Here is a 115,343-nt window from a genome sequence, read left to right as displayed (position 1 = left end):
GCGGGCAGTGTGCTCACCGCCTTCGGGACCGGGGTCAGCACGGTGGTCAACAGCCTGATCACCGCGGTGCTGGCGTTGTTCCTGATGTTCTTCTTCCTCAAGGACGGTTCGCGTTTCCTGCCGTGGCTGGGCCGTCAGCTGCCGGGGCGGGCCGCCACCGATCTGCCGGTCGTGGCGCGGCGGTGCTGGCGCACGCTGGGCACCTTCGTGCGGTCGCAGGCGCTGGTGGGGCTGCTGGACGCGGTGTTCATCGGGATCGGGCTGTGGGTGCTGGGGGTACCTCTGGTGCTGCCGCTGGCGGTGCTGACGTTCGTCTCCGCGTTCGTGCCGATCGTGGGCGCGCTGTTCGCGGGGTTCGTGTCGGTGCTGATCGCGTGGGTGTCCAACGGCTTCGGGGACGCCCTGATCGTGCTGGTGATCATCGTGGTGGTGCAGCAGTTGGAGGGCAATGTCTTCCAGCCGATGATCCAGAGCCGTGGGCTGGGGCTGCACGCGGGCGTGGTGCTCATGGTCGTGGTGCTGGGCGGCAATCTGGCCGGCGTGGTGGGCAGCCTGCTGGCCGTGCCCGCCGCGGCGCTGCTGGCGGTCGTCTGGAACTACCTCCGCGACCAGCTCGTCACCGCCGCACCGGAACCACTGGCGGACAGCTCTCCACAGGGAGCCGGTGAGGCGTAGCGCCACTACGGTGGAGCGCGACTCTGGAAACGGGTGAGGACGACCATGCCGACGCCGGGAACGACAGCCGTACTGGCACTGCTGCCGGACGCCGACCCCCTGCTGGAACTCGCCGCCGAGGTGGACCCCCGGGCCGTACGCCCGGGGGTCCCGGCGCATGCGACGCTGCTCTACCCGTGGCTGCCGGCCGACCGGATCGGTGCGGCAGACCTGGACCGGCTCCGCGTCGCAGCGGGGACCGGCCGGATTCCCGTACTGCTGAAGGAAGTTGAGCGGGCAGGCGGGTTCGTCGGCGTCCCGGTGCCCGAGCTGCATGCTCGGGCCGCCGCCGTGCGTGCTGCGTTCCCCGAGCAGGTCCCGTACGGCGGCCGGTTCGGGCTGGAGCCGCCGGTGCACGTCACCGTGGCGCTGGACGCGGAGGAGCGTGCCGCCGCCGAGATCGCGGATCGCGTCACGGGCCGTCTGCCGATCCGTACGGAGGTGACGTGCGTGTACGTGGTCGCGCTCACGGACGACGGCTGGCGCGGCCTCGCCGAGCTGCCGCTCGGCAGGTGACCTGGCCTGCGCCGCTGACCAGGGGGAAACTCCCTCGCAGTCCGAGGCGGGCCTGTGGCAGGATCGCCGCATGCTGCGACTCACCGACTTCATCATCGACTGCCCGGACACCATGAAGCTGGCCGCCTTCTACTCCGAGGTGACCGGCCGTCCGATCAAGGAAGGCAGCGACGCGGACTGGGCCGGGATCCAGTTCGGCGAGATCGAGCTGGCCTTCATCCGGGTGGACGACTACCGCGCCCCGCAGTGGCCCGACACCGAGCACCCCAAGCAGTTCCACCTCGACTTCGAGGTGGACGAGATCGAGCCCGAGCAGCGCCGGGTCCTCGACCTGGGGGCGACGCTGCGGCAGGACTTCATCGGCCCCGAGGGCTACGGCTGGCAGGTCTTCACCGACCCGATCGGCCACCCCTTCTGCCTGTGCCGCAACAAGGGCGTCGTCTGGACCGACGAGGGCCCGGTCTGGCCCCAGCGCGGCTGACGAGGCCGCAGAAGGCTCACTCCGGCTGCCCGGGTGCCCGCCCCGCCGCGAACTCCGGTGCGAGGCGGGCCTCCAGGCGGTCGAGCCGGGCCTGGAGGCGGGCCACCACGCTGAACCGCGAGGCCAGGTAGGCCGCCGCCAGCAGCAGGCCCGCACCGAGGGCCAGGTTCCCGGCGAGCAGTTGCACGACCGCCACCAGCAGCATCAGCACCGCGCACGCGGGCCGCATCCAGCGCCCGCCCGCCCGCTTGCTGTTCTGCAGCCGGACCAGGTGGAACATCGCCCGCCGGGCCACCGGGTCGGCCGGGATCTCCTCGCGCCGGGAGAGCCGCATGACGGCGGCGAGCCGGCGGTGGTCGAGTCCGGTCTCCCGGCGAAGCCGCTTCAGGGCCAGCGCGTTGAAGAGGATCAGCAGGCCCGCCGCCGCCACGGCGAGGACGCTGATCCGTACGCCCGTCCTCGTACCGGACAGCCAGCCCAGGCCGGACACCGCGCAGAACCCGAGCAGGATGGCCGCGTTGCCCGCCCACGGCGCGTCGTGCCAGCGCCACTCCCCCGCCCAGTCCACGTCGTCGCCGGGCCTCTTCCCCGACCAGTCCACGTCGTCGCCGGGCCGTTTCCCCGCCCAGTCCACGTCGCCGCCGGGCCGCTCGTCCTGCCTCATGGCCGCCGCCACATGTCCGACAGCCGCACCCCGTGGATCGTCCGCAGCCTGCGCAGTTCCCAGCGCGTCAGCAGCACCAGCGTCACCGGGCCGGTCAGCCCCAGCACCAGGCGCGTCGGCGTCGAGACCTGGTCGTACATGGGGTCGCCGATGGACGGCAGGACGACGGCCAGCACGGTGAAGAAGGGGACGACGGCAGGAAGCGCGTCGTTGATGTCGGCCGTGCGCCCTCCGTTGAGGACGAGCAGGAGGCCCCCGAACCCGCTGAAGAGGACCAGCCACCCGCCGAGGACCGTGGCCCAGGACCAGGTCGGCGGCCACTGGGACAGGTCCAGGGGCGTGAGGATGAACGCGGCCATCGTCAGCACGAACGCGAGCAGCGGGCCGCGCCACCTCGCGGCGGCGGCCCGCTTGCGGCCCCGCGGGGTCATCGCGATCACGAACCAGGCGACGTAGAAGTTCATCTGGACCGCGCTGAGGCCCCACCCGAAGCTCTCGAAGAACCGGTCGGGGATCTCCCGCAGCGGCACCAGCCCGAGTCCCAGCCACGCGCCGACGGTCAGCACGAGACCGAGCACCAGCCGCCACAGGTGCGCCTTCTTGACGACGGGGTCCTCGATGCGGCCCTCGCGGGTCGGCGTGCACAGCCGGTACGCGGCGATCACGGGCACCAGCCAGCCCAGCCACCACACGGGTCCGCGCCGCGCACGCGGCACGGTCAGCAGCACGGGCGCCGGCGGTCCCTGCGCGGGCGGTGTGCCCGGCAGACGTCTCGCGCCCGGGTCTCCCGTTGTCGGCTGCCGCACCGTCGCCCGCCCCTCGCCCTTGTGCTTCACCCCGCGCCGTCCGTGCGTCGGACGCCGGTGACGCTTCCTCAACCGACCTGTGATGCAGGCGAGTTGGGGTCATCATGGGCGCTGGGAGCCGGGATGGGCAAGAGTGGCTGCGGGGAGTTCCGGCCCGGCTTCAGGGGCCGTACCTCACCGGGTGTTCTCCCAGCCGCGCCGCTGCGCCGGGATCTTGTCCAGGCCCCGGCTGCGGTAGACCACGTACGGCCGGAAGACGTACTTCACCGGGGCGCTGAACATGTGCACCAGCCGCGAGTACGGGATCAGCGCGAACAGTGTGAAACCGAAGAGGATGTGCAGCTTGAAGGCGAGGGGTGCGCCCGCCATCAGCGCGTAGTCCGGCGAGAGGGTGAACAGGGAGCGGAACCACGGGGAGATGCCCTCGCGGTAGTTGTAACCGCCTGTCGCGCCGGTCGAGTTGAGGATCGTGGCGAGGAGGCCGAGGACGATCGCACCGAGCAGGAAGGTGTACATGAGGTGGTCGCTGCGCAGGGTCGCGCGGCGTACGGCCGGGACCTTGAGGCGGCGGTAGACGAGCAGGCCGATGCCGGCGGCCGCCGCCGCGCCCGCGACAGCGCCGGTGCCGACGGCTATCAGGTGGTACGTGTGGTCGCTGACGCCGATCGCGTCGGTCCAGCTCTGCGGGATCAGCAGGCCGACGACATGGCCGAGTACGACGAAGAGCATCCCGAGGTGGAAGAGCGGCGAGCCGATGCGCAGCAGCCGGGACTCGTGGAGCTGGGTGGAGTGCGAGGTCCAGCCGAACTGGTCGTAGCGGGCCCGCCATACGGTGCCTGCGACGAGCAGGGCGATCGAGACGTAGGGCAGGACGCCCCACAGGAGGAGGTCTGTCATGCCGACGGCCTTTCGGGCTGTGTGCGGGCGGCGACCTTGGGCCGGGGCAGGTCGATGCCCGGCCCGAAGGGCTCCAGGAGGGGTTCCAGCGGGGAGCCGATGCCGACGAGTTCCTGCGGCGGACCCTTGCGGGCCATCGCCTTGGCCTCCTCCTTGGTCTGCGGGGAGGGGCCGGGGAGCGTGGTGCAGAGGGCTTCGAGGACGGCGGTGTACGGGGTGTAGGCCGCCGTGACGGCCAGGCGCAGGAGTTCGAGGCCGACCCGGTGCTCCTCCAGGAGGGCGGTGCCCGCTTCGGGGTGGCGGGCGGCGAAGTCGAGGGCGACGGGGAGGAAGTCGGGGAGTTCCTCGTCGGCGTACTCCAGGCCGTGGTCGCGGTAGAGCTGCTTGAGGCGGACCAGGGAGAGGCCGCGGCGGCGGGTGTCGCCGTCGGCCCACCAGGTGAGGTAGAGGCAGCGGCGGTTGCGGGTGTCGAAGGTGGAGGTGTAGTGCGCGCCGAGGTCGAGGGGTTCGGTGGCGGCGACGTGGTCGAGGAAGCCGGTGAGGAGCGCGGCGGCCTCGGGCGAGGCGTCGGGGAGCGCGGCGCGGAGCTGCGGCAGGTCTTGGTACAGCCGGGAGTCGGGGTACTCCAGGCAGCGTCCGGCGATCAGCCGGGTGACGGAGTCCGAGGTCAGGGTGGGGGTGGTCATGCGCTCCTCCGGGTGGGTCCGAGGTTGAGCATCACGCGGTCGGGGTGTTCGGCGACGGGGCAGCCCGGGTCTTCGAAGGGGTGCGTCTCGGTCAGCGCCTCGGCGTCGGCACGGGCCGCGCTCGGTACGACGAAGCGGTCCTCCTGCTTGGCGATGGCCAGCAGGCGGAACATGTCCTCCATCTCCTCGCCGGTCAGGCCGACCGCGCGGGCGATGGTTTCGTCGCGGTCCTCGCCGAGGTTGATGCGGCGCATGTAGGCGCGCATGGCGGCCATCCGGTGCAGGACCGCGTCCACGACGTCCGTGTCACCGGCGGTGAGGATCTCGGCGAGGTACTCGACGGGGATGCGCATCGCGTCGATCGCGCCGAAGAGGTTGCCCGCGTCCTCGCCGTCGTGGCCGCTCGCGGCGACCGCCTCGACGACCGGGGAGAGCGGCGGGACGTACCAGACCATGGGCATGGTGCGGTACTCCGGGTGGAGCGGGAGGGCGACCTGGTAGGTGGCGATGAGGTCGTACACCGGAGAGCGGCGGGCGGCCTCCAGCCACTCCTCGGTGATGCCGGCGGCGCGTGCGGCTGCCTGCACGGACGGGTCGTGCGGGTCGAGGAAACACTCCAACTGGCTGGGGTAGAGGTCGTGTTCGTCCTCGACGGCCGCCGCTTGGGCGACCTTGTCGGCGTCGTACAGCATCACGCCGAGGTAGCGCATGCGGCCCACGCAGGTCTCGGAGCAGACGGTCGGCATGCCGACCTCGATGCGCGGGAAGCAGAAGGTGCACTTCTCGGCCTTGCCGGTGCTGTGGTTGAAGTAGACCTTCTTGTACGGGCAGGAGCTGACGCACATCCGCCAGCCCCGGCACTGGTCCTGGTCGACCAGGACGATGCCGTCCTCGGACCGCTTGTACATCGCGCCCGACGGGCAGGAGGAGACGCACGCCGGGTTGAGGCAGTGCTCGCACAGACGCGGCAGGTAGAACATGAAGGACTGCTCGAACTCGAAGCGGATCTTCTCCCCCACCTCGTCGCGGATCTTCTCCACGATCGGGTCGCGCGGCCCGTGCTCGACCGCGCCGCCGAGGTTGTCGTCCCAGTTCGGGCCCCATTCGATTTTGTCGATGGGGGCGCCGGTGATCGTGTCGACCGGGCGGGCGGTGGGCAGGTCGTCGCCCGCCGGGGCCTCGGTGAGGTTCTTGTACTCGTACGTCCAGGGCTGGTAGTAGTCGGAGATTTCCGGGAGGTCGGGGTTGGCGAAGAGGTTGCCGAGGCGCTTGAGGCGGCTGCCGGAGCGCAGCCGGAGCTTGCCGGAACGGGTGCGTTCCCAGCCGCCCTTCCACCGCTCCTGGTCCTCCCAGCGGCGGGGGTAGCCCTGGCCGGGGAGGGTCTCGACGTTGTTGAACCAGACGTACTCGGTGCCCTGCCGGTTGGTCCAAGCCTGCTTGCAGGTGACGGAGCAGGTGTGGCAGCCGATGCACTTGTCGAGGTTCATGACCATCGCGACCTGTGTCATGACACGCATGTCAGTACTCCACGTTCTGGCTGCGGCGGCGGATGACGGTGACCTCGTCGCGCTGGTTGCCGGTCGGGCCGAGGTAGTTGAAGGCCCACGTCAACTGGGCGTAGCCGCCGACGAGATGGGTGGGCTTGAGCATCACGCGGGTGAGGGAGTTGTGGATGCCGCCGCGTCTGCCGGTCTTCTGGGTGCGGGGGACGCCGACGGTGCGCTCCTGGGCGTGGTTCATGTAGACGGTGCCGGGCGGCATCTTGTGGGAGACGATCGCGCGGGCGGTGACGACGCCGTTGCGGTTGACCGCCTCGATCCAGTCGTTGTCGGCGACGCCGATCGACTCGGCGTCCTGCGGGGACATCCACACCGTCTGGCCGCCGCGGCCGAGGGCCATCATGTAGTGGTTGTCCTGGTACATGGAGTGGATGGCCCACTTGTTGTGCGGGGTGAGGTAGCGGACGGCGACCGACTTCTCCCCCGGGCGCTCGCCGTCGCCTCCCTCGACGCGGCCCAACTCCGGCTCCCCGTAAAGGCGGTGCATGTTGAGCGGCGGCTTGTAGACGGGGAGGGCCTCACCGACCTCGTGCAGCCAGTCGTGGTCGATGAAGAAGTGCTGACGGCCCGTCAAGGTGTGCCAGGGCTTGAGGTGTTCGGTGTTGACGGTGAAAGCGGTGTAGCGGCGTCCGCCGGACTCGCTGCCGGACCACTCGGGGGAGGTGATGACGGGTACGGGCCGGGCCTGGGTGTCGGCGAAGGTGACCCGTTTGCCCTCGGCCTCGGCGGCGAGGTGGGCCATCTTCGTGCCGACCTTCTTCTCCAGGGTTTCGAAGCCCTGGACGGCGAGGCGGCCGTTGGAGGTGCCGGAGAGGGAGAGGATCGCCTCGCAGGCGCGCTGGGCGGTGTCCAGGCGGGGGCGGCCGTCGGCGACTCCGCCGCGTACGGTGCCGTTCTTCGCTCCGAGGTAGTCGACTTCCTCGCCGACGTCGAAGGTGATGGCCTTCGTGGTGACGCCGAGCTTGTCGATCAGCGGGCCGAGGGCGGCGAACTTCTCGCCGATCGCGCCGTAGTCGCGTTCCACGACGGCCAGGTTGTACATGGTCCGGCCTGGTATCGGCTCGCATTCGCCCTTGGACCAGTCGAGGGCGACGCCGCCGGGCTGCGCCATCTCGCCGCCGGGGGTGTCGTGCTGGAGTGCGGTCGCCACCACGTCGCGCCGTACGCCCAGGTGTTCACCTGCCAGCTCGCCGAAGCGGCGGGCCAGCGCGTGGAAGGCGTCGTAGTCCGAGCGGGCCTGCCAGGGCGGGTCGACGGCCGGGGTGAAGGCGTGCAGGAAGGGGTGCATGTCCGTGGAGGACAGGTCGTGCTTCTCGTACCAGGTGGCGGCCGGGAGGACGACGTCGGCGAGGAGTGTCGTGGACGTCATCCGGAAGTCCATCGCCATGAGGAGGTCGAGCTTGCCCTCGACGTCCTCCTCGTGCCAGGTCACGTCGCGGGGTGCGCAGCGGGGGCCGTCGTCGGGGAGGTTGTTGTGGGTGCCCAGGAGGTGCTTGAGAAAATACTCGTTGCCCTTGGAGCTGGAGCCGAGGAGGTTGGCGCGCCATACGTTGAGGACGCGCGGCCAGTTCTGCGGGGCGTCCGGGTCCTCGCCCGCGAACCCGAGGGTGCCCGCCTTGAGTTCGGCGACGGCCGCCTTCACCGGGTCGTCCGCAGCCCCGAGTTCGAGGGGGTTGCGGTCGAAGGTGGGGTAGGAGGGCATCCAGCCCATGCGGGCGGAGGCGGCGAGGCAGTCCGCGCCGGACATGCCGTCGAAGGCGCCCTCCGCGAGGGGTGAGGCGAGGGATTCGGCGGGGAGGGTGTCGTACCGCCACTGGTCGGTGTGCAGGTAGAACCAGCCCGCGCCGATCATGTGGCGCGGCGGGCGCGCCCAGTCGGAGGCACTGGCGAGGGTGGCCCAGCCCGTCACCGGGCGGCACTTCTCCTGGCCGACGTAGTGGCCCCAGCCGCCGCCGTTGCGGCCCTGGCAGCCGGTGAGGGTGAGCAGAGCGAGGAAGGTGCGGTAGATGGTCTCGGAGTGGAACCAGTGGTTCGTTCCCGCGCCCATCAGGATCATGCAGCGGCCCTGCGACTTCTCGGCCGTCTCCCCGAACTCCCTTGCCAAGCGCGCCGCTTGGGCCGCCGGGACGGAGGTGAGGGTCTCCTGCCAGGCAGGGGTGCCGGGCTGGGTCGCGTCGTCGTACGAGGTGGGCCATTCGCCGGGGAGGCCGTCGCGGGCGACGCCGTACTGGGCGAGCATCAGGTCGTACACGGTGGTGACGAGCCGGTCGCCGATCCGGCGGACGGGGACGCCGCGCCGTACGGTGCCGGGCTGGTCCTCCTCGAAGCGGGGGAGGACGATCTCGGCCGTCTCCTCGCCGTACAGGGACAGGCGCGGGACCGTGTCGCCGAGGTCGAGGTTCCACTCGGGGGTCTCGTTGGCGCCCCAGCGGTGGCCGAGGGTGCCGTGCGGGACGACGGGTTCGCCGGTGGTGTCGTCGACGAGGACGGTTTTCCACTGGGCGTTCTCGGTGTCCTGGCCGAGGTCGGCGGCATTCAGGAACTTGTGCGGGACGAGGCCGTTCTCGGTGTCGCGGAGGGTGACCAGGAAGGGGAGGTCCGTGTACTGGCGTACGTAATCCCGGAAGAAGGGGGTCTCGCGGTCGACGAAGAATTCCTTGAGGATGACGTGGCCCATGGAGAGGGCGAGCGCACCGTCCGTGCCGGGGTGCGGGTGCATCCATTCGTCGGCGAATTTGGTGTTGTCCGCGAAGTCGGGAGAGACCGTGACGACTTTCTGGCCGCGATAGCGGGCCTCGGCCATCCAGTGGGCGTCGGGGGTGCGGGTGACGGGGACGTTCGAGCCCCACATCATCAGGTACGCGGCGTCCCACCAGTCGCCCGACTCGGGGACGTCGGTCTGGTCGCCGAAGACCTGCGGGGAGGCGACCGGGAGGTCGGCGTACCAGTCGTAGAAGGACAGCATCGGCGCGCCGATGAGGGAGTGGAAGCGGGCCCCCGCCGCGTGCGAGGCCATCGACATCGCGGGGATCGGGGAGAACCCGGCGACCCGGTCGGGGCCGTGCTCCTTGATGGTGTGCACGTGCGCGGCGGCGGCGATCTCCAGGGCCTCGTCCCAGGTCGCGCGGACCAGCCCGCCCTTGCCCCTGGCCTGCTGGTACGTGCGTCGGCGGACGGGGTCGCGCTGGATGTCGGCCCAGGCGAGGACGGGGTCCTTCAGGCGCTTCTTGGCCTCGCGGTACATCGAGAGGAGGGTGCCGCGCACGTACGGGTGGCGGACCCGGGTCGGTGAATAGCTGTACCAGGAGAAGGACGCGCCCCGGGGGCAGCCGCGCGGTTCGTACTCGGGGCGGTCGGGGCCGACGGAGGGGTAGTCGGTGGCCTGGGTCTCCCAGGTGATGATCCCGTCCTTGACGTAGACCTTCCAGCGGCAGGAGCCGGTGCAGTTGACGCCGTGCGTGGAGTTCACGACCTTGTCGTGACTCCAGCGCTCGCGGTAGAACCGCTCGCCGTCCCGTCCGCCGGTGCGGTGCACCGTTCTCAGGTCGTCGGACACTTCGGCCCTGGTGAAATACCGTCCGGCTTTGAGCAGTGCTTCCGCAGCACCGCTCTGGTTCTGCCGCAACTTGACCCTCCGTGCACCGGGAATGGGGAAACTCGGGGCCAGTGGCCCGTATTGACCCTATGCACGCTTCTTCGGCGAACGCGGGGACTTAAGTCCCGTCAGACGGTGACCTAATTCCACAATCCCGTTCCAGGAGCGGTGACATGGTGGAATTCGGCAACAATGCGCTTGCGGAATGGGCCTTTTGGCCCTCTTCGTTCTCTTGGCTCTCTTGGTCCGCCGCAATCCGAAGGACGGTCGGTCTCATGCACACCTGGGCACACGCCCGTACGGCCGCGGCCCGTGCCGTGCGGCCCCTGCTCCCGCAGCGGCTGCCGCTGGCCGACGCGGCGGGCCGGGTGCTGGCCGCACCGCTCGCCTCCCTCACCGACCTGCCCGCCTTCGACACGTCCGCGATGGACGGCTGGGCGGTGCGGGGCCCCGGCCCCTGGCACGTCGTACGCGGACGGGTGCTGGCAGGCGGAACGGGCAGGCCGCTCGATCCCGACGAGGCGGTGGCCATCGCGACCGGTGCGCCCCTTCCGGCGGGCACGAGCCTGGTGCTGCGCAGCGAGGACGGTCTGCTCGGGGAGGACGGGGTGCTGAAGGTGGTCCGGGCGACGGTCTTGGCCCACGGGCACGACCTGCCGCCGGGCCGGGACATCCGGCTGCGCGGCCAGGAGTGCCGGGCGGGCGATCCGCTGCTCCCGGCCGGGACCCGGATCACCCCCGCCGTCCTGGGCCTCGCCGCGGCCTGCGGGCACGACGCGCTCACCGTCACCGGCCGCCCCTGCGCCGACCTGCTGGTCCTCGGCGACGAACTGCTCGACCGGGGCCTGCCGGGGCGCGGCCGGGTACGGGACGCGCTGGGTCCGCTGCTGGTGCCGTGGCTGGAGGCGCTCGGGGTACGGGTGGCGTCGCGCGGCCGGGTCGCCGACGACCTCGACGCGCTGTGCGCCGCGCTGTCGCGCTCGACGGCGGACGTCGTGCTGACCACGGGCGGCTCGGCGCGCGGCCCGGTCGACCATGTGCGGCGGGCACTGGAGGCGCTGGGGGCGCGGATGCTGGTGGACAGCGTCGCCGTACGTCCCGGGCACCCGATGCTGCTGGCGCTCCTCCCGGACGGCAGGCCGGTCGTCGGGCTGCCGGGCAATCCCCTGGCGGCGGTCGCCGGGACGGCCACCCTCGCCGTGCCGCTGCTGCGCACCCTCGCGGGCCTGCCGGCCGCCGCGCCGGCCGGGCTTCCGGCGGGGGTACGGATGGCCGGGCGCGCCCCGTCGACGGCGCTGGTGCCGGTCGCGGTGCGGGACGGGGCGGTGCACCCGCTGGACTTCCACGGCCCGGCGATGCTGCGCGGCCTGGCCTCGTGCGACGCGCTGGCGGTGGTCCCGCCGGAGGGGGCGGAGGCGGGGGTTCCGGTGGAGCTGCTGGCGAGGCCGGGCGAGGCGGAGGGGCCGGGGGCGGTGCTGGGCGCGGCGCTGCTACGACAGGGGGTCGCCGCGTGAGTGGGGGACGTACCGCATGCCGTGAGGGACGTACCGCATGAGCGGAAAGCGGACCAAGTGGGTGCCTGACCAGCACGGTGCGTGGGCCATGCTGACCGTGCCGTTCGCCGTGGGTGCCTTCCTGGGCGGCCCGGTGTGGCTGCATCTGCCGCTGTTCGTGGGCTGGCTGCTGGCGTACGCGACGGCCTTCCATCTCCAGCAGTACGTACGGCTGCGCAGGGTGTCGCGCAATCCGCGCGCGGCGGGGCGGCATGTGAGGCCGCTGGCGGTGTTCGGGGCGGCGTGCGCGGTGCTGGGGCTGGTCCTCGTGGTGCTGCGGCCGTGGCTGCTGGTCGCGGTGGCCGCCGCGCTGCCGTTCTTCGCCGCGAACACCTGGTACGCGTGGCGCAACCGTGAACGGGCGCTGGTGAACGGCCTGTTGGCGGTCGCCCCGGCGTGCGCGGTGCTGCTGGTCGCGGTGCGGGTGGGCGGCGGCACGCTCGCCCAGGGGGTGGTGCCGACCGTGCTCTGCTTCCTCTACTTCGCGGGCACGGTCCTGTACGTGAAGACGATGGTCCGGGAGCGCCGGAACCGCCGGTATCTGTACGGCTCCGTGGCGTATCACGCGGGGGCGCTGGTCTGCGCGGCGGTGCTGATGCCGGTGTCGGCGGCGCTCTTCGCCTGCTTCCTGGTGCGGGCGGCGGTGCTGCCGGGGCGGGGGATGCGAGTGCGGACGGTGGGGATGGTCGAACTCGCCTGTTCGGCGGGGCTGTTGGCGCTGCTGCTCGTCTGTTCCTGACGGGGGTCCGAGGGACTTTGGGCCCGGAGGAAGGGTCTTCCGGCGGGCGGAGGGACGGTCCCGGGCTCCTAGCGTGGGCCGTGGACGACCCAGGTACGACCAGGAGGCCCGGCCCATGACCCCTACGTTCTTCGCACGCCGGACAGGGCGGGCGGTGGTCGCCGTGCTGACGGCCGCACTGGTCGCAGCGGCGGCCACGGCGTGCGGCGCGACGTCGCGCACGACCGAGGCCCCGGCGCCCCGCGTCACCGTCTCCCCCGCCGGGCATGCGGACGGGCTCCCGGCCGCGCTCGCCAAGGACGGCACCACCGTGGTCGTCGGCAGGCCGGACGCACCGCACACGGTACGGATCTCGGTGGACCCGCAGTGCGGGTACTGCGCCAAGTTCGAGACGGGCGGCGGGGAGGCGGTCGCGAAGGCGGTCCGTGCCGGGAAGCTCAAGGCCGAGTACACCATCGCCTCGTTCCTGGACCGGGGCGAGACGGCCGGCTCGACGCGGGCGGCCAACGCGCTGCGGGCGGCACTGGAGCAGGGGAGGTTCACGGAGTACCTGGAGGCGGTGTTCACGGCGCAGGGCAGCGAGGAGGCGCAGGGCTTCTCGAACGCGTACCTGCTGAAGCTGGGCTCCCAGGTGAAGGGGCTGCGGGGCGAAGCCTTCGACAAGGCGGTGAACGACCTCTCCTACAAGAGCTGGGTCGAGAAGTCCCTGAAGGCCTTCGAGGCGAGCGGGGAGAGGTCGGTGCCCGCCGTGCTGCTGGACGGGAAGAAGATCGAGGACGGGGACGCGCTGTTCAACGCACCTGCTTTCGAGGGACTGTTGAAGGAGCGGGGCGCGGCCTGAAGGCGCCCCGCCCGCGAACCCCTGGTGGACTACCCTGCCGCGCCCGGAAGTTCCTCCAGGATCCGGGGCAGCTGCTTCTCCACTTCGTCCGCGAGGCGCTCGAACTCCCGCCCGAGGAAGGGGGCGACGAGTTTCAGCGGGCCCTTGAAGTCCAGTACGGCACGGTAGGTGACCTCGGTTCCGCCGGGGGCGGGGGCGAGGCTGATGTCGTCGCTCGTGGTGACCGACTTGTTCTCGCCGACGAACACCACCCGGTTCGCCGCCAGGTCCACCAGCCGGTAGGTCAGCTCCGTCTCCTTGCCCCGGAAGACGGAGACGTTGCGCCACCGGGCTCCGACCTCCACGGCTCCGGAACCGATGCGGGTGCAGGACTTGGTGCCGGGGTCCCACTCCTCCGTACGGGAGAAGTCCTTCAGGTACTCGATGATCACCGGCATCGGTGTGGCGACGGTGAACTGGCGTGACACGTTGACCATGACGGGCGGTCCTCTCTCGAACGCGGACGCAACCGCACACCCGGTCCCGGTGCGAGGCGCGCCCTCCGTGGCACATCTTCTGCCCCCGCAGAGCCGCCGGACTCTCCGACACGGGCCAGCGTCGACCGCCGGACGGGCGTCTGCGGCTCGCGCCCCGGAGGGGGGCCCACGAATCCGTGCACGAGGGGTCCCTAAAAGATGAACAATGCTCTACTCTCGCGCTCATGTCGTGGACCCGCAGGTTCTCTGCCGTGCCGGCGGCGCTCCTCGCCGCTCTTCTCGCCCTGCTGCTGATCGTGATCGCCGCGCCTGCCGCGAGCGCGCACGAGGAGCGGCCCGTCACCTTTCCGGACGGCTCCGGGTCCGTACCCGTGTACCGGACGGGCGAGCCCGATCTCCTGGTCTGCAAGACCGACCGGGACGCTTTCGAGCGTCGGATCGCCGCCTTCCCCGAGCAGTTGAAGCAGCGCAATCTCGCGCTGTTCGCGCGCTGTCAGAAGAGCGGCTACCGCCATCTCCAGGCCGCCGTCGACGCCGTGAAGCGGCCCGGCATGAACATCGCGATCCTGCCCGGCCTGTACGAGGAGGAGCCCTCGCTGCCGAAGCCGACCGGGGCGTGCGCCTCGCTCAAGGCCCCGAACTCCTCGCTCGGGTACCAGATCCTGTCGTACGCACAGCAGTCGCAGTGTCCGCACAACCAGAACCTGGTGGCGATCCTCGGCAAGAAGAACCTCCAGATCGAGGGCACCGGCGCCACCCGTCTCGACGTCGTCGTCGACGCCAAGTACCAGAAGCTGAACGCGATCCGCGCCGACGAGTCCGACGGCGTCTACTTCCGCAACTTCACCGCCCAGCGCACCACCTTCAACTCGCTGTACGTCCTCGCGGGCGACGGCTTCGTCATCGACGACGTACTGACGCGCTGGAACGACGAGTACGGCTTCCTGACCTTCGCCAGCGACCACGGCCTGTACAAGAACTGCGAGTCGTACGGCAACGGTGACTCCGGCATCTACCCGGGCAGCGCGTCCAACATCAACGACGGGCGCGGCTACGACGTCCCCCGGTACTCGATCGAGATCACCGGCTGCCGCAGCCACCACAACATGGTCGGCTACTCGGGCACGGCCGGTGACTCGGTCTGGGTGCACGACAACGAGTTCGACCAGAACATGGGCGGCGCCTCCATGGACAGCGCCTTCCCCGGGCACCCCGGACTCCCGCAGAACCACGCCAGGTTCGAACGCAACCTCATCCACGACAACAACGCCGACTACTACCCGTACGTCGCCGACGGCACCTGTGCGAAACCGCCCGTCGAGCGCGGTTACGAGCGGGGCGTGGTCTGCCCGCAGATCTCGATGCCCCCGGGAACCGGCATCATCACCGCGGGCGGCAACTGGAACCTGTACGAGAACAACTGGGTGTACGGGCACAAGCGTGCCGCCTTCTACCTCAACGCCGTCCCCGCCTTCATCCGGGGCGAGAAGGCGTGGGCGAAGCAGACCGACACCTCGCACCACAACCGGTACGCGGGCAACGTCCTCGGCAAGGACAAGCAGGGCACCTCCCGGCCCAACGGCATGGACGTCACCTGGGACGGCCAGGGCAAGGGGAACTGCTGGCAGGACGGGCCGGACGGATCGAGCCCCGGGACCCTGCCCTTGTGCGGCGACGAACGCGGGGACCTCTCGGGCGGCTCGGACCGGCTGGTGGGCGAACCGGTCAAGCTGGCACAGCTGCTGATCTGCTCCGACTACAACGTGCAGGCCCGGCGGCTGCCCTCGGGCTGCGACTGGTACGGCGCGCGTGGGGTGGAGCGGGTGGAGACGCAGATCGCGCTGGCGGTGGCGGCGGTCCTGCTGCTGGTCGGCGGGGTGCTGTGGTGGCGGCGGCTGCGCAAGTCCCGGCTGGGGACGCTTGCCACGCTGCTGGGGCTGGTGGGTCTGGTGCTGGACGTGGCGGGCTCGACCATGCCGCTGGCCTCCACGCCCGTACCGGCTGCGGCGCTGCTCTGCCTCGGGCTGTGGTGGGTCGGCGCGGGTCTGGCCCTGCGGGGGACCCGGCCCTGGCTGGCCCGGCTCACGCTGCTGCTGGGGGCGCTGACCCTGCTGGACGCCTTCGACAAGGCGGTGCTGATGGTGCCGTGGGTGCCGGTCAGTCCGGCCTGGGTACGGACCCTGGTCGCGGTGGTGTGGGTGCTGTGGGCCATGATCGCCTCGGCGGGCCGGCCGGGGACGGCAGCCGGGTCCGACGAGGATGCCGGCGACGACCTCCCCGGGAGCGAGACCCCGGACGGCGACCAGGACCACGCCCTCGTCGGCGGGCCACGCGGCGAGGACGCGAAGACCCCCGGCCCGGGGCCCGCGCCGACCGACGGCACCCGCACGGGCACCCGCCCCGCCACGGGCACGGACACCCGTCCCGGCTCCGGCCCTGGCTCCGGCCCTGGCTCCGACTCCGGCTCTCAGGAAGCGACATCGTGACCCGAACCTCCGCCACTGCCACGGGAGGCACTGTGACCGCACGGCCCGAGGACGACCTGCCCTCGACCGCCGGTTTCGCCGACGGCCGCTTCCGGTGCGCCGCCTGCACGCCGGACACGGCAGGAGCCGTCCCGGGCCGAGCCGCCCGGGGTGCCCGTGGTCCCCGCGGCGCCCGTGGTCCCCGGGGCGTCCGTGGTACCCGGGGCGCCCGTGGTCCCCGCGGCGTCCGCGGTCCCCGGGGCGTCCGTGGTACCCGGGGCGCCCGTGGTCCCCGCGGCGTCCGCGGTCCCCGGGGCACCCGTCACCGAGCCACCGCCCGCACCCGCCGCCCCCTCACCCCACCCTCCCTCCTCGCACTCGTCCTCGTCCTGCTGCTCGCCGCCACGGCGACCGGCTGCGCCGAACCGGCCACCACCCACCACAAACCCGGCACCACGCACCAGGAGGCCTCCGGCAACGTCGGCACCCTGCTCAGCTCCGACGACGGCGCCGGGCACCGGCTCCGCGAGGTCGCGGCCGAAGGCGCCCCGCAGGTGCAGCTCGCCGTGCGCCCGGACTCCGAGGACGGCTGGAACCTCCAGCTGACGGTACGGAGCTTCCGCTTCACCCCCGACAGCGTCGGCGGCGCCGCCCTCCCCGGCACGGGCCACGCCCACCTGGAGCTCGACAAGCGCAAGATCGCCCGCCTGTACGGCCCCTGGTTCCATCTGCCCGCGTCCCAAGTCCCCAAGGGTGCCCACACCTTGACCGTCCGCCTGTACGCGGACGACCACACCACCTGGGCAGTCGCGGGCAAGCCGGTGGAAGTCTCCGTCCCGCTCACCGCGACCACCACTGGCACCGGAGGTCACAGTCACCCCGCCCCCACCACGACGGCCCCCGCCCCGGATCCCACCCCCTCGCAGAGCGGCCCGGCGGCCGACCACACCGTGACCATCACTGTCAAGGACGGCAAGGTCTCCCCCGCCCCGGGCCGCACCGAGCTCAAGCGCGGCCAACGCGTCGCCCTGCAGGTCACCAGCGACCAGGAAGACACCCTGCACGTCCACGGCTACGACAAGGAACTCCCCCTGCCCGCCGACCGCGAGGCCACCCTGCTGCTGACCGTCGACCGCAGCGGCCTCTTCGAGGTCGAGACCCATGAGTCCGGCCTCGTCCTGACCCAGCTCCTCGTCCGATGAGCCGCCGGTGATCCTCGTCCACGACCCGGTAGCCCTCGCCCACGACGGTGCGTCGCCGGTGTACCTCGCCCACGGCATCGGCTCCCAGCACGACCTGCCGATCTCCCCCTTCTACGCGTTCTCCGGAGCCTTCGCGGCGCTCTTCGTCTCCTTCCTCGCCCTCGGGCTGCTCTGGTCCACCTCCCGATTCCGCGGAGACCGGTCCGGCCTCGCGCTGCCCGTCCGACTCCAGCGCGCGGCCGACGCACCGGTCATCCGAACCACCTTGCGAGGGCTGGGACTTGCCGCCGCAGTCGTCTTCGTCCTGTACCTCCTCCTGGGCCCGGACGACCCCGACCGCAATCCCGCTCCCGGCGCCGTCTACGTCCTGCTCTGGGTCGGTCTCGTGCCCGCCTCCCTCCTCCTCGGCCCCGTCTGGCGCCTCCTCAACCCGCTCCGCCCCCTGCACCGGCTCCTCGCCCGGGTCCGGGCCCGGGCGAGCGGCCACCCTCTCCGCCCTCACCCGCTCCCGCCCCGGCTCGGCCAATGGCCCGCCGCGGCCGGGCTTTTGGCCTTCACCTGGCTGGAGCTCGTCTCCCCCGAGCCCGCCGCCCGCACCTCCCTCCTGATCGCCCTGCTCGTCCACATCGTCGTCCAACTCGGCTGCGCCGCCCGCTACGGCGAACGCTGGTTCGCCGACGGCGATCCCTTCGAGGCCTACTCCACCCTGCTGGCCCGCCTCTCCCCCGTCGGCCGCCGCGTCGACGGCCGCCTGGTCCTCCGCAACCCCTTCCACGGACTCGACGCGACGCCCGAACGCCCCGGGCTCGTGGCCACCGTCTGCGTCCTGCTCGGCTCCACCGCCTACGACGGCTTCTCCGACAGCCCTTCCTGGATCAACACGATCCAGACCTCCCCTCTCGGCCGCACCTTCACGGCCACCCTCGGTCTCCTCGGCGCCGTCGCCCTCGTCGCCGTCCTCTACTGCCTGTGCGCCGCAGCCACCCGGCTCCTCAGCGGACCGCACCCCGCCCCGCTCACGGCCTTCGCGCACTCATTGGTGCCGATCGCCCTCGGCTATCTCGTCGCCCACTACTTCTCCCTCCTGGTGACCGAAGGACCACGTACGGCAAGCATGGCACTCGGCACTGACAATGCCCCCGATCCCTTGCCCCCCATGGGTCCCGGCGCCCTGGCCGTCCTCCAGGTGACCGCCGTCGTCACCGGTCACGTGCTCGGCGTCGTCGCCGCCCACGACCGCTCCGTCCGCCTCTTCCCGCCCGCCCGGGCCGTGGTCGGCCAACTGCCCCTGCTCGCACTGATGATCACGTACACGATCGGCGGCCTCGCCCTTCTGCTGAACTGAGCCCGGCGACACCGGCGCCCCTGCACATCCGTACTCGCGTTTCCGCCTGAATCGTCGCCCCCGGCACGGGCCTTGTCCCACCGCAGGCCCCCGGGGATCATGACCGCGTGCAACGCCAAGAGAAACTCCACCGATTGCTGACCACGGACGCCGGACTCACCGTCGTCGAGGACGTCTTCCCCGACACCCTCTTCCCGCCCGAGGCTGCTTGGCGGATCGCGCGCGGGATCACCGCACCGCAAGGCGTCGTCCGGGACGCGTGGGACGCCTCCTGGTGGGACCGTCTCGCCGGTGCCGACGGCGAGTTCCTGGTGGCCGTCCTGGGGCATCGGATCGGCGGCAACGACGCCCGGTGGACGCGGGTCCGCCGCACCGGCGACAACGTGCCGGGGCTGATCGGCGGCCCCGGCTTCGTGGCGCTCTCCAGCGACGGAGGGGTGCTGCTGGCGGAGGTGCCCGGTGCGGACGGGCCCCGGCTGACGGCGCTCGACCGGCTGCCGGAACGGTTGGCGGAGGCCGCCGTGGCCGCTGGGTGCGAGACGGAGGACGAGCGCGCCCAGGTGTGGGCAGCGGTTCCCATGCAGCCGGGGTGGCCGGGGCAGCCGGGATTGCCTCTGCACTGGGCGGAGTGGATCGGCTCCAATCCGGCGGCCCCGGACGACCTCTTGATACGGCTGCTGGACGTCCATACGAGCTTTCTGCACGGCTGCGACCGGCCCGCCGTGCTCGAAGCAGCCGTCTCGCACCCCGATCCCCAGGTGCGCAGCAGGCTCGCCGACACCTTCCGGCCGAAGATCACTGCCGACCAGTGGATACGGCTGATCCGCGCCGAACCGTCGTCGAGCCGACGCGTCCTCGTGGCGGAGCAGGCCTGTGCCTGGGACGTCGCACTCCCGCCGGACGTGTACGAGAACCTCCTCGCCGGCGCCTGCCGCGCCGAAGCCGCCCAACTCCCGGGGCTCCCCGCCGAGTTCCTCCCCGCCCTCGCGACCGACACCCGCCCCGGCGTGCGGGCGGCCGTCTGCGCCCGGTGGGCAGATCTCGAACTACCGCTGCGGGCACGCCTGTTGGCCGACGCCGACGACACCGTACGCACGACCGCACTGCTCGCCCACCACGTCGACGCCGCCATGCCCCGCGAAGTCTTCGACGCACTGCCGCAGCCCTGGCGTGCGCTCGAACAGTGCTGCTTCGAGGCCGAGTTGGAGGCGGACCTGGTCCTGGACGCGGACCCGGAGGCGCGCCGGACGCTGGCCGCCAACCCCCGGCTCAGTTCGCGCGGCGTCGCCGCCCTGGCGGAGGACCCGTACGAGGAAGTCCGCGCGGTGGTGGCCGTACGGGCCGACCTCGACGAGGACCAACGCGCCGCCGTACGCCACGACTTCGACCCGGCGATGATGTCGCGCACCCTGCCCTGGGTCGCGGACCTGCACGGTGACGCCGAGGCGATGCGCCGCCTCGCCAAGTCGTCCCATCCCCGCATCCGCCACAGCGTGGCCCGGGCCCGCCGTCTTCCGCCGGACGTCGTGGAACTGCTCGCCGGGGACGTGGACCGGGTGGTCCGGCTGTTCCTCGCCGAGTCGTGCGACGACGCGCCGGAGGAGCTGCTGCTGGAGGTGTGGCGCTGGTGGGACGGCAGCTTCTCCTACCCCGACCGCCCCCGCAGCCACCCCAACTTCCCCCGTACGGGCCTGCTCCGGTACGCCGACGACCCCGCCGGGCGGATGCGTCGGCTGGTGCTGGACGATCCGGAGTCCACGCCTGCCGACGTCGTACGGTGCGCCCGCGACCCGGAGGCCGAGGTGCGCCGCCGCGCGGCCGAGGACCCCCGGCTGTCACCGGCCGATGCGGTACTGCTGCTGAACGACCCGGAGTCCTCCGTCCGGCTGACCGCGATGCGCAGATCCCGGCTGCCGGCCCGGGTCCTGGCCGGGTTGCTGCACGACCGCGAGACGGCGGGCACGGTGGTGACCAATCCGGAGATCCCGGTTCCCGTCCTGTACCGCCTCCTGGCCGAGGCCGAGGCGCACGGCCCACTACCGTAACGGCATGAAGGAACACGCGAACGAAATATCGGCCGCCCCCGGTCCGGAGCCGGCGGTACCGGGCGGCCTGGCGGAAGCGGTGGTTCGCGAAGCGGCTCGCCGGGGAAGACCGTCCTTCCCCCGGAGGCCGTGGCGGGGTACGCGCCGACAGCGGCAGCGCGTTGCGTCAGGGGAGCGGCCCGGTTCTCGGTCTTCGCGCCCCAGGCCGACGAGCGTGAGTTCCGTATCGAGATCACCGAAGAGAACGGGTGGCGCTGGGGCGCCTTCGGCAGTACGGACAGCCTCGCGGTGGTGGCCGACCTCCTGCACCGGTGGAGCGAGGGCGCACCGCTCGATGCGTTGCGCCGTGAATGGCCCCTCCTGGCGGACGATCCGATGAAGGCGGCACCGCCCGGCCGGGTCGTGGCGACCGCCTGGCGGCTGACCCTGGAGCGCTCGCCGGTGATCAGGCTGGGCGACGCCGAACTCGCCGAGGCGCTGTACGCGCAGCCGGCCCTGCGGGTCTTCTTCCCGTGGCCGTCGCACGGTCAGTTCAGCCTGCTCAGCAGCACCGCCGATCCGTTCCACTCGGTGCTTCCCCGGGTGGTTCCGACGTGGGAGGGGCGGTGGGAGGTGGTCACGGACGCGACTGCCGGTACACCGTCACGCGTGCTCGGCACCGGCCTCACCGCCGAGGAGGCAGCCGCACTGATGGCCTCCAGCGTCCCCGCAGGCACCGCCCCGGCCGTCGAGGGCGGCTGGCGGGATCCCGGACCCACTGGCTGACCGGGCATGGCACCCGGCGGGACCACCCCCCAGAATCAGGCCATGGACGTAACCGAACTGCTGAGAGCGGCCTCCCTGCTGGCCCCCGAGGAGACGGCCGGCGAGAACGACCTCACGGTCGACGACGTCTGGGACCACCTCGTCCACGACGAGTGGGACGTGGCCCTCGGCCTGCTGGAGGAGCTCGGCGGCGGCCACTCGCTCCCGCCCGACTTCTGGGAGGAACTCGCCGGGGCCGCCGAGAAGTTGCGGTTCGAGAGAAGCGCCGCCTGGTGCCACTGGCGCTCCTACGAATCCCGCCACGGGATGGTACGGGCCGATCTCACCCTCCGCCCCACCGGCGAGTACCGTCGGCGAACGCCCTTCTCCGGAGCCGGTGCTCTGCGGCCGATGTGGGACATCGGCAACCTGGCCCCGGGCGGCGGGCCGATTCTCGACATCGCAAGCCTCTGGGTCGAATCCGCGCCCTCGCTGGGCCCCGGCGAACGGGCCACGGTGCGGCTCGCACCCCTTGCCCCCGCACGGTGGCGACACCTCCGGCGCGGGCAGACGATCACGATGTACGAGGGCGGGCCCGTCGCCGGGACCGCCGTCGTCCTGGAGGTCCGGGCTCCCCAGAACACCGCGTAGCCCCGGCCGGATCCTCCATGGGGCAGGCTCTTACGGGTATCCATGGAGAGCCCTCAGGAGGTGCTGCCCCGTGAAGCGATTCTTCGGTCCCGTACGGATGGCCGAGCCCCAAGTGTCGGACGCCGAAAGGGAGTTGTTCGGCGGGCCGTTGCGCTACGACATGGGCTGGTCGAAGCACGAGCACGCCGCCCTCGACCTGACCATGCTGACCGCGCTGCGGTCCATGCCGTCGCTGGTCGGCGCGACACTGCGGATGGCCTGGCAGGCCGACCGGCGCGGACTGCTCGCCGTGATGGTCAGCGAGGTCGGCCAGGGCCTCGCCGCCGCCGTGGGGCTGCTCGCCGTCAACGCCGTCATGCACGTCCTGCTGGGCGGAACCGGAACCCCCGCCCAGCGGGTGTACGCGCTCCTGCCCGCGCTGTCGGCCGCCGCGGCCGTCGCCGTCGTCAACTCCGCCCTGGCCGGGTGGTCCACCTCGCGGGCGGGCCGACTGGAGCCGCTGGTCGAGCGGATCGCCACCACCCAGTACCTGGCGGCAGCCGCCTGCGTCGAGCTCGAAGCCATCGACGATCCGGAATTCCGCCGCCTCATCGACATCGCCCAGCAGGGGCCCGGCTCCGCACGCCGCATGATCGGCGTCAGCGTCGCCGCCCTGAACAGCACCATCTCCCTGATCGCCACGGCGGGCGTGCTCACCGTCCTGGATCCGGTGCTCCTGCCCATGCTGGCCCTGATCGCCGCGCCGCGCGGCTGGGGCGCCATGCGGGTGGCGCAGGAACGGTACGTATCGATCATGAGCTGGATCGAGCACGTCCGGGCGAGCCGGCTGATCGGCAATCTCCTGACCGAGCGCACCGCCGCCCAGGAGGTGCGCATCCACGCCGTCGGCGCGTTCCTGCTCAGCCGGTACGAGGGCATGGCGCAGAGCGCGGAGGCCGAGCAGGAGCGGCTGGCCTCCAGCAAGGCGGTCACCGAGTGGGTGGCCTCCGCGCTGTCCGGGGTGGCCGTGGTGGTGACGTACGGGGCGATGTTCGCGCTGATCACGACCGGCCGGATGGGTCTGGCCGTGGCGGGTACCGCCGTGATCGCCGTGCGGTCCGGGTCGGCGAGCCTGGGCGCGCTGGTGATGAACATCAACCATCTGCACGAGGAGTCGTTGTACGTCCGCGACCACGGCCGGTTCCTCGCCCAGGCCGCCGAGCGGGCCGTCCCCCGGGGCGGCGACCCGGTCCCCGGGAAGGTCGGGCAGGTCGTCCTGGACGACGTCACCTACCGCTACCCCGACTCCGAGAGCCCCGCGCTCGACGGCGTCTCGCTGACGCTGCCCATGGGGTCGGTCACCGCCGTGGTCGGGGAGAACGGCTCCGGCAAGAGCACCCTGATGAAGGTCCTCTCCGGTCTGCTGCTGCCGCAGGGCGGCACGCTGCACTGGGGCGGGGCGGACGTCACCGGGCTGGACCGTGCCGAAGTCTTCGAGCGGGTCTCGCTGTTGACCCAGGACTTCCAGCGCTGGCCGGTGACGGCCGCGATGAACATCCGGATAGGCCGCCCCGCCCGGCCCGCGGCCGAGGAGGACCTGCGGCCGTCCGTCGACTACGCGGGGGCGGGTGCCGTCGTCGCCAAGCTTCCGTACGGACTGAGGAGCCTGCTGGCCCGCATCTTCCGGGGCGCGACCGAGCTGTCCGGGGGCGAGTGGCAGAAGATGGGGCTGGCCCGCACCCACTGGCGCAGTACGACCTCGCGGGCGGACAGCGTCCTGATCGTGGACGAGCCCACCTCCGCGCTCGACCCGGAGGCCGAGATCGAGGCCTTCGACCGCATCCGCCGGCTCGCCGCCCCGCACCGGGCCGTCGTCCTGGTCACCCACCGCATGTCCGGGGTGCGCCACGCGGACCACATCCACGTCCTGCACCGCGGGCGGCTCACCGAGCAGGGCACCCACGACCAACTCATGGCCGCCCAGGGGCGATACGCGGCCATGTTCACCGCCCAGGCCGCCCAGTACGCCCCCTCCGTGCCGCTCCCCCGGCCCGGCTCGCCGACGGTCACGGACCCGGCATGACACCGGTTTGTCTCGGTATGCGAGACGGCGTCTCAGAGTGAGATTGACATAAAAGGCGGGGTCGTTCATATTTCTCGGCATGTCACCCCGCCACGCCGCCGCCACCGATTGCGCAGCCATTGAGCTCGCGCTCATCGGTGTGACCGCGCATTGCGTGGCAGACATTCTCTGTCGCTGACGTCTGCCCAGGTGCGCGTCGGAAATCTTCGTTTCCCTGCTGTAGTTGCCGCGCCCGGGCGTATGCATGTGTCTTCTGCATCCCGTCCGCAGGCGCGGCATTCTTCGTGATTCCCCTCCCGGAATTCCGTGCGCCTGCGTGCGCTTTTCTTCCTGAATTTCTTTCCTGAATTCCGAGAGGTCGCATTTCCATGCCCAGAACCGTCATATCCCGCCGGGTGGCCGTCGTCGCCGCCAGTGTCGCGCTCGCCACCGCCGCCACCGCCTGCGCCGGTCCGCAGGGCGACAACGCCGCCTCCGCGAGCGGTGCGGGCGGCAAGGCCGGCGCCCCGCAGAAGGGCGGCACCCTCCAGATCCTCAACCGGCAGCCGCAGACCGACTTCGACCCGGCCCGCCTCTACACCTCCGGCGGCGGCAACGTCCCGTCGCTGGTCTTCCGCACACTCACCACCCGCAACCGCGAGAACGGCGCCGCGGGCACCAAGGTCGTCCCCGACCTCGCCACCGACCTGGGCAAGCCCAGCAAGGACGCCACGGTGTGGACGTACACCCTGAAGGACGGGCTGAAGTACGAGGACGGCACGGCGATCACCTCCGCCGACATCAAGTACGGCATCGAGCGGTCCTTCGCGGCCGAACTCTCGGGCGGCGCACCGTACTTGAGGGACTGGCTGATCGGCGGGGCCGACTACCAGGGTCCGTACAAGGACAAGAAGGGGCTCGACTCGATCGAGGTCCCGGACGCGAAGACGATCGTCTTCCACCTGAACAAGCCGGAGGGCGAGTTCCCCTACCTGGCCACCCAGACGCAGACCACTCCGGTGCCCAAGGCCAAGGACACCGGGGCCAAGTACGAGGAGCACCCCGTCTCCTCGGGACCGTACAAGGTCGTCAAGAACGAGAACGACGGCGAGAAGCTGCTCCTGGAGCGCAACCCGCACTGGGACGCGAAGACCGACGAGGAGCGCAAGGCGTACCCCGACAAGATCGAGGTGAACTCCGGGCTCGACCCGGCGGTCATCAACCAGCGGCTCTCCGCGAGCGCGGGCACCGACGCCGCCGCCGTGACCACCGACAACAACCTGGGTCCTGCCGAGCTGGCCAAGGTCGCCGGGGACAAGAAGCTCGCCGACCGGGTCGGCACCGGGCACTTCGGCTACACCAACTACCTGGCGTTCAACCCGAAGGTGAAGCCCTTCGACGACCCGAAGGTCCGCCAGGCCATCGCGTATGCCGTCGACCGCTCCTCGGTGATCAACGCGGCCGGAGGCTCCTCTCTCGCCCTGCCCGCGACGACGAACCTGCCGCCGCAGAAGTCCTTCGGGTACGTGAAGTACGACCACTTCCCCGCCGGTGAGTCGGGCAACGCCGCCAAGGCGAAGGAGCTGCTGAAGGAGGCCGGGCACGAGAAGGGCCTGACCATCACCCTCACGCACTCCAACGCCAAGGACCGCGAGACCAGCCCGGAGATCGCCACCGCGCTCCAGGACGCGCTGAAGAAGGCCGGAATCACCCTGGAACTCAAGGGACTCGAGGAGAACGACTACAACGACACCATCCACAGCGTGAAGAAGCAGCCCGGCTTCTTCCTCGCGCACTGGGGTGCCGACTGGCCGTCGGGCGGTCCCTTCCTCGCGCCGCTCTTCGACGGCCGCCAGATCGTGAAGGACGGCGCCAACTTCAACTACGCGCAGTTCGACGACGCCTCCGTCAACAAGGAGATCGACGAGATCAACAAGCTGACGGACCTGGACGCGGCCGCCGCCCGCTGGGGTGCGCTGGACAAGAAGATCGGCGAGCAGGCGCTGACCGTGCCGCTGTTCCACCCGGTCTACAAGCGGCTGTACGGCAAGGACGTCAAGAACATCGTGATCAGCGACTGGACCGGTGTGCTGGACGTCTCGCAGGTTGCGGTCAAGTAACCATGAGCGAGGCTTTGTTGGCCCAGGAGGTGGGGACGGCGCCGGCCGCCGTCCCCGCCTCGGGGGCCCGTCAGTTCTGGCGGCGGCTGCGTGCGCAGCGCTCCGCCGTCGTCGCCGCCTCGGTGGTGGCGTTCCTGGTGCTGGTGGCGCTCGCCGCGCCGCTGCTCACCGCCCTGGAGGGGCAGGACCCGAACACCTTCCACCCCTCGCTCGTCGACTCGGCGGCGGGTGGCGTGCCGCTGGGCTCCTTCGGCGGGATCAGTGCGGAGCACTGGCTCGGTGTGGAGCCGCAGACCGGCCGCGACCTGTTCGCCCGGATCGTCTACGGCGCCCGGGTGTCCCTCGGTGTCGCCGTCTTCGCGACCCTTCTCCAGGTCTTCCTCGGCGTCGTCATCGGCCTCGCGGCCGGGCTCGGCAACCGGGCCGTCGACCAGGTGCTCAGCCGGATCACGGACGTCAACGTGGCGATGCCGCTGATGGTGATCGCGCTCGCGCTGCTCGCCGTCGTACCGCCGGAGTTCCCGCGTCCGGTGCTGATCGCGCTGGTCGTCGGCCTGATCAACTGGGCCGGTACGTCGAAGATCGTGCGCGCCCAGACCCTGGCGCTGAAATCGCTGGACTACGTCTCGGCGGCCCGGCTCAGCGGCTGGGGCAAGTGGAAGATCGCCCACCGCGAGATGCTGCCGTCGCTGGCCGCGCCCGTCATCACGTACGCCGCGCTGCTGGTGCCGCAGAACATCACCGTCGAGGCGGCGCTGTCCTTCCTGGGCGTCGGCATCAAGCCGCCGACGCCGTCGTGGGGGCAGATGCTCACCGACGCCGACGTCTGGTACCAGGCGGCGCCGTCGTACCTGCTCATCCCCGCGGCGCTGCTGTTCGTCACCGTCCTCGCGCTGACGGTGCTCGGCGAGGGTGTGCGCACCGCGCTCGACCCCCGGTCGCAGTCGCGGCTGGGCGGCGTGCGCCGCGGGCTCCTCTCCCGCCGCAAGGGTGGTGCCCAGTGACCGGCTTCCTGCTGCGCAGGCTCGGCGGGGCGGTCTTCGTCCTGCTCTCGCTGAGCGTCTTCCTCTACCTCGTCTTCTACGTCGCCCCGGGCAACGTCGCGCAGATCGCCTGCGGTCCGCGCTGCTCGCCCGCCCAAGTTGCGCAGGTACACGAGCAGTTGCGGCTCGGGGACCCTTTGTGGCTCCAGTACGCGCACTTCGTGCAGGGCATCTTCGCGGGCCGCGACTACTCGTCCGGCGTCGGCGTGCTGCACTGCAACGCACCGTGCCTGGGCGTCTCGTACCAGAGCGACCAGCAGGTCACCCAGCTGATCCTGAACAAGCTGCCCGTCACCGGGTCCCTGGTGATCGGCGCGTTCGCGCTGTGGCTGCTGCTGGGCGTGGGCACCGGTGTGCTGTCTGTGTGGCGGCGCGGCCGTCCCACCGAGCGGGTGCTGACCTGGCTCACGCTCGCCGGGACCGCGACGCCGGTCTTCGTGATCGGACTGCTGCTGATCATCGTGTTCTGCTCGACGCTCCAGTGGCTGCCGTTCCCGACGTACGTGCCCTTCGGCGAGAACCCGGAGCAGTGGGCGTGGAACCTGCTGCTGGCCTGGGTGTCGCTGGCGGCGATCGAGTCCGCCAAGTACGCCCGGCTGACCAGGAGTTCGATGCTGGAGACGCTCGCGGAGGACCATGTACGTACGTTCCGTGCGTACGGAGTCAGCGAGCGCGCTCTCGTCGGGCGGCACGCCCTGCGCGGCGCGGTCGCACCCGTGATCGCGCTGAGCGCGCTCGACTTCGGGTCCATGTTCGGCGGCGCGGTGCTGACCGAATCCCTCTTCGGACTGCCGGGCCTGGGACGGGAGTTGGTGGAGGCGGTCAAGGTCGTCGATCTGCCGGTGGTCGTCGGGATGGTGCTGGTGACGGGGTTCTTCGTGGTGCTGGCCAATGCCGTCGCGGACCTGCTGTACGCGGTGGCCGATCGACGGGTGGTGCTCTCATGAGCGCGGGTTTCGTGGTGGAGGTGGAGGGTCTCTCGGTGACCTTCCCGGGAGCCCAAGAGGTCGCTGCTGTAAGGGACTTGTCGTTCTCGCTGCCCGAGGGCGGGGCGCTCGCCCTGGTCGGCGAGTCCGGCTCCGGGAAGAGTGCGACCGCGTTCGCCCTGCTCGGGCTGCACCGGGGAACCGGCGCCCGGGTCGAGGGCTCGCTGAAGGTGGCCGGCGTGGACGTGGGCGCGGCCTCGGAGGCCGAACTGCGTGCGCTGCGCGGGGCAAAGGCCGCCATGGTCTTCCAGGACCCGCTGTCGTCTTTGGACCCGTACTACGCGATCGGCGACCAGATCGCCGAGGTGCTGCGGGTGCACCGGAAGGTGTCCCGGCGGGCTGCGCGTGCGCGGGCCGTCGAGGTGCTGGACCGGGTGGGGATTCCGGATGCGGTACGCAGGTCCCGCTCGCGCCCGCACGAGTTCAGCGGCGGTATGCGCCAGCGGGCGCTCATCGCCATGGCCCTGGCCTGCGAGCCGAAGCTGCTGATCGCCGACGAGCCCACCACCGCGCTGGACGTCACCGTGCAGGCCCAGATCCTGGACCTGCTGCACGGGCTGCGGCGCGAGGAGGGCATGGGGCTGCTGCTGGTCACGCATGACGTGGGGGTGGCGGCCGAGAGCGTCGACGAGGTGCTGGTGATGCGGGAGGGGCGGGCCGTGGAGCGCGGCCCGGTCGCGGAGGTGCTGGCCGCACCCGCCCGGACGTACACGAGGACCCTCCTGGAAGCCGTGCCGCGCTTGGACGCCCCGCTCAGCCGCCAGCCGGTGGCCGCCGGGGATCCCGTCCTCGAAGCCGTCGGTCTGCGACGGGAGTTCCGGCAGGGACGCAGGACCGTCACCGCCGTCGACGACGTGTCGCTGACGGTGGGCCGGGGCGAGACGCTGGGCATCGTCGGCGAGAGCGGCAGCGGGAAGACCACCCTCGGGCGGATGCTCGTGGGGCTGCTGGAGCCGACCTCGGGTCAACTCCGTTACGGGGGTACGGAGAAGACCTCGGGCGTGCAGATGGTGTTCCAGGACCCGGTGGCGTCGCTGAACCCGCGCCGCAGCATCGGGGAGGCCATCGCCGACCCGCTGCGCGCGGCCGGGGAACGCGACGAGAAGGTGCTGCGGGACCGGGTGCGGGAGCTGCTGGAGCGAGTCGGGCTCGACCCGGACCGCTACGACCGCTACCCGCACGAATTCAGCGGCGGGCAGCGCCAGCGCGTCGGGATCGCCCGCGCGCTCGCACCGTCGCCGAAGCTGGTGGTGTGCGACGAGCCGGTCTCCGCGCTGGACGTCACGACACAGGCACAAGTGATCGCCCTCTTGGGCGAGTTGCAGCGCGACCTCGGTCTGTCGCTGGTGTTCGTCGCGCACGACCTGGCTGTCGTACGTCAGGTCAGCGACCGGATCGCGGTCATGCACCGGGGCCGGATCGTCGAGCAGGGCACGGTCGCCGAGGTGTACGGGTCGCCCACCGAGCCGTACACGAAGGCACTCCTGGCGGCGGTGCCGACGCTGGACCCGGTCCTGGCGGCGGTGCGCAGGGCGGCACGGAGGGAGTTGGTGGCGGCCTGAGACCCGTGGGGTGCGCCCCCGGCCCGGGGCGTGATGGCGGCCTTCCTGACCTGGCGTGGTCATGAAGGCCGCCCTTGCGCAGGGGGACATGGGCTCAACACGGTTGCCGGAAGGGGCTATTGTCCGGCGGCCGGGCCCGTCAGCATGGGGGCTTCGCCCAACGGGAGGGGAGCCCATGAGCGACGCGGTGGTGAAGGCCCTGAGTGAGCTCGTACCGGGCGGCGTGACGCTCGGTGAGCTGGACCGGGGCGGTGGCCGGGCCCTGCGGTGGGTCGAGGCGGGAACGGGCGGCCCCACCGTGGTCCTGGACGCGGCCGCCGGTACACCTGCGCTGACCTGGGCGCCGATCCTTCCCGCGCTGGCCGGGCACGTACGCGTCGTCGCCTACGACCGGGCGGGGCTCGGTATGAGTGATCCGGCGCCGCGGCTGTCCGCCGCCTCCGCGGTGGCGGACCTGACCGCGCTGCTGAAGGAGACGGGACAGGGACCGTGCGTTCTCGTCGGCAACAGCTGGGGAGGCCAGCTCGCCCAACACCTTGCCTGGACCGCCACGGAGTTGGTGGCGGGGCTGGTCCTCGTCGATCCGGCGCACGAGGACTTCGACCCGCTGCTCGGGCGGATCATGGAGTCAGCCTTCAGACAGTTGCTCGTTCTGCACAGGGCTGTGGGAAGCATCGAACGTGCGCTGCGCAAGCCCGCTGTGCGGTCGGCCGTCGAGGTGACGGACGACCCGCGGCTCCAGGACCTGCTCGTCCAGGCCGACTTGGCGTGCTACGCCCGGGACCACCAGATCCGCACCGCCATGGCTGAGACCCGGGTGCCCCTGCGGTTGCGGGAGCGGTGGACGAAGCTCCAGGCACAGATCGCCGCCGAAGCGGTGCAGGGCGAGCACAGGGTGGTGCGGGGCGCGGGGCACTACATCCACCGCAGCCGGCCGGCGGCTGTGACGGAAGCCGTTCTCGCGGTGATCGAGCGCGCCCGGACGCGGTGAGAGGGGCGGACGGTCTCGGGTGGAGGCCCTGCGCGCTGCCGGGGGTGGTCGAAATCGGCACAGGTGCCACGTTAGGGTGATCTTGTTCTGTCCGGGTTGACCGCCCGGAGTGATAGATCAGGGGGAGCGGGCCGACGGGGCCCTTCTGCTTGTGTGCCGGTCGGTGTGTGCGGCCCTGCTCCTCCTTGCCGCAAGGGGGATGAAGAAGTGAAGCAGCATCGCGAAGAGGCCATGCGGGCGGACCTGACGTGGCGTCAACGGACCCTGTCCGCGGTCGGGTTCGCGGGGTGCGGGGGCGGTGTGACGGTCTGGCTCGTGCTGGTCCTGCTCGCGGGGCTCCTGCTCGTGGTGGCTCCCTCCGGCGGGGCGGTCGAGTCCGACGGAGTGTGGCCCGTGGTGTGGGCGGCCCTGGTGTTGATTCCGTGCACGGCGGCGGTCAGTCTGCTGATGCATCCGCTGCGCGTGCTGACGCGTACGAGGGTGAGCTTCGGGAGGGCACGCCGGGTCACGGACGCCCTGGTTTCGACGCTGGCCACTTTCCTTTCCGTACTGCTGACCCTGGTGCTGACACCAGGGTTGACGGTGCGTCAGCCGTGGCTGCCCGCGCTCGCGGCCACTCTTGCCGTGACGGCTGCGAATGTGGTTGCGGAGCGCTTCGGGGGAAGGAAGGGGCGGGCGTGAAGGCTCAGGAGGCCGCCCCGGCCTGCGGGGAGCGGAGGACCAGGAGGGTGATCTCGCTCGGGGCGAAGACGCGGAAGGGCGGACCCCAGAAGCCGGTGCCCCGGCTCGTGTAAAGCAGGGTGCGGGGGCCGTGGCGGGTGAGGCCCGCGAGGGCGGGCTGGTCGAGGCGGACCAGGTGGTGGAAGGGCCAGATCTGGCCGCCGTGCGTGTGCCCGGAGAGCTGGAGGTCGACGCCGCCCGCCGCCGCCCGGTCGATGAACTTGGGCTGGTGGGCGAGGAGGAGGACGGGGTGGTCGGGGTCCGCGCCGGCCAGCGCTCCGGCGAGGTGCGCGCGGTGGCCGACCAGGCCGGAGGACTCGGCGGTGACGTCGTCCACTCCGGCGACGACCAGGGTGTCGCCGCCTCGCTCGAGGAGGAGGTGGCGGTTGCGCAGAGGTTCCCAGCCCAGTTCGTCCATCAGGTCGACCCAGCCCTGGGCCTCGCTGTAGTACTCGTGGTTGCCGGTGACGTAGACCCGGGCGTGGGTGGCCTTGACGGTGCCGAGCGGGGTGGCCTGGGCGCGGCGACGGTCGGCGGTGCCGTCCGCGATGTCCCCGGTGTGGCAGACGAGGTCGGCCTCCAGGGAGTTGACCGTTTCACAGACGCGCTCCGACCAGCGGGCGCGGTCGAGCGGGCCGTAGTGGGTGTCGGTGATCAGGACGACGCGGGTTCCGTCCAACCCGGCTCCCAGGCGCGGCAGTTGTACGTCCAGGCTGCGGACCCGGGGGACGCGGCGGGCTTCGGCGTAGCCCCAGGCGAGGAGTGCGGCGGCGGTGGCGAGGATCGCCCAGGTGACGGTACGGGCCCGGGCCTGCCCGTCCCCGACGTCGGCCAGCGTCAGCGCGAGCCGCAGGACGACGCCGAGCAGGACGGACCAGGTGAACAGGATCCAGGCCGCGCCCAGCAAGGTGTCGCCGACGATCGCCGCCCGGTCCTGCTGGCGTCGGCCGTGGCCGCGCACCATCGCGAGCGGCATGACGACCAGGCCGAGGGCGAAGAGGGCGGTGCCGGTCAGGGTGACGGGCAGCGGCCAGTGCTGGCCCGTGTGCAGGAGGAGCCAGCAGGGGACGGCCCAGAGGAGTACGGGGGCGATGAGGGGAAGGTAGCGCAGCACGCGGTGCAGGGGGCTGGGCGGGGAGGCCTGACCGTCGGCCGGCCGCCGGCTCGCGGCCGCTGTCCGGCTGTCCGCCGATGCTTGGCCCGTGGCCGAGTTCGGGGTAGAGACGGCTGACGCGGGGTTCGCGGCCGAGACCGGACCTGAGGCCGAGGCCGGGCCCGCAGTTGAGTCCTGGCCCGAGGCAGCCGAGCGGCCCGCGGCCGAGGCTGAATCCAGGCCCGGGCCAGAGGCGGCTGACGCGGGGCCCGTAGCCACGTCCAGGCCTGAGGCCGAATCCTGGCCCGCAGCCGAGACCGGACTTGAGGCCAAGTCCTGGCCAGCAGCCGAACCCGGGCCCGAGGCAGCCGAGTCCCGGCCCGAGGCCGAGGACGAGACGGCCGACGCGCGGCCCGCAGCCGAACCCGGGCCCGAGGCCGCATCCTCGCCCGCAGACGAATCCGGACCCGAGGCGGCCTGTGCCCGACCCCCGGCCGACGCGTTCGATGTGTGGTCGGCGGAACGGGATTCGCCGGTTTCGGTCACCGTTTCCCTCCTCGGGTAGCCGGGCTGCCGTCGCGCGCACTGTAGTCGGTCGCTCCGGGAGGTTGCGGGGCTGCCCGCCGGTCCCGGGACGGGCAGGGGCGGAAGTCCCGCGCTTTCGCGGCCAAGGTCCGGGGCCGCGTCCCGGCTGTGCTCCTAGGGTGGGAAGCATGACGAAGAGTGATGAACCTCGCATCCTGGACCTCGACCGTGAGCAGCTCGCCGCCCTGCGCGGCCGGGCTCTGACCCGGGCGGTGGCCGCCGCCGAGGGGCGCACCATGGTCGCCGAGGTCTTCGCGGAGCGCGCCGCGCTGTCCCCGCATCCCGACGGCCGGGGCGTGCACAACGCCGAGCTGGTCGCCGCTTTCGGGGCGGACATCGTCGTACTGAACCTGATCGAGCGGGCCTGGGACGGGGAGCGGCTGACGCTGCCCGGACTCGGCGCCTTCAGCAGCTTCACCGCGCTGGCCCAGGTGGTCGGCCGGCCCATCGGCGTCAATCTGGAGCCGGGGGACGTGCCCGAGATCCGGCGGGCCAGGCCCGAGTACGCCAAGCGCCTCGTCGACATGGGTGCGGCCATGCTCTGCATCACCGCGAACCCCGGCACGGGCGGCTCGTACGACGCGATGGCCCGGGTCACCGAGGAGCTGCGGGCGGGGCTGGGCGACGACGCGGCCCTGTGGTCGGGGAAGATGCACCACGCCGGGCACCCGGAGCGGGTCACCACCGCGCGGCTGACCGCGCTGGTGGACGCGGGTGCCGACGGCGTCGTCATGCCGCTGCCCGGCACCCTGCCCGGGGTCACCCGGGAGCTGGCCGCCGAGGCGGTGGCGGCGGTGCAGGACGCGGGGGCGGTGGTGATGGGCGCCATCGGCACCAGCCAGGAGGGCAGCCACGCCAACGTGGTGCCGCAGTTGGCTCTCAACGCGAAGGAGGCCGGGTTCGACGCGCACCACTTCGGCGACTCCTACATCCCCGGGATGTGCGACCCCGAGGTGATGTACGCGTACTCGGTCGCGATCCGGGGCCGCCGCCACACCTGGAACCGGATGGCCCTCTCGGGCCGCCGCGCGCGCTGACCGGGCTGCTGTCCCCCTGTGCCTCTGCGCTTGTGAGCCCCCGCCGGCCGCGTACACAGGAATGTCATACAGCCGTCACAACGGAGCGGAATTCGGTCCCAACTCCCTTGTGTTTGAAGTGACATGACTACCGGAGTAGCACTCAGCGCGACCGAGGCCGCCAACCAGGTCGACGCCACCGTGGAGCTTGCCCGCGAGGCCGCGGCCGCCGGGCTGCGGTCGGCCTGGTTCGGGCAGACCTTCGGCCCGGACTCGCCCCAGCTCGCGGCGATCGTCGGACGGGAGGTGCCTGGCCTGCACGTGGGCACGTCGGCGATTCCCGTCTTCGGCCGCCACCCGCTGCTGGTCTCCAGCCAGGCCCAGACCGCCCAGGCGGCCACGCACGGCCGCTACCACCTCGGGCTGGCGCTCGGCACGAAACTCCTGACCGAGACCGGTTTCGGCATTCCGTACCAGCGTCCCGTCGCACGGCTGCGTGAATTCCTCACCGCCCTGCGGCAGTTGACGGAGTCGGGCACGGCCGACTTCCACGGCGAGCTGCTCACGGCCACCACCCCGATCTCCGCCCGCGTGCCGGGGGCGGAGGGCGGCGTGCCGTTGCTCGTCGCCGCCATGGGGCCCCAGGCCCTGCGCGTGAGCGGGGAGTTGGCGGACGGCATCCTGCCCTATCTGGCGGGGCCGCGTGCGCTGGGCGAGCACATCGTGCCGGCCGTGACCGCCGCGGCCGAGGCTGCGGGCCGTCCCGCGCCGCGGATCGTGGCCCTGGTGTACGGCGTGGTCACCGACGACGCGCAGGCCGTGCGGGAGAAGGCCGCCGAACAGCTCGCGTTCTACGAGCAGTTCCCTTCGTACGCGCGGGCCATCGAGCTCTCGGGCGGGCGGCGGGCCGTGGACGTGGCGGTGATCGGCGACGAGCGGGAGGTGGCCGCCGAGGTGCAGCGCTACCGGGACGCGGGGGCGACGGAGGTGGTGTTCTCGGGAACGGACATCGCCGGTGACGCCGACCGGCTGCGCACCTGGTCCCTGCTGGGCGAGCTGGCGGGATAGCGCGGAGGGGCGGCCGCCCGGCGCGGTTGGCCGCCCGGCTGACGGGGCCGTTCAGCGGGTCGGCGGGGCGAGGCCGACGGGTCGGCCAGCAGGTTGTCCGGGCCGCGCGGCGGATCGGCACGGCCCGCCCGCAGCTCGGCGAGGCACGCTCACAGCCGATGCCGGTGTTCCGGGACGGCCCCCAACCAGCCTGCCGTGCGGCGGAGTTCAGGCCGATCCCCACCCGCTCCCCCCGCTCTTCCCCCGCCGTTCAGGACCCGTTGTCGCGCAGGCAATCCCGGAACCCTAGGTTCTGCCTGCCAACCGGCCCCGGAACCTGGAGTGATCGCCCATGGAACGCCGCACCTTCCTGCGCGCCGCCGTCATCGGCCCGTCCGCGACCGCCTTCAGCGGATCCCTCTGGCTGGGCGCCGCCCACGCCGACCCGGCTCAGCCCGGCGCGGGGCCCTACGGCGCTCTCGGCAGCGCCGACGCGAACGGCGTGCAGCTTCCCGCCGGATTCCGCAGCCGTATCGTCGCCCGCTCCGGACAGAAGGTCGCCGGGACCTCGTACACCTGGCACCCCGCGCCCGACGGCGGCGCCTGCTACGCCGACGGCACCGGCTGGATCTACGTCTCCAACTCGGAGGTCGACCCGTCCGGCGGCGCGGGCGCCATCCGCTTCTCCGCGACCGGCGCGATCACCGGCGCGCACCGCATCCTCTCCTCCACGCGGCAGAACTGCGCGGGCGGCAAGACCCCGTGGAACACCTGGCTGTCCTGCGAGGAGGTGGACCGGGGGTACGTGTATGAGACTGATCCTTGGGGGGTGAAGGCGGCGGTGCGGCGCGACGCGATGGGCCGGTTCAAGCACGAGGCGGCCGCCGCCGACCCGGACCGCAAGGTCGTCTACCTGACGGAGGACGTCACCGACGGGTGCTTCTACCGCTTCACCCCCACCGCCTGGGGCAACCTCGCCTCCGGGCAGTTGGAGGTGCTGAAGGCGGGTTCGGGGACGAGCGGCCCGGTCACCTGGGCGAAGGTGCCCGATCCGTCCGGCGCGTCGAAGGCCACCCGTAACCAGGTGTCCGGCGCCAAGCGCTTCAACGGCGGCGAGGGCTGCTACTACGCCGACGGCGTCTGCTACTTCACCACCAAGGGCGACAACCGGGTGTGGAAGTACGACGCAGCCGCCTCCACCCTCGACCTCGTCTACGACGACTCCCTGGTGACCGGCGGCAACGCCCCGCTGACCGGTGTCGACAACGTCACGGGGGCCGCCTCGGGCGACCTGTTCGTCGCGGAGGACGGCGGCTCGATGGACATCTGCGTGATCACCCGGGAGAACGTGGTGACGCCGTTCCTGCGCCTGACGGGCCAGTCCGGCTCGGAGATCACGGGCCCGGCGTTCTCCCCGGACGGCACCCGCCTGTACTTCTCCAGCCAGCGCGGTACGAGCGGCAGCTCGTCCGGCGGCATCACCTACGAGGTGACGGGACCCTTCCGCAGCTGACCGGGTCACCCGTGCAGGGCCGCCCTCCGGGGGTAGGGATGCGGAATGCAGACCTTTCTCACCCATCCCGGCTTCTCGGACTCGGCGGCCGTGCTCGACCAGCGGCGGCTCGGCAAGCAGCGCGTCGAGGCCCTCCAGGTGTTCCGCGGCCTGACCGTGCCCGGCTACGGCTGGCGGCGGCACCCTGCCGTGCGCATGTGGGCGGGGTACGAGGAGGCGCTGGTCCGGTACGGGCTCGACGTCTGCGCGGCGTGGACCGCCGAGGGGCGGGCCGACACGTGTGCGGACGCTCTCGTACGGGACTACCTGGCGTGGCGGCAGGGCGGCGGCGAGACGCGGAAGCGGCCCGGCCCCGGCAGCGGCAGGGCCCGCAAGCGGCCCGGTCCCGGCGGCGGCGCGGTGCGGGAGCAGGCGGAGCTCGCCGCCGCCGGGGAGCTGCCGCCGTGGCTCGGTGACCCCGCATTCCACCGCAGTCACCGCTCCGCGCTCGTCCGCAAGGCCCCGGAGCTCTACCGGGAACTGTTCCCGGACGTACCGGACGATCTGCCGTACGTCTGGCCGGCCTCCGACCGGGAGGCCTGAACCCCGGCCGGGGCCGGGTCCGGAAGCAGCCCGGCCTCGGCCCCGGCAGGGCATTCCTGTAGTCTCGCGGGGTTATGTCCTGTGTTCTGACCACGGTGTGCGCCGGTTACGAGGCGCGGTTCGCCGAATTCGCCTTCGAGCCCGGTTTCGCCGCCGCGGTCGACCAGCACGCCGCCGAGATCCGTGAACGTCTCGGTGCGCGCGCAGCGGGGCTGGAGCCCGCCGCCCCCGATCGTGCGGCGCTGGCCGACTACGCGCTGGGGTTCCTGGACGCGCTGGCCGAGATCGACTGGCGGGAGCCGGTGGCGTACGACTACGCGGTGTGCCGGCTGACGGCCCTGACGTATCTCGTACGACGTCACCGCCTCGTCGCTCCCCGCGGCTGAACGCCCGACGGCCCGGCCCGCGCACGCGCAGTGCGGGGGCCTGGCCGTCGGCGTGGGGCGTCACATGGGGTCGACGCGTTCCGGGTCCGTGACGGGCTGGTGGCGCAGGGCGTCCTCGCGGCCGGCCTGGTAGGCGCCGTCGCGGGCGGTGTCGGGACCCGTGGTCGCCCGCATCCGGCCGGTCTCGGCCTCGGCGGTGTCCATCCAGCGTTCGATGCGGCCGCGCATCGGCTGGATCAGCGCCCCGCCGACGCCGACGATCAGGATGCCCGCGACGGCCGCCAGCGCGGCGATCAGCACCGGCTGCGTGACGGTCGTGGCGATGCCGACCTGGCCGAGGGCCGCGATCACGCCGAGGGCGACGATGACCGCCCAGACGATACGGGCCACCATCGGCCCGTACGAAGCGGCCGACAGCACGCCGGAGACGATGCCCCGCACGGCGTTCGCGATCGCCATGGCGACCACGACGAGCACCAGGCCGACCAGGGCCTTCGGCAGCCAGGCGACGATGCCGTCGATCATGCCGCTGACCGGGTTGGGGCCGAAGACGCCGAACGCGAGCTGGAGGGTGACCAGCAGCAGCGCGTAGTAGACGACCTTGCACACCAGGGAGGTCGCGTCGTACTTCGAGTTGTCGAAGATCTTGGCGGAGCCGGCCCGTTCGCTGAGCCGCTCGAAGCCGACCTTGCGCAGGACCCGGTCGAGCACTCTGGCGATCATCTTGGAAACGAACCAGCCGACCAGGAGGATCACCAGGAATCCGGCCAGCTTCGGCACGAACTGGGCGACCTTGGACCAGGCGTCGGAAATGCCCTGCTGGAATTCCACCGCGAGCGCGCGGTCCCCGGGGGACGGGAGCGTGGCAGCGGCCACGATCTGGGATGAGAGCACGATCAGACCTTCCGTCGATGCGGTACTTCTCCGTTTCGTGCTTATCAACGGGTGGCGCGGCCCGCGCGCGGCGGAGCGTCCGGGTACCGCCATTCGAGGGACCATCGGGGTCCGTGGGCAAAAAGAGTCCGGTCCCGCCGCTGCGGGCGGGACCGGTGCGGGGCGGGTCAGGCGACCGCGCCGAGGAGGGTGCTGCCGGGGGCCTCGGTGTCCTCCTCCAGCAGGAAGTCGCTCCAGCCCGCGACGTACTCCTCGCGCGTGATCCAGCCGTCGCCGTTCTGGTCCAGGCTCGTCGCCGAGGCCGCCGCCACCTCGTGCTCCAGGCCCCAGGCGGTGAGGAACGACGTCATCTGGTCGATCGTGGCGACTCCGTCGTCGTCGGCGTCGATCGCGGCGAACTCGGCGTGCAGGCCGTCCCGCAGGTTGCGCTCCAGCAATGAGGGGTCGCCGAACGCGCCCGACATCGCCCGGTGGAACTCGTCGCGGTCGATCTGCCCGTCGCCGTTGGCGTCGGCGTGCTCCAGCAGCAGGGCCCAGCAGCGCTGCCGCTCCAGCACGAGCGTCGCCCCCTTCGCCGACTCCAGACCGACGCCCGTCGCCTGAGCGATGGAGCGGGCGAGCGTGATGAAGTCCTGCTCCTCCAGCACCCCGTTGAGATCCACGTCGAGCATGTCGAACATGCGGTCGTACTTGAGTCCGATGGCGTCAGCGATCATGAGGGGCCCTCCCGGGGGTTGCGAAACCGACTCCAGCAGCATGTGCGCTTGCCGGTCGCCGACGCGCCTCCGGACACGAACGGGTCAGTGGATGGCACACGTTGGCGGTACCCGGGCGCCGTGACCTTGACCCGGCCTCCCCCGTCGGCAAGCGCCTTGGGGCGACAGCGCACCCGAAGCGAATTCGTGCGCGGTCGCGCGACGACTATGCTCCGACCAGCGGTGATTCGCCCCTCAGTTCGAGTTGGGTGCGGGAATCCACCGTCTTCGCACCATGTTTCAGGGTTTCAGGAGTTCTGTGATGATCGGTCGTCAACGAGAGCGTGCGGTCGTCGCCGAAGCCCTCTCCTCCTCCACGACATCGGCCCGCGTGCTGGTGCTGTTCGGCGAGGCCGGGGTGGGCAAGACCCTGCTGATGGACCATGCCGCCGAGGAGGCCGCGGCTGCCGGGACCCGTGTGCTGCGGGTGGCGGGCAATACCGCCGAGGCAGAACTCGCCTTCGCCGGGCTGCACCAGCTCCTGCTGCCCGTCCTCGGCAGCGGCCTGGACGGTCTGCCGGTCCGTCAGCGCACCGCGCTGCTGGCCGCGTTCGGGCTGGGCGAGGACCCGGCGCCGCCGGACCCGATGATGATGAGCCTCGCCGTGCTGACGCTGGCCTCGCAGATCGCCTCCGCGGGGCGGCTGCTGCTCGTCGTGGACGACGCCCAGTGGCTGGACCACGGAAGCCGCCAGGTGCTGGGCTTCGTGGCCCGACGGCTGGCGGGCGAGTCGATCGGGCTGCTCGTGGCGGTACGGGGGTCCCGCCTGCCGGAATGGCTGGATGCGACGGTCCCCCACCTGGAGGTCGGCCCCCTCTCGCCCGCCGAGGCCGAGGAACTGCTCGGTGCCCAGCCCGAACCCCCGGTGGGCGGCTTCCGCCGCCATGTGCTGGCCACCGCCGCGGGCAACCCGCTCGCCCTGGTGGAGCTGGCCCGCTCGCAGCCCCGCGACGAGGCGCTGCCGCCGGCCGGACCCGTACCGCTGACGGATCTGCTGGAGCGGACCTTCGCCGCGCAGGCCGACGGGCTGCCGCCCGCCACCCGGGCGGCCCTGCTGGTCGCGGCGGCGGCCGAGGGCGCGGCCCTGCCCGACGTGCTGGCGGCGCTGCCGCCCGGCACCGACATGGACGTGTGGCTGCCCGCCGAGCGGACCGGGCTGGTGCGGCTGCGCGCCGACCGGATCGACTTCCGCCATCCGCTGGTGCGTTCCGCCGTCTACGGCGCGGCCCCCTTCGCCGAGCGCCGCCGGGCGCACCTGGCGCTGGCCGCCGTGCTCGACGCCGATCCCGACCGGCGGGCCTGGCAGTTGTCCGCGGCGACGGTGACCCCCGAGGCGTCCGTCGCGGGCGCGCTGGAGGCCACGGCGATGCGCACCTTCGGGCGTGGCGCGTTCGCCGACGCCCTGACCGGGCTGGAGCGGGCGGCGCAGCTCCACCCGGAGCGGGGCGAGCGGACCCGGCTGCTGTCGACCGCCGCGTACACCGCCGTCCTGGTCGGTGACCTGACGCGGGCGGAGTCTCTGGCCGCGCAGGCCCGCCAGTTGGTGCCGGACGAGACGGCGAGCGGGTGGATCTCCGCCCTCGGCGGTCTGGTGGCGATGCTGATGATGCGCATGGAGCGTGCCTTCGCGCTCGTCGTTCCGGCCGGGCTGCCCGCCGACGGGCAGCTCGCCGTGGACGTGTCCACCATCGCCACCGGGATCGTCTACCACTCCGGAATCCCCGCCCAGCGGGAGAGGATCCGGCCGATGCTGGCGGCGCGCACCGCCCTGGCCGACGACATGTTCGCCCGGCCCCTCCAGCTCTGGGACCTCGGCGTCACCGACCCCTTCGGCCACGGCGACGCGATACGCGCCGAACTGCCCGCGCTCGCCTCGGCGCCGGGGCTCCTGCCCACGGTCACCCACACCCTCGGGGTCCTCGCCATGGTGCTGGACGAGACCGAGACGGCCGTAAGCCTGCTCGGCGAACTCGTCAACCCCCAGTGGGAGGACGCCGCCGACTTCCACGCCGGGATGACCGCCGCCGATCTGGCGTGGGCGCACCTGGACTGCGGCCGGTGGGCGGACGCCCGGCTGGGCGTGGAGCGGCTCGCCGCACGCTTCCTGGCCGGACAGCACCACCTCGGCCCGGCCCGTGCGCTGAGCGCCCTGGCCACCGTGTGCGCACTGACCGGCGATCCCGAGACGGCGCTGCGGCACATCACCGCCGCCCTGGCCGCCACCGAGCCCGCCCGGGCGCTCGCCACGACCGTGCGGGCCCGCCGGGCCGCCGCGCTGGCCGCCACCGCGCTCGGCGACCACCCCACCGCCCGCCTGCACCTGCGTGCCCTCTTCGACGCCTGTGGGGCACCCGTCCACTACCACCTGTCGTGCTACGCCGTCGCCGACCACGCGGCAGCCGCCGTGCTCACCGGCCATACCGAGGACGCCCGTACGGTCCTGGAGCGGGTCCGCGAGGAGGTGGGCGACGGCGCTTCGCCACGGCTGCGGCAGATCCTGCTCCGGGCGGCCGCGCTGCTGGCCGGGCCCGACGACGGGGCGGGCGACTGCTTCCGCGAGGCGCTGGCGGACCCGGCGGGGCAGCGCTGGCCCTTCGAACGCGCCCAGGTGTGGCTGGAGTACGGGGAGTGGCTGCGCCGCAGGCGGCAGATCGCCGAGGCGCGCTCGGCGCTGGCCGAGGCCCGGGACCTGTTCGCGGGGCTGGGCGCGCCGCACTGGTCGGCGCGGGCGGAGGCGGAGCTGCGGGCGGCGGGCGTCGCCGTCGGCCCGGACCGGCACAGCGCGCTGCACGCACTGACGCCGCAACGGCAGCGGATCGTACGGCTGGCAGCACAGGGGCTGACGAACCGGGAGATCGGCGAGCGGCTCTTCCTCTCGCCGAGGACCGTGGGCACCCACCTCTACCAGGCGTTCCCCGCGCTGGGCGTGACGTCCCGCAGCCAACTGCGCGACGTCGTGGAGCAGGAGGGCTGACGGCTGGGTTCCGGGCCTCAGTCATGACGCAAGTCATCTGACGGATGGCCGGCGGGCCGCCGGAGCCGAGAGTGAATGCGGAAAGACCCGCACCGCACTCGGAGTTCTCATGTCCGGTACATCCGCCGTCCTGTCGACCCTGCCGCTGCCGCCCGCCGACCGGGCCGCGTACTGGCACGCCCTCGTCTCCGGCACCTTCGTCCCGCTCGACGTCACGCTGCACGCGCCCACTCCCCCGGCGGGCACGATCACCAGCCGCAGGCTGGGTCCGCTCCAGGTCTCCGAGGTGGAGGCGGGCCCGCAGACGGTGTCGCGCAGCCCTCGTCGCATCGCGCAGGGCGGTGCGGAGTTCCTGACCGTCACCCTCCAGCAGCGGGGGACGGCCCGGCTCACCCAGGACGGCCGGCAGGCGCTGGTGCGGCCGGGCGGCTTCACCTGCTCGGACGCGGGGCGGCCGTACGAGCGGGAGCAGCCGGAGGACTTCCGGTTCACCACGTTCCGGATTCCCAAGGAGTGCCTGGGAGTTCGGGAGGGCGAGCTGCGGGCCGTCACCGGGACGCTCTTCCACGGAGGTTCCGGGACGGCCGCCCTGATCGCCGCCTTCCTGGGCCGCCTCGCCGGGCAGGCGGCGGACCTCGATCCGGCCACCGGGCACCAACTCGGCCTCACCGCAGCGGACTTGCTCGCGATTCTGGTGCGCGAGCGCCGGGGCGAGCTGGTGCCGCAGGCTCCGGAGGCGGCACGGGGGATGCTGGCCCGCGTCAAGGAGTACGTACTGCACCACCTGGACGATCCCTCGCTGACGCCCGCGCGGATCGCCGCCGCGCACCACGTCTCGGTGCGCTATCTGCACCTGCTGTTCCGGGCGGAGGGGACGTCGGTGGGCCGCTGGATGCTCGCCGAGCGGCTGGCGCGCTGCCGCCGCGAGCTGTCCCGGCCGCCCGGCAACGCGCGGGCCGTGTCCGCGGTGGCCCAGCGGTGGGGCTTCGTGAACCCCTCGCACTTCAGCCGGTCGTTCCGGGCGGCGTACGGGATGTCTCCCCGGGAGTGGCAGGCCGAGGCCCGGCTCCCCGAGGGACGGGCCCGCTCTGCGCACGGCTAGAGCGTGCGACGTACACCCGCCTGGCGTTCCAGGTTGCGCAGCTGCACCCCGAGGTCGCCCTCGAGGGCGTGCCGGGCCGGGCCGGTGCGGCCGATGGGCAGCACTTCCTCGCTGCGTACGTCCTCCAGGAGCAGGGCGAACGCGGCGTACGCGGACACCAGCGCGACCAGGATGCCGAGGCCTCCGGCCGCGCCGGTCAGCCAGTGGACCCCGGTCACACCGGCGAGGCCGGTGGCCGCCCACCGGGGCAGCGAGACCACCAGGACCCACCACAGGGCGCGCTTGGGCCGGGTCACGGACGCCATCAGTGCCCCGAAGCACAGGAACACCAGGTTGAACACGCCCAGCACCTCGTGCCCCTGGGGTGCTCCCGTTCCGGTCACCAGCGCGTACGCCAGCCAGCTTCCGGCGAAGGTGCCCATCAGGGTCGCCGCGATCACGTCGCGGGCCCCGAACGCGATGACACTGACCAGGAGTTGGAGGGCGAAGGCGGGCAGTACGCACAGGGCGACCGCCTGGCGGGCGGTGGCGTCGAGGACGCCGAGCTGGAGGCACCCCGTCAGCACGGAGGCGATGGCCACCGCGAAGAAGCCGAGCGGCATGGGGGAGGCGACGGGGCGCAGGTTGATCCGGGTCATGGACCGCAGGTCGGGCTCGTGGCGACGCCCTTCGCCCGCACCGGGTGCGGGGGGCTCCGTACTCATCTGTTGGTTCTCCTCACTGGCGGGGCTCGCCGGCCCGGCCGGGTTCACGGGGCGAAGCACGGGTCGAGCGGGGCCGTTGCGGGCCGGTCCGGCACGGCGTCGGCCCGTTGTGCCCGCCAGCGGCGGTGGAGTTCCGATTCGGTGACGACCTCGGCCATCGCGTCGGCCTGTCGGGCGCCGGAGGCGTATCCGCCGAAGCGGGCGACCGGGCTCCAGGCGGGGCTGACGGGCGGGATCTCCTCGTCGAGGCCGGTGTGTTCGGCCGCCGCGTGCACGATGCGTCCGCCGACGACCGTCAGTACGGACTCGATGTCGGGGATCTCGTGTTCCGGCACGGTGAAGTAGTCGTGGGACAGCACGGCGAGGTCGGCGTAACTCCCTTCGCGCAGCGTCCCCTTGACGTCCTCCTCCCCGGTGAGCTGTGCCCCGCCCCGGGTGTAGAGGGTGAGGGCCTGTGCCCGGTCGAGCAGGTGGGCGGCCGGGTAGAGGGCGGTGCCGCCGACGGTTCGGCCGGTCACCAGCCAGTGCAGGGACACCCAGGGGTTGTAGGAGGAGACGCGGGTGGCGTCGGTTCCGGCGGCGAGGGTGAGGCCGTGGTCGAGCATGGAGCGCACGGGCGGCGTGCGGGCGGTGGCCTCGGCGCCGTACCGGTCGAGGAAGGCGGTGCCCTGGAAGGACATCCGGTTCTGCACGGACACCGCCCCGCCGAGCGCGGCGATGCGTTCCAGGCTGGCGTCGGAGACGGTCTCGGCGTGGTCGAAGAGCCAGCGTCTGCCGCCCGGGAAGAGTCCTTCGGCGGCGAGCTTCTCGAAGACGGCGAGGTCGCGTCGGATGGTCTCGTCGTAGGTGGCGTGCAGCCTGAAGCCCCAGCCGTTCTCGGCGAGCAGCCGCACCGCCTGCTCCAACTCGGCCTCGTAGCCCGCCTCCAGGGCGGGGCGGGGCTCGGCGAAGTTCTCGAAGTCGGCGGCGGCCCAGGTCAGGTTCTCGCCCGCGCCCGCGAGCCGCAGCCAGGCGTCGCCGTCGCCGGGGCGCACGGTCTGCGTCCAGCGGCGCAGGTCGGCCAGCTCCTGGCCTGCGGTCTGCGGGAAGAGGTAGTAGGCGATGCGCAGGGTGAGTTCGCCGGTGCGGGCCAGGTCGGCGACGGTGGCGTAGTCGTCGGGGAAGTTCTGGAAGCCGCCGGCCGCGTCGAGGGCGGAGGTGAGGCCGAAGCGGTTGAGTTCGCGCAGGAAGTGGCGGGTGGAGGTGCGCCGGTCGGCGGCGTCCAGTGCCGGGGCCTTGGCGAGGGTGGAGTACAGGAGCAGGGCGCCGGGGGCGGCGAGCAGCACGCCGGTGGGTTCGCCGTCGCGGCCGCGTACGATCTGCCCGCCGCGCGGGTCGGGAGTCTCGCGGGTGTATCCGGCGGCGCGTACGGCGGCCCGGTTCAGCAGCGCCGACTGGTAGAGGTGCAGGACGAACACGGGGGTGTCGGGGGCGGCGGCGTTCAGTTCGGCGACCGTGGGCATCCGGCGCTCGGCGAACTGCTCGGCGCTCCAGCCTCCGACGACGCGTATCCACTGGCCCTTGGGGGTGCGTCCGGCCTGTTCGCGCAGCATGGCCAGGGCCGTGCGCAGGCTGCGTACGCCGTCCCAGCGCAGTTCCAGTACGTAGTTGAGGCCGCCCCTGATGACGTGCAGGTGGGAGTCGTTGAGCCCGGGGACGACCCGGCGGCCGAGGACGTCGATCACCCGGGTGGCGGGTCCGACGAGGTGGGCGGTGGCGTGGTCGTCGTCGCCGAGGGCCAGGACGCGGCCGTCGCGGACGGCGACGGTACGGGCCTCGGGGCGGGCGGGGTCGCCGGTGAACACCTTGGCGTTGCGGATGAGGAGGTCGGCGGGGTGGCTTGCGGCGGCCGCCGTGGGGCTGATGCCCGCGACGGGCATGCTCGGGTGGGGCGGGGTGGCACTCATGCCGGGACCTCCCGGGAGGGCTCGGGCGGTTCGGTCGGGCATGGCTCAACTCCTGTGCTGGTGAACTGGGTTGGGGCCGGGCCGCCCGCTCACGGGAGCGGGCGGCCCGGACTGGGGGCTCGGTCAGCCGATGAAGCCGAGCAGGGCGGCGTTGACCTCGTCGGCGTGCGTCCACAGCAGGCCGTGCGGGCCGCCGGGGACGACCGTCAGCTCGGCGCCGTCGATGAGCTGGGCCAGCGGGATCGCGGTGGAGTCGATGGGCAGGGTGCGGTCGGCGTCGCCGTGGACGATCAGCGTGGGGACGTCGATACGGGGCAGGTCCTCGCGGAAGTCGGTCAGCCAGGCCGCGACGCAGTCGAGGGTGCCCTTGGCCGAGGCTCCGACGGCGACGTTCCAGCTGGCCTGGACGGCCTGCGGGCTGATGCGGGTGCCGCCGAGGACGTCCACGTTGTAGAAGTCGGCGAGGAAGTCCGTCATGAAGGCGTAGCGGTCGGCGCGGATGGCCTCTTCGATCCCCTTGAAGACCTCGCCGTCGACGCCCGCCGGGTTGTCGTCGGTCTTCAGCAGGAAGGGCGGGACCACGCCGATGAGGACGGCCTTGGAGACCCGCTCGGACCCGTAGGCGCCCAGGTAGCGGGTGACTTCGCCGGTGCCCATGGAGAAGCCGACGAGGACCGCGTCGCGCAGGTCCAGGGCGGTGAGTATCCGGTCGAGGTCGGCGGCGAAGGTGTCGTAGTCGTAGCCGTCGGCGGGCTGGTCGGAGCGGCCGAAGCCGCGCCGGTCGTAGGTGATGACCCGGTTGCCCGCGGCGAGCAGCGCGGCCGTCTGCTTCTCCCAGGAGGCCCCGTTCAGCGGCCAGCCGTGGATGAGGACGACGGGGCGGCCGCTGCCGTGGTCCTCGTAGTACAGCTCGACGGGGGCGGAGTTGCCTTCGGCGACCTTGATGTACGGCATGAGTGTGCTCCGAATTCTTGTGAGGGGTGGGTGAGTGATTCTTGTGAGGGGTGGGCGAGTGGTGCTTGTGAGAGCGGTGCGGGGGTGTCAGGCCCGTACCAGCGGGGTGTCCACCAGGTGTTCCGCGAGGAACCACACCTGGGCCTCGCCGGTGCGCAGCACCCCGGAGACCAGCAGGTCGTTGCTTCCCTCGTCGCCCTCGGCGGCGATCCGGGCGGCGGCGTCGCGGGCGTCGACGAGGATGCGCTCGTGCGCGTCGAGGAGGCGCGAGAGCATGACGGGCACCGGTTCGACGCCGTCGGGCGGCCGGGGCACCGAGGTGAGTTCGGCGGCGTGGCGCGGGTCTCCGACGGCGACTCCGCCCAGGCTCTGGACGCGTTCGGCGAGTTCGTCCACGAGGGCGAGCTGCGCCTCGGCGTGCCGGTCGAGCATCTGGTGAAGGGCGTGGAAGGTGGCACCGCGCACGAGCCAGTGGTGCTTCTTGTAGAGGGAGTGGAGCATCTGGGTGTCGGCCAGTACGCGGTTGAGCCGCTGGCAGGCGTACATCCGGGTGTCGTGGCCGAGGCCCAGCGGGAGTTGTTTGACCGTGCCGAAACGCTGGGTCTCGGGGCCCTTCTGGTGCAGCAGCGGCTGGCCGCCGCCGGGCGCGGGGGTGCTGTCGGCCGGTGCGGGATGGATCACGTACGTACTCCAGAGAAAGGGGAAGCGCGTTTCAGGAGGGGGCCGGTGTGCGGTGCAGGGCAACCCGGGTGAGCAGGCCGCTGCCTGCTCCGGCGGCCAGGACGAGCGCCGTCCACCACAGGGGGTACGGCGCCAGGCCGAGGGAGTGGTCGAGGGACCAGGCGCCGGGGCCGGTGGCGGCGAGGGCGACGGCGGTGCCGATCAGGACGAGCGGGTATTCGTAGCCGTCGTTCTGCACCCACAGTCCGTTCGGCCGCTTGACGGTGAGGGCGACGGTCATCACGCCGACGACACCGGTGGCGGCGAGCGGGGTGAGCAGTCCTGCGGCGAGCAGCAGCCCGGAGCCGAGCTGGCCGCCGCCCGCCGCGAGGGCGGTCAGTGCGCCGCCGCGGAAGCCGTCGGCGCGGAACTCCCGTGCCCCGCCCGCCAGTCCGGTGCCGCCGAGGAGGGGGCTGATCTTCTGCAGTCCGTGTCCGGCGACGAGCAGTCCCGCCAGCAGCCGCAGGATCAGCAGACCGGTGTCCACGGGTCAGCCGGCCGCGTGCGCGCCGATGACCGACTGCGCGTAGACGACGCCGAGTCCGTACGCGCCGCCGTGCTCCTTGACGATGTCCATGACCGCTCCGTACGTGTCCTGGCGCGCCCAGTCGCGCTGGAGCTCCAGCAGCACCTGGAGCCAGGTCACCGGGACGGCCCCGGCGGCGGTCATGCGCTGGAGGGCGTGTTCGTGGGCGGCCGGGGTCACGCCGCCGGAGGCGTCGGCGACGACGTAGACCTCGTAACCCTGCTCCAGCGCGGAGAGGGCGGGGAGCACCAGGCAGACCTCGGTCCACAGCCCCGACAGGACGATCTTGCGGCGGCCGGTGGCCCGGACCGCGGCGACGAGGGCCTCGTCCTCCCAGGCGTTCATGCTCGTGCGGTCGAGGGGCTTGTGGTCGGGGAGGACGGCGGCCAGTTGCGGGAGCAGGGGGCCCGAGAAGGAGTCGGCGGCCACGGTGGTGAGGACGGTGGGCACGCCGAAGGCTCTGGCGGCCTTCGCGAGCCCGACCGTGCTGTTGACGATGGCGGCCCGGTCGCCGGAGCCGGTGCCGAAGAACATCTGCGGCTGGTGGTCGACGAAGAGCATCACCGCGTTGTCGGGGGTGATGAGGTCCGAGCCCGGTGCGGCGTGGACCTGCGTGGGGTCGAAGGCGGGGTGGCTCATGAGGGGGGTCCTTTCGCGGAGTCCCGTGGACGCCGTGTGGATGCAGGGGATCGGTGCGGTCCGGATCCCGGGGACGTCCCGGCCGAACCGCTCCATGAACGTAGATCGGCGTCCACGGGCCGTTTTGACCGACAGTGCACGGCCCCTGTTCCTGGAGCGCACGGCCGGTTCGGACCGGTGCGGGGGTGCGCCGTCGGCACCCCGGGCGACGGCTGAGACACCGGCAGTCCCGGTGCCGCCGAAGCACTTCGGACAACTCCGGACGGAACAGGGAGAGTTGAGGTTGCCCTCTTGATCATTCCCTGACTTCGAGTGACTACTTTCGGACATACGCACCTACGGGGCATCGTCGGCCATTCCTCACCACCCCGGGAGGCCCGGAACGCCCACGGCAAGCCGTCCGTGGCGTGCGCCGCATCCTCACCGTTCATCTCCCGGTTGCTCATATCTGCCAAATAATTTGCGGTACTTGGACCGATCGGCAGGAAGAACGTCCGGAAGTCTCCGTTCTCTTTTGACTCTGGATCTTCCCTTGGTGAAGGTCTCGTGCATGTCCACCACCTCTCCAGCCGCTCCGGGCGGCCTCCTGCGGCTGCGCGACTTCCGGCTGCTGCTCGCCGGGGCCGCCGCCGGTCAGGTCGGCGCTCAAGTCACCCTGGTCGCGCTGCCGTTGGTCGCGGTCCTCGAACTGCGCGCCCCGGCCTTCCAGGTGGGCCTGCTCACGGCCGCCGAGACGGCCGCGTTCCTGCTCATCGGCCTGCCCGCCGGTGCGTGGGTGGACCGGATGCGCAAGCGCACGCTGATGATCCGGGCCGACGTGGTGCGCTGCGCGGCCATGGCGAGCATCCCGCTCGCGGCGGTCGCCGGGGTACTGACCATGGGGCAGCTGTACGTGGTGGCCCTGGTGACCGGTGTCGCGACGGTGTTCTTCGACGTGGCGCACCAGAGCTACCTGCCCCAACTCCTGGACAGGGAGCGCCTGGTGGCGGGCAACGGCGCGCTGGAGACCGTACGGTCGTCGGCCCAGGTGGCGGGCCCCGGGCTCGGTGGCGGGCTCGTGCAGCTCGTCGGCGCGCACCTGGCGATCGTGGCCGACGCGATCGGGTACGCGGTCTCGGCCCTGTTCCTGATGGCGATACGGAAACCGGAGGCGAAGCCCGAGCCGGTGCCGGGGGCGTCCGTGCGCAAGGACGTCGCCGAGGGGCTGCGGTTCGTGATCGGCAATCCGCTGCTGCGGGTGATCGCCGCCGCGACCGGCCTCGGGAACTTCTTCAGCGCGATGCTGATGGCCACGCAGACGGTGTTCCTGGTGCGGGTGCTCGAACTTCGCCCGGGTGCCGTCGGGTTGATGCTGTCCGCGTCGGCCGTCGGCGGGCTCGCCGGGGCGCTGTGCGCGGGCCGGCTGGCCCGCCGGTTCGGGCAGGCCCGGCTGATCTGGCTGTCGTGCCTGGTCACGGGACCGTTCGCGGTGCTGTGGCCGCTGGCGGGCGAGGGCGCGGCGGCGGCTCTGTTCGCGGTGGCGTCCGGCGTGGTCTTCTTCGGCGCCGTCGTCTACAACGTGGCACAGGTGAGCTTCCGTCAGATGCTGTGCCCACCGCGGCTGTTGGGGCGGATGAACGCGACCCTGCGGTTCCTGATGTGGGGCACGCTGCCGCTGGGCGCGCTCGTCGGCGGGGCCGTCGCGGACGGATTCGGGGCGCGTGCCGCGCTGTGGGTGTGCGCGGCCGGCTTCCTCCTCGTACCCCTGCCCCTGCTGCTGTCGCGACTGCGGGGCATGCGGGACCTGCCGGCGGCGGAGGAGGTGCCCGAGGACGGGGCGCCGGCCGGTGCGGGGGCCGCCCGCTGAGCGAGGCATCCGGGGCACGCCGCAAGCGCCCCACACCCAACACTTCCGAGTTCCGAGAGAGGATCCCGTGCACCGCAGCATCACCGGCTCGTATCTGGACCGCTACCAGCGCCTCACCGGGGGCGGCGACAGCGCTGACCTGCTGCCCGTCACCGGCGCACAGCGCCGCTTCGTCCTGGTGCGGGCCATGGACCCCACCGGGCGGCCCGACACCGTACCGCTGTTCTTCGCGTTCCCGTCCGGCAGCGTGGATGCCGCACGGCTGCGGGAGGCGGCCGAGCACCTGGCCGCCCGGCACCCCGTGCTGCGGGCGCGGGCCGAGGTGTTCCGGGGGACGCCCGTGCTCCGGACCGCCTCGCCCTCCGTACCGCTGGAGGAGGTGCGCCCGGCTCCCGGCGAGGGGGTGCGGGACGCGTTGCGGCGGGCGCTGGGCGCGTGGAGCGCGGACGGGCCGCCGCTGCGGCTGTTCCTCGCGAGGGACCCGGGCATACGGGACCAGGATGACCCCGGCGAGGACGTGCTCGCGGTCGTCCTGGACCACGCCGCCTGCGACGGGCAGTCGCTGGCGCGCATCGTCGAGGACCTCGGCGAGGCCTACCTGTCCGGGCTCGGCGCGGCGGACGTGACGGCGGACGAGCGGGCCGCCGGGCTCGCCGAGTACCGGCAGGCGGTCCTCCTCCAACTGGAGGCCGAGCACCGGGCCAGCTCCCCGGACGCCCTCGCGTACTGGGGCGACCGGCTTCGCACCGTGCACGAGCGCGCCCCGCGTCCCGGCGCGCCCCTGCCCACCGGGGCCGCCGAACTCACCGTCCCCGGCGGCCCGTCGGGCGTCCCCTTCGCCGCGCTGCTCGACGCCGTCCGGTCCGCCGCCCGCGTGCTGTACGGAACCGGGCACGTGCCGCCGGTCGGCTACCCGTGGGGCGGCCGGCCCGCCGGGGCTCCCCCGGTGGTGGGCTGCTTCCTCAATACGGTCGTCTTCCCGGCCGGTACGGACGAGGCCCGTCCGGCACCCGAGCTGACCGCCACCCAGTGGTGGGACGACCTGGACCGCGCCGACACCCCCTTCGACGAGGTCGTGCACGCCGCCCGCACCGCCGGTTCCCGCTGGTCGGGGGCGCTGGACGGCTTGCTGACCGTGGACGACGACCGCCGTCGGCCGGTCCTGCGGCTGGGCGGGACGTCCGGCCGTGAGACGCAGGTCGACGGCCGCCCGGTGCGGGCCCCGTTCGCCGTTTCCGTGGTGCAGGGGCCGACCGTGCGGCTGCGGATGGTCTGGGACCGGTCCGTGCTCGACGACACCGCCGCACGGGAGGCCTTCGCCGTGCTGGGCGGGGAACTGCGGGCGGGTCTGCCGGTCGGCTCGGCCTCGTAACTCCGTACGGGACGACCTGACGGCACTCCGTACGGGACGACCTGGCAGCACTCCGTACGACACCACTCGACTTCGCATCGGCGGACGCGCGCGACCCGCGCAGCCGCCGGAATTCCCCCCGGGCGGCGCACGACCACGTGCCCCGTCCCGCCGGGCGGCGGCGCGACCCGCGCCGCCGCCCCCTGTCCCACGACCCGACAACCCCAGGGATCGCCATGCTCCCCCTCTCCTCCTCGCAGGAGATCGTCTGGCTGCACGAGCAAGTGCAGCCCGGCAGCCGCGCCTACAACTTCACCGCCTCCCTCGACCTGTGGGGCGGCCTCGACCCCGACGCGCTGCACGCAGGTTTCGCCGCCACCCTCGACCGGCATCCGGGCCTGCGCCTGGAGCTGGTGGAGGTGCCCGGCGCGATGCCGGGGCAGCGCGTCGCCGACGCGTGCCCGCCCCGCCTGCACCGGGTGGACCTCGGCACCTCGCCCGACCCCGAGGCCGCCTTCCAGGAGCTGCTGCGCGCCGAGGCCGAGCGGCCGCTCGACACCTTCGAGGCGCCGCTGCTGCGCTGGACGCTGGTGCGGATGGCCGACGGCCACCACCGGCTGATCCACGTCGAGCACCACCTGATCCACGACGGGCACTCCTTCGCGATCCTCCTCGCCGACGTCTTCGGCACCTACCGCTCCCATGTCCTGGGCGAGAAGCCCGAGTTGGCCCCCGCCTCCTCGTACGCGGACCACGTGCGCGCCCAGGCGGGCCCCGGGCGGGCCGACGAGGTGCGGGCCGGGCTGGAGTTCTGGACCCGTGAGCTGGAGGGTGCGTCGTACGACATGCCGCTGCCCGGACTCGTACGGCCGGGAGCGGTGCGGCGGCACCACGGCGGGCAGCTGCGCCAGTCGATCGGTGCGGACCTGGCCGAGCGGCTGCGGGCGCACGCCAAGGAGCGCGGGCTGACGCCGTTCGCGACGCTGCTGGGGCTGTTCGCGGAGCTGCTGCGGCGGCACGGCGGGCGCTCCGAGATGGTGGTCGGCACGGCCGTCGGCAACCGACCGCTGGGCTTCGAGGACGCGGTGGGGATGTTCGTCAACACCATCCCGCTGCGGCTGCGCCTGGATCCGGAGGCCCCGGCCCAGGACACGATGGACGAGGTGACGGACACCCTGGTGCGGGCCCTGCCGTACCAGGAGGTGCCGGTCCAGGAGCTGACCCGCGCGCTGGGGCTGCACACGTCGGGGGCGGACAATCCGCTGTTCGACGTGATGTTCAGCGCGCACGACGCGGTGCTGCCGGACCTGGAGGTGCCGGGTCTGGAGGTGGCTCTGTTCGAGGGCTTCAACACCGGGACGACCCGCTTCGACCTCGACGTGGTGCTGCTGCCGGACGACCGGCGCGGGGTCGGCCCCCGGGCGGGCGCGGCGGGCATGACGCTGGTGTGGGACTACGACGTGGACCTGTACGGCGAGGAGGTGGCCGCGCTCCTCGCCGGCCGCTTCCTCGACCTGCTGCGGGCCTACCTGGACTCCCCCGGCACGGCGCTCGCCGCACTGGCTCCGCCGGCCGCCGCCCCGCTCCCGGAGCCGGAGGCCGCGGGTGTGCCCGGCCCTGCGCCGCTGGACCCGCTGTCCGCCCACGACCCTTCGCTGCCCGCCCTCTTGGTGGGGGCCAGGCGGATCACGTACGGCGAGCTGGACGCGCGCGTGGACTCCCTCGTACGACGGCTGGGCGCGGCCGGGGTCACGGCCGGGCAGCCGGTGGCGGCGGTGCTGCCGCGCGGGGTGGACTCGGTGGTGACGCTGCTGGCCTGCCTGCGCAGCGGTGCGGTGTACTGTCCGCTGTCGCCGACCGACCCGGCTGCCCGTCTGGAGCTGCTGCTGGAGCGGCTGGCCCCGGCGATGGTGCTCACGGCGCCGGACGGCGGTGTGCGGGTTCCGGCGGGGCTGCCGACGGGGTCGGTGGCGGACGAGGTGCTGCCGCCCGCCGCTCCTGCCGAGGTCGTGCCGTCGGCGGCGTACGTCATCCACACCTCGGGCTCGACGGGCGTGCCGAAGCCGGTCGCGGTCGGGCCGGACGCGCTGCGCAACCATCTCACCGGTGTCGCCGAACGGTTCGGCCTGGCGGCCGGGGACCGGGTGCTGGTGTTCGCGCAGCCGTCGTTCGACGTGGCGCTGGAGGAGGTGCTGCCGTCGCTGTACGCGGGGGCGTGCCTGGTGGTGCCCGAGTTCGAGGTGCCCACGGGTGCGGAGCTGGTCAACCTCCTGTGCGGGGCCCGGGTGTCGGTGGCGAACCTGCCGACCAGCTACTTCCTGGCGACGCGCGAGGACCTGCGGGACGCCCTGCTCGGGGGCGGCTGGTCGCCCCGGCTGCTGGTGCTCGGCGGGGAGCGGCTGCCCGCCGACGTGCTGCGGGAGTTCCTGCGCGACCTGGATCTGCGGGTGTTCAACGCGTACGGGGTGACCGAGGCGTCGATCAGCTCCACGGTGTACGAGGTGGATCCCGCCCGCCTGTCGGCCGCCGGGGCCGAGATTCCGCTCGGCGGGGAGCTTCCGGGCGAGCGGATTCACGTACTGGGTACGGGACTTCAGCCGCTGCCGGACGGCGCGGTCGGTGAACTCGCTGTAGCGGGAGCCGGGTTGGCGGAGGGATACCTCGGCAACCCGGAGGCCACCGCCGCCCGGTTCGTGCACGTGCCCGCCCTGGGCGGTGAGCGCGTCTACTTGACCGGCGACCTGGGCTTCCGGGGCCGGGACGGGCTGCTGCGCTTCCTCGGGCGGCGGGACAACCAGGTCAAACTGCGCGGCTACCGGATCGAGTTGGAGGAGGTGGAGGCGGCCGCCTCTGCCGTGCTCGGTGGGCGGTCCTGTGCGGTGGTCCTCGACGCCTCGGCGGCCGGGACCCCTCGGCTGATCGGATTCCTGGAGGACGACGGGACCGAAGGAGCCTGGGACGAGCAGGAGTTGCACCGGGCGCTGAGCGACCGGCTGCCCGGAGCGCTCGTGCCGGGCGCATGGGTGCGGCTCGACGCGATGCCGACGCTGCCCGGCGGCAAGCCGCACCGGGCGGCGCTCTCGAAGCTGGCGGCTTCCGTGGAGGACCGCGCGGAGGAGCCCGGCCCGGCCCCGGACGCCGACCCCGCGCTGGCGCTGCTCGCCGAAGGCTGGCGGGAGGTGCTCGGGCACGACCGGTTCGCGGCGGGCTCGCACTTCTTCCAGGTGGGCGGGCACTCCCTGCTGGCCGCGCAGCTCGCGGCCTGGCTGGAGCCGCACCTCGGGAGCCGCCCGCCGCTGCGGGTGCTCTTCCAGAATCCCGTGCTCGCCGACCAGTCGCGGGCGCTGACCGCCGTCTCCGCCACGACCGCGCCGGCTTCGGCCCCGGCCTCGGTATGACCACCCCAGAGCTGAAAGGACGTCAGGACGTGACGCGAAGTGTGCTGTACGGAAAGCCCGTTGACCCGGATGCGACGCAGGTTCTGGGCCGGCACGAGGAGTGGGTGCGCCGCGCCCCCGACGCCCCGGCGGTGCTCGACGGGCCGCACTCCTGGACGTACCGGGAGATCGACGAGGCGGCCGACGCGCTGATACGGGCCTGGGGCGACCGCGTGCGCCCCGGCGACCTGGTGGGCGTCTGCCTGGACAGGTCCGCCGCGCTGGTGGTGACCGCCGTCGCGCTGGCCCGCGTGGGGGCGGTGTATCTGCCGCTGGGGCCACGCCCCGGTGAGCGCAGGCTCGCCGCCGTCGGCGAGGACGTCGGCGTCGCCTGTCTGATCGGGGCGGTCGAGGTGCTGCCGCCCGCGCACCGGGAGGAGGCGGAGCACGTGATGCTGCCGCTGCCGGGCGAGGGCGCGAACGCGGTGCCGGGCGTGGTCGCGGCGTTCCTGCCGCCCGCGCCGGGCGCCCACCGGGCTCCGGAGGGAGCGCTGTACGCGGTGCTGACCTCGGGTTCCACCGGCAGGCCCAAGGCGGTCGCCGTGGCGGAGCCCGCGCTGGGCGCGCTGCTGGACTGGTACCGGGGGACGACCGGGCTCGGCCCCGGCGAGCGGCAGTCGCTGCTCATCGGTGTCGCCTTCGACCCGCACGTGATGGAGCTGTGGGCCGGGCTGACCTCCGGTGCGGCGCTGGTGCCCGCGCCGGACGCCGTGCGCTGGGACCCCTCGGCGCTCGTCGACTGGTGGCGGGAGGCGGGGGTGACGGTCGCGGTGTCGGCGACCCCGATGGCCGAACCGCTGCTGGACGCGCCCTGGCCGCAGGACCTGGCGCTGCGGCACCTGATCGTCGGCGGCGACCGGATGCGGCGCCGTCCGGGCGCGGACGTGACGGCCGTGGTGCACAACGCGTACGGGCCCGCCGAGGCGACCGTGGTCACCACGGTGCACACCATGCGGGCCACCGACGCCGACGCGCACGAGGACGCGGCCCCGCCGATCGGCCTTCCGCTGCCGGGGGTGGGCGTGCTGGTCACGGATCCCGAGGGGCGGGTCGTACCGCGCGGGGAGGACGGCGAACTGCGCATCGCCGGTGCCCAGTTGGCGGTGGGATATCTCGACGCCGAGCTGACCCGCAGCCGGTTCGTGTCCTCATCCGAGGGCGAGCGGGTGTACCGGACCGGGGACCGGGTGCGGATGCGCGCCGACGGGGTGCTGGAGTTCCTGGGCCGTCTCGACGACCAGGTGAAGATCAGCGGCGTACGGATCGAACCGGCCGAGGTCGAGGCCGCGCTGGAGCAGGACCCGGCGGTCCGCAGCGCAGTGGTGGTGGCACCCCGGGACGCGGCGGGGCACGCCCGGCTGGTGGCGTACGTACTGCCGGCCGGCGGGACGGCGACGCCTCCCGAGCCGGACGCACTGCTGGACGCCGTGCGCGGCTGGCTGCCGGAGCAGGCGGTGCCGTCGGCGGTGGAGGTCGTGGAGTCCTTCGTGCTGGACGCCAACGGAAAGGTGGACCGGGCGGCACTGCTGAAGGGGCTGCTGGAGGCCTCCACCGGGGCGGTGGATACAGGGACCGCGAACGAGCGGCTGGTCCTGGGAACGGTGCGCACGCTGCTGGGCCGCACGGACATCGAGCTGGAGGACAACTTCACCGATGCGGGCGGGACTTCACTGGCTGCGGCCCGGCTGCTTGCCGCCGTGGAGCGGGAGACCGGGGTGCGGCTGCGCGCGCCGGAGCTGCTGCGCCAGCCGGACCTGAGGGCGGTCGTCGCGGTGCTGGACGCGCGCTGTGCGGCGGGGGTGCGGGGTGTCTGAGGCTCGCGACTTGACCGCCGTGTTCGCCGAGCGGGCCGCGCGGACGCCTGACGCGCTGGCCCTGGCGGACGGCGACAAGACTCTGACGTACCGTCAACTGTCCCGTGCAGCAGATGGATTGGCCGCCCACCTCATCGATGGTGGGGTGCTGCCCGGTGCGGCCGTGGCACTGCTCGTACGGCGTTCGGCGCGCACCGTCGTGGCGCAGCTCGCGCTGTGGCGGGCGGGTGCGGTGTGCGTGCCGCTCGACCCGGCGCATCCGAGGGCCCGCACGGAGGCGGTGCTCGCCGACTCCGGTGCCGTGCTCACGGTCGGCGACGCGGATCTGCTGGAGGCGGCGGGGCTTGAAGGCCCGCAGATGGTGTTGGAACCGGACCTGCCCGCGTACGACGGGGTGACGGCGCTTCCCGGGCCCGGCCCCGACGCGACGGCGTTCATCATGTTCACCTCGGGTTCCACCGGGCGGCCCAAGGGTGTGGCCGTGCGTCACGAGGCGGTCGCCGCGCTGGTCACAGATCCCTCGTACGTCACGGTGGGCCCCCGCGACCGGGTGCTGCTGCACTCGCCCGCGACGTTCGACGCCTCGACCTTCGAGGCGTGGGTAGCCCTCGCGAACGGTGCCGCCGTGGTGGTCTGCCCCGCCGACCGGCCGTCCTTCGAGGACCTGGCCAGGGCGGTGGAGCGGCACGCGGTCACAGTGGCGTTCTTCACCACGGCGCTCTTCCACCAGTTGGCCGCCCGCCGGTCGCGGGTCTTCGGGCTGCTGCGGTCGGTGGTGGTGGGCGGTGAGGCCCTGTCCGTCCGGCACGCGGGTGCGGTGCTGGAGGCGTACCCCTGGCTGGAACTGGTCAACGGCTACGGGCCGACCGAGACGACCACGTTCGCCACGGCGCACCGCGTCACGGAGGCGGACCTCAAGGGGCCGATGCCGGTGGGCCGGCCGATCGCGAGTGCGACGGCACACGTACTCGGTCTCGGTCTCGGTCTCGGCGAGGACGGGCACCCGGTCGGGGAGGGCGAGATCGGCGAGCTGTGGATCGGCGGTACGCGGCTGGCCGCCGGGTACGTGGGCCGGCCGGAACTGACCGCCGAACGGTTCGTGGAGCACCCCGGCCGGGGCCGCCTCTACCGCACGGGCGACCTGGCCTCGTTCCGGGCGGACGGAGTGCTGGACTTCCACGGGCGGGCGGACGACCAGGTGAAGGTGCGGGGCCACCGCATCGAACCGGGCGAGATCGAACACGCGCTGCGGGAGCTCGGGGAGGTCGAGGACGCGGCGGTGACCGTGCGCCGGGCGGCGCAGGACGACGTACGTCTGGCGGCGTTCGTGGTGCTGCGGTCGGGGTCGTCCCCGGACGTCCCCGCACTGCGCGCCGCTCTCGCCGACCGGCTTCCGGCGTACCTGGTCCCGGACGAGCTGACGGTGGTGGACCGCCTGCCGCTGACGGCATCCGGAAAGGTGGACCGCAGGGCACTGACGGAGCCCGGTCCGCCTTCGTGGGGTGGAGCCGGGGCCGTGGGCATACCGGAAGCGCCGGACGAACTGGATGCGGAGCCGGGCGCGGGGCCGGGAACGGCGAATGCCGAACCCGGCACGGGCACAGCGCCCGGGACGGCGGATGCCGAGCGAGGTACGAGCGCGGCCCCCAGCCCGCCGGATCCGAATTCCCTACGGGCACGCCGCAGCTCGGGCGCGGAGCAGGGTCACGCTGACACGCACAACTCCGGTCCGGAGCACGGGCCCGGCAGGGCCCTCGCCCCACAAGCTGCGGACGGGCCGACGGCGATGCCGGACCCCGGCACCGCACACCCCGTAACGCCCGCCGCCGACATCGGCCCCAGAGCCGAGCGGAAGGACGGCCGCGTGGCGATCCCCGCCCCCCGGGCGGAACACAGCCCGAGCGCGGGGCCGGCGTCCGGCGCGGTCCCCGGACACGACCCCGTGACCGGGCCCGGCACGACGCAGCACCCCGGGGCCGGGTCCGGAGCGACGCAGCACCCCGGGGCCGGGTCCGGAGCGACGCAGCACCCCGTCACCGCACCGGGCACCAGCCCCGCCGAGCCCGGCTTCCCCGCCCAGGACGAGCCCGGCGGAGTCGGCTCGGCACCCGCCCTCACCCCGCTCCAGGCCGTCGTCGCCGACGTGTGGGCGCGGTCGCTCGGGTGCGAAGTGGTCGCGCCCGACGACGACTTCCTCGCCCTCGGCGGGCACTCGCTGCTCGCCCTCGTCGTCACCGACGACCTCCGTGAGGACCTCGGCGTGGAGCTGACGCTCGCCGACTTCTTCGCCGCGCCCACCGTCGCCGGGCACGCCGCCCTCGTCGAGCGGGCCCTGCTGGCCACCCATGGGGACCCGCGCCCCGCACCTCTCGACGCCCCGGAGCACACCGATGTCCCTTGACACCTCCCCCGCCCTCCAGGAGGAGCTGCTGCGCCGGGCCCGTTCCCGGGCCGTCAGCAGTCCGCGCCCGCGCGAGGCCGCCGGGTCGGGCGCGGGCCGTGCCCCGCTCTCGTACGCACAGCGGCGCATGTGGCTGATGGACCGGCTCGGGCAGCGCGACGGCGTCTACAGCGTCCCGTTCGCGACCCGGCTGACCGGCCCGCTCGACCTCGACGCGTTCGGTGAGGCGCTCACCGCGCTGGTCGCCCGGCACGCGATTCTGCGCACGCGGTACGGACAGCAGGGCGACGAGCCCTACCAGGAAGCGGTGCCCGCGCCGGACGCGGTGCCGGTGCGGGTGGTCGACGTAGACACCGACGCCGACGCGTCCGGCCTGCTGGTCGCCGAGGCCATGCTGCCGTTCGACCTCGCCTCCGGCGCGCCGCCGCGTGCGCTCGTGCTGCGGCACGGGCCCGAGGACCACACCGTCATGCTGACGTTCCATCACATCGCCCTGGACGGGCATGCGTTGGTCCAGGTGGCCGAGGAGCTTGCGGTGCTGTACGCCGGACAGACCGGCGCGGCTCATGCCGCTCTTCCCGCAGCACCGCCCCAGTACGCCGACTTCGCGCGGCACGAGCACGCCACGGCCGACCGGTTCGCCCCGAGCCTGGACCACTGGGCCCGCCGCCTCGCCGGGTCCGTGCCGCCCGCGCTGCCCCGGCCCGCAGCACCGCCCGAGGATCTCGCCGACCGGCCGTCGGCCGTCTGCCGGACACCCCTGGGCCAGGACGTCCCGGACGCGCTGCGCAGGGTGGGGCGGGACCGCCGGGCGACCTTGTTCACGGTGCAACTCGCGGCCGCCTTCGCCGCGTTGCACAAGCTGACGGGCGAGAGCGATCTGGTGATCGGTTGCGCCGCCGCCCTCCGCGAGGGGCGGGAGGCCGCCGGACTCGTGGGCCTGTGCGTCAACACTCTGCCCGTACGGGTGGACCTCGGCGGCGACCCGTCGTTCGGGACGCTGGTGGAGCGCGTACGGGATGCGGTGCTGGAGGCGCAGCAGCACCGGCACGTTCCGTACGACCTCGTGATGGAGCGGCTCGGCGCGACGGCGCGCGGCACGGACGGCTCCGCGCTGGTGCGGGTGACGGCCGACGTCCTGGGCGAGCCGACGGCGCTGCGGCTGCCGGGGCTGCACGCCGAGGCCGTCGAAGTCGCCCTGTCCGAAGCCAAGTTCGACCTGTCGTTCGGGCTGGTGGACACGGCGGAGCCGGCCGGTCTGGTCCAGTACGGGCGCGGTGCGCTCGACGAGACGGCGGGGCAAGCACTGGGGCGGTCCTTCGCCGAGTTGCTGACGGCGGTCGCCGCCGAGCCCTCGCTGCGGCTGTCCGAACTGCCCGGCGCGCCCGCCCCCGTACCGGCCCGGCATCCCGCCGAGACCGCCCTGCGCGCACTCCCCCGCGTCGAGGACGCCGCCACGCACCGGACACCAAACGGGACACTGCTCGCGTACGCCGTCCTGCGGGACCGGCTCGGGCCTTCCCCGACGCAACTCCGCTCCGCCATACGGTCGTTGCTGGCCCCGGAAGACGTCCCGGCGGCGGTGACCCTGCTGGACGCACTGCCCCGTACGGCCGACGGTTCCGTCGACCCGGACTCCCTGCCCGGCGCTCCCGTCCCCGGGCGGGTCACCGGGCCGCGCGCCGACGCCGTGACACGGGCGTTCGCGGACGTCCTGCGGCGTCGTCCGGCGCCCGACGACGACTTCTTCGCGCTCGGCGGGCACTCGCTCGCCGCCGTGCAGGTGGCCGAGCGGCTGCGCACCGGGCTCGCGCTGCCCCTGACCGGGCTCGACGTCATGGAGTCCCGTACGCCGCGTGCGCTCACCGCACTGCTGGACGCCCGGGCCGCCGAGCGCGCGGCCGCTCCTGTCGTACGTTCCGCAGGCCGCCGTGCGGTACGGCCGGGCAGCGTCCTGGTGACCGGCGGCACCGGCGGCGTCGGGGCCTTCGTCCTGCGGGAGCTGGCCGCCCGGGGGCGTCCCGTGCTCGCGCTGGCCCGCCCTGAGTCCGCGCACCTCGTGGCCGGTGACGGCATCGAGGTGGTGGAGGGCGATCTCGCCGACCTCGACGGGCTGCGCGAGGCCGTCGCCGGCGCGGACGCGGTGATCCACGCGGCGTGCACCTTCACCCGGCCCGAGGTCGACGTCGCGGCGATGCGCGCCATGACGGAGGCCTGGAGCCGGGGGCCGTTCGTCTTCGTGAGCAGCGTCGACGCGTACGGCCGCCCGGCGGAGGCGGAGGTGGCCGAGGAGGCCCCGTCCGGGCCGCCGTTGAGCCCGTACGGGCAGGGGAAGCTCGACTGCGAGGCGATCCTGCTGGGCGCCGCCGGGACCGGGGGGCGCGGCGGGGCGAGCGCGGTACGGTCACCGCTCGTGTGGGGCGCGCACGACAGACTGCGCGACCAACTCCGTTGGGGCGCAGTCGGGTTGCTCTACCAGGCCGCCCGCACGAACGCCCCGATCACCCTGCCCGCGCCGGGCACGCACGGCCACGCGTGGTACGGCGCGGCCTGGGTGCACGCGGCGGCACTGGCCCGCGCGGTCACCGCGTGCCTGGACGCGCCGGTGCACGGCGTGGCCAACGCGGTGAGCGGGCACGTCGGCTGGCCGGAGCTGACCGGCGAGCTGCGGAGCCTGCTGGGCAGCACGAGCGAGGTGCGCCGCACGGACGAGGTGCACCCGGACCTCGACCACCGCTGGCACTACGCGGCCCACCGGCTGGGGGGCGCGCTGCGCCCGGAGCCCGGCGAGGACTTCCGTGCGGTGCTGGCCCGGATGGTGGGCTGAGCCTGCGCGCCCGACGGCCGGGCGCACCCCGCTCCGCCGCTCGCACGGGCCTGCCTCCCTGGGTGATCTCGACCTCGCCCGCCGCGACCAGTGTGACGGGAGAGGACTTCTGTCGCCCTCCTGGCAGGAACTGATCGAATGTCTGCTGCGGGCCGCCGCAGGGGAATACAGTCGGCCCATGAGTCTGACACCACGATTAATCGTCCCGGATCCCGACACCGCCGCCGCCTACTACCAGAAGGCGATGGGGGCCGAAGAGGTCTTCCGCGCCCAGGACGAGAGCGGCCGCGTGATGGTCGTCGTCCTCCGGGTCGGCGGCTCGCCGCTGTCCCTCTCCCCCGCCGTCACCGACTGGGGCTGGCTCTCGCCCGACGACGTCGGCGGGTCCCCGGTCCTCCTGGAGGCGGAGTTCGACGACCAGGACGCCGTCGCCGCCCGGATGGTCGAGGGCGGCGGCACGGTGGTCGTGCCGGTCGAGAACCGTCCGTACGGGAAACGGGAAGGGCGCCTGCGCGACCCGTTCGGCCACCTGTGGATCGTCACCGGCGACCTGCGCTGACACAACCGGCCCGTGCGACGGCCCCCGGGCCTCCCGCACCGCCCTTCGCGGCGGCGGGAGGCCCGGGGCCGATGCGTGTTCCGGGTTCCCGGTTCCCGGTGACGTTCAGTCGGTCCGCACCGGCCACGGCGAGGGCCGGTAGGAGTAGGCCTCGGTGCCCTTGCGCACGCCCTGCTTGATGGCCATGGGCAGCATCAGGTCACGTATCACCCGGGTGATCCACTTGTCGGGGGTCATCACCGCACCCGTCTGCCGCGCCTGCTTGGCCATCGCCTCGACCCGGTCCCGCCGGGACGCCTCGAACACCGTGAACGCCCGCTCCGGGGTGGGGTGTTCGTGCAGGGCGAGGGCGAGTTCGTAGGCGTCCTCCATGCCGAGTGCGGCGCCCGCGCCCAGGTGCGGGGCCACCGCGTGCGCGGCGTCGCCCAGCACGGCCGCGCTCCCCAGGTGCCAGGTCCGCAGGGGCGGCACCTCGTGCACCGGCCAGCGGCCGACCGGGCCGGTGGAGGCGGTCAGGATGCGGCGGATCGCCGCGGGGTCGGGGCGGTGCCGGTCTGCCAGGGCGGCCACCCAGCGGTCGTCGTCGATCGCGGCGAGTTCGGCGAAGGTGCGTTCGCGGGTCTCCTGGTGGTTCTCGAACCACCACACCACCCCGGGCGAGACCACCTGGTACCCGAAGAAGCCGCGCAGCCCGAAGACCATGTGGAACCGGCCGTCCACGGGCAGTTCCGCGGCGGCGATCTCCGACCTGCCCCCGGAGCCGACCACCTCGGTGTAGGTGGGGCGGGGCGCGTCGGGGAGCAGGAGGCGGCGCGTGGTGGAGTTCACGCCGTCGCAGCCGAGCACGAGGCCGGCCTCGGCGTGGGTGCCGTCCTCGAAGCCGAGGCGCCACTGACCGTCCCGGGTTTCGTCCAGGGCGACGAGGCGCTTGGCGGTGTGCAGCTTCGCCCCGGCGTCGGTGGCCGCCTCGCGCAGGGCGCCGCTGAGTTCGCCGCGCATGATGTTGGTGGTGCGTTCGGGGTTCTGCACGAGGGCCCGGCCCCTGTGGTTGGCGAAGGCGATGGACTGCGCCGGGACGCCCTGTTCGAGGACCCGGTCGGCCAGGCCCAGACGCTCCAGTACGGCCCGCCCGTTGGGAGCCAGGTTGAGGAACGAGCCGGCGTCCTGTGCCCGGCGCACGTAGGCCTCGTACAGGTCCACCTCGAAGCCCAGTCCCACCAGGCACAAGGACAGCAGGGGTCCGGTGATTCCGGCGCCGACGACGGCGACCCGTGGGCGGGGCGTGCTGTTCTCGTCTCTCATCGTGTGCTCCTGATCGTGACCGTGGTCGGAGGTCGGAGGGGCGGTCTGTTCCCTCACGAGGGTTCTTGCCGATCACCGGGCGGTCCCACGCGACCATGTCACCCTTCTTTCGCCGCGCGGCGCACCGCTTCGGCCGAAGCGGAATCGGACCCCCGGGCAAGCGGAATCCACGCGGAATCGACCTGGAATCGACATCCGGCAGGATCGGCGGCGCCGGGGTGACGTGCGCCTGCCACGACGGCGCCTCCGGCATCGACAACCCGATGTCCGACCACCAGATGTCACTCGCCACTTGTCACGGGAAACGGGGTCACGACCATGGCCACGCTCGTTCACACGCAAGAAGTCACGTTCCTTCGCTGGCCGGTCCAGAGCAACGAGAGGGACCAGCTGCGCGAGGCGGGACTGCCCTGCCTGCTGGTCCTGGAGGGCCAGACGGCGCCGCCGAACGACATCTCTCCCACCGAGGACTGGGTACGTCCCCCTGTCGCCCGCCTCGACCTGGCGGCCCGCGTCCACACGCTCCAGCAGCGCACCGGGACCGACTTCATGCCCGCGCTCGATCCGACCGGGGTGCTCTACTACGGCGGCCAGTCGGTGCCCATGTCGGAGGCGCAGAGCGAGATGATGCGATGTTTCCTGGCCGACTTCGGCCATCTCGTACGCCGGGACACGCTGAAGGAGGCCCTGGGCCGCATCAACCACGAGACGGTCACCAGCAACGCGATCGACCTGCACATCATGCGGTTGCGCCAGCGGCTGGACGGCGTCCGGCTGGGCCTGCGCACGGTGTGGGGGCGCGGCTACATCCTGGAGACCGCCGGCTGATCCACCGGCCGCCGCCGACCTGCCCGGCCCCGCCGACCTGCCCGGCCCCGTCGGCACGCCCGGCCCCGTCGGCACGCCCGGCCCCGCGACGCGGAGTGTCCGGCCCCTCGTCCTCGGGGCCGGACACTCCGCTCGTACGTTCCCGGGCGCTTCCCGGCGCCCCGGGCTCAGCCCGTCTGCTGCCGCCTGCGCTCGTGCACCTTGCCGCGCAGTTCGTGGAGTTCGGTGAACGGCATCGTGGCGCGGCCCAGCAGGTGCGCCGCCCCCGAGGTGCCGGCCGTGCCCGGCTGCTCACCGAGCATCTTCAGCACCAGGCCCACGTGCCCGATCTTCCACTGGAAGTAGCCGTTGCCGACCCTGAGCATCGCCTCCACGACCCGGTGGTACGAACCCGCCTCGACGCCCGCCGCGACGATCTCCTCCAGGTCGGCGCCGCTCCGCTCCAGTCCGGAGCGGAAGGCGAGGAACAGTGATCCGGAACGGCTGGCGCTGCCCAGCACCCGTTCCAGTTCGTGGGACTGGCCGGACTGGGCGCCGCTGGCCGTGCCGAGGTGCGACCGGAACTGGGCGAAGTCCTCCAGCGGCAGCCGCTCCAGCGCCATGAGCTGCTCGTGCAGCAGGCGCAGCAGTTCGGCGCACCGGTAGAGCAGGTCGACGGAGCGCTCCAGGCCCGCGATGGTCATCGTGCGGAAGGTGCCCTCGACGGCGGCGAGGTCGCCGAGGATCTGCTTCAGCCACAGTTCGCAGGTCTGGTGGCTGACGATGAAGAACTGTTCGGAGAGGACCGTGGTGAGGTCGGCGCCGTCCTCGGACGTGCGCGGCTCCTGCAGCGTGAGCAGTTCGTCCAGCTTCAGGTACGAGGTGTACGTCACCTCCTCGGGCAGCACCGCTGCCTCGTCTCCCGCGGGCAGCACCGCCGCCTCTTCTCGCGCCGGCATCACCGCTGCCTCTTCTCGCGGACGAGCGCGACCAGGCGCTCCACTCCGGTGGTGAGCTGCTCGCGGTCGACGCAGAACGCGATCCGCACCAGGCCGGACGCGACGCCGCCGGGCTTCAGCGGCAGCAGCGTGCCGTCGGGGGCGAACTCGGGCCGTGCGGAGAAACCGCTGCCGGGTACGACCACGACGTCGTGCCGGTCCATGAGTTCGGCGGTGAACTCCTCGCCGGTCAGGCCGGTGGAGGAGATGTCGGCCATGGCGTACCAGCCGCCGCCGGGCAGCGCGGGCAGCAGCCCCTCCTCGACCAGCGGGGCGAGTGCCGCGTCCCGGTTCCCGCGTACGAAGTCGTGGTTGCCCGCGAGGGCCCCCGACGCGTCGAGGGCGGCCAGTCCCGCGTACTGGACGGGCGCGTTGGGGGCGATGATGCAGGACTCCTGGACGGAGCGCATGGCGGCGGCCGTCTCCGGGCGCGACACTGCGACGTAACCGAGCCGGTAGCCGGTCATCGCCGGGCCCTTGGAGAAGGTGAAGACGCTGTTGACCAGGCGCTGGGCGGCGGGGCGGTCGCGTTCCAGGGCGGCGATGGAGTGGTGGGGGCCCGAGAAGGCGAAGTCCTCGTAGGCCTCGTCGCTGATGATCTGCCAGCCGTGCTCGTCGGCGATCTCGTAGAGGGCCTGTTGCAGCGGGAGGTCGGCGACCGCGCCGGTGGGGTTGGACGGGGTGTTGAGGAGCAGCACCCGGGTGGCGGGTCCTGCCACCCGCCGGATCGACTCGGGGTCGGGGGCGAAGTGTTCGTCGAGCTGGTAGAAGACCGGCCGGAATCCGGCGAGCAGGGCCTGTTGCAGGTGTACGGGCCAGTGGATCTCCGGCATCAGGATCTCCGCGCCCGCGTGGGCGAGGCTGCGCATCAGCGCGCTGAGCCCCTGACAGGAACCGGGGGTGACGAAGAGCCGCCCGGGTTCGGTGTCGACATGGTTGACGGTGTCGAGCTTGCCGGTGAGGCGCTCGCGGAGTTCCGGGAGCCCCTGGACGTCGATGTAGCGGGCGCGGCCGTCGATGACGGCGTCGGCGAACTCCTTGGCGACGGAGTCCGGCGGGCCGAAGGCGGGCTCGCCCACGTGCAGCTTGATCTGGCCGGGGTGTTCGCGCTCGCGCTCGTTGGCGATCCGGAAGGACTCGTACAGCCAGGAGGAGGGGATCGCCGAGGCCGGGGCGAACGACGGTGGAGCTGTCTGCGTCATCTGAGTCTTGCCTTTCCGCTGGGGGCAGGGGGAGAGAGGGGCCGGGTGGTGCTCCAGGGGTACGGCTGAGGTCGTGCTCCAGGGGTACGGGTCAGGTCGTGCTCCGGGGGTACGGCTCAGGCCGCGCGGCCGCCGTCGACCGAGACCAGGGATCCGGTGACCCAGGACGCGGACTCGGGGTCGATCAGGTGGCACACCCAGGCGGCCACCTCCGGGGCGAGGCCGAACCTGCCCAGGGGGGTGCCGGAGACGATGCCCTCGCGCAGGGCGTCCGCGCCCTCGCCGGCCGCCAGGTCCCACAGGCCCGTGTCGACGGGTCCGGGCAGCACCGCGTTCACCCTGACCTCGGGGGCCAGTTCCACGGCGAGCGACCTGGTCAGGGAGTTGAGGGCGGCTTTGCCGGCCCCGTAGAAGGACCGGTTGGGCATGGCCAGGACGCCGCCGACGGAGGACACGTTGACCACGCATCCCCGGCTGGCGCGCAGCTGCGGCAGCAGGGCCCGGATCAGCAGGGCGGGGGCGACCAGGTTGGTGTCGAGCATGTCCCGCAGGTCCGCCTCGGCGGCGTCCTCCAGCCGGTCGAAGACGGCGTGCCCGGCATTGTTGACCAGCGCGTCGACACCGCCGAGCACGTCCCGGGCCCGTTCCGCGACGCGCGCGGCGGCGTCGGGGGCCGTGATGTCCAGGGCGTACGGCACGGCGGTTCCGGGGCCCTCGGCCTGTGCCTTCGCGGTCACCTCCGTCAGCCGGTCGGCGCGGCGGCCGACCGCCAGGACGTCGGCGCCCAGCCCGGCGGCGCGGGCGACCACGGCGGCCCCGATGCCGGAGCCGCCGCCGGTGACGACCAGCCGCAGGCCCGTCCAGGAACTACGCGTGCGATGCAGGGGATTCATGGGCCGGACCGCCTCCGTTCGCGTGGGTGGGGATCGCGTGTGCGCGGGGGGTGACCCGTCGCGCCAGGTCGGCCAGCAGGAGCGCGGGGTCGTCGAAGACGTGGAAGTGGGCGCCGGATCTGATGTCGACGCTCGCGTTCCCGGTGGTGAGGCGGGCCCAGTGGCGGGCGGCCGGGACCGGCACGAGAGGGTCGCCCCTGGCCACGCAGACGTGCACGTCGCAGTCGAGCGACACCGGTTCGGGGCAGCCGAGGTAGCGCTCGTGCGCGGCGATGTCCGCCCGCATCGCGGGCAGCACCAGGTCGCGGATCTCGGTCTCCTGCGCGAGGTCGGGGTCGATGCCCCCGAGGGCGACCAGCCGCTCCCACAACTCGCCGTCGGGCAGCAGGTGTTCGTCGCGCGGGGGCCGGGCCGGGTCGCCGGGGGCCCAGGCGCTGGACGCGACCAGCAGGACGACGTCGAGGCCCGCCCCGGGACAGCGGCGGGCCACCTCGCAGGCGACCGCGGAGCCGAAGCTGTGGCCGAAGAGGAGGAGGCCGGCCGGTGGCAGCCGGGTCAGGTCGGCGACGATCTCCTCGGCGATCGCGCCGACGTCCTCGCGCGGCGCTTCCGCCAGCCGGTCGCCGTGTCCCGGGTACTGGGCGGCGCACAGGTCCACGGCCGTACCGGGGAACGCGGCGGGCAGTGCGGTGCGCCAGGCCGCGAAGCTCTCGGCGCGGCCGCCGGAGTGCGGCAGCACCAGGAGCCGGAGGCCGGGGCGCGCGGTGCTGGTCACCGTACGCACGGATCCGCGGTGCACGCCCATGCTCCATCTCCCCTTCGCCGTCTCGGAGTTGAGAATTGCACGCACGCCAGGGGCGGCCGCCGAAACCGTCAGCATTCATTCAGGGCCGCGTCGGGGGCGCACGGGGGAGGTGACGATCGGGGCGCGAAGTCCCCGTACTGGCCCGGTGTCCGGGCCGAAAGGAGTCTCCCCCGTGGTCTCCTCCCACCACGCCGCCGTTGCCGGTGGCCCGCACGACGACGCTTCCGGGGCGGATCTCGACCTCGCCGATCCGGGTACGTTCGTCGTGCACGACCCGTACGCGTACTGGGACCGGATGCGGCGTGACGCTCCCGTGCGGTGGCATCCACCGGTGGGCGGGCGTCCGGGGTTCTGGGCGGTGGCCCGGCACCGGGACGTACAGGACTGCTACAAGGACGCGGAGCGGCTGAGTTCGGCCCGAGGGACGGTGCTGGACGTCCTGCTGCGCGGCGCGGATTCGGCGGGCGGGCGGATGCTGGCGGTCATGGACCGTCCCCGCCACCGTGCGCTGCGCCAGGTGATGCTGCGGGCCTTCTCCCCCAGGGTCCTGCGGTACGTCGAGGACGCGGTGCGGCAGCGGGCGGACGCCCTGGTGGCTGCGGTGGTCGGTGCGGGCGAGGCCGACGCCGCGCGGGACATCGCCGAGCACCTGCCGCTGAACACGGTGTGCGATCTGCTGGAACTGCCGCTGTCCGTAAGGCCGTTACTGCTGGAGTGGAACAAGCGGGCGTTGTCGTCGGAGAGCGCGCAGGACGACCCGTTCGACGCACTGGAGGCGCGCAACGAAATCCTGTCGTACTTCGTGGACGTGGTCCGCGAGCGCCGCCGCAGGCCCGGCGAGGACGTCATCAGCCTGATCGCCGGGGCCCGGGTCGAGGGCCGGCCGATGTCGGAGGACGATCTCGCCCTGAACTGCTACAGCCTGATCCTGGGCGGCGACGAGTCCACCCGGGTGACCACGATCGGCGCCCTGCACGCGCTGGGCGTGCACGAGGAGGAATGGCAGCGGCTGCGCACCGGGGAGGCGGCGGTGAAGACGGCCGTGGAGGAGGTGCTGCGCTGGGTGACCCCTGCCATGCACTTCGCGCGCACGGCCACGGTCGGCCTGCGGATCGGGGACGCCGAGGTGGCGGCGGGCGACATCGTCACCCTGTGGAACATCTCCGCCAACAACGACCCCGAGGTCTTCGAGCGGCCCCGCCGCTTCGACGTCGGCCGCGCGCACAACCCCCACCTCGCGCTCGGGCACGGCCCGCACTTCTGCCTGGGGGCCTTCCTCGGGCGGCTGGAGCTGGCCGCCGTGCTGGACTCGCTGGTGCGCCGGGTGGAGCGGATCGAGGTGCTTCAGGAGCCGCCGCGCGTCTACTCCAACTTCCTGTTCGGGCACAGCGCGCTGCGGTTGCGGCTGGACTGACCCGGCGGCGGCCCCGTCCGGCGCGGACTTCGAAGGGCCCGCGCCGGTGCGGTTCACGCGGGGGTGATCAGTCCGCCCAGTTCCGCCATGGTGGGCCGCTCGAAGACGGCCCGTACCGGCAGGTTCATCTTCCACTCGTCCCGCACGGCTTTGGCGAGCCGTACCGCGAGAACCGAATGGCCGCCCCGGTCGAAGAAGTTGTCGTCGGGCGCGATCTCGGGCACCTCCAGCACCCGGGCGGCCAGTGCGCACAGCGCGGCCACCGGGTCGGACAGGTCGACGGGGCCGGCGGGCGACGCACCGGACTCCCCCGCGGGCAGGGATCCGGCGGCCCGTTCCGCCAGGACGCGCCGGTCGATCTTGCCGTTGCTGGTCATCGGCAGGGTCGCCACCACCTCGATGCGCGAGGGCACCATGTGCGCGGGCAGGCGTGCGGCGAGCACGCCGCGCAGTTCCTCCGCGAGGCCCTCGGACCGGTCCGTGCCGGGCACCACGAAGGCGACCAGGCGCGCCGAGTCCACCTCGCCGGTGACGACGACCGCCCCGAGCCTGACCTCCGCGCAAGACTCCAACGCGGCCTCCACCTCGCCGAGTTCGACCCGGAAGCCCCGCAGTTTGACCTGACGGTCGGCGCGGCCGGTGAAGTAGAGCGGGCCGTCCTTGTCGAGGTAGCCGAGGTCGCCGGAGCGGTACATGCGGCTGCCGGGCGCACCGTAGGGGTCGGCGACGAAGCGTTCGGCGGTCAGGGCGGGCCGGTTGAGGTAGCCGAGCGCCTCGCCCTCGCCGACCAGGTACAGCTCGCCCTCCTCGCCGTACTGGCAGGGCTGGAGGTCTACGTCGAGGACGCGGACCTCGTTGCCGGGCCACGGCTCGCCGATGCTGACCGGCTCCCCGGGACGCACCGGGCCCGCCATGGTCACGCCCACGGTCATCTCGGTGGGCCCGTACCCGTTGAACATCCGTCGGCCCGGCGCCCACCGGGCCACCAGCGCCGGGGTGCAGGAGTCCCCGGTGGAGAGCACCACCCCGCCGGGCAGGACGCCGTCCGGGTCGGTGGCGGTGAGCGCGACCGGGGGCAGCACGGCGTGGCTGATCCGCCGGTCGATCAGGGTGCGGCGCAGCTCCTCGCCGGGGAGCACCGCGCGGTCGTCTGTGAGTACCAGGGTGGCGCCCGACAGCAGGGCCAGCGTCAGGTCCCAGAAGCCCGCGTCGAAGTTGAAGGAGGCCCACTGGAGCACCCGGTCGCCGGGGCCGGGGGCGATCCAGTGCTGCTGCGCCTCGGCGAGGGCCGCCATGCCCGCGTGCGGGATCACCACGCCCTTGGGGGTGCCGGCGGAGCCCGAGGTGTAGATGACGTACGCCGTGTCATCGGCCCGCAGCGGTCGCCGCCGTTGCGCGTCGGCGACCGGCACGGCGGGGCGGTCTTCGGCGTCGGGGTCGGGGTCCGGGGCGGCGAGGTCGACGGTGCGCAGACCGGTGACGTCCACCGGCACGGGGCCCGTGTGCAGGAGCGTCCGCAGCCCGGAGTCGGCCGCCATGTGGCGCAGCAGCGCCGTGGGATATCCGGGGTCCAGGGGTACGTAGCCCGCTCCGGCGGTGGTCACGGCGAGCGCGGCCACCACCTGGTCGGTGCCCCGGGGGACGGAGATCCCCACGAGGTCGCCGGGACCGAGGCCGTCCGCGATCAGACGCCGGGCCAACCGGTTGACGAGGTCGGCCAGTTGACCGTACGTCAGGGACGTGCTCGCGCTCTCGACGGCGGGCAGGTCCGCGTGTTTGGCCGCGATGCGTTCGAAGAGGGCGGGGAGGGTCTCGCCGGCCGAGGCGGCAGAGGTGGCAGAGGTGGCCGACGTTGCCGGGGCGTGCGGGCGTACGTCCGGCCAGACCTGCTCGACGTGTGCGCGGGCGCGGGCCCGCGAGGTGGCGGGCAGTTCCACCGGCCACCCGGCGGGGACCGGAAGCCGGGCGGGCCACAGCGACCGCTGGCCGCGCCCGTTGCACAGCACCAGGTAGCTCTCGTCCGGGTCTTCGAAGGGGTTGGCTGGCATCGAGCGACCTCCCGTGTTGACGGTGCCGCTGGACGGGTCCGGCGCCCTGCGGGGGAGCCGCGCGCGACACAGGTGTCCTCACCCTGGACCGGGCGGGGGCGGGGGCGGCGCGGCGAGAAAGGAACCTGACGGTCCTCTCAGGTTTCTTTCAGCGGCGGCGGCGCGGGCGCAGGCCCTCGTTACGTTGCCGGACGTGACAGTCACCGAGATCCGCCCGTCCGTGGGCCAGACGCTGCTGTGGTTCCTCGACCGCTACCGGGGCGAGGAGGGCGCGCTCAACTGCCCGGTGCTGTGCAGGCTGCGCGGCCCGCTCGACCGCGACCGGCTGCGGGAGGCCGTCGAGGCGGTGCTCTCCCGGCACGAGGCACTGCGCACCACCTTCACCGGCGGCGGCCGCCGCCTCAAGGCGCTCGTGCACCCGGCAATATCCCCGGAGATCCGCGAGGTGGACCTGAGCGGCGAGGCGGATCCCGGGGCGTGCGCCGACCGGGAGATCGCCGCCGAGCTGGGCACCCGGATCGACGCCACCGGCAGTGCCGTCCGCATCACCCTGTGGCGGCTGGCCGGGGACCATCACGTGCTCTGCCTCAACATGCACCACATGGTCACCGACTCGTGGTCCTGCAATGTGATCTTCGAGGACCTGTGCGCCGCGCTGGAGGGGAAGGAGCCCCAGGACACCGCCGCGTACTCCCAATTCGCCGAGGAACAGCGGGAGTTGCTGGCCGGGGCTTCGGGGAAGCGGCTGAGCGCCTTCTGGGGCGGGCGGCTGAAGGAGGTGACGCTGCCTGCGCTGCCGATCCGGCCCGCCACCGCGGGTGCGCCGCGCGACACCCGGCTCGTCCAGGACGTACTGGACGCACCGACGGTGGCCGCGCTGGACGCGCTGGCCAAGCGGGAGCGCTCGACGATGTTCGTGGCCCTGCTGACCGCGTACTACCGGGCGCTGAAGCAGGTAAGCGGCTCCGAGGACCTGGCGGTGGCCACCCTGTTCGCCAACCGGGGCGCCGAACACCGGCGCACCGTGGGGTTCCTGGCCAACATGGTGCTGTTGCGGACCCGGCTGGCCGGGGACGACTTCGCCGCGCACCTGCGGGCCACGCACGGCACGGTGATGGAGGCGTTCGTCCACCAGGCGCTGCCGTTCCAGATGCTGCCGATCAGCCTCGGGGGCACCGACCGGCGGCTGGACGACGTGGTGTTCCAGATGATGGCGGACCCGGTGTACTCCACCCGGGCCGGCGGCCTCGACATCGACGTGCTGGTGCCGGACGACGTCGCGACCCGCTTCGAGCTGGAGCTGGTCGCCGTGCCCGACCGGGACACGGTGCGGGTGCTGCTGTTCTACAACCCCGACCGGTTCGAGCCGGAGTTCGCCGCATCGCTGCTCGCTTCGTACGTCGACATCTGCACGGCTGCCGCCCGCGGCGCGGCGCCCCACACCGACCAGGCCGGGGCCCGCCCCCTGCCGCGCACGGGAGGCCACGATGACCAGTGAGGTGACGGCGGGACGCGCGCTGTCCGCCGAGGAGATCCGCGGTGCCGTCGCCGAGCGGCTGGAGCTGCCCGCGGGGGAGATCGGCTGGGAGGAGGACCTCGTCACCCTCGGCCTGGACTCCCTCGGGATGATGAACCTGGCCGCCTCCTGGCAGGAGGCCGGTGTCGAGGTGACGTTCGGCGACCTGGTGGAGGAGCCCACCGTGCGCGCCTGGGCGGCGCTGCTGTCCGGGGGCGAGGACGGCTCGGGCCCGCGCCCGGAGGCCGGGCGGGAGGCGGCAGCGGAGGGGGACGCGTTCGCGCTGGCCCCGATGCAGCATGCCTACTGGTCGGGCCGCCAGCCGGGGATGCCGCTGGGCTGCGGCTCGCACTTCTACTTCGAGTTCGACGTGGCCGCCGACGTGGCGCGCTGGGACGGGGCGGTGGCCGCGCTGCGCCGCAGGCACCCCATGCTGCGCGCGGCCGTCGGCCCGGACGGCGAGCAGCGGATCCTCCCGGAGTGCCGGGGCCTGGACGAGGTCGTGGACCTGCGCGGCCCGTCGGGCGCGGAGCGCGAGCTGCGGCTCGCGGACCTGCGCGAGACCCTCTCCCACCAGACGCTGCCGGTCGGCGAGGGGCGCGGGCTCGACGTACGGCTGGCGCTGCTGCCCGCCGGGAAGGGCCGGCTCTTCCTCGACATCGACATGATCGTCTGCGACGCGTCGAGCTTCCGGCTCGTCGTCGGCGACCTTGCCCGGCTCTACGAGGACCCGGCCGCCGCCCCCGCGCAGCCCGCCCTGTCCTTCTCCGAGTACCGCCGCCTGGTCGACGCGGGCGGCCGGGAGCCGCGCCCGGCGGACGTCTCGTACTGGCAGGAGCGTGCCGAGGACCTGCCCGAGGCGCCCCGGCTGCCGCTGGCCGCGGCCCCGGAGCGCCTCGGGCGGGTGCACACGGTGCGCCGGCACGCCTGGCTGGCCCCGGAGACGTACGCGAGGTTCGTGCAGCATGCGCGCAGCAACGGGCTGACCGTGTCGATGGCGGTCGCCACCGCGTACGCGGACGTCCTCGCGGCGTGGAGCGAGGAGGCGGAGTTCCTGCTGAACCTGCCGGTGCTCAACCGTGTGCCGGTGCACCCGGAAGTCGGCCGGATCGTCGGGGACTTCACCGATCTGCTGCTGCTCCAGGTCTCCCCCGACGCGCGCCGCACCTTCGTCGAGCGGGCCCACGCGGTGCAGGAGCAGTACCGGCGCGACGCCGCGCACACCGCGTACGGCGGCACGTCGGTGCTGCGCGACCTGGCCAGGACGGCCGCCGGGGCGAACCGGCGGGCGGGCGTGGTGTTCACGAGCGCGCTGAGCCTGGGCGAGCTGTTCGACGGGGCGACCCGAGCGGTGCTGGGCGCTCCGGTGTGGATGAGTTCGCAGACGTCGGGCGTGTGGATCGACCTCCAGCTGATCGAGCACGACGGCGGGATGCTGATCAACTGGGAGACCACGGAGAACCTGTTCGAGGCCGGGGTCCCCGAGGCGATGTTCGAGGCCTTCGTCAACCGGGTGCGACTGCTGGCCTCGCAGCCCAGCGCCTGGTGGGAGAGCCTGCCGGTGCGCCCGCCCGCACCGCAGCTCCAGGCGCGCCGCACCGCCAACGACACGCGCGCCGAACTGCCCCGCCGGACGCTGCACGAGGAGTTCTTCCGGCAGGCGGCCGAGCGGGCCGGGGCACCGGCCGCGCTCTGGGGCGAGGACCAGGTGCTGACGTACGGCGAACTCGCCGACCGTGCCCTGCGGTTGGCGCACGCCCTGCGCACCACCGGGGTCACGGCGGGCGACCGGGTCGTGATCACCCTGCCCAAGGGCGTCGAGCAGGTGGTGGCGGTGCTGGCGGTGCACGCGCTGGGCGCCGCCTATGTACCGGTGGGCACGGAGCAGCCCGAGGCCCGGCGGCGGACCGTGGAGGCGCTGTCCGGGGCGCGGTGCGCGGTGGTCCGCGACGCCGGCGGGGGCCCGATTCCGTACGTGGACGTACGATGCTGCGCCGATCCCCGACTGCCGCTGCTGGAGCGGCCGGTGGAGGTCTCGCCGGACGATCCGGCGTACGTGATCTTCACCTCGGGGTCGACCGGCGAGCCCAAGGGCGTGGAGCAGACGCACGCGGCTGCCCACAACACGGTGGCCGCGCTGAACGCGCGCTTCCGGGTGGGTCCGGGCGACCGCACGCTGTGCCTGTCGGCGCTCGACTTCGACCTGTCCGTGTACGACGTCTTCGGCCCGCTGAGTGCCGGGGGCGCACTGGTCCTGGTGGACGACGCGGAGCGGCGCGCCCCCGAGGTGTGGCTGCGCCGGGCGGCCGAGCACCGGGCGACCGTGCTCAACTGTGTGCCCGCGCTGCTGGACATGGCGCTGACCACCGCCGCTTCGCGGCCCGGGCCGGGCGGCTGGCCGTTCCGGCTGCAGCTCCTGGGCGGCGACTGGGCGGGGCTCGACCTGCCGGGCCGGGTGCACGCGCTGCGCCCGGACAGCGTGTTCGTGGTGCTGGGCGGGACGACGGAGACCGCGATCCACTCCACCGTGCAGGAGGTCACGGAGGTGGATCCCGCCTGGCCGTCGATCCCGTACAACGTGCCGCTGGCGAACCAGCTCTGCCGGATCGCCGACGAGCACGGCGGGGACCGCCCGGACTGGGTGGCGGGCGAGCTGTGGATCGGCGGGGCCGGGGTGGCCCGGGGCTATGTGGGCGCGCCGGAGCTGACCGCCGCGAAGTTCGTGGAGGCGGACGGGGTGCGCTGGTACCGCACCGGCGACCGGGCCCGCTACCGGCCGGGGGCGGTGATCGAGTTCCTGGGCCGGGCGGACCTCCAGGTCAAGGTGAACGGCTACCGGATCGAACTGGGCGAGGTGGAGCGGGCGTTGGGCCTGCATCCCGGGGTGCGGGACGTCGTGGTGACGCCGGTGGCCGGGCACGGCGGCGCGCTGTACGCGCTGCTCTCCCCGGACACGGTCGACCCGGAGGAGGTGCTGGCGACGGCCGCCCGGCAGGTGCCCGCGTACATGGTGCCCGCGCGGGCGGTGGCCGTGGACGCGTTGCCGCTGAGCCGCAACGGCAAGGTGGACCGGGCGGCGGCGGGACGGCTGCTGGCCGCGGTGCTGGACGAGCGGACGCGGGACGGGGCGTCGGACGCCCCTCGCGGTGCGGCGGAGGAGACGGTGGCCGCGCTGTGGGCAACGCTGCTGGGGTCCGGGCCGCTCGGCCGGGACGCCAACTTCTTCCACGTCGGCGGCGACAGCCTCCAGGCCGCCCGTCTGCTGGCGGCACTGCGCCGGGAGGGGTACGAGGGCAGGCTCGGAGACCTGTTCACCCACCCCACGGTGAGCGGTTTCGCCGGGACGCTGGTGCGCGGCGAGGCGCAGGCAGCCGCCTCGGTCCCCGCCGACCCCGAGCACCGGTACGAGCCCTTCCCGCTCACCGACGTGCAGCGCGCCTACTGGCTCGGCCGCGACCCCGACTTCGCGCTGGGCGGCGTCGCGTCGTACTGGTACTGGGAGTTCACGAGCGACCGGGTGGACCTGGGCCGGCTGGAGGCCGCCTGGAACGCGCTGGTGCGGCGGCACGAGATGATGCGGGCCGTCCTGGACGGCGAGGGCGGGCAGCGCATCCTGCCCGAGGTGCCGCACTACCGGTTCGCCGTCACCCGCAGCACCGCCGCCGACCACGCGGAGCAGGCCGCCGCGCTCGGGGAGGTCATGTCGCAGCAGGTGCTGGACGTGACGTCCTGGCCGCTGTTCGACGTGCGCGCCGTGCAGCGGGACGACGGGCGCACGGTGTTCGGGGTGGGCTTCGACTACGTGGTCCTCGACGCGCTGTCGATCATGACCATCTTCACCGAGCTGAACGCCCTGTACGCCGAACCCGGTCTGGAACTGCCGGAGTTGGAGCTGTCGTTCCGTGACTACCTGCTGGCGCAGCGGACCGACCCGGTGGCCCGGGCGCGCGACGAGGCGTACTGGCTGAAGGCGATCGAGGAGCTGCCCGCCGCCCCCGAGCTGCCCACCGCCCTCGACCCGGAGCACATCGACCGGCCGCGTTTCGTGCGGGACGAGTTCCGCATCGACGCGGCCACCTGGGCGAAGCTGCGCCGTCGTACGGCCGACGAGGGCCTGACCGCGTCGACGGTCGTCGCGGCCGCCTTCGCCGAGGTGCTGGCGGCCTGGAGTGCCGAGACCTCGCTGACGCTCAACCTGACGGTCTTCGACCGGCAGGACGTGCACCCCCAGGTGAACCAGGTGGTCGGCGACTTCACCTCGCTGCTGCTGCTCGGGCACCACAGCCGCCCCGACGGCTCCTGGGCCGAGACCGTGCGCCGGTTGCAGGGGCAGGTCTGGGAGGGCATCGAGCACCGGAACGTCTCCACCACCTGGGTGTTGCAGCAGTTGGCCCGGCGCACCGGAGGCGGGCAGATGCTGATGCCGGTGGTGTTCACCTCCACGCTCGGGGTGAGCGCGGACTTCAAGGACCTCTCCTTCGGCTTCGGCGAGCTGCGGCGCGGCCTCTCGCAGAGTCCGCAGGTCGCCCTGGACTGCCAGGTGGTCGAGCGGGACGGCGGGCTCGCCGTCAACTGGGACCACGTCGACGGTCTTTACAGCCCCGGAGTGATCCCGGCCGCCCTGGAGGCGATGCGCCGGCTGCTGGTCGCGCTCGCCGACAGCGACTGGTCGCGTCCCGCGCCGCCGGTCGCCCTGCCCGAGGCTCAGGCCCAGGTGCGGGCGGAGGCGAACGACACCGCCGCGCCGCTGCCCGCCCGGACGCTGCATCTGCCGGTGTTCGACGTCGCCCGGCGCACTCCCGGCGCGGTCGCGGTGCGCGCGCAGTCCGGCGAGGCCGTGACGTACGCGGAGCTGGCCGGGCACGCCCTCGCCGTCGCCGGACGGCTGGTGGCGCTCGGGGCGCGGCCCGGCGAGACGGTGGTGGTCTCGCTGCCGAAGGGGCCCGACCAGGTGGCCGCGGTACTGGGCGTGCTGGCCGCGGGCTGTGCGTACGTGCCGGTCGGGGTCGGGCAGCCGGCCGCGCGCCGCAACCGGATCGTGCGGTCGGCGGGAGCACGTATCGCGCTGGTCGCCGACGGGACCGTACCCGGCGGGGACTGGGAGGAGTCGGTACGGACCGTGCCGATGGACGAGGCGTCGGCAGGCGCACCGCTCGCGGAGCCCGTGCCGGTCGATCCCGGGCAGCTCGCGTACGTCATCTACACCTCGGGCTCCACCGGTGAGCCCAAGGGTGTCGAGATCACCCACGCGGCCGCCGCCAACACCATCGACGCCGTCAACTCCCGCTACGGCGTGGGGTGCGACGACACGGTCCTCCAGGTCTCGGCGCTGGACTTCGACCTGTCGGTGTACGACCTGTTCGGGCTGCTCGCCGTGGGCGGCACGGTGGTGACGCTCACCGAGGACGTCCGGCGGGAGGCCGCCGTCTGGGCGGCCCTCGCCGCCGAGCACGAAGTCACCGTCTGGAACACGGTGCCCACCCTGCTCGACATGCTGCTGGTGGCCTGCGAGCCGGGACCGGGCCTGCCCGCGCTGCGGGTGGCAATCGTCTCCGGCGACTGGGTCGGTCTCGACCTGTGCGAGCGGCTGCGGGCCTGCGCGCCGGACGCCCTGCTGGTCGCCATGGGCGGCGCCACCGAGGCGTCGATCTGGTCCAACGCGCACGACGTGAGTGCCGTCGACCCCGCCTGGGTGTCGGTCCCGTACGGAAAACCCCTCGCGAACCAGTGCTTCCGGGTGGTCGACGCGCACGGCCGGGACCGGCCCGACTTCGTGCCGGGCGAGCTGTGGATCGGCGGCGCGGGGGTGGCCCTCGGCTACCGGGGGGACCCGGACCGCAGTGCCGCGTCCTTCGTGACGGCCGGGGGTCAACGCTGGTACCGCACCGGGGACCTGGGCCGCTACCACCCCTCGGGGGTGCTGGAGTTCCTGGGCCGGCGCGACCACCAGGTGAAGGTGCGCGGGCACCGCATCGAACTCGGCGAGATCGAGACCCGGCTGCGCGAACTGCCCGCCGTCGCCCGCGCGGTGGCATGGGTGGACAGCAGCGCCGGGGTGCGCCGCCTGGCGGCGGTCGTCACCTGCGAGCCGGGCCCCGACCCCGCACCCGCCGCGCCGGACCTCCTCTCCGCCCTGGCCGCACACCTGCCCGCGCACATGATCCCCGAGCACCTCACCGTCGTCGACGCGCTGCCGCTGAACGCGAACGCCAAGGTGGACCGCGCCGCCGTCGCCCGGCTGTACGGGCTGCGCCACCTCTCGTCCGAGTCCCCGGCCGACGACCGCCCGCAGGGCGACACCGAGCGGGCGGTGGCCGAGGTGTGGGCGGACCTGCTGGAGGCCCCGGGCGTGGGCCGCAGCGCCAACTTCTTCGGCCTCGGCGGCGACAGCCTCACCGCCACCCGGGTCGTCCAGCAGTTCGCCAAGCGCTTCGGCGTGGAGCTCTCGCTGCGCCGGCTCTTCAACCACCCGACCATCGCCGAGATCGCCGCCGTCCTCGACGCCGAGATCGCCGGCAGCCACCCCCACCACGCGTCCGCCCGACTGGAAGAAGGTGTCCTGTGACCGCCGCCGACATCATCAGCGAACTCGAACAGGCCGGACTGCACCTGTGGGAGGACGAGGGCAGGCTCCGCTTCCGGGGCCCGGAGGGCGCGATGACCCCCGAGCGCCGCGCCCTGCTCACCGGCAGCCGCGACGACGTACTGCGGGAGCTGCGCGGGCGCGCCCCGCAGCAGGTGAAGCCCGACCCCGACGCCGCCCACGAGCCGTTCCCGCTCACCGAGGTGCAGTCCGCCTATCTGCTGGGCCGCCGGGGCGCCTTCGAGTACGGGTCGGTGCCCTGTCACGCCTACGGCGAGCTGGAGTTCCCGGCACTGGACCGGGAGAGGCTGCTGCGGGCCTGGCAGCGGGTGGTGGACCGGCACGAGATGCTGCGCGTGGTCATCGACTACGACGGCTACCAGCGGGTGCTGAAGGACCCGCCCGCCCCGGTGATCGCCTGGCACGACGCGACCGGACTGCCCGAAGGGGCGGGCGAGGAGACGCTGCGCGAGGTCCGCGGCAGGCTCTCGGCGGAGTCCAAGGACGTCACCGCGTGCCCGCTGTACTCGCTGGAGGTCACCGCGCTCGCGGAGCGGGCCGTCCTGCACTTCTCCATCGACTTCCTGATCGCCGACTACGTGAGCATCTACCGGCTGCTGGACGAGTTCGGCACGTTCTACGAGGACCCGGACGCCGTCCTCAAGGCCCCCGGGATCTCCTTCCGCGACTACCTGCGGGCGGAGCGCGCGGTGCGCCAGGGGCCCGCGTACGAACGCGACCGGGACTACTGGACGGAGCGCCTGGACAGCCTGCCGCCCGCACCCGAACTGCCGCTGGTGGAGCGGCCCAGCCGCCAGGGCGCGGCCGGGTTCACCCGGCGTGAGCTGCGGCTCGAACCCGGGTTGTGGTCGGCGCTGAAGACCCGCGCCGGGGAGCAGCAGGTCTCCGCGTCGACGGCCGTGATGGCCGCGTACGCCGAGGTGATCGGCCGCTGGAGCCGCAGCCCCCGCTTCACCCTCGACGTGACGGTCCTCAGCCGGCTGCCGCTGCACCCGGACGTGGGCGACATCGTGGGCGACTTCACCTCCGTGGAGCTGCTGGCCGTGGACGGCGGCTGCGCCGACACGTTCGCCGGGCGCGCCCGGCGGGCGGGCGAGCAGCTCTTCGAGGACCTCGACCACCGGTTGTTCTCCGGTGTGGAGGTGCTGCGCGAGCTGACCCGGCGCAGGGGGCAGCAGGGGTCGATGATGCCGGTGGTGTTCACCAGCGCCATCGGGCTCTCCGACGGGCTCGCCCCCCAGGGCATGATGCGTACGCAGATCAGCAACGGGATCAGCCAAACGCCTCAGGTGTGGGTGGACTGCCAGGCGATGGAGTCGGGCGGGGCGCTGCTCGTCAACTGGGACGTGCGCGACGACACCGTGCCGCAGCCGGTGCTGGACGACATGTTCGCCGCGTTCCGCGAGCTGCTGCACCGGCTCGCCGACGGCTCCGAGGCCTGGGACGGCGACCCCCTCTCCCTCCCCGCGCACCAGGCCGAACGGCGTGCGGCGGCCAACGACACCGCCCGGCCGGTCAGCGACGCGCTGCTGCACCGGGCGCTGCTCGACCAGGCGCGGGAGCGTCCGGAGGCGACGGCGGTCGTCGACCACCGCGGGAGCGTGGACTACGCGACGCTCATCGGGCGGGCCGCCGCGGTCGCCGCCGCGCTCACCGCACAGGGCCACCGGCCGCACCAGCGGGTCGCGGTGGTGCTGGAGAAGGGGTGGGAGCAGATCGCCGGGGCGCTCGGGGTGCTGCTGGCCGGGGGTACGTACGTCCCCGTCGAGGCGAGCCAGCCCGACGCCAGGCGGAACACGATCCTGACGGCCGCCGGGATCGGGCTGGTGGTCACGCACAGCTCGGTCGGCGGTGAACTGCCGGCGGGTGTCGGACGTATCGACGTGGACCGGCTGTCCACCGCCCTGGTCGAAGAGGTGCCGGTCGCGCCGGCCGACTCGGCGTACGTCATCTTCACCTCGGGCTCGACGGGCGAGCCCAAGGGCGTGGAGATCAGTCACCGGGCGGCGGTGAACACCCTGGACGACGTCTGCCGCAGGTTCGGCGTCGGCGCGGGCGACGTAGCCCTGGGGCTGTCGAGCCTGGGCTTCGACCTGTCGGTCTTCGACGTCTTCGGCGTCCTCGGGCGGGGCGGCACGCTGGTGCTGCCCGACCCGGAGCGGCGCAGCGACCCCTCGCACTGGGCGGACCTGATCACCGCGCACGGCGTGACCGTACTCAACACCGTGCCCGCCCAGATGATGCTCCTTGAGGAGTACCTGCGCGGCGACGGCCAGGACTGCGGGAGCGTACGGCTCGGCATGATGTCGGGCGACTGGATACCCGTGACGCTCCCCGACGCGGTACGCGGGCGCCTGCCCCGGGTGGAGCTGTTCAGCCTGGGCGGGGCGACGGAGGCGGCGATCTGGTCGATCTTCCACCCGATCGGCGAGGTCGACACCGCCGCGCCCAGCATTCCGTACGGCACACCGCTGGAGAACCAGCGCTTCCACGTCCTCGACGCGTTCCTGCGGCCGAGCCCCGACCTGGTGGTGGGCGACCTGTACATCGCGGGGACGGGCCTCGCGGAGGGCTATCTCGGTGACCCGGTGAAGACGGCGGCGAGCTTCTTCGCCCTGCCGGACGGCGAGCGGGTGTACCGCACCGGCGACCTCGCGCGCTATCTGCCCGGCGGCACCCTGGAGTTCATCGGCCGCGACGACCGGCAGGTGAAGATCCGCGGCCACCGCATCGAGCTCGCCGAGGTGGAGTCGGCGCTGGCCGCCGATCCGCAGGTCGACGCGGTGGCGGTGACCACGCAGGGCGAGCGCAACGACCGCAGGCTGGTCGCCTTCGTGTCGCCCGCCGCCGCCGACCCGGCCGCCCACGCCGTGGATCCGGCGCTCGTGCCGGAGGTGCTGGCCGCGGCCGACGGGATCCGCGAGGGGGTGGACGTCTCCAAGGTGGTGGAGTTCGCGGCCGTGCTCGACGACGCGGCGCTGCGCCGCATGGTCGACGTGCTGCGCCAGGAGGGCGTGTGGCCGGACCCGGCCGCCCGCCACACCACGTCGGAGATCATGCGGCTGGCGAAGGTGGCGTCCAAGCACGAGCGGCTGGTACGGCGCTGGCTGGCGGCCTGCGCGGAGAACGGCTACCTGGAGCGGGCCGAGGACGGTACGTTCCGCTGTCTGCGGCTGGTGACCCCCGAGGACGTCGAACGGGCGTGGGCCGAGGTGGACCGGCTGCTGCCGGAGGCCAACGACCGCCCCGAGCTGGTGGACTACTTCAAGCTCGCCGCCACCCACCTGGCCGAGCTGATGCGCGACGAGCGGGACCCGCTGCGGATGCTGTTCCCCGAGGGCGACCTCGGCATCCACGAGGCCGCGTACATGGAGGGCTTCCTCTCCCGCTACCTCAACCGGCTGGCCACCTCCACCGTGCTGGGCGTCGCCCGGCGCAACGCCTCGGGGCGGCCGCTGCGGGTCCTGGAGGTCGGGGCGGGGGTCGGCGGCACCAGCGTCGACACCATCCCCGCGCTGGAGGGTGCGAACGTCCGCTACACCTTCAGCGACGTGTCGCAGTTCTTCCTGAACAAGGCGGGGGAGCGGTTCGCGGAGCACCCGTGGGTGGACTACGCGCTGTTCGACTTCAACGAGCCCTACCGCGAGCAGGGGGTGCGGCCGAACTCGGTGGACGTGATCCTGTGCGGCAACGTCATGCACTACGCGAAGGACGCCGCCGCAGTGCTGCGGCGGATGCGCGAGGCGCTGGTGCCCGGCGGGTGGCTGGTCTTCATCGAGACGACCCGCGACAACTACCAGATCCTGACCTCGATGGAGTTCCTCTTCGACGCCACCGCGGGGGACTTCCAGGACGTGCGCCACGGCAAGGACCAGACGTTCATCGGCCGCCACCAGTGGTACGACCTGCTGGCCGAAGCCGGTGCCGACCTGGAGCTGTGCGTGCCCGCACCCGAGGACGAGCTGGCCCGCATCGGGATGCACGTCTTCGCGGCCCGCTTCAAGACCGACCGGGAGCCCCTGGACACCGGGGAGCTGACCCGGCGGCTCGGCGAGCGGCTTCCGGCGGAGATGATCCCGTCCCGGTTCGAGGTGCTGGACGGACTGCCGCTGACCGCCAACGGCAAGGTCGACCGGGTGGCGCTGGCCGGGTGGGCGCAGGAGCACCGGGCGGCGGGCCCGGCATCCGCCGGTGAGGGTTCGCGCGAGGCCGGTGAACTGGAGCTGGCGGTGGCCGCCGTGTACGCGGAGGTGCTGCGCGAGTCCGAGGTGCCGCTCGACACCAACTTCTACGCGTTGGGCGGGGATTCGCTGCTCGCGGCGCAGCTCGTGACGGCGCTGCGCGAGCAGGTGCCGGCCGCGGCGGAGGTCTTCTTCGACGAGCTGTTGCGGGAGTTGCTGGGCGGGGCGTCGGTGCGGGAGCTGTCGGCCTTCCTCCAGCAGGGGCAGGAGCAGTACGAGGACGACGGCACCGGTGACGAACTGGCCCTGACCGGGGCCGCCGACGCCCTCGGCAACCCGGTGCACGTCCTGGTCGGCGACGGCCTGGGCGGTCACGCGGAACGGCTCGCCGAGGGGTTGGGGAGGCGCGACCCGGTCGCCGTGGTCCCGGCGGTGCGGGTGGCCGAGGGGCAGACCCTGGACGACGTGGCGCAGGAGATCGTGGCGAAGGTACGGGCCCTGAGCCCGGGCCCCTTCCACCTGGTCGGCGCGCACAGCGGGGGCGTGCTGGCGCTGGCCGTGGCGCAGCAGCTCACCGAGCTGGGGGCACCGGTGTGCGGGCTGACCGTGCTGAGCAGCTACCCGCTGCCCGCGACCGTCCGCGACGACGTCCTCGAAGAGGCACTGCTGTGCCTGGACCGGGGCCAGGACCCGGCCGCCCTCGGGTACCCGGACGTGCCAGGACTCGGTGCGGCGCTGGCCGCGCTCGCCCCGGCCGGGGACATCCCGCCCGGCGCGCTGGCCGCGCTGGCGGACCGGGACGAGCCGCAGCTGCGGGCGGCGGGCGAGGCCGCCGCCTTGCTCGACGCCCTCCCCCGCGAGGACCGGATCGCCAAGCTGGCCGGGGCCCTGGGGCTCGGCGCCGGCGAACTCACCGAACGGCTCGTGCGGGGCAGGGCCTTCGCCGCGTGCGTCGCCGCCCACGACCCCGGGATCTACACCGGGGAGGCCCGGCTGCTGGTGCATGCGGACGAATCCCCGATCTGGCCCGCGATGGCCGCGGACATGACCGCGCTGTGGGAGTCGGTCTGCGTGGGCGGGCTGCTGCGGCAGACCGTGCCCGGCGACCACTTCGGCTGTCGTGAGCTGATCACCTCCGAGGTGATCGACCTGCCGGACGAGGAGCCGAGGTGACCGCCCCCGTCCGCCCCCGATCCGGCGGAATCCGGGCCCTCCGGGCCGGTCCCCCCGTCCCGCAGCCCGACGTCAGTGACCCGACCGGCAAGGAGAGCGCGTGAGCGAGTACAGCCCCAACACCCCGACGGTCGCGATCGTCGGTGCCTACGGCGCCGTCGGCGCGGCCGCGCTCCGGGCGATCGCCGAGCGGCGGCCCGACACCGTCGTACGGCTCGGCGGGCGTGACCGTGCGCAGGCCGACGCCCTGCTGGCCAAGTGCGGGCTGCGCGGCGAGGCGGCCGAGGTGGATCTGCACGACGGCCGGTCGCTGGCCGCGTTCTGCCGCGGCGCACGCACCGTCCTGAACTGCGCGGGCCCCTCCTACCAGGTCCTCGACCGCGTCGCCTGGGCCGCCGCCGCGGCCGGTGCCGACTACGTCGACCCGGGCGGCGACGAACCCCTCCTGGAGGCGCTGACCCGCCCCGGCACCTTCACCGGCACCGCCGTGATCACGGCGGGCATGCAGCCGGGCCTCACCGGCCTGCTCCCCCGCCACCTGTGCTCCACCCTGAGCCGTCCGCAGCGCCTCACCGCCTACGTCGGCACGATGGACCGGCTCACCCCGGCCGGCGCCGCCGACTACCTGCTCTCCCTGGGCGGCGCGTACGGGGAGGCCCGGGGCGCGATCCGGGGCGGCATCCGGGTGGAGCGCGAGCTGGAGCCGCGTACCGGCGTGGAGCTGCCGTACGCGAACAACCGGGTGGACGTCTACCCGTACCTCAGCTTCGAGTCGGCGCGACTGCCCGAGGTCACCGGGCTCACCGAGATCGACTGGTTCAACGTCTTCGACGGCGGCGCGCACATGATGAACTGCCTGAGCCGGCTCCAGGGGGCCATGCGCGGCGAGTCCGATCTCGCCGAGGCCGCCGACGAGCTGACCCGGGCCGCCGCCCTCGACCTGTTCGGCAGGGACCCCTTCCAGCTGATGCTGTTCGAGGTCACCGGCACCGACGACGCCGGGCGGCCCGCCACCCGCAGCCTGGCGCTGCGGGCGTCCGACACGTACGCCCTGACCGGCCTCGCCAGTGCGCTCGCCGTACTGGCGGTACTCGACGGCACGGTGGCCCCCGGCGTGCACTTCGGCTCCGACGTCCTCGACGCCCAGGCGGTGCTCGCCGCGCTGCGGGCCGAGCCCGCGGTGGGGCTGCTGGAGGTCGTCGACCGGCCGATCCTGGCGGCCCGTGCCATGGAGGAGGGCGAACTGTGAACCACCCACAGACCCACCCACAGACCCGCCCACGGACCCAGCCACGGGCCCACCCACGGACCCGGCCCCGCGTCCTGGTGGCCGGCACCGGCTTCGGCCGCGCCTACCTAGCGGCCTTCGAGCGCGCGGACTTCGACTTCGAGCTCGCCGGGATCCTCGCCTCCGGAAGCGCCCGCAGCCGTGCCTGTGCCGCGCACTACGGCGTGCCGCTGTGGTCGGCCGTCGAGGAGGTGCCGGACGACGTCGACCTGGCGTGCGTGGTCGTCGGCGGGGTCATGAACGGCGGGCCCGGGCCCGAACTCTCGCAGGCGCTGCTGCGGCGCGGCGTGCCCGTGCTCCAGGAACACCCCCTGCATCCGGACGAGTTGGTGGCGTGCCTGCGCGCCGCCGCCGAGTCCGGGGTGGTGTTCCGGCTCAACACCCACTATCCGTACGTGGAACCCGTGCGCCGCTTCATCGCGGCGGCCCGCGACCTGGTGGCCCGGCAGCAGCCGCTGTTCCTGGACGTGACCTGCGCCTTCCAGGTGCTCTACACGGTCTTCGACGTCCTGGGCCAGGCACTGGGCTCCCTCCGCCCGCACGGCATCGACGGGGTCCTCCCGGCCACGGAAGGGGCTCCGTACCGGAGCCTGACCGGCCGGTTCGCCGGGGTCCCGATGTCCTTCCGGCTCCAGAACGAACTGGTGCCCTCCGACCCGGACAACTACAGCCACCTCTTCCACCGCATCACCCTGGGCACGGACGGCGGCCACCTCACCCTGGTCAACACGCACGGCCCGGTGCAGTGGAGCATGCGCCCGCACATGCCCGCCGACATGAAGGACCTGGTGCGCTTCGGCGACTCGGCCGCCCCGCACCTCAAAGTGGCGAGCGTGGAGCACCTGGGCCCGGCCGAGGGCGCCTCGTACGACGAGGTGCTGCGCGACCTGTGGCCGCAGGCCACCGCCCGTGCCATCGCCGCGACCTGGGACGACGTCCTGGCGGGCGCCGACAGCGGGGGGCATGTGCAGTACCACGTGGCCCTGGCGAAGCTGGGGATGCGGGTCGGCGAGGCCTGCGGCCCCGTGCGGCTGCACCGTCCCAAGGAGCCGCCGCAACTCCTGTCCGCGGCCGACCTGTTGGAGGTACGGACATGAGTACGCTCGTCCCGAATCCCTGGCTGCGCGCCTACTTCCCCCGCCCCGACGCCGCCCGGCGCATCGTGTTCCTGCCGCACGGCGGCGGGGCGGCGAGCTTCTACCGGCCGCTGGTGCGCGCACTGCCCGACGGGGTGGAGGGCATGGTGGTGCAGTACCCCGGCCGTGAGGACCGCATCGCGGAGCCCTGCTGCACCGACATGCCCGGCCTCGTGGAGCCGCTGGCCAAGGCGCTCACCCAACTCGACGACAAGCCGGTGTGGTTCTTCGGGCACAGCATGGGTGCCTCCGTCGCCCACGAGGTCACCCGACTCCTGAGCGCGGCAGGTGAGCGGCCGCCGGAGCGGCTGATCGTCTCCGGGCGTCCGGGACCGGCCCGCCAGAAGCCGGACGACAAGCACCTGGACGACGAGCGACTGTGGGCCGACGTGTGCCAACTCGGCGGCACCAACGCCCAGTTGCTCGAACTGCCGGGCATCCGCGAGATGACGCTGCCGGTGCTGCGCGCCGACTACCGGCTCGTCGGCACCTACCGCCCGCAGACGGTCCGGGACCTTGGCGTACCGCTGAGCGTCTGTTACGGCACCGAGGACCCGGAGGTCGACGCGGACGGCGCGGCGGCCTGGGCGGCGGCCACCTCCGCACCCACCGACCTGACCGCCTTCCCCGGCGGTCACTTCTACCTGCGCGGGCCCGCCCAGGCCGAGTTGACGCAGTGGCTCACCGGGCGGCTGACCGCCCCCACCGACCTTGCGGGAAGGAACCGAGGATGATCGTTCGACCCGTCGTGGAGAAGTACGCCGAAGAGGCCTCCTCCCCCGCGCCGCCCTGGCTGGCACCCCTGGTCGCCGACACGGAGGCGGCCACGGACCTGCCGGCCATGATGGTGGGCAGCATGCAGGGCGAGTTCCTGGCCTCCCTGGTCTTCGTGCTGCGGCCACGACGCATCCTGGAGATCGGCACCTTCACCGGCTACTCGGCGCTCTGCATGGCCCAGGCCATGCCCGAGGAAGCTGAGCTGCACACCTGTGAACTGAGCCCGCTGCACGCCTCCATCGCCCGCAAGCACTTCGCGGCATCGCCCTGGGCGGAGCGCATCACCCTCTGGGAGGGCCCGGCGCTGGCCTCGGTGCGGGACCTGCCGGGCCCCTTCGACCTGGTCTTCGTCGACGCCGACAAGCCGGGGTACGTCGACTACTACGAGGCGGTGCTGCCGAAGCTGTCCCCGCACGGGCTGATCCTGGCCGACAACGTGCTCCAATTCGGCGGCGTGGCCAATGAGCGGGACCAGCAGCCCGACACCCTCGCCATGCGGGCGTTCAACGCCCATGTCGCCGCCGATCCCCGGGTGCGGCAGAGCGTGCTCACGGTGCGCGAGGGCGTGAGCGTCATCCGGCGGGCCGACTGAGCGCACACGCACACGCACAAGAGCTGAGCGCACACGCACAAGAGACGACGCCCGGACCACGGGGGTGGGGTCCGGGCGCCGTCGTGTGCGGGGGCCCATGCGGAATGGGCCCTGGTGCGGGGCCCGTACGGAAAGGGCCCCGGTGCGGGGGCCCGGCCGCGTCACGCGGCCGGGCCCGTTCTCACTCCTGGCCCGCGGGCTTGATGTTGTTGTTGGTGTGGAAGAAGTTCTCCGGGTCGTAGACGGCCTTGATCCGGGTCAGCCGCTCGTAGTTGGAGCCGTAGGCGTCCTCGATGCGCTCCGCGGAGTCGGCGCCCAGGTGGTTCGCGTAGACCGCACCCGTGGTGTAGGGCAGCAGCTCGGCGTACACCTTCTCCGTCCACTCGACGGCCTCCTCGTCCTTGGCCGGGTCGGTCCAGGACGTGAGGATGCTGGTCAGGTAGCCCTCGCGGTGCAGGAACGGGGTCTCGGAGGCCGGTACGTTCGACATCACGCCACCCATCAGGCCGCCGCCCACCAGGCTCCGCTCGGAGGGGGCGTTGACGAAGCCGTCGGCGAGGATCTGGAGCGGCTCGTCGCGCAGCTCGGGCAGCAGGAACGAGCGCGGGTAGTACCGGTGCCCCGCGACGGTGTTCTCGTCGAGCATCCGCTGCACGGCCACGTACGGCATCGGCCCGCAGAAGTCGAGGAGCGCGCCGGTGCCCAGCCCGCGCATCTGCCCGATCAGGCTCTCGGTGGACTCGTCGGGGTCTGCGTGCACGAAGCCCAGGCCGATCGCCGGGGAGCCGTCCGGGGCGGTGAGGAAGGCGAAGGACGTGGTCAGCTCGTTGGGTGCGGTCCTGTTGAACTCGTCGAGCCGCCGGGCCACGTCGACCGTCTGGTCGATCGGGAAGGCCAGCAGGCCCGCCATGCAGTCGCCCTGCGGGTGCAGGTCGAACTCGAAGCGGGTGGCCACGCCGTAGTTGCCGCCGCCGCCGCGGATCGCCCAGAACAGGTCGGGGTGCTCGTCCTTGCTGGCGGTGACCAGCTCGCCGCTCGCGAGGACGAGGTCGGCGGAGATCAGGTTGTCCACCAGCAGACCCCGGTAGCGGGCGAGCCAGCCGAGGCCGCCGCCGAGGGTGAGTCCGCCGATGCCGATGTACGACTCCTGGGAGCCGGTGACGGCCAGGCCGAAGCTGGTGGTCTCGGCGTCCACGTCGCCCTGCTCCAGGCCGGGCTGGACGACCAGGCGGCGCTTGGCGGGGTCGACGTGGATGCCGCGCAGCAGGGAGGTGTCGAGGAGGAGCCCGCCCTCGACGGTGCCGGTGCCCGCGAAGCAGTGGCCGCCGCCCTTGATCGCCAGCTCGATGCCGTGCTCACGGGCGAAGTTGACGACCTTGACGACGTCGGAGGCCCCGTCGACCTGGACGATCGCGCCGGGGCTCTTCTGGAAGTAACCGTTCCAGATCTGCTTGCGCTCGTCGTAGTCGGCGTCCTGCGGGGTGATGGTCCGGCCCCTGATCGCCTCTCCCAGCTCCGCGAGCGTGGATTCCGGGATGGCCGTGCCGGTCGCGGTGACGAGTCCCACGTCAGTCCTCCTGGGGGGGTTGGCTGGTTCGGCCGGCAAGCGCTGGCGCGCGGGGAGGCCGATGCGTGGAGAACGTACGACCGCCGAAGGGCGCGCGACGCGGTGGTGAAAGAGGGCGGAAAGGCCCACCGGAGCGCGGGAGGTGCTGGTTACGCTGGCGCACATGTCTGCTCTCCGCGCGATGCCGCTGCTCACGGTGACCGACCTCGATGCCGCCGTGGCGGCCCACACCCGGGTCACCGGAATGGAAGTGATCATGAATCACGGCTGGATCGCCACGCTCGCCCCGCCCACGGACCACTCCGTCCAGGTCAGCCTGATCACCAAGGACCCCACCGGGCCGGTCAACCCGGCCGCCTCCATCGAGGTCGAGGACCTTCAGGCGGCGCTCGACGAGGCCCGGGCCGCAGGTCTTGAGGTCATCTACGGCCCGGCGGACGAGGAGTGGGGCGTACGGCGCTTCTTCTACCGGGACGGCGACGGCAACGTCGTCAACGTCCTCGCCCACCTCTGACCGCCGTGGCTCCCGCCCACCGGCAGCCCGCCGCGCGCATACCCGTCCAGCGGGGGAAGGCCCCGGCTCCCGACCCCACGCAGGCCTTCTCCTTGCGCCTGTTCGGCGCCGGGCTCGCCTCGGCCGAGCTGATGACCTGCTTCCTCGGCCTCGAACTGGGCCTGTACGAGGCCCTGCGCCGCACCGGCCCCGCCACGGCCGCGCAGGTCGCCGAGGCGGCCGACCTGGACGCCCGGATGGTCCGGGAGTGGCTGGAACAGCAGTCCTGCGCCGGGGTATTGACCGTCGACGCACCCGAGAAGACCCCGGAAGTACGGGTGTTCACGCTGCCGCCCGCCCACGCCGAAGCCCTCCTCGACGCCGACAGCCCGAACTGGATCGCCCCGCTGGTCGTGATGCCCATCGGCGGCATGGCGGCCGTGCTGCCGCAGCTGGTGGAGGCCTACCGGGGCCGCCGGGGCCTTCCGTACGCCGCCTACGGCGAGGCCCTGCGCGGCGGCCAGGCGGGCCTGAACCGCGGGGTCTTCGAGCACCACCTCCCCGGCTGGATCAGCCGCCACCTGCCCGACGTCGACGCCCGGCTCCAGGTGCCGGGCAGCAGCATCGCCGACGTGGCGTGCGGCTCCGGGCTCTCCACGCTGGCGCTGGCCCGGATGTTCCCGGACGCCGAGGTGCACGGGATCGACCTGGACGAGGCGTCGATCCGGGACGCCGAGACGAACCTCGCCGCCACCGACCCGGCGGAGGGACTGCGCGAGCGGGTCACCTTCCGGGCGGGGGACGCCGGTGCGGCCGATGCGGCCGGGCACACGCTGGTCTGCGTGTTCGACGCCCTGCACGACATGTCGGCGCCGGTGGACGTGCTGCGCGCCTGCCGGGGGCTGCTGGCGCCCGGGGGCACGGTGCTGTTGATGGAACCGTCGGTCGGCGAGCGGTTCACCCCGGCCGCGCCGGACAGCGAACGCTTCCACTACGCGGTGAGTGTGCTGCACTGCCTGCCCGTCGGAATGAGCAGCACACCGAGTGCGGCCACCGGCACGGTGATGCGCCCGGACACCGTGCGCGCGTACGCCACCGAGGCGGGGCTCGACACCCGGGTGATCGACGTGGGGCACCCGTTCCACCGGCTGTACCGGCTGACGGCCCGACCGTAACAAGGCGTACGACAACGGCTCCCGGCCTCACGCAGAGGCCGGGAGCCGTTGGTCGTGGGGCGGGAGCGTCAACTGTCCTGCGTACGGTCCTCCGCGAGCCGGCGAGCACCGCGCGGGGTGCCGACCTTGCCGGACCGGAGGTAGTCCGCGACCAGGGCGTTGACCTCGGTGGGCTTCTCCAGGAGGGAGGCGTGACCGCAGTTGCGGATCTCGGTGTACTCGGCGGTGGGGATCAGGTCGGCCAGCTCGCGCGAGAGGTGGCGGGGCGCGACGATGTCGTGCTCCATGCCGACGACCAGCAACGGCACCCGGACCGCCTTCACGTCCTCCTCGCTGGGCCGGAAGTTGGTGGACGCCTCGGCGTGGCCGATCGCCCCGTGACCGCCCGACTCGGCCAGGCCCGCGAGCCCCTCCAGGTAGGGGGCGATGAACTGGTCGCGGTTGAGCGCGCGCGGCCCGAACAGGTACATCGCCCGGAAGGCCCCCTCCAGCAGGGCCGGGACCTTGTGGCCGTTCTTGAGCCGGTCCACCGCCTCGGCCTGGATGGCCTGTTGCAGCGCGCCGGGCTTCCACGGGACCCCGATGAGGGCGGCGCGCTCGATCAGGTCCGGGCGCTTCATGGCCAGTTCGAGGAGGATCATCGCGCCCACCGAGTAGCCGATGTACGTACAGGGGCCCAGCTCCAGCGCCTCGTTGAGGGCGGCCAGGTCCTGTCCGAGCAGTTCCACGGTGTACGGCGGCGGGGTCTCCTCGGAGGGGAACACGCCGCGCAGGTCGAAGGTGACGACCCGGTAGCCGGCCTTGGTCAGCTGCGGCACCTGCATGGTCTCGAAGAGGGAGGCCTGGTGCTGGCCGGGCACGAGCACGACGACGGGGCCGTCCTCGGGGCCGTAGATGTCGTAGCTCAGCGTGACGTCGGTGGGCAGGGTGACTTTCATGGTGGTTACCTCCCATAGGCACTTCAGCGGGTAGGCGCCTCGGCGGGCGCTTTCGGCAGGCGCACGGCTCGACGCGGTGGGCGCACGGCCGGTTTCCGTCGGCGATCAGCCGGTGACCAGGCGCTCGAAGTCCTGGCGGTTGGGTCCGACGTGCTCGCGTCGCAGGTCGGGGTGTTCGCGCAGGAACGCGAGCACCCGGCGGGCCACCTTGCGGTCGCCCATCAGCTCGGCCGGGGTGAGCAGCATGTGGTAGACGCGCTCGGCGGCGATCCGTACGAGCGCGTCCTCCTCGCGCAGCACGGCGAGGGCGGTGAGGACGCGGGCGGTCAGCGAGTCGTCGTGGGTGCCGCCCGCGAGTTCGGCGAGCCGGGCGGTGTCGGTGGCGACCTGCTGCTCGAACCACTGGCCCAGGCACGCGTCGGTGGCCCCGTGGGTCTCCCGCGCCCAGTCGTACGGGTTCTGGTCGAGCCGGTCGAGGCGGTCGGCGAGGGTTCTGGCGTGGGCCAGGGCGAGGGAGACGCCGCGGCCGAAGGTGGGGTTGGTCTGGACGCTGGCGTCGCCGACCAGCGCGTACCCGGTGACCAGGGGCGCGCCGTCCACGGCGAGCGAGCGGCGGCGGTTCTCCAGCCCGGCCATCGGCATCGGGTCACCGACCGGGCTCGCCCCGTCGAGCCAGGCGCGTACCGGGGCCACGCTCTCCAGGAAGCGCAAGTAGACCGTTCGTTCCAGCAGCCGGGTGCGGACGGGGTCGTGGGAGGAGACGGTGGTCGAGAGGTGGAAGCGGCCGTTGTCGCCGGGGAAGGCGAGCACGGTGGCGAAGTCCAGCTCGTGCACCACCGGTGCCCGCAGGGACGGGAAGCGCCCGCCGGGGCCGAGTGCGAACTCCTGGGCGATGTAGGAGAAGCCGCAGGCCTGGACGGTCTCCCGAGGAGGTTCGCCGCCGATCGCGGTGAGCCAGGCGGCCACCGACGATCTGCGCCCGGTGGCGTCCAGCACCACGTCGGCGGTCAGGTCGCCGCCTTCCGCGAGCCGGACCCCGTGCACGTGCGGAACCCCGTGCGGCGTACCGCGGCTCAGCAGTCCGGTGGCCCGGTCGTGCAGCAGCGTGACGGCGGGGTCGGCGACGGCGCGGCGGCGCAGCGCGGCCTCGAAGACCAGGCGGCGGCCGAGCAGGCCGAGGTCGTCGCCGCCCGTCTCCAGGGCGACGGGGACGGCCCCCCGGTCGGTCAGCCCGGCCAGTACCTCGGGGCACTCCTCGCGCAGCACTCCGATGCCGAGGCCGAGGAGGGCGTGCCCCTGGCGGGCGTGCGGCACGCCGCGCCGGTCCCAGTCGGCGACCTCGGTGTGGGGTCCGCCGGCGGGGGGCGGGCCGTCGCGTTCGACGAGCGTCACCCGGTGTCCTCGCCGGGCGGCGAAGACGGCGAGGCCGAGACCGGCCACTCCCCCGCCCAGTACGACGATGTCCGCCACGGTCAGCCGCGCTTCACGAGCAGCGCGAAGCGCCGGGTGGCGACGACGGTGCACACGGCGGTGACGCCGAGGGTCCAGGCGACCGTGCCGAGCACCGGCACGGTCAGCGCGCCCTCGTGGGACAGCCCGGCGAGCGCACCGGCCGCCAGGGAGACGGGGTTGACGCTCACCACGGGCTGGATCCAGCCCGGGAAGGCCTCCAGGGGTACGTAACCGCTGGACATCAACGTCATTACCAGCGTGGGCATCTGGACGTACCGGACGATGATGCCGGGGTGCTGGGCGACGAGCGCGACGGCGACCGCCAGCGCGCTGCACATCATCCCGAACAGGGCGACGATCCCGAAGAAGCCGAGGACGGCCAGGGGCCCGTTGGAGAACCGGAAGCCGACCGTGTGCGCGACCAGCGTCACCAGCACGGCCACGCCCATGATGCGTACGAAGTCCCCGCCGATCCGCCCGAAGACGTACGCCCGCATGTCCAGCGGCATGGCGCGCAGCCGGTTGAACACCCCGCTGCGGATGTCGCTCCACAGGGCGATGGCGGTGGTGAGGATCGAGGAGAACGCGGTGGTGAGCACGATCAGCGGGGCGAGCCGGCGGACGTAGTCGACGCCCTGGGTGTCCTGGACGAGCACGCTGAACGCGGCCAGCAGCATGAAGAGCTGGAGCAGCGGAAAGGCGATGGTGACGATCAGCATCATCCGGTTGCGGACGAACTGGCGGATCACGCGTCCGGCGATGATGACGGAGGCCCCGGCCAGGGTGGTCGGGTCGGGCGAGGGGGAGGGCGACGGCGACGCCGTCGGTGCGAGGGGTCCCGGCGACTGCACGGTCATCGGACGGCCACCTTCCTGAGCAGCGCGGTCATCGGACGGCCACCTTCCTGAAGGCTGTGGTCGTGGTCCAGGAGAAGAGGGCGACGAGGCCCACCAGCCAGGCGAGGCCGGGCAGCACCGCGCCCCAGGTGAGCTCGGCGCTCGACAGGGCACGCAGCGCGTCGATGACTCCGGACACCGGTGACGCCGCGACGATCGGCTGGAGCCAGCCGGGGAAGAGGTCCGCCTCGACGAAGCCGGTGGAGAGCACCAGCAGCGGCAGGTACGGCAGGTGGAGCACCGCGCTGAGCGCCTCCAGGTTCTTCAGGCGCAGCGCGATGGTGGCCGTGGCCAGCGAGAGCGCGACGGTGAACGCCACGGCGAACAGCACGAACCCCAGGGCGGCGAGCACTCCTTGGTCGAACCGGAAGCCCACCAGGTGTCCGGCGAGGACGACGGCGACGCTGGACAGCAGGCCCTGCAGGGCGACGACGGCCAGGTGCGCGAGGCTCATGGCGCGCATGTCGACCGGGCTGGTCAGCAGGCGGGAGAAGACGCCGCTGGAGCGGTCGGCGGCCAGGTCGGTGGCGCTGCCGATGGCGACGAACATCAACGCCTGGACCAGGACGGTGGGGGTGACGAAGCGGCCGAAGTCGATGCCCCGCGCGTCGAGCATGGTGGCGAAGGTGCAGTAGAAGATGGCGAAGAAGAGCAGCGGCTGCACGACGGTGGCGACCAGGCCGCCCCGGGAGAAGGAGCGGGTCCGCAGCCGGTCGAAGAGCACCTGGAAGTCGTGCTGGAGGCCGGCCGGGCGGCCCGGGGGTGCGGGGGCGGCGGGCACGGCGGCGACGCCGGGGGTGGTGCTCATCGGGCGGCCCCCTTCACCGAGTTCCCCGGGGCCTGCGAGGTCTCGGAAGTCCCCGGGGCCTGCGACGGCTCGGTGAACGCGAAGAAGACCTCGTCCAGCGTCGGCTTCGTCACCTCGATGTCGGCGATCCGCAGCCCCTTGCCCTCCAGCAGGCCGAGCACCCCGCCGACGTCCTCGGGACGCGCCATCGGCACGGCGACCTTCTCGCCCTCGGCGCTCACACCCGGCAGTTCGCCGAGCGCGAGGAGGGCCGCCCGGGCATCGGCGGCGCTGGTCAGCGTGAGCCTGCACATGAGGCCGCCCACGTCCCGCTTCAGCTGGTCCGACGAGCCGTCGGCCAGGACCCGGCCCTTGTCGATGACGACGATGCGGTCGGCGAGCTGGTCGGCCTCCTCCAGGTACTGCGTGGTGAGCAGCACGGCGACCCCGCGCGCGGCCTCGGCCCTGACCATCTCCCACAGGAGTTTGCGGCTGCGCGGATCGAGGCCGGTGGTCGGCTCGTCCAGGACGAGCACGGGCCTGGGCACCACCAGGCTCACGGCGAGGTCGAGGCGGCGGCGCATGCCTCCGGAGAGGTAGCCGACGGGGGTGTAGGCCGCCTCTCCCAGCTCGAACCGCTCCAGCATCTCGCCCGCCCGCTGCTGGGCCTCGCCCTTGCCGAGGCCGAGCAGACGGCCGAAGAAGACGAGGTTCTCGCGCGGGTTGATCTGTTCGTCGAGGGCCGCGAACTGTCCGGTGACGGCGATGTTGGCACGCACCAGCGACGGGTCGGTCGCGGGGTCGTGGCCGAGGACCTCGATGGTGCCGCCGTCGGGCTGCAGCAGGGTGGTCAGGCAGTTGATGAGGGTGGTCTTGCCCGCTCCGTTGGGGCCGAGCAGGCCCACCACGGTTCCGGCGGGGATGCGCAGCGACACCCGGTCGAGTGCGGTCTGCTCGCCGAAACGCTTGGTGAGGTCCGAGAGGGAGATCGCCTCGGTCATCGTGGCTCCTTCATTACGTCATGACGTCGTCGTGCGGGGAGGCGGCGGGGGTTCTCACGACGGCGTCCGGACCTCGACCTGGCTCAGGACGTAGGCGAGGACCTGCTCGGTGGTCTGGATGGCGCGTCCGGTCTGCTCGTCGATCGGCGGCAGGTCGAAGTCGTCCTCGATCGCGAACGCCATCTCCAGCAGGGCCAGGGAGTGGAATCCCAGGTCCTCGACCAGACGCAGGTCCTTGCCCGGCTCGAACCTCTCCCGTTCGGGGGCGAGTTGCTCGATGATCGCGAGCACGGTCTCGCGCACCTCTGCACTGGAGTAGGACATGGGGTCTCCTGTTCTGGGGGCCGGTCGGACGGGGTGGTGCGGGGCCGGGCGGGCGAAGATGCCGGTCGGGCGAGGGTGCCGGTCGGGCGTGGAGGTGTCACCCGGGGGTGTCGGTCGTGGCGGCGGGCACCGGGTCCGGGTCCGGGGCGGGTGCCGCGTCGGCGGCCGACGCCCGGTCCCCCGCGTCGAGGACGTACTCCGTGCTGAGCCGCTGCCAGAGCTGCCGGCGGCGGCTCTTTCCGCTGCTGGTACGGGGAATGGCGCCGCGCGGCACCCGCGCCACGTGCCGCCGCGTTCCCGGGCAGGCCGAGGCGAGCACGTCCCGGGCCACCTCGGCGGCCCGCTCGTCCAGCCCCTCCAGCACGGCCACGGCGTGCGCGCGGCCGTCCGCCTCGCCGAGCACGACGCAGATCCGGCTCGGGTTGAGTCCGGCGCGCCCGAGCATCAGCTCGACGTCCTCGGCGAAGAGCGAGCGGGCGTGCACCTTGACGCTGTCGCCGAGCCTGCCCAGGACGTAGAACTCCCCCGCCAGTGCGAAGGCGACGTCCCGGGTGAGCAGCCGGCCGTCCGCCAAGGAGGTGCTCCCGGCGGACCCGTCGGCGAGGTAGCCGTCGGCCAACGAGGTTCCGGTGACGGCCAGTTCACCGACGTACCCCTCGGGCAGCGGCTCTCCGTCCTCTCCCACCACGCGCACCGTGAGGCCGTCCAGTGCGCGGCCGCAGCTCATCACCCGGACCGTCTCGCGGTCCGGGTCCTCGCCCGCGAGGCCGACCCGTTCCCCGACCCGCAGGCCGTCGCGGTGCACGCGGACGGCGCGCGGGGCCTCCTCGACGGGCACTCCGGTGACGGCGAGGGTGGACTCGGCCAGCCCGTAGGCGGGGGTGAGCGTGCGCGGGGAGAGACCGTACGGGCTCAGCAGCCCGGTGAAGCGGGTCACCAGCGCGGGGTCGATGCGTTCGGCCCCGACGATGACCGCCCGTACGCCGGACAGGTCGGCGCCCGCCAGGTCGGCGTGGCCGACGCGGTCCACGATGCGCTGGAGGCCGAACGCCGGGGTGGCGGTGATCGTCGCGGGCTGCTCGACCCGGTTGGCGTCGAAGCGGTTGAGGTACGCCAGCGGGTGGCGCAGGAAGGTCTCGGGACGGCAGACCGCGAGCCGGTTGTTGCCGGAGACCGGCACGACCAGGCAGCCGATGAGCCCCATGTCGTGGTGCATCGGCAGCCAGGAGCACCAGGAGTCGTCGCGTCCGGCCCGCTCCCAGGCGCGGATCGCGGCGGTGTTCGCGTCCAGCGCCGCATGGCTGATCCGTACTCCGCGCGGGTTGCCGGAGCTGCCCGAGGTGAACTGGACCAGCGCCTGCTCGGCCGCGTCCCGCCCGCCGGGTGCGGCCGCGGTCAGTTCTTCCAGGAGCAGGACGCGGGTGTACGGCGCGGCCTCGGCCAGGACGTCCACGGCGTACGCCCGGTGCGCGGCGTCCACCAGGACGGTGTCGGCGCCCACGGCGGCGACGACGGCCCGCACGTGCGCGCGGGCGGCCTCGCCCGACATGCCGGTGGGCGGCGCCAGCACGCTCACCACGCATCCGGCGGCCTGCACCCCGTAGAACGCGGCGACGAGGTCGGGCCCGGTGGAGCACAGCAGTGGCACGGCCGCCCCGTGCGGGACCCCGGCCGCGATCAGCCCGCCCGCGATCCGGGCCGCCTGGTCGGCGAGTTCGGTGTAGGGCCGGTAGGTGTGGGAGGTCGCGTCGAACATCTCCACGCCGGTGTCGTCGCGGGGTGCGTCGAGCCAGCTCAGCGTGTGGGGTCGGCTCATCCATCACTCCTCGGCGGGTGGCCCGGGGGCCGGGGTCTGTACGGCGACGGTGGTGACGATAGGAGCGATCCCGGTGCCGGCCGTCGTCTCTTTCACGGCTCTGTTCGCCCCGGCCGGTACGGACCGGCGGGCCGGAACACTGGCGGGCATGGATGAGTTCACGCCGTGGAGCGACGAGGACGCCGCCCGCTACCGGGCCGCCGGGATCTGGCGGGGGGTGCCGCTGGGCGACGCGCTCACCGAGGCGGCGCAGGCCTTCCCGGACAGGACCGCGGCCGTCGACCGCCGACGCCGGATCACGCACGGGGAGGTGCGGGCCGAGGCGGACCTGATCGCCCGCGGTCTGCTGGCCCGAGGGGTGAACCCGGGCGAGCGGGTCATGGTGCAACTGCCGAACGTCGTCGAGTTCCTCACCGTCACGGTCGGCATGTTCCGGGCGGGCGTCATTCCGGTGTTCGCGCTCCCCGGACACCGGGAGAGCGAGGTGCGCCACCTCATCGAGGCCTCCGGCGCGGTCGGCTACGTCACCGCGGGCCGCTTCCAGGGCTTCGACTACCGCACCCTGGCCCGCCACGCCGCGTCCCTGCCCGGTGTCCGCACGGTGATCGTGGCGGACGACGACTGCGGGGACCTCACCCCGCTGGACCTGGTGCGCGCCCAGGGCGCCGACGGCGGTCCGCTGCCGACCGTCGACCCGTCGGGTGTCGCGTTCCTCCTGCTGAGCGGCGGCAGCACCGGGAAGCCCAAACTGATCCCGCGCACGCACGACGACTACCTCTTCAACATCGCCGCCTGCGCACGGGCGTTGGAGTTCGACGCGGACAGCGTCTACCTGGCCGCCAACCCGGCCGCGCACAACGCCGCCCTGGGCTGTCCGGGGGTGCTGGGCGCGCTGCTGGTGGGCGGAAAGGCAGTGCTGGCCGCGAGCCCCTCCCCCGACGAGGTGTTCCCGCTGGTCGAGAAGGAGGGCGTCACGCACACCACGGTGGTGCCCGCGCTCGCGGCCCTGTGGTCCAAGGTCGCCGCGAAGCGGCCGGTGGACATGAGCGGCGTCCTCCTCCAGGTGGGCAGTTCCAAGTTCGACGAGCAGGCAGCCGGGCGCACGCAGACGGCGCTCGGCTGCCGGATCACGAACTGGTTCGGCATCGGCGAGGGCCTGCTCACCTACACCCGCCTCGACGACCCCGAGGAGGTCGTGCACGGCACCGAGGGCCGCCCCCTGTCGGAACTGGACGAACTGCGCCTGGTGGACGAGGAGTTGCGCGAGGTGGCGCCGGGCGAGGTGGGCGAACTGGTCACGCGCGGCCCGTACACCATCAACGGCTACTGGAACGCCCCCGAGGCGAACCGCACCTCCTTCACCCCCGACGGCTTCTTCCGCACCGGCGACCTGGCCCGGCTCACCCCCGAAGGCAACCTGGTGATCGTCGGCCGGGCGAAGGACGTGATCAACCGGGGCGGCGAGAAGGTGTCCGCCGACGAGATCGAGGGCCATCTGCGCGGCCACGAGGCGATCGACGACGCGGCCGTGGTGGCTCGCCCGGACGCCGACCTCGGCGAGGCCACGCTCGCGTTCGTGGTGCCCGCGGGACCGGGCCGGGCGCCCTCGCTGGTGGAGCTCAAGCGGTATCTGGCGGGCAAGGGCCTGGCCGCGTTCAAACTCCCGGACGAGGTGCGGGAGTTGGCGGTGCTGCCGCGCACCCCGGTCGGCAAGGTCGACAAGGTGGCACTGCGGGCGACGGCGGCATCGGGTTGAGCCCGGCCGCCGGCGCGTCCCCTACGGACGTCACCTGCGGTACGGAACGTACGACAGCGGTGTCCGGCACCGTCCGTACGCTCCTGCCCGCGTACGCGGCCGCCCTGGAGAGCACCCGCGAGCTGACCGGCCCCCCGCTCTTCGCGGCGGAACTCCGGCAGATCGCCGACGCGTTGCCCGCCCGTCGGGCCGAGTACGCCACCGTCCGGCGGGTCGCGCGGGCCTGCCTGGCCGAGCTGGGCGTCCCGCCCGCCGTGCTGGTGCGGGGCGCGGACGGCGCGCCCCGGTGGCCGCACGGCACGGTCGGCTCGCTGACGCACTGCCGGGGATACCGGGCGGCGGCTGTGGCGCGGACGCGGGACGCCGACGGTCTGGGCGTCGACGCCGAGCCGTGCGCGCCGCTGCCCGCCCGGGTGCTGGCCCAGGTGACCTCGCCGGTCGAGCGGGCGCACCTGGCGGAGCTGGCGGCGGCCCGGCCCGAAGTCCCCTGGTGCCGCGTCCTGTTCAGCGCCAAGGAGGCGTACTACAAGGTCTGGTACCCCGTGATGGGCTGCTGGCTGGGCTTCGACGACGCCGAGGTCGAGTTCCGGCCCGACGGCGTCACGGGTACGTTCGTGGTGCGGCCGGTGTCCGGCGGTGCGCGGCGGGTCCGCCGGGCGGACGCCCGCTTCGACCCGGTCGCCACCGGCTTCCCGGCCCTGCGCGGCCGGTGGGCCGCCGATGCGGGCGTCATGGTGACCGCGATCGCCGCCCCGGCGGGCTCGTTGCCGCGCCCCGTCCGCCCGCCGGACCCGCGCCCGGCTCAGGCCGGCCGCACCGCCACCGGCACGCTGCGGTGGGCCCAGTAGGGGAACCGGAAGCCGCCCGCGCTGGGCTCCCACACGTTCTCGCCCGCCGACTCGATCTCCGCGAACCGGGCGACCAGCCGCTCGAAGACCACCGCCCCCTCCACCCGCGCCAGCGCCGCACCGAGGCAGTGGTGCACTCCGCCGCCGAAGCTGAGGTGGGGGTTGGGCGAGCGGGTGAGGTCGGCGCGGGCCGGGTCGTGGAAGACCCGCTCGTCGTGGTTGGCGGAGGCGAGCAGCAGCACCACCACCCGCCCCTTGCGGATGGTCAGCCCGGCGATCTCGATGGGCTCCAGGGCCAGCCGGGTGGTGGCGTGGATGGGCGCGTCGTACCGCATGAACTCCTCCAGCGCACTGCCGGAGATGCCGGGGTCCTCGCGCAACTGCCCCTGGGTGTGCGGCTGTTGGACGAAGAGGTCGCCGCCGGTGGCGATCGCGTTGGTGGTCGTCTCGAAGCCCGCGTAATACACGAACAGCGCGTTGTCGATGATCTCCTCGTCGGTCAGCGGCTCCTCGCCGTCCTTGACCGCCGCGAGCATCCGCGACAGCAGGTCCTCACCGGGGCGCCGCCTGCGCTCGCGGACCAACCCGGCCATGTAGTCGCGGAGTTCGACCACGGCCCCGTGCGCCTCCCGCTGCTTCTCCGGCGGGATGAACACCGCGAAGGCCTGGGCGAGGGAGGTGGAGAGGCGGGCGATGTCGGCGCGGTCGGGGCGGGGGATGTCCAGGAGTTCGCTCATCACCGTCATGGGGACGGGTACCGCCAGGTCGGCGACCAGGTCGAAGCGGCGTTCGTCGGCGAACCGGTCCAGCATGCCGTCGACGAGCCGGGCGATCGGCTCGCGCAGCCCGCGCACCATCGCGGGGCTGAGCGACTTCACGAGCAGGCGGCGCAGCCGGGTGTGCCCCGGCGGGTCGCGGTCGACCACGATGCGCCGCAGGTAGTCGTTGGCCGGGCCCTCGCCCACCGACACCTTCTGGTACTCCTCGGGGAACTCCCGGCCCAGCCGGGGGTCGCGCAGCAGCGCCGAGACCTCCTCGTGCCGGGAGAAGACCCACTGTCCGGGGCCGCCCCGGCAGACCGGACCGTACGCGCGCAGCCGCCGGTAGACCGGGTACGGGTCGCGCATGGCGCGCGCGTCGTCCAGCAGGAAGCGCGGCATGTTCAGCACGGTGTTCAACGCTGCGTCACCTCCCGGCACCCTCGGGTGCGCGGCTCGGGTCCGGTGGTTGCCCTGGCCCGCCCAGTCTGGGAGGCGGGCGCGGGGCGGTGGCGGGAGGTGACGGACTGGCGACAGGTTCCCTCGCCCTCGTTGCCGAGCTGTCAGGCTCGACCGGTGCACCCCAGCGAGCCACCGGTACACCCCAGCGAGCCACAGGAGGCGTCGGCCGCATGCGAGAGCTGCCCGTGAAGTTCGACTCCCGCGATCCCGCCGTGGTCGCGGACCCCTACCGGGTCTACGCCGCTCTGCGCGAGGCCGGGCGGCTCGCCCGGGGCGCGGCCGGCCAGTGGGTGGTCTCGCACCACCAGGACGTCAGCCGCCTCCTCAAGGACCGCCGGCTGGGCCACGAATACCCGCCGGAGTACCACGAGTTCTCCACCGGGGCCGGGCCCGCCAACGAGTTCCTCAAGCGCATCGTGCTGGACCAGGACGCGCCCGCGCACACCTTCCTGCGGGGCATCATGCAGCGCTCCTTCAGCCCGAGGCTGATGCGCAGGCTGGAGGAGTACGTCGCCGAGCAGGTGGACCGGCTGATGGCCGAGGCCCAGGCGCGGGCGGGCTCCGGCGGGGTGCTGGACGTGGTCGGCGACCTGGCCTTCCCGCTGCCGGTCACCGTGGTGTGCGAGCTGATCGGCATCCCGGACGTGGACCGGGACGCGGTGCGCCCGCACGCGGTGGAGCTCGCCAAGGCGTTCGCCCTGTACGTACCGGTCGAGGAGCGGGCGGCGGCGCACGAGGCGGTGACCTGGCTGCGCACCTATGTCTCGGCGCTGGTCGACGAGCGGGCGAAGCGGCCCGCCGACGACCTGATCAGCAATCTGCTCGCCGCGCAGCGCGCACAGCCGGACTTCGACCGCGAGACGCTGGTCGACAACGTCGTCTTCCTCTTCTTCGCGGGCTTCGAGACCACCACCAACCTGATCTCGACGATCTTCTCGGCGCTGCTCCAACACCCTGAGCAATTGGCCCTGTTGCGGCAGCGGCCGGAGCTCGCGGTGCCGGGCGTCGAGGAGTTCCTGCGCTACGACGCGCCGATCCAGGCCACCGCGCGCTATGTGAAGGAGGCGGTGGAGATCGAGGGCCGCACCGTGCGCGCGGGCCGCATCCTGGTGCTGCTGCTGGGCTCCGCCAACCACGACCCGGCCCGGTTCGCCGACCCCGGTCGGCTGGACATCACCCGGGCCCCCAATCCGCACGTGAGCTTCGGCGGCGGGGTGCACCACTGCCTGGGCGCGGCGCTGGCCCAGGTGGAGGGGCGCGCGGTGCTGCGGTGGCTGGCCCACGCACCGGGCACACCCACGGCCGCGGGCGCCGTGGAGCGGCGGCCCAGTGTCACCTTCCGGGCCTACCGGAGCATCCCGGTGCGGCTGGAGCCCGCCCCGGCCGGGAAACCGCGGCCGGGGCGCTCCCCGGGTCAGCCCACGGGCTCCTCCCTGCGGACCTCCTGAGGTCCGGTGAGGCTCAGCGCCTTGGCGGTCAGCACCCTGCTCTGCTCCGTCAGGCCGGTGCGCCCGTAGGCGGCGGCGAGGTCGAGCAGCGCCGTCCGGAACGCCTCGGCCGCTCCGGGGCCGGTTGCCGGGTCGTCGTGCTCCCGGCCCGGTGTGCCGTCGCCGAGGGCGCGGGGGCCCGCGGACGAAAGGACGGAGCACAGGTTGTGCGCCAGCCGGGTGGCCGCCGGGTAGAACTCCTCGTACCGGCAGCCGGTCAGCATGGCGAGCATCGCCGAGGACTCCCGCCGGCAGATCTCGGCCGCCTCCCGGCCGCTGCTGACCGCCACGTGGTGCGCGAGCAGCCCGCGCAGCGCGGAACGCCGCCTGCCGCTGCGCAGGAGCTCCTCGCACTCCCCCATCGCTCCCGTCATCCCGGCGACGAGCCCGTGCAGGGAGTACCGGCCGACGTCGGGCTGTTCGAGGAGGTTCAGGTCGAGCAGCCCCTCCAACAGCACTTCGGCCTCGGTGGGGCCGGTACCGAACAACGCGGCCGCCTCGTACACGTCCAGGCCCGCCTCGGGCAACAGGGCGAGCAGGCACAGGGCGGGGCGCTGCGCCTCGGTCAGCGCGTCGAAGGAGAGTTGGAGCACGGAGCGGACACTGCGGTCGCCCGCCCGGAGTTCGGAGGTGCGCATGCCCTGGTCGGCAAGCCGGTCCACCAGGTGGGACAGCGTCCAGGCGGGGCGGCTGCGCAGTTTGGCGGCCGCCAGCCGGAGGGCCAGCGGGAGTCCTCCGCAGTAGGCGACGAGCCGTTCGGTGGCCTCGGACTCCAGTTCACCCCCGAGGAGCCGCTCGATGAGTGCGCGGGAGTCGTCCGCGTTCATCCGGGAGAGCGGGCAGGGCTGGGTGCCGTCGAGGCCGTAGAGGCGACGGCGGCTGGTGATCAGGGCGAGGGAGCCGCTGCCCGGCGGCAGCAGCGGCACGATCTGCGCCTCGCTCGCGGCGTTGTCGAGCAGCAGGAGCACCTTGGCGTCGGCGAGGCGGGCCCGCCACAGGGCCACCTGGCTGTCCAGGTCCGCCGGGATGCGCTTGGCCTCGATGCCCAGGGAGCGCAGCAGCACCTGGAGCACTTCGGCCGGTTCGCGCGGCCGCTCGTGCGGGCTGAACCCGTGCAGGTCGACGTAGAACCGGCCGTCCGGGCAGTCCCCCGCCAGCCGGTGGGCGACGTGCAGGGCGAGGGCCGTCTTGCCGATGCCGCCCATGCCGTCGACGCAGATCAGCCGTGGCCCCGGGCCCCGTGAACCGGCCCGGGCGGTCCGCAGCAGGGTTTCGACCTCCTCGCGGCGGCCGACGAAGTCGGTCAGGGCGTGGGGCAGGGTGCAGGTGGCCCGCGCCCCGGCCTTGCGGAGCCGGGGGGCCGGCTGCGGTCTACCCGCGTCGAGCTCGACGATTGCGGGCGGTACGGCCTGTTGGTAGTAGCGCGGCGGGGCTCCGGCCCGCAGGTAGGCGAACGCGTCGCCGCGCAGTACCGCTTCGTGGACCTGGGCCAGCGAGTGGTCGGGGTCGATGCCCAGTTCGTCACGGAGCAGGGTGCGTATCTCGGCGTACTCGGCGAGCGCGTCGGCCTGCCGGCCGGAGAGGGACAGCGCGAGCATGAGCTGTGCGCGCAGGTCCTCGGCGAGCGGGTGCTGCGCCACGAGGTCCCGCAGATCCTCTATCACCAGCGCGGGCGGCGAGGTGCGCAGCCGCAGCGCGATGAGCTCCTTCTGGACCGCGAGGCGGCGTTCCTCCACCACCCGTGCGGCGGCCCGGATCAGGCCGTTCTCCAGTTCGTCGCCGTCGACGACGTCGGCGGCGACCTGGCCCCGGAACAGCGACAGGGCCCGCTGCAGTTCCTCGATGAGCCGGGCCTCGCCCGCGCCGTCCTCCTTCAGGGTGCGGGCCAGCAGCCGGCGTTGGTTGAACTCCACCAGGTCGGACTCGGTCGCACCGACGTTCAGCCGGTAGTTCGGTCCGTCGGTGAGGAGGTACCCGCCCGCGCCCGGTATCGCCTGCCGGAGCTGGGCGACGGCCTTGCGCACCTGGTTGGAGGCGGTCGCCGGGCAGCACGACCCCCAGACGGCCTTAGCGAGGCGGGGGGTGCTGAGGACCTCGCCGGGGGAGAGCATCAGTACGGTGAGCACGCGGCGGGCCACGGTGCTGGGCAGTCTCGCGGGGGCGTCCCCGCACCGTACGGCCACGGACCCGAGCACCTGGAAGCGCAGGTCTCCTGCTGCCGGGGTCATGCGGCCGCCTCACAGCACGCGCGCCGCGCCGACCGGTGTAATCGCCGGGGCGGACCGGCCGGTGCCGCCGGGTGCGGGGCCGGTGTGCCCCCTGATCCGGCCACCGTACAAACGGACTTCAAGCCGTCCATCCATTCCCCCTATGGCCCGGTCGGGGCCGAAACCCCGCCCCTGGTGCTGATCAACTAGCCCGTGCTGCCGGGTGGCAATCCCGGAAGTGTCTAAAGACTTGGTATTACGTGCGGACTCGGCGCCCTGAACCGGGACGATGCCGGTCATCACCGGTGTTCCGCTACACAGGTCTGCGCCACGAATTCGGTCCGGATCAGGCCATCAAGGCCCGATGAGCGTCGGGAGAACCTGGCCGGAACGCCGTGAAACACCCTCCGGAATTCGCCAACCGGCCTTGTCCGTAAGGGATTTCATGAAACTGCCGGTTCCGGGGAATGAACGCACGGATCGACCGCTGCCCGCCGCCCGACCCGTGGCGTTCAGGGCACAGGCGTTCGTTTAACCTTGGAGGGTCAGCCGACGGTGGTTCCGGGTCGTAGGAAGGCCTCTTCAATGCAGCATGCGGCCCCGAGGACGGCTCGTCATGGGTGAGGTCATGCTCACGGCGGCCGGGCTCTATGTGATCGTCCTGCTGCGGGCCGGCGGGACGTACGCCGTCGGGCGGCTGGCCCATGCCGGGGCGCAGCGCAGCCGGTTCGCCGAGCGGATGGCCTCGCCCAAGTTCCAGCGCGTCCAGCGGGCGATCCAGCGGTGGGGCGCGCCCGTGGTGGCGGTGTCGTTCCTGACCGTCGGTTTCCAGACCGCCGCCAATTTCCTCGCGGGCACGATGCGCATGCCCCTGTCGCGCTACCTGCCGGCGCTGTTCCTGGGCGGGGCGGCCTGGGCCCTGGTGTACGCGACGGTGGGCGTCGGTGCGCTGAAGGTGCTGGGGAAGCTCTTCTCCGAGAACACCGCTCTCGCGGTGGGCGTGGTCGCCGCTCTGGTCCTGCTGGCGGGCGGCTTCGTGCTGCTCCGCCGCAGGAACGCGGCGCGGGCAACCGAAGAGGCCTGACCGCAGCCACGTGTCACCCGGCCCCGACCGGCCGGGCCCTCAGGTGCCCCAGAAGGTGTCTCAGGCGCGCCGGGCGCGAGCCGCCGCGACACCGGTGGCGGCCGCCAGCGCTCCGGCGAGGGCCAGCGGCAGCCAGCCATTCCGCAGGCCCCGGGCGACGGCCGACCGGCCCGCCGTGTGCCCCTGCTCGCCCTGCACCTGCTTGCCCTGCGCCCGCTCGTCCTGTGCCTGGACCGCGAGTCGTTCCACCAGGTAGAAGAATCCGAGATCGTGCACACGTCCTCCCTCGCCGCTGCCGCGCGCCCGCCCTGCGGGCGCTCTGCCGGAATTCACTCCTTCCCGGCGTGCGGCGCGCGAATCGCGGTGCACGGCAGCGGCCTCCATTCGGCCTCGCCGAGAAGCCACGCTGCGAGGCCACGCCGAAAGGCCACACCGAGAGGGGCCGCTCCGACGGGCCTTTCCCGGACGGGCGGGGAATTCCCGGGGCCGACCGGGGCATCTGGTGGTGCATGAGCACTCACGAGGAGCACACGGTGCGGGACCTGGGTCCCATGGAACGCGGTACGTCGCAGCGGGTGGCCTCGCGCCACCGCATGTGGTCGGTGGCCTGGAGCGCGCTGTGCGTGCTGGCCGCCCTGTGGTCGGTGGCCTGGGCCGTCGGGGCGATCGCCGGGGACGGCGACGCCTGGGCGTTCGCCGTCCCCGGTCTGGTGCTGCTCGCCGGGGCGCTGTGGGCGCGGCGGTCCGCCATACGCAACAGTCCGCCGCGCCACCTGTAGCCCCGGCTGCGGCTCAGCGCAGGCCGGCGAAGAGGTCGGTCTCCGGCAGCGGGGCGCAGGTGGGGTCCTGGACCCGGACGAAGGTCTCCATGCCCATCACCTCGCCGAACTTCTCCTTGCCCATCTTCAGGAAGAAGATGTTCTCGCCCTGGCTGGCGTGCGCGACCAGGGAGTCGAACTTCTGGCCGCTGAACGCGGTGGTGTCCACCCACGTGGTGATCTCGTCGTCCGGCAGACCGATCTCCGCCATCGCGGCGGTCTCCTCGGGGTCCGGCTCCGGCATCTCCGGGTCCAGCTCGCGCAGGGTCTCGCCGAAGCGCTGCATCGCCGAGCGGGGCATGGTCGTCCAATAGACCTTGGGCGTGAGGTCGGTCAGTGCCACGGCCGCCATGGTGATGCGGTGGGCCTGGATGTGGTCGGGGTGGCCGTAGAAGCCGTTCTCGTCGTAGGTGACGACGACGTCGGGGCGGTAGTGGCGCATGAGGTCGGCGAGGCGGGCGGCGCCCTCCTCGACCGGGGTCTGCCAGAAGGAGCCGGGGGCGTCGTTGCCCGGCCAGCCCATCATTCCGGAGTCGGCGTAGTCGAGCGTCTCCAGGTCGCTGATCTTGAGGACCTCGCAGCTCTCCTGGAGTTCCTTGCGACGCATGCGGGCGACGGCTGCGGGATCGTGTCCGGGTTCGCCGGGCTTGACGCCCCCGGGTCCGTCTCCGCAGCCGCCGTCGGTACAGGTCACCAGGACCGTGCGGAAGCCCTCCGCCGCGTAGCGCGCCAGGACTCCTCCCGTACTGGTGGCCTCGTCGTCGGGGTGGGCGTGCACTGCCATGAGGGTCAGCGGCCGGTCGGTCCGGTCAGTCATGAAAAAGTCCTCCAACGGACAACGGGACGTACGCAACGTATTGGTCCATCCAACCGTGCCGACCGGTCCGAGTGTTCCCGTGGCGGCCGCCCGATTCTCCGTACGACCTACGACGCCGGAGGCATGAGCCGGCTCACGGGCCGCGCCAGAGGTTGGCGAAGGCGGCGTTCTCGATGGAGCGCCGCTGGCGTACGGCCTCCAGTTCCATCAGCGCGTCGTGGACGGCGGCCACCACCGCCGTCGTCGCCTCGTCGCCGAGCCCGCCGAACTCGGACCCGGCCCCGGACTCGGACCCTGCCTCGGGCTCGGGCTCGGGCTCGGGCTCGGACACAGCCTCCTCGGCGCCGATGCCGACGGCCGCGGCGAGAGCGGCCAGGACGGGTTCCCGCTCGTTCCAGCGGTCGGCCGCGGCGCGCCGCGCGGGGGTGTCGGCGGGGGTCACGCGCTTCGCGCCGAGGGACAGCCGGCCGCCGCGCTGCCGCGTCAACTCGCCGTCCTGCTCCAGCGCCGCCTGGTAGGTGGCCGCGAGGTCCTGGCCCCGGCGCCACAGCCAGTCCTCCACCCGCTCGTACGGCTCCTGCCGGACGAGTCCCGCCGCAGCTTCGCCCAGGACGCCGTCGTACGTCGCCGGCTCCCCCGGCCGTATCCGGTCGAGCTCCACGGCGACCGCCCCCGCACCGACGAGGTCGATCAGCTCGGCCCCGGCCAGCGCGAGCGAGAGGTCGCCCTGCCCGACGGGATGTTCCGGCCCCTGGTCCACGACCGTGAGGAACAGGTCTCTCGCTGTCGTCATGCACGACTCCCCTCGTAGCGGTACGTCCCCGGGCCCGGGGCGACCGTCTCCGCCAGTATCGCTCCGGCGTACTGCCGGCTCCGTAAAAACCCGTACACAGCACGAAGCCCCGCCCTGGAGAGCCGGGGAGCCGACGAGGGCGGGGCGACGCGTCATGCGGAGACGGCACTCACTGCACGGCGCCCTCCGGGAGGCAGACGTAGCCGGGCCCCCAGGCGTTGCGCTCGACGTGGCTGGGCGGCAGGCAGTTCTGCCAGACCTCGAAGTACGCCGGATCCTCCATGATCAGCCGCTGCTCGTCCGGGGACGCGGCGACGTACCGGTCGAAGGTCTCGTTGGACATGATCACGGTGCCGTGCTCGGGGCAGTCGGCGGCGAGGGCGGGCGCTGCGGTGCCGATCGCTCCGGCCACCGCGAGCACCAGCGCGGCGAGGGACGTACGGGTACGGGACATGGGAACTCCGGGGTGAGGGCCGACGAAGGATGTCGTCCCGTCTAACCCCACGGGCCCCAAAGGGTCACGCGGGCACGCGAGGTGCGGGGCGGACACCGCGCGGGGGCGGACGTCGTACGGGTCGGTTCGGTTGCCTGTCTTCGTTGTGCCGAGCGACACGTTCTCCCGACATTGTCACTCGACAATGTCGAGCGATAAGTTGTGTTCGACGCAAGCGACTTGGCGAGCGACTCGGCACGGACGAGAGGCGGACGGACCCATGACCCACACGGCCACGGTCACCCCGGCAGAGACGGCAGCGGCGAACACCCCCATTCCCGAGCGACCCGCGCTGCCCCTGCTCGGGCACGCCCTCGACATCCCCCGGGGCGCGGACGGGCTCCTCCACCTGGTCAAGGAGGTCAAGGAGTTGGGCCCGGTCTACCGGGTGCGGGCCTTCGGCAACGAGACCGTCGTGGTGGGCGGTCTCGACCTGGTCGCCGAGCTGGCGGACGAGACCCGGTTCCGCAAGAACGTCCACCAGGACCTGGTCGAGATCCGGCAGATCGCCGGCGACGGGCTCTTCACCGCCTACGCCCACGAGCCCAACTGGCAGAAGGCGCACGACATCCTGATGCCCGCGTTCTCGCTGGGCGCGATGCGCGGCTACCACGCCACCATGCTCGGCGTGGCACGCTCGCTGATCGCCAAGTGGGACCGCATGGCGGGCAGTTCACCGGTGGACGTGCCCGCCGACATGACCCGGCTGACCTTCGACACCATCGGGCTGTGCGGTTTCGGGTACGACTTCGAGTCGTTCCGCAGCGAGAAGGCGCACCCCTTCGTGGACGCGATGGGCCGCGCGCTGGCCTTCACCCAGACCAAGAGCGAGTCGCTGCCGGGCACGGAGATCTTCCGGTGGAAGCAGGCGGAGCGGTTCCGCGCGGACGCAGCGCTGATGACGGACCTGGTGGACGAGGTGATCCGGCAGCGCCGCGCCTCCGGCGACACCTCCACCGACGACCTGCTGGGCCGAATGCTGCACACCCGCGACGCCGTCACCGGAGAGCCGCTGGACGACCTGAACATCCGCCACCAGGTGATCACGTTCCTCATCGCGGGCCACGAGACCACCAGCGGCGCCCTGTCCTTCGCCCTGCACTACCTGACCAAGCACCCCGAGGTGCTGGCCCGCGCCCAGGCCGAGGTCGACGCCCTGTGGGGCGACACCGACACGCCGTCCCCCTCGTACGGGGACGTCGGAAAGCTCACCTACCTGCGCCAGGTCCTCAACGAGAGCCTGCGGCTGTGGCCGACCGCGCCAGCCTTCGCGGTGGAGCCGTTGGAGGACACGGTCATCGGCGGCACGTACCCGGTCCGCAAGGGCGAGACGCTGCTGGTGCTCACCCCGGCGCTGCACCGGGACGCGGCCTGGGGCGAGAACGTCGAGCTGTTCGACCCCGAGCGGTTCGCCCCCGAGCGCGAGGCGGAGCGGCCCGTGCACCTCTTCAAGCCGTTCGGCAGTGGCGAACGGGCCTGCATCGGGCGGCAGTTCGCCCTCCACGAGGCGACGCTGCTGCTCGGCCTGATCGTGCACCGCTACCGGCTGATCGACCACGCCGACTACCAGCTGAAGCTCCACCAGTCGCTCACCATCAAGCCCGATGGCCTCACCCTGGGCCTCGCCCGGCGCACCACGAGTGACCGACGGATGCCCGTTTTCACCCCCGAGGCCCCCGCCACGGCGAAGCCCCGACTCCGGGCATCCGCAACCACGTTGACCCTCCTCCACGGCTCCAACCTCGGCACCTGCGCGGGCCTCGCCCGCGACCTGGCCGCCGAGGGGGACGCGTACGGGTTCAGCTCCTCGGTCGCCCCGCTCGACGCGCGGGCCGGAGAACTGCGTGCCGCCGACGGGCCGTTGGTGGTCGTGGCCGCCTCGTACAACGGCCGTCCGACCGACGACGCCGTCCGCTTCGTGGAGCGGCTGGACGGGCTGGAGCCGGGCGCGCTGGAGGGGCTGCGGTACGCCGTCCTCGGCGTCGGCGACCGCAACTGGGCCGCCACCTACCAGTACGTACCCACCCTCATCGACGAGCGGCTGCGCGCCGCCGGGGCCGTGCCGCTGCTGGAGCGCGGGGCGGCGGACGCCTCGGGGGACTTCGCGGGGACCGTGGACCGGTGGAGCGCGGAGCTGTGGGCGGCGCTGCTCGGCCAGTACGGGGGCGAGGCCCCGCAGGAAGAGCCCGAGGAGGCCGGACTCTACGCCCTCACCGACGTGCCGGCCTCGGTCGTCGGCGAGCTGGCCGACCGGCACGGCGTGCGGCCCATGCGGGTCGTGGAGGCGTACGAACTCGTCGACATGGAGCACGAGTTGGGCCGCTCCAAGCGCTTCCTGAAGATCCGGCTGCCGGAGGGCACCACGTACCGCACCGGCGACCACCTGGCCGTCCTGCCGCGCAACTCCGAGGCGCTCGTGCGCCGGGTCGCCGACCGGTTCGGCCTGGACCTGGACCGCACCGTCCGGCTCGACGCGTGCCGCCGCAGCCGGGCCGCGCTCCCCGTCGACCGGCCGCTGACGCTGCGCCGCCTGCTGACCGAGTTCGTGGAGCTCCAGCACCCGGCGACCCCGGAGCAGATCGCGCTGATCGCCGAGCACACCGCGTGCCCGCCCGAGCGGCAGGCGCTGCTGGCCGCCGGTGCGGAGGCCGCCGACGGGCGCAGCGTCCTGGACGTGGTGGAGACGTACGCCTCCTGCACGCTGCCCTTCGAGCGCTTCCTGGAGACGCTGCCCGTCCTGCGTCCGCGCCAGTATTCGATCTCCTCCTCCGCCCAGGCGTCCCCGGGCGAGGTGGACCTGATGGTCTCGCTGCTCGCCGCGCCCCACCGCAGTGCCGCCGGGACCTTCCGGGGCGTCGCCTCGTCCTACGTACAGACGCTGGAGGCCGGGGACGAGGTGCTGGCCAGGGTGCTGCCGTGCGCGGAGCCCTTCCGCCTCCCCGCGGACGACACCGTCCCCGCGATCCTGATCAGCGCGGGCACCGGCCTGGCGCCCTTCCGGGGAGCCGTCCTCGACCGCCTGCACCAGGGCTCCACCACGCCCCTCCTCTGCTACTTCGGCTGCGACCACCCGGACGTCGACCACCTGCACCGCGAGGAGTTCGAGCGGGCCGAGGCGGCGGGCGCGGTCGGCATGCGCCCCACGTACTCCCGCGCCCCGCAGGACGGCGTGCGGTACGTCCAGGACCGCATGGCCCGCGAGAGCGCCGAGATCTGGGCGGTCCTGGAGGCGGGCGGCCACGTCCGCGTCTGCGGCGACGGCCGCCGGATGGCCCCGGCGGTGCGCGAGGCCCTGATGGCGGTGTACCGCGAGCACACGGGCGCGGGCGACGCGGAGGCGGTGGCGTGGCTGGACGCACTGAAGGAGTCCGGCACGTACGTCGAGGACGTGTGGGCGGGCTGAGGCCCCTTTCGTACGGTACGGAGGCCCCGTGCCCGGTGATCACCGGGCACGGTGCCTCCATACGTGCTCAGGCGGCGGGCAGCGGGACCTCGTCCAGGGTGCCGCCCGACAGGGCGACC

88 protein-coding genes and 2 pseudogenes (2 of these 90 running past the window's edge) are annotated in these 115,343 nt (G+C 73.0%); 53 read left to right on the top strand and 37 right to left on the bottom strand.

The annotated features are described in order from the left end of the window. The 3 genes from IE269_RS23360 to IE269_RS23350 all read left to right on the top strand — a co-directional run. Positions 1-675 carry the 3' portion of an AI-2E family transporter gene (locus IE269_RS23360; RefSeq protein ID WP_189825030.1) on the top strand. Its footprint begins 429 nt before the window's first position, so the window shows 675 of its 1,104 coding nt (coding positions 430-1,104); its start codon lies beyond the left edge, outside the window; it ends in the stop codon at positions 673-675. A 45-nt stretch (positions 676-720) separates the two neighbouring features. Next, on the top strand, positions 721-1,230 hold the full coding sequence (locus tag IE269_RS23355; protein ID WP_189825029.1) for a 2'-5' RNA ligase family protein: 510 nt from the start codon (positions 721-723) through the stop codon (positions 1,228-1,230). A gap of 70 nt (positions 1,231-1,300) precedes the next feature. Further along, positions 1,301-1,711 (top strand): VOC family protein, encoded by a 411-nt coding sequence (locus IE269_RS23350; RefSeq protein ID WP_189825028.1) that lies wholly within the window; start codon positions 1,301-1,303, stop codon positions 1,709-1,711. Positions 1,712-1,727: 16 nt separating this feature from the next. Here IE269_RS23350 and IE269_RS23345 read toward each other — a convergent pair whose 3' ends face one another. The 6 genes from IE269_RS23345 to IE269_RS23320 form a co-directional block, all read right to left on the bottom strand. After that, the gene (locus IE269_RS23345) at positions 1,728-2,375 is read right to left on the bottom strand and encodes a hypothetical protein (protein WP_189825027.1); all 648 of its coding nucleotides are present in this window, start codon (positions 2,373-2,375) and stop codon (positions 1,728-1,730) included. Further along, positions 2,372-3,103, bottom strand: coding sequence for a hypothetical protein (locus tag IE269_RS23340; protein ID WP_189825026.1), 732 nt, complete (start codon positions 3,101-3,103; stop codon positions 2,372-2,374). The genes IE269_RS23345 and IE269_RS23340 overlap by 4 nt, the downstream gene beginning before the upstream one ends. A 252-nt stretch (positions 3,104-3,355) precedes the next feature. After that, complete coding sequence (gene narI / locus IE269_RS23335) at positions 3,356-4,078, bottom strand: respiratory nitrate reductase subunit gamma (protein ID WP_189825025.1); 723 nt, start codon at positions 4,076-4,078, stop codon at positions 3,356-3,358. Next, the gene (narJ, locus tag IE269_RS23330) at positions 4,075-4,764 is read right to left on the bottom strand and encodes a nitrate reductase molybdenum cofactor assembly chaperone (protein WP_189825024.1); all 690 of its coding nucleotides are present in this window, start codon (positions 4,762-4,764) and stop codon (positions 4,075-4,077) included. Before narJ ends, narI begins: the two co-directional genes overlap by 4 nt. After that, positions 4,761-6,281: a nitrate reductase subunit beta gene (gene narH, locus IE269_RS23325; RefSeq protein ID WP_189825023.1), complete on the bottom strand. Its 1,521-nt coding sequence runs from the start codon at positions 6,279-6,281 to the stop codon at positions 4,761-4,763. Before narH ends, narJ begins: the two co-directional genes overlap by 4 nt. A gap of 1 nt (position 6,282) precedes the next feature. Then, positions 6,283-9,948 (bottom strand): nitrate reductase subunit alpha, encoded by a 3,666-nt coding sequence (locus IE269_RS23320; RefSeq protein WP_189825022.1) that lies wholly within the window; start codon positions 9,946-9,948, stop codon positions 6,283-6,285. Positions 9,949-10,193: 245 nt separating this feature from the next. Here IE269_RS23320 and IE269_RS23315 point away from each other — a divergent pair, with 245 nt between their 5' ends. The 3 genes from IE269_RS23315 (at position 10,194) to IE269_RS23305 (ending at position 13,051) form a co-directional block, all read left to right on the top strand. After that, positions 10,194-11,432 (top strand): molybdopterin molybdotransferase MoeA, encoded by a 1,239-nt coding sequence (locus IE269_RS23315; protein WP_229898096.1) that lies wholly within the window; start codon positions 10,194-10,196, stop codon positions 11,430-11,432. 37 nt (positions 11,433-11,469) lie between these two features. Beyond that, on the top strand, positions 11,470-12,210 hold the full coding sequence (locus tag IE269_RS23310) for a YwiC-like family protein (protein ID WP_189825020.1): 741 nt from the start codon (positions 11,470-11,472) through the stop codon (positions 12,208-12,210). 115 nt (positions 12,211-12,325) lie between these two features. Continuing rightward, positions 12,326-13,051, top strand: coding sequence for a DsbA family protein (locus tag IE269_RS23305; protein WP_189825019.1), 726 nt, complete (start codon positions 12,326-12,328; stop codon positions 13,049-13,051). A 29-nt stretch (positions 13,052-13,080) separates the two neighbouring features. Here the strand turns inward: IE269_RS23305 and IE269_RS23300 are convergent, their stop codons facing one another. Next, positions 13,081-13,527 (bottom strand): SRPBCC family protein, encoded by a 447-nt coding sequence (locus tag IE269_RS23300; protein WP_189825018.1) that lies wholly within the window; start codon positions 13,525-13,527, stop codon positions 13,081-13,083. 224 nt (positions 13,528-13,751) lie between these two features. Between IE269_RS23300 and IE269_RS23295 the strand changes: the two genes are divergently transcribed. The 14 genes from IE269_RS23295 to IE269_RS23230 all read left to right on the top strand — a co-directional run bounded on the left by IE269_RS23295 (position 13,752) and on the right by IE269_RS23230 (position 31,403). Next, positions 13,752-16,013, top strand: a complete 2,262-nt coding sequence (locus tag IE269_RS23295; RefSeq protein WP_189825017.1) for a right-handed parallel beta-helix repeat-containing protein — start codon at positions 13,752-13,754, stop codon at positions 16,011-16,013. Between the two features lie 32 nt (positions 16,014-16,045). After that, on the top strand, positions 16,046-17,194 hold the full coding sequence (locus tag IE269_RS23285; RefSeq protein WP_308436975.1) for a collagen-like triple helix repeat-containing protein: 1,149 nt from the start codon (positions 16,046-16,048) through the stop codon (positions 17,192-17,194). 58 nt (positions 17,195-17,252) lie between these two features. After that, the gene (locus IE269_RS23280; RefSeq protein ID WP_189825083.1) at positions 17,253-18,539 is read left to right on the top strand and encodes a hypothetical protein; all 1,287 of its coding nucleotides are present in this window, start codon (positions 17,253-17,255) and stop codon (positions 18,537-18,539) included. Positions 18,540-18,646: 107 nt separating this feature from the next. Continuing rightward, complete coding sequence (locus IE269_RS23275; RefSeq protein WP_189825016.1) at positions 18,647-20,584, top strand: hypothetical protein; 1,938 nt, start codon at positions 18,647-18,649, stop codon at positions 20,582-20,584. Positions 20,585-20,713: 129 nt separating this feature from the next. Further along, the gene (locus tag IE269_RS23270; RefSeq protein WP_189825015.1) at positions 20,714-21,349 is read left to right on the top strand and encodes a DUF6193 family natural product biosynthesis protein; all 636 of its coding nucleotides are present in this window, start codon (positions 20,714-20,716) and stop codon (positions 21,347-21,349) included. Between the two features lie 42 nt (positions 21,350-21,391). Beyond that, on the top strand, positions 21,392-21,979 hold the full coding sequence (locus IE269_RS23265) for a hypothetical protein (protein WP_189825014.1): 588 nt from the start codon (positions 21,392-21,394) through the stop codon (positions 21,977-21,979). A gap of 97 nt (positions 21,980-22,076) precedes the next feature. Continuing rightward, positions 22,077-24,041 (top strand): ATP-binding cassette domain-containing protein, encoded by a 1,965-nt coding sequence (locus tag IE269_RS23260; RefSeq protein ID WP_189825082.1) that lies wholly within the window; start codon positions 22,077-22,079, stop codon positions 24,039-24,041. A 79-nt stretch (positions 24,042-24,120) separates the two neighbouring features. Next, complete coding sequence (locus IE269_RS43290) at positions 24,121-24,219, top strand: Ms4533A family Cys-rich leader peptide (protein WP_318299659.1); 99 nt, start codon at positions 24,121-24,123, stop codon at positions 24,217-24,219. Between the two features lie 190 nt (positions 24,220-24,409). Then, the gene (locus tag IE269_RS23255) at positions 24,410-26,140 is read left to right on the top strand and encodes an ABC transporter substrate-binding protein (RefSeq protein ID WP_189825013.1); all 1,731 of its coding nucleotides are present in this window, start codon (positions 24,410-24,412) and stop codon (positions 26,138-26,140) included. A gap of 2 nt (positions 26,141-26,142) precedes the next feature. Beyond that, positions 26,143-27,144, top strand: coding sequence for an ABC transporter permease (locus IE269_RS23250; RefSeq protein WP_189825012.1), 1,002 nt, complete (start codon positions 26,143-26,145; stop codon positions 27,142-27,144). Beyond that, a complete protein-coding gene (locus IE269_RS23245) occupies positions 27,141-28,130 on the top strand; it encodes an ABC transporter permease (protein ID WP_189825011.1) in 990 nt (329 codons plus the stop codon). Before IE269_RS23250 ends, IE269_RS23245 begins: the two co-directional genes overlap by 4 nt. After that, positions 28,127-29,731, top strand: coding sequence for a dipeptide ABC transporter ATP-binding protein (locus IE269_RS23240; RefSeq protein ID WP_189825010.1), 1,605 nt, complete (start codon positions 28,127-28,129; stop codon positions 29,729-29,731). The genes IE269_RS23245 and IE269_RS23240 overlap by 4 nt, the downstream gene beginning before the upstream one ends. A 175-nt stretch (positions 29,732-29,906) precedes the next feature. After that, a complete protein-coding gene (locus IE269_RS23235) occupies positions 29,907-30,722 on the top strand; it encodes an alpha/beta fold hydrolase (protein WP_189825009.1) in 816 nt (271 codons plus the stop codon). A gap of 207 nt (positions 30,723-30,929) precedes the next feature. Continuing rightward, a complete protein-coding gene (locus tag IE269_RS23230; protein WP_189825008.1) occupies positions 30,930-31,403 on the top strand; it encodes a hypothetical protein in 474 nt (157 codons plus the stop codon). A 4-nt stretch (positions 31,404-31,407) separates the two neighbouring features. Here IE269_RS23230 and IE269_RS23225 read toward each other — a convergent pair whose 3' ends face one another. Next, on the bottom strand, positions 31,408-32,556 hold the full coding sequence (locus IE269_RS23225) for a metallophosphoesterase (RefSeq protein ID WP_438817607.1): 1,149 nt from the start codon (positions 32,554-32,556) through the stop codon (positions 31,408-31,410). Positions 32,557-33,248: 692 nt separating this feature from the next. On the opposite strand from IE269_RS23225, the gene IE269_RS23220 reads away from it, so the two are divergent. The 5 genes from IE269_RS23220 (at position 33,249) to IE269_RS23200 (ending at position 37,664) form a co-directional block, all read left to right on the top strand. Next, positions 33,249-34,157, top strand: coding sequence for a DUF7916 family protein (locus IE269_RS23220; RefSeq protein ID WP_189825007.1), 909 nt, complete (start codon positions 33,249-33,251; stop codon positions 34,155-34,157). Positions 34,158-34,280: 123 nt separating this feature from the next. Then, positions 34,281-35,204: an LLM class F420-dependent oxidoreductase gene (locus IE269_RS23215; RefSeq protein ID WP_189825006.1), complete on the top strand. Its 924-nt coding sequence runs from the start codon at positions 34,281-34,283 to the stop codon at positions 35,202-35,204. Between the two features lie 331 nt (positions 35,205-35,535). Beyond that, entirely contained in the window at positions 35,536-36,696 is a 1,161-nt protein-coding gene (locus tag IE269_RS23210) for an alkaline phosphatase PhoX (protein WP_189825005.1), read from the top strand. 45 nt (positions 36,697-36,741) lie between these two features. Beyond that, positions 36,742-37,278, top strand: a complete 537-nt coding sequence (locus IE269_RS23205) for an MSMEG_6728 family protein (RefSeq protein ID WP_189825004.1) — start codon at positions 36,742-36,744, stop codon at positions 37,276-37,278. Positions 37,279-37,352: 74 nt separating this feature from the next. Then, on the top strand, positions 37,353-37,664 hold the full coding sequence (locus tag IE269_RS23200) for a DUF6401 family natural product biosynthesis protein (protein ID WP_189825003.1): 312 nt from the start codon (positions 37,353-37,355) through the stop codon (positions 37,662-37,664). A gap of 60 nt (positions 37,665-37,724) precedes the next feature. Here the strand turns inward: IE269_RS23200 and IE269_RS23195 are convergent, their stop codons facing one another. Further along, the gene (locus IE269_RS23195) at positions 37,725-38,558 is read right to left on the bottom strand and encodes a mechanosensitive ion channel family protein (protein WP_229898095.1); all 834 of its coding nucleotides are present in this window, start codon (positions 38,556-38,558) and stop codon (positions 37,725-37,727) included. 167 nt (positions 38,559-38,725) lie between these two features. Next, on the bottom strand, positions 38,726-39,274 hold the full coding sequence (locus tag IE269_RS23190) for an EF-hand domain-containing protein (RefSeq protein WP_189825001.1): 549 nt from the start codon (positions 39,272-39,274) through the stop codon (positions 38,726-38,728). Between the two features lie 301 nt (positions 39,275-39,575). Between IE269_RS23190 and IE269_RS23185 the strand changes: the two genes are divergently transcribed. Then, entirely contained in the window at positions 39,576-42,287 is a 2,712-nt protein-coding gene (locus tag IE269_RS23185; protein ID WP_189825000.1) for a helix-turn-helix transcriptional regulator, read from the top strand. A 109-nt stretch (positions 42,288-42,396) separates the two neighbouring features. Beyond that, on the top strand, positions 42,397-43,389 hold the full coding sequence (locus tag IE269_RS23180; RefSeq protein ID WP_189824999.1) for an AraC-like ligand-binding domain-containing protein: 993 nt from the start codon (positions 42,397-42,399) through the stop codon (positions 43,387-43,389). Here the strand turns inward: IE269_RS23180 and IE269_RS23175 are convergent. The 6 genes from IE269_RS23175 to IE269_RS23150 all read right to left on the bottom strand — a co-directional run bounded on the left by IE269_RS23175 (position 43,386) and on the right by IE269_RS23150 (position 48,878). Then, positions 43,386-44,093, bottom strand: a complete 708-nt coding sequence (locus IE269_RS23175) for a GPR1/FUN34/YaaH family transporter (RefSeq protein ID WP_189824998.1) — start codon at positions 44,091-44,093, stop codon at positions 43,386-43,388. The two genes, IE269_RS23180 and IE269_RS23175, sit on opposite strands and share 4 nt — an antisense overlap. 44 nt (positions 44,094-44,137) lie before the next feature. After that, a complete protein-coding gene (locus IE269_RS23170; protein WP_438817606.1) occupies positions 44,138-46,039 on the bottom strand; it encodes an amidohydrolase in 1,902 nt (633 codons plus the stop codon). Between the two features lie 123 nt (positions 46,040-46,162). After that, on the bottom strand, positions 46,163-46,993 hold the full coding sequence (locus IE269_RS23165; protein ID WP_189824997.1) for an alpha/beta fold hydrolase: 831 nt from the start codon (positions 46,991-46,993) through the stop codon (positions 46,163-46,165). 87 nt (positions 46,994-47,080) lie between these two features. Next, positions 47,081-47,674 (bottom strand): Dps family protein, encoded by a 594-nt coding sequence (locus tag IE269_RS23160; RefSeq protein WP_229898094.1) that lies wholly within the window; start codon positions 47,672-47,674, stop codon positions 47,081-47,083. A 31-nt stretch (positions 47,675-47,705) separates the two neighbouring features. Beyond that, positions 47,706-48,200, bottom strand: coding sequence for a DoxX family protein (locus tag IE269_RS23155; RefSeq protein ID WP_189824996.1), 495 nt, complete (start codon positions 48,198-48,200; stop codon positions 47,706-47,708). Positions 48,201-48,203: 3 nt separating this feature from the next. After that, positions 48,204-48,878, bottom strand: a complete 675-nt coding sequence (locus IE269_RS23150) for a hydrolase (RefSeq protein ID WP_189824995.1) — start codon at positions 48,876-48,878, stop codon at positions 48,204-48,206. Between the two features lie 550 nt (positions 48,879-49,428). Here IE269_RS23150 and IE269_RS23145 point away from each other — a divergent pair. The 7 genes from IE269_RS23145 (at position 49,429) to IE269_RS23110 (ending at position 63,113) form a co-directional block, all read left to right on the top strand. Further along, positions 49,429-50,724, top strand: a complete 1,296-nt coding sequence (locus tag IE269_RS23145; RefSeq protein WP_189824994.1) for an MFS transporter — start codon at positions 49,429-49,431, stop codon at positions 50,722-50,724. A 67-nt stretch (positions 50,725-50,791) separates the two neighbouring features. Next, entirely contained in the window at positions 50,792-52,096 is a 1,305-nt protein-coding gene (locus tag IE269_RS23140) for a non-ribosomal peptide synthetase (protein ID WP_189824993.1), read from the top strand. Between the two features lie 215 nt (positions 52,097-52,311). Next, positions 52,312-55,473 (top strand): non-ribosomal peptide synthetase, encoded by a 3,162-nt coding sequence (locus IE269_RS23135; RefSeq protein ID WP_189824992.1) that lies wholly within the window; start codon positions 52,312-52,314, stop codon positions 55,471-55,473. Positions 55,474-55,502: 29 nt separating this feature from the next. Further along, a complete protein-coding gene (locus IE269_RS23130) occupies positions 55,503-57,326 on the top strand; it encodes a non-ribosomal peptide synthetase (RefSeq protein WP_229898093.1) in 1,824 nt (607 codons plus the stop codon). 10 nt (positions 57,327-57,336) lie between these two features. Further along, positions 57,337-59,727 (top strand): non-ribosomal peptide synthetase, encoded by a 2,391-nt coding sequence (locus tag IE269_RS43285; RefSeq protein WP_229898092.1) that lies wholly within the window; start codon positions 57,337-57,339, stop codon positions 59,725-59,727. Then, entirely contained in the window at positions 59,717-62,554 is a 2,838-nt protein-coding gene (locus IE269_RS23115; protein WP_189824990.1) for a condensation domain-containing protein, read from the top strand. Before IE269_RS43285 ends, IE269_RS23115 begins: the two co-directional genes overlap by 11 nt. Before the next feature lie 178 nt (positions 62,555-62,732). After that, positions 62,733-63,113 carry a VOC family protein gene (locus IE269_RS23110; RefSeq protein ID WP_189824989.1) on the top strand — a complete coding sequence of 127 codons (381 nt, stop codon included), beginning with the start codon at positions 62,733-62,735 and terminating at the stop codon, positions 63,111-63,113. 105 nt (positions 63,114-63,218) lie between these two features. Here IE269_RS23110 and IE269_RS23105 read toward each other — a convergent pair whose 3' ends face one another. After that, the gene (locus tag IE269_RS23105) at positions 63,219-64,415 is read right to left on the bottom strand and encodes an FAD-dependent oxidoreductase (RefSeq protein ID WP_189824988.1); all 1,197 of its coding nucleotides are present in this window, start codon (positions 64,413-64,415) and stop codon (positions 63,219-63,221) included. Positions 64,416-64,733: 318 nt separating this feature from the next. On the opposite strand from IE269_RS23105, the gene IE269_RS23100 reads away from it, so the two are divergent. Next, positions 64,734-65,243: a helix-turn-helix domain-containing protein gene (locus IE269_RS23100; RefSeq protein ID WP_189824987.1), complete on the top strand. Its 510-nt coding sequence runs from the start codon at positions 64,734-64,736 to the stop codon at positions 65,241-65,243. A 167-nt stretch (positions 65,244-65,410) separates the two neighbouring features. Here IE269_RS23100 and IE269_RS23095 read toward each other — a convergent pair whose 3' ends face one another. The 4 genes from IE269_RS23095 to IE269_RS23080 all read right to left on the bottom strand — a co-directional run bounded on the left by IE269_RS23095 (position 65,411) and on the right by IE269_RS23080 (position 69,114). Further along, positions 65,411-66,181, bottom strand: a complete 771-nt coding sequence (locus IE269_RS23095; protein ID WP_229898091.1) for a tryptophan 2,3-dioxygenase family protein — start codon at positions 66,179-66,181, stop codon at positions 65,411-65,413. Beyond that, positions 66,181-67,422 (bottom strand): pyridoxal phosphate-dependent aminotransferase, encoded by a 1,242-nt coding sequence (locus IE269_RS23090; protein WP_189824986.1) that lies wholly within the window; start codon positions 67,420-67,422, stop codon positions 66,181-66,183. Before IE269_RS23090 ends, IE269_RS23095 begins: the two co-directional genes overlap by 1 nt. A gap of 116 nt (positions 67,423-67,538) precedes the next feature. Further along, the gene (locus IE269_RS23085; protein ID WP_189824985.1) at positions 67,539-68,315 is read right to left on the bottom strand and encodes an SDR family NAD(P)-dependent oxidoreductase; all 777 of its coding nucleotides are present in this window, start codon (positions 68,313-68,315) and stop codon (positions 67,539-67,541) included. Next, complete coding sequence (locus IE269_RS23080; protein WP_438817605.1) at positions 68,290-69,114, bottom strand: thioesterase II family protein; 825 nt, start codon at positions 69,112-69,114, stop codon at positions 68,290-68,292. Before IE269_RS23080 ends, IE269_RS23085 begins: the two co-directional genes overlap by 26 nt. A gap of 178 nt (positions 69,115-69,292) precedes the next feature. Here IE269_RS23080 and IE269_RS23075 point away from each other — a divergent pair, with 178 nt between their 5' ends. Beyond that, entirely contained in the window at positions 69,293-70,534 is a 1,242-nt protein-coding gene (locus tag IE269_RS23075; protein WP_189824984.1) for a cytochrome P450, read from the top strand. A gap of 53 nt (positions 70,535-70,587) precedes the next feature. On the opposite strand, the gene IE269_RS23070 is transcribed toward IE269_RS23075, so the two are convergent. Continuing rightward, positions 70,588-72,582: an amino acid adenylation domain-containing protein gene (locus IE269_RS23070; protein ID WP_189824983.1), complete on the bottom strand. Its 1,995-nt coding sequence runs from the start codon at positions 72,580-72,582 to the stop codon at positions 70,588-70,590. Between the two features lie 193 nt (positions 72,583-72,775). Here IE269_RS23070 and IE269_RS23065 point away from each other — a divergent pair, with 193 nt between their 5' ends. The 9 genes and pseudogenes from IE269_RS23065 to IE269_RS23035 all read left to right on the top strand — a co-directional run bounded on the left by IE269_RS23065 (position 72,776) and on the right by IE269_RS23035 (position 89,849). Beyond that, positions 72,776-74,080 (top strand): condensation domain-containing protein, encoded by a 1,305-nt coding sequence (locus IE269_RS23065; protein ID WP_189824982.1) that lies wholly within the window; start codon positions 72,776-72,778, stop codon positions 74,078-74,080. Further along, positions 74,070-78,746: pseudogene (locus tag IE269_RS23060) on the top strand (non-ribosomal peptide synthetase); the annotation flags it as partial. The gene IE269_RS23065 and the pseudogene IE269_RS23060, both read left to right, overlap by 11 nt. Further along, positions 78,729-80,072: pseudogene (locus IE269_RS43820) on the top strand (amino acid adenylation domain-containing protein); the annotation flags it as partial. The pseudogenes IE269_RS23060 and IE269_RS43820, both read left to right, overlap by 18 nt. Continuing rightward, positions 80,049-80,663: a phosphopantetheine-binding protein gene (locus IE269_RS43815; protein WP_438817608.1), complete on the top strand. Its 615-nt coding sequence runs from the start codon at positions 80,049-80,051 to the stop codon at positions 80,661-80,663. The pseudogene IE269_RS43820 and the gene IE269_RS43815, both read left to right, overlap by 24 nt. Beyond that, positions 80,660-86,056, top strand: a complete 5,397-nt coding sequence (locus IE269_RS23055) for a non-ribosomal peptide synthetase (protein WP_189824980.1) — start codon at positions 80,660-80,662, stop codon at positions 86,054-86,056. Before IE269_RS43815 ends, IE269_RS23055 begins: the two co-directional genes overlap by 4 nt. A gap of 100 nt (positions 86,057-86,156) precedes the next feature. Continuing rightward, complete coding sequence (locus tag IE269_RS23050) at positions 86,157-87,305, top strand: saccharopine dehydrogenase NADP-binding domain-containing protein (RefSeq protein ID WP_189824979.1); 1,149 nt, start codon at positions 86,157-86,159, stop codon at positions 87,303-87,305. Beyond that, positions 87,302-88,441, top strand: coding sequence for a Gfo/Idh/MocA family oxidoreductase (locus IE269_RS23045; RefSeq protein WP_189824978.1), 1,140 nt, complete (start codon positions 87,302-87,304; stop codon positions 88,439-88,441). The genes IE269_RS23050 and IE269_RS23045 overlap by 4 nt, the downstream gene beginning before the upstream one ends. Next, a complete protein-coding gene (locus IE269_RS23040; protein ID WP_189824977.1) occupies positions 88,438-89,214 on the top strand; it encodes a thioesterase II family protein in 777 nt (258 codons plus the stop codon). Before IE269_RS23045 ends, IE269_RS23040 begins: the two co-directional genes overlap by 4 nt. Further along, complete coding sequence (locus IE269_RS23035; RefSeq protein WP_189824976.1) at positions 89,211-89,849, top strand: O-methyltransferase; 639 nt, start codon at positions 89,211-89,213, stop codon at positions 89,847-89,849. Before IE269_RS23040 ends, IE269_RS23035 begins: the two co-directional genes overlap by 4 nt. A 181-nt stretch (positions 89,850-90,030) precedes the next feature. Here IE269_RS23035 and IE269_RS23030 read toward each other — a convergent pair whose 3' ends face one another. Next, positions 90,031-91,416 (bottom strand): FAD-binding oxidoreductase, encoded by a 1,386-nt coding sequence (locus tag IE269_RS23030; protein ID WP_189824975.1) that lies wholly within the window; start codon positions 91,414-91,416, stop codon positions 90,031-90,033. A 181-nt stretch (positions 91,417-91,597) separates the two neighbouring features. On the opposite strand from IE269_RS23030, the gene IE269_RS23025 reads away from it, so the two are divergent. Together IE269_RS23025 and IE269_RS23020 are read left to right on the top strand one after the other, a co-directional pair. Next, on the top strand, positions 91,598-91,930 hold the full coding sequence (locus tag IE269_RS23025) for a VOC family protein (RefSeq protein ID WP_189825076.1): 333 nt from the start codon (positions 91,598-91,600) through the stop codon (positions 91,928-91,930). A gap of 5 nt (positions 91,931-91,935) precedes the next feature. Beyond that, positions 91,936-93,084: a class I SAM-dependent methyltransferase gene (locus tag IE269_RS23020; RefSeq protein WP_229898086.1), complete on the top strand. Its 1,149-nt coding sequence runs from the start codon at positions 91,936-91,938 to the stop codon at positions 93,082-93,084. Positions 93,085-93,152: 68 nt separating this feature from the next. On the opposite strand, the gene IE269_RS23015 is transcribed toward IE269_RS23020, so the two are convergent. The 7 genes from IE269_RS23015 to IE269_RS22985 form a co-directional block, all read right to left on the bottom strand. Continuing rightward, on the bottom strand, positions 93,153-94,022 hold the full coding sequence (locus IE269_RS23015; protein WP_189824974.1) for an alpha/beta fold hydrolase: 870 nt from the start codon (positions 94,020-94,022) through the stop codon (positions 93,153-93,155). A 105-nt stretch (positions 94,023-94,127) separates the two neighbouring features. Beyond that, on the bottom strand, positions 94,128-95,492 hold the full coding sequence (locus IE269_RS23010; protein WP_189824973.1) for an NAD(P)/FAD-dependent oxidoreductase: 1,365 nt from the start codon (positions 95,490-95,492) through the stop codon (positions 94,128-94,130). A 2-nt stretch (positions 95,493-95,494) separates the two neighbouring features. Beyond that, positions 95,495-96,331 carry an ABC transporter permease gene (locus IE269_RS23005; protein WP_189824972.1) on the bottom strand — a complete coding sequence of 279 codons (837 nt, stop codon included), beginning with the start codon at positions 96,329-96,331 and terminating at the stop codon, positions 95,495-95,497. Positions 96,332-96,359: 28 nt separating this feature from the next. Further along, positions 96,360-97,178 carry an ABC transporter permease gene (locus IE269_RS23000; RefSeq protein WP_189824971.1) on the bottom strand — a complete coding sequence of 273 codons (819 nt, stop codon included), beginning with the start codon at positions 97,176-97,178 and terminating at the stop codon, positions 96,360-96,362. Continuing rightward, on the bottom strand, positions 97,175-98,158 hold the full coding sequence (locus tag IE269_RS22995; protein ID WP_189824970.1) for an ABC transporter ATP-binding protein: 984 nt from the start codon (positions 98,156-98,158) through the stop codon (positions 97,175-97,177). The genes IE269_RS23000 and IE269_RS22995 overlap by 4 nt, the downstream gene beginning before the upstream one ends. Positions 98,159-98,212: 54 nt before the next feature. After that, the gene (locus tag IE269_RS22990) at positions 98,213-98,482 is read right to left on the bottom strand and encodes an acyl carrier protein (protein WP_189824969.1); all 270 of its coding nucleotides are present in this window, start codon (positions 98,480-98,482) and stop codon (positions 98,213-98,215) included. A 97-nt stretch (positions 98,483-98,579) separates the two neighbouring features. Further along, on the bottom strand, positions 98,580-100,298 hold the full coding sequence (locus tag IE269_RS22985) for an AMP-binding protein (RefSeq protein WP_189824968.1): 1,719 nt from the start codon (positions 100,296-100,298) through the stop codon (positions 98,580-98,582). A 148-nt stretch (positions 100,299-100,446) separates the two neighbouring features. On the opposite strand from IE269_RS22985, the gene IE269_RS22980 reads away from it, so the two are divergent. Both IE269_RS22980 and IE269_RS22975 read left to right on the top strand, forming a co-directional pair. Beyond that, positions 100,447-102,054 (top strand): (2,3-dihydroxybenzoyl)adenylate synthase, encoded by a 1,608-nt coding sequence (locus IE269_RS22980; RefSeq protein WP_229898085.1) that lies wholly within the window; start codon positions 100,447-100,449, stop codon positions 102,052-102,054. Positions 102,055-102,113: 59 nt separating this feature from the next. Next, positions 102,114-102,902, top strand: coding sequence for a 4'-phosphopantetheinyl transferase family protein (locus IE269_RS22975; protein ID WP_189824966.1), 789 nt, complete (start codon positions 102,114-102,116; stop codon positions 102,900-102,902). Here the strand turns inward: IE269_RS22975 and IE269_RS22970 are convergent. Next, complete coding sequence (locus IE269_RS22970; RefSeq protein WP_229898108.1) at positions 102,857-104,071, bottom strand: cytochrome P450; 1,215 nt, start codon at positions 104,069-104,071, stop codon at positions 102,857-102,859. The genes IE269_RS22975 and IE269_RS22970 overlap by 46 nt on opposite strands. 221 nt (positions 104,072-104,292) lie before the next feature. Here IE269_RS22970 and IE269_RS22965 point away from each other — a divergent pair, with 221 nt between their 5' ends. Next, on the top strand, positions 104,293-105,570 hold the full coding sequence (locus IE269_RS22965; RefSeq protein ID WP_229898084.1) for a cytochrome P450: 1,278 nt from the start codon (positions 104,293-104,295) through the stop codon (positions 105,568-105,570). Here IE269_RS22965 and IE269_RS22960 read toward each other — a convergent pair. Next, a complete protein-coding gene (locus tag IE269_RS22960; protein WP_229898083.1) occupies positions 105,537-107,837 on the bottom strand; it encodes an AfsR/SARP family transcriptional regulator in 2,301 nt (766 codons plus the stop codon). The genes IE269_RS22965 and IE269_RS22960 overlap by 34 nt on opposite strands. A 595-nt stretch (positions 107,838-108,432) precedes the next feature. Here IE269_RS22960 and IE269_RS22955 point away from each other — a divergent pair. Then, positions 108,433-108,900, top strand: a complete 468-nt coding sequence (locus tag IE269_RS22955; protein WP_189824964.1) for a DedA family protein — start codon at positions 108,433-108,435, stop codon at positions 108,898-108,900. 60 nt (positions 108,901-108,960) lie between these two features. On the opposite strand, the gene IE269_RS22950 is transcribed toward IE269_RS22955, so the two are convergent. Beyond that, positions 108,961-109,176 (bottom strand): hypothetical protein, encoded by a 216-nt coding sequence (locus tag IE269_RS22950; RefSeq protein WP_189824963.1) that lies wholly within the window; start codon positions 109,174-109,176, stop codon positions 108,961-108,963. A 233-nt stretch (positions 109,177-109,409) separates the two neighbouring features. Here IE269_RS22950 and IE269_RS22945 point away from each other — a divergent pair, with 233 nt between their 5' ends. Beyond that, entirely contained in the window at positions 109,410-109,679 is a 270-nt protein-coding gene (locus IE269_RS22945; RefSeq protein ID WP_189824962.1) for a hypothetical protein, read from the top strand. A gap of 13 nt (positions 109,680-109,692) precedes the next feature. On the opposite strand, the gene IE269_RS22940 is transcribed toward IE269_RS22945, so the two are convergent. From IE269_RS22940 to IE269_RS22930, 3 genes are all read right to left on the bottom strand, one after another. Continuing rightward, positions 109,693-110,502 (bottom strand): PIG-L family deacetylase, encoded by an 810-nt coding sequence (locus tag IE269_RS22940; RefSeq protein ID WP_308436976.1) that lies wholly within the window; start codon positions 110,500-110,502, stop codon positions 109,693-109,695. 166 nt (positions 110,503-110,668) lie between these two features. Continuing rightward, positions 110,669-111,328: a GOLPH3/VPS74 family protein gene (locus tag IE269_RS22935; protein WP_189824960.1), complete on the bottom strand. Its 660-nt coding sequence runs from the start codon at positions 111,326-111,328 to the stop codon at positions 110,669-110,671. A 169-nt stretch (positions 111,329-111,497) separates the two neighbouring features. After that, positions 111,498-111,782, bottom strand: coding sequence for a hypothetical protein (locus tag IE269_RS22930; protein ID WP_189824959.1), 285 nt, complete (start codon positions 111,780-111,782; stop codon positions 111,498-111,500). 259 nt (positions 111,783-112,041) lie between these two features. Here IE269_RS22930 and IE269_RS22925 point away from each other — a divergent pair, with 259 nt between their 5' ends. After that, positions 112,042-115,224, top strand: coding sequence for a bifunctional cytochrome P450/NADPH--P450 reductase (locus IE269_RS22925; RefSeq protein ID WP_189824958.1), 3,183 nt, complete (start codon positions 112,042-112,044; stop codon positions 115,222-115,224). A 67-nt stretch (positions 115,225-115,291) separates the two neighbouring features. Here IE269_RS22925 and IE269_RS22920 read toward each other — a convergent pair whose 3' ends face one another. Next, positions 115,292-115,343, bottom strand: the 3' end of a protein-coding gene (locus tag IE269_RS22920; protein WP_189824957.1) for a TetR/AcrR family transcriptional regulator. It continues 572 nt past the right edge of the window; the window shows 52 of its 624 coding nt (coding positions 573-624); the start codon falls outside the window, past its right edge; the stop codon is at positions 115,292-115,294.

It is taken from the genome of Streptomyces spiroverticillatus (assembly GCA_014650415.1).
GTDB classification, from domain to species: domain Bacteria; phylum Actinomycetota; class Actinomycetes; order Streptomycetales; family Streptomycetaceae; genus Streptomyces; species Streptomyces spiroverticillatus.
Note: the sequence above shows the minus strand (reverse complement) of the source record. Positions and strands in the feature narration are given on the sequence as shown.

Coding starts and splice junctions, on each gene's coding strand:
- IE269_RS23070 (WP_189824983.1), bottom strand. CDS start 72,582: ATGCCAGCCAACCCCTTCGAAGACCCGGACGAGAGCTACCTGGTGCTG.
- IE269_RS23135 (WP_189824992.1), top strand. CDS start 52,312: ATGCTCCCCCTCTCCTCCTCGCAGGAGATCGTCTGGCTGCACGAGCAA.
- IE269_RS43290 (WP_318299659.1), top strand. CDS start 24,121: ATGTCACCCCGCCACGCCGCCGCCACCGATTGCGCAGCCATTGAGCTC.
- IE269_RS23085 (WP_189824985.1), bottom strand. CDS start 68,315: ATGAATCCCCTGCATCGCACGCGTAGTTCCTGGACGGGCCTGCGGCTG.
- IE269_RS23095 (WP_229898091.1), bottom strand. CDS start 66,181: ATGCCGGCGCGAGAAGAGGCGGCGGTGCTGCCCGCGGGAGACGAGGCA.
- IE269_RS23350 (WP_189825028.1), top strand. CDS start 1,301: ATGCTGCGACTCACCGACTTCATCATCGACTGCCCGGACACCATGAAG.
- IE269_RS22995 (WP_189824970.1), bottom strand. CDS start 98,158: ATGACCGAGGCGATCTCCCTCTCGGACCTCACCAAGCGTTTCGGCGAG.
- IE269_RS23110 (WP_189824989.1), top strand. CDS start 62,733: ATGAGTCTGACACCACGATTAATCGTCCCGGATCCCGACACCGCCGCC.
- narH (WP_189825023.1), bottom strand. CDS start 6,281: ATGCGTGTCATGACACAGGTCGCGATGGTCATGAACCTCGACAAGTGC.
- IE269_RS22930 (WP_189824959.1), bottom strand. CDS start 111,782: ATGTCCCGTACCCGTACGTCCCTCGCCGCGCTGGTGCTCGCGGTGGCC.
- IE269_RS23240 (WP_189825010.1), top strand. CDS start 28,127: ATGAGCGCGGGTTTCGTGGTGGAGGTGGAGGGTCTCTCGGTGACCTTC.
- IE269_RS23105 (WP_189824988.1), bottom strand. CDS start 64,415: ATGAGAGACGAGAACAGCACGCCCCGCCCACGGGTCGCCGTCGTCGGC.
- IE269_RS23310 (WP_189825020.1), top strand. CDS start 11,470: ATGAGCGGAAAGCGGACCAAGTGGGTGCCTGACCAGCACGGTGCGTGG.
- IE269_RS22960 (WP_229898083.1), bottom strand. CDS start 107,837: ATGACCCCGGCAGCAGGAGACCTGCGCTTCCAGGTGCTCGGGTCCGTG.
- IE269_RS23295 (WP_189825017.1), top strand. CDS start 13,752: ATGTCGTGGACCCGCAGGTTCTCTGCCGTGCCGGCGGCGCTCCTCGCC.
- IE269_RS23205 (WP_189825004.1), top strand. CDS start 36,742: ATGCAGACCTTTCTCACCCATCCCGGCTTCTCGGACTCGGCGGCCGTG.
- IE269_RS22940 (WP_308436976.1), bottom strand. CDS start 110,502: ATGGCAGTGCACGCCCACCCCGACGACGAGGCCACCAGTACGGGAGGA.
- IE269_RS23040 (WP_189824977.1), top strand. CDS start 88,438: ATGAGTACGCTCGTCCCGAATCCCTGGCTGCGCGCCTACTTCCCCCGC.
- IE269_RS23315 (WP_229898096.1), top strand. CDS start 10,194: ATGCACACCTGGGCACACGCCCGTACGGCCGCGGCCCGTGCCGTGCGG.
- IE269_RS23355 (WP_189825029.1), top strand. CDS start 721: ATGCCGACGCCGGGAACGACAGCCGTACTGGCACTGCTGCCGGACGCC.
- IE269_RS23265 (WP_189825014.1), top strand. CDS start 21,392: ATGGACGTAACCGAACTGCTGAGAGCGGCCTCCCTGCTGGCCCCCGAG.
- IE269_RS23150 (WP_189824995.1), bottom strand. CDS start 48,878: ATGAGCCACCCCGCCTTCGACCCCACGCAGGTCCACGCCGCACCGGGC.
- IE269_RS23005 (WP_189824972.1), bottom strand. CDS start 96,331: ATGACCGTGCAGTCGCCGGGACCCCTCGCACCGACGGCGTCGCCGTCG.
- IE269_RS23200 (WP_189825003.1), top strand. CDS start 37,353: ATGTCCTGTGTTCTGACCACGGTGTGCGCCGGTTACGAGGCGCGGTTC.
- IE269_RS23090 (WP_189824986.1), bottom strand. CDS start 67,422: ATGACGCAGACAGCTCCACCGTCGTTCGCCCCGGCCTCGGCGATCCCC.
- IE269_RS23260 (WP_189825082.1), top strand. CDS start 22,077: ATGGCCGAGCCCCAAGTGTCGGACGCCGAAAGGGAGTTGTTCGGCGGG.
- IE269_RS23235 (WP_189825009.1), top strand. CDS start 29,907: ATGAGCGACGCGGTGGTGAAGGCCCTGAGTGAGCTCGTACCGGGCGGC.
- IE269_RS23305 (WP_189825019.1), top strand. CDS start 12,326: ATGACCCCTACGTTCTTCGCACGCCGGACAGGGCGGGCGGTGGTCGCC.
- IE269_RS23220 (WP_189825007.1), top strand. CDS start 33,249: ATGACGAAGAGTGATGAACCTCGCATCCTGGACCTCGACCGTGAGCAG.
- narI (WP_189825025.1), bottom strand. CDS start 4,078: ATGACAGACCTCCTCCTGTGGGGCGTCCTGCCCTACGTCTCGATCGCC.
- IE269_RS23255 (WP_189825013.1), top strand. CDS start 24,410: ATGCCCAGAACCGTCATATCCCGCCGGGTGGCCGTCGTCGCCGCCAGT.
- IE269_RS22925 (WP_189824958.1), top strand. CDS start 112,042: ATGACCCACACGGCCACGGTCACCCCGGCAGAGACGGCAGCGGCGAAC.
- IE269_RS23000 (WP_189824971.1), bottom strand. CDS start 97,178: ATGAGCACCACCCCCGGCGTCGCCGCCGTGCCCGCCGCCCCCGCACCC.
- IE269_RS22990 (WP_189824969.1), bottom strand. CDS start 98,482: ATGTCCTACTCCAGTGCAGAGGTGCGCGAGACCGTGCTCGCGATCATC.
- IE269_RS23015 (WP_189824974.1), bottom strand. CDS start 94,022: ATGAAAGTCACCCTGCCCACCGACGTCACGCTGAGCTACGACATCTAC.
- IE269_RS23145 (WP_189824994.1), top strand. CDS start 49,429: ATGTCCACCACCTCTCCAGCCGCTCCGGGCGGCCTCCTGCGGCTGCGC.
- IE269_RS23180 (WP_189824999.1), top strand. CDS start 42,397: ATGTCCGGTACATCCGCCGTCCTGTCGACCCTGCCGCTGCCGCCCGCC.
- IE269_RS22985 (WP_189824968.1), bottom strand. CDS start 100,298: ATGAGCCGACCCCACACGCTGAGCTGGCTCGACGCACCCCGCGACGAC.
- IE269_RS22965 (WP_229898084.1), top strand. CDS start 104,293: ATGCGAGAGCTGCCCGTGAAGTTCGACTCCCGCGATCCCGCCGTGGTC.
- IE269_RS23345 (WP_189825027.1), bottom strand. CDS start 2,375: ATGAGGCAGGACGAGCGGCCCGGCGGCGACGTGGACTGGGCGGGGAAA.
- narJ (WP_189825024.1), bottom strand. CDS start 4,764: ATGACCACCCCCACCCTGACCTCGGACTCCGTCACCCGGCTGATCGCC.
- IE269_RS23165 (WP_189824997.1), bottom strand. CDS start 46,993: ATGCCGTACATCAAGGTCGCCGAAGGCAACTCCGCCCCCGTCGAGCTG.
- IE269_RS22955 (WP_189824964.1), top strand. CDS start 108,433: ATGGGTGAGGTCATGCTCACGGCGGCCGGGCTCTATGTGATCGTCCTG.
- IE269_RS23300 (WP_189825018.1), bottom strand. CDS start 13,527: ATGGTCAACGTGTCACGCCAGTTCACCGTCGCCACACCGATGCCGGTG.
- IE269_RS23170 (WP_438817606.1), bottom strand. CDS start 46,039: ATGAGTGCCACCCCGCCCCACCCGAGCATGCCCGTCGCGGGCATCAGC.
- IE269_RS23190 (WP_189825001.1), bottom strand. CDS start 39,274: ATGATCGCTGACGCCATCGGACTCAAGTACGACCGCATGTTCGACATG.
- IE269_RS23210 (WP_189825005.1), top strand. CDS start 35,536: ATGGAACGCCGCACCTTCCTGCGCGCCGCCGTCATCGGCCCGTCCGCG.
- IE269_RS23025 (WP_189825076.1), top strand. CDS start 91,598: ATGCCGCTGCTCACGGTGACCGACCTCGATGCCGCCGTGGCGGCCCAC.
- IE269_RS23175 (WP_189824998.1), bottom strand. CDS start 44,093: ATGAGTACGGAGCCCCCCGCACCCGGTGCGGGCGAAGGGCGTCGCCAC.
- IE269_RS23100 (WP_189824987.1), top strand. CDS start 64,734: ATGGCCACGCTCGTTCACACGCAAGAAGTCACGTTCCTTCGCTGGCCG.
- IE269_RS22935 (WP_189824960.1), bottom strand. CDS start 111,328: ATGACGACAGCGAGAGACCTGTTCCTCACGGTCGTGGACCAGGGGCCG.
- IE269_RS22945 (WP_189824962.1), top strand. CDS start 109,410: ATGAGCACTCACGAGGAGCACACGGTGCGGGACCTGGGTCCCATGGAA.
- IE269_RS23250 (WP_189825012.1), top strand. CDS start 26,143: ATGAGCGAGGCTTTGTTGGCCCAGGAGGTGGGGACGGCGCCGGCCGCC.
- IE269_RS22980 (WP_229898085.1), top strand. CDS start 100,447: ATGGATGAGTTCACGCCGTGGAGCGACGAGGACGCCGCCCGCTACCGG.
- IE269_RS23115 (WP_189824990.1), top strand. CDS start 59,717: ATGTCCCTTGACACCTCCCCCGCCCTCCAGGAGGAGCTGCTGCGCCGG.
- IE269_RS23185 (WP_189825000.1), top strand. CDS start 39,576: ATGATCGGTCGTCAACGAGAGCGTGCGGTCGTCGCCGAAGCCCTCTCC.
- IE269_RS23215 (WP_189825006.1), top strand. CDS start 34,281: ATGACTACCGGAGTAGCACTCAGCGCGACCGAGGCCGCCAACCAGGTC.
- IE269_RS23035 (WP_189824976.1), top strand. CDS start 89,211: ATGATCGTTCGACCCGTCGTGGAGAAGTACGCCGAAGAGGCCTCCTCC.